Genomic DNA, 113,039 nt, shown 5'->3' with positions numbered 1-113,039 from the left:
GCCTGTGGCAGCGCGGCGCCCATTGGGCGACCATCGCCCTCGCCTTGGCCGCCATCTTCGCCGGGCGCAACAAGCGCTACCGGGCGATTCTGCTGGCCTTGGCCGGCATCGCCGCCCTCATCGGCGCCGGCATCGCCCTGTTCCATGTGGGCGTCGAGCAGCAATGGTGGGAGGGGAGCGGCGCCTGTGTCGGCGGTGGCATCGCCGGCCTGAGCGGGGCCGATCTCGAAGCCGCCATCATGAACGCGCCGGTGACACGCTGCGACGAGGCGGCGTTCGAAATGTTCGGCATCTCGATGGCCGGTTATAATGGCCTCTTCGCGCTGGGCCTCGCTTTGTTCGCTTTCTGGGGCGCCCGCAATTTGTTGAAGGGTGATCGCGCATGACGACGGAAACCACGCGCGCGCCGCGCCTGCCCGGCGATCTCAGCCACGACCAATTGCTGGACCGCGTGATCCGCGTCGATCATGCCGGCGAATACGGCGCCAAGCGAATCTATGAGGGGCAATTGGCGGTGCTGGGCAGCAAGCCCGAAGGCCAGGTCATCCGGCACATGCTGGAACAGGAACTGGTGCATCTCAAAGCCTTCGAGAAGCTGATGGTCGAGCGCCGCGCGCGTCCTTCGGTGCTGTTTCCGATCTGGCATGTGGCGGGCTTTGCCCTGGGTGCCGCCACCGCGCTGATGGGACCCAAGGCCGCCATGGCCTGCACGGTCGCGGTCGAGGAAGTGATCGACGAGCATTACCGCCAGCAGAACGCGGCCCTGGGCGAATCCGAACCCGAGATCACCGAAAAGATCGCCCAATTCCGCGCCGAGGAAGTCGAGCACCGCGATACCGGGCTTGCCCACGGCGCCGAGCAAGCGCCCGCCTACGAACTTCTCTCCGGCGCCATCAAGGCGGGCTCGCGCCTTGCCATCTGGCTGGCAGAGCGGGTTTAGGCCTCTTCCACCGCCGCGCGGACTTTTTCTTCCAGGCGCTGGCCCAGCTTGTTGCCGAGTTCGCCACCATCGCCGCGGATTTCCTTGGTGAGGACCAGGCGCATGGCGTCGAGATGCGCGCCGATGAGGTCGAGATCGCCGTCGTCGAAACCGGGCTTGCGGCGGGTGAGATGGCAGAGCGATTGCCCGAGCCTGGTCATCAGCGGATAGCCGAAGGACGTCCCCTGGCCCTTGATGTTGTGGGCGACCGCATGGATGTCGCGGGCGCAAGCGACCCGTGCCTCGGGAGCGGCAGCGCGGGCGGCCGCCAGGAATTCGGCGCATTTGTCGACATCGGCCGTGGCCCAGCCGGTATAGCTCTTGGCGAGATCGGCCACCGCGGCCTCGGCCCGGGCCAGCATGCGGGCCATCTCGCTTGCCCGGTCGTTACTCTTTTCGTCGCCCATTCAGCCCATGGTTCCTAGCGGGGTTTCCCGGCGGATTTTCCTGGCGGGGTTTCCTGGTGGGCCGCCGGGCCCGATTGCCTGCAATTCCCGTACTGTAACCTCTTCGCAGCAAACGGCATAGTCCGTTGGCATCAAGACCTTAGAGGCGCCGCGGCAGATAGGTGGCAAAGAGACCGACCACCAGCATCAGAAGGCCGTAGGAGACATAGACCGCGCGCTGGTCGAAAAAATGCAGCAAAGCGGTGAAGACCGCGAAGGGCAGCAGACTGCCAAGATCGATATAGGTGCGGAAGACCGAGGTCATCTGCGGCCGTTCGAGCGGCTTGACCGCCCGCAGGAACGGAATATTGCCGAGCGCATCCAGCATGACGACAAAGACCGCCGCCAGCATCAGCATGATTCCGACCATGATCGGGCTGCCGAAGAAAAGCGGCACCGCTATGGTGAGGAGGCCGCCGGCGAAGAACGCCACCATGATCGGCCGCCGGATGCCGTAGCGCCGGCCGAGCCAGCCGACCAGCGGCGAGAAGACCAGCAGCAGATTGGCCCCGCCCGCCAGTGCCCCCGACCAGGTGGGATCGACCCCATGGGCATCGAAATAGAGGGCCGGATAGACGAAGAACAGCGACCACCAGCCGGAACGACCGAAGGCGATGAGCCAGGCGAGGCGCAAACGCGGCTGCGCCACGAAGCGGCCGATACTGGCCAGCGGATTGGGCGGCGGCTTGGTCGCAGCGGCCACGGCCGGATTTTCGGTCAAGCGCAGATATCCGAAGAGGGCGATCGCCGCCAATGCCGCCGCCATGCCCAGCCCCGCCACGGCCCAGGGCCCATAGGCCTCGTAGAGTTCGATGCCGATCCAGGGACCGAGTCCCCAGGGAAGGCAGCCCAGCAACAGCTTCAAGGGTTCGTAACGCACGAGATCGCCGCGGGGGATGAAGTCCAGCACATAGAGGGTGAGGGCGATGATGCAGGCCGTGCCGGACAAGGTCCGCATGATCTGGCCGCTGATCTGGCCGAAGGGATTTTCGAAGGAGAGCGCCACCAGAGCCAGCCCGCCCACGGCCAAGCCCGCGGCATAGACCCAGCGGCGGCGGAAGCGGTGAATCAGCAAAGGGACGCCGAAACCGGCGAGGAGGCCGAAGATGGTGATGCCGAAATAGACCGCCGAGACCTTGGCATCGTCGCCGAAAATCATGCGCGCCTGCAGCGGCATCATGGTCAAAGCCAGCGCCCGCGTGGTCGATTCCAGCATATAGAGAACGGCGAAAACGATCGCACCCGGCTTGCGCCTGGAAACCGGGAGGGGGGGATAATCGACGGCCATGTGGCTCTGATGCGGGAAAAAGGTTGCAGCGGCGGGTAGAGATGCTTAACACACCGCCCGATTGATCGCCCGAGCGGAAGCGGCATGGCATGGACGGGAATTCGGCATGGCTTGGTGGGGGGGCTGGTGGGGTCAAAGCGGCGGTCTTCCGGCGCATCGTGATCCTTGCCTTCCGCGCCCAAAAGCGCGACAAGAAATAAACTTACCGGCAATTCGACGGATAATATGGCGAAACGCAGCCTGGACGATACCGACCGCAAGCTCATCACGCTCTTGCGTGGCAATGCCCGCACCCCCACGGCGGCTTTGGGGCGGCAACTCTCCCTCTCCCGCAGCGCCGTGCAGGAACGGCTGAAGCGGCTGGAGCGCGATGGCGTCATCGCCGGCTATACGCTGGTGGTCGGCAAGGATGGCGAGGCGCCGGGTGTGGGCGCCCATGTGCTGCTCTCGGTCGATCCCAAGGGGCATGACCAGGCGGTGGCCGCGCTCAAAAAACTGCCCGAGGTGCAGAGCGCCTATACCGTTTCGGGTTCCTATGATGCGGTCGCCATCGTCGCGGCCAGCAACGCGGCCCATCTCGACGAGATCCTGACCCGGATCGGCCATCTGCCCGGCGTGCAGCGCACCACGTCCTCGATCCTGCTCTCGACCCTCGTCGAACGGCATTAAGATTCGGGAGCGGATGGGGTGAACTGGTCGGAAGAAATCGAGGCCGCGTCGCGGCGGCTCCAGGACCATGTGCGGCGGACGCCGATCCTGACCCTGGAACCGGGCGCTCTCGGCTGTCATGCCGAGCTGACGCTGAAGCTGGAACTGCTGCAGCATAGCGGCTCGTTCAAGGCACGGGGTGCCTTCAATTCCCTGCTGTCGCTCGACGTGCCCAAAGCGGGCGTCATCGCGGCATCGGGCGGCAATCACGGCGCGGCGGTGGCCTTCGCCGCCCAGGCGCTGGGCCACAAGGCCGAGATCTTCGTACCCGCCCTCGCCAGCCCCGCCAAGATCACGCGCATCGAAAGCTTCGGCGCCAAGGTGCATGTCATCCCAGGCGCCTATGCCGATGCGCTCGTCGCCGCGCAAGCACATGCCGTGGAAACCGGCGCGCTCGCCATTCATGCCTATGACGCGCCGGCAACGGTGGCTGGCCAAGGCACGCTGGCGCGTGAGCTCGACGCGCAGACCAACATGCTCGATACCGTGCTGGTGGCGGTAGGCGGCGGCGGTCTTATCGGTGGTGTCGCCGCCTGGTTCCAGGGCCGCGTGCGCGTGGTGGGCGTCGAGCCCAGCGCCTGCCCTACCTTGCAGCGCGCCTTTGCCGCCAAGCAGCCGGTCGATGTCGACGTGGGCGGTCTGGCCGCGGATTCGCTGGGTGCCAAACGCGTCGGCGAGATCCCCTTCGCCATCGCCAAGGAACATGTCGAGCGCGTGGTGCTGGTCGAGGACGATGCCATCCGCGCCGCGCAACAGGTGCTGTGGCGCGATTTGCGCCTGATGAGCGAACCCGGCGGCGCCACCGCCTTGGCAGCCTTGCTCTCGGGCGCCTACAAGCCGGCTTTTGGTGAAAAGATCGCGGTCATCCTGTGCGGCGGCAATGTGGATCCAGCGAGCCTCGCCGCCTGACCGGTCGCGCCATTGCCCGACTCATTCCATTGCGAGGGCGGCGAGGTATTTTTCCAGCTTGGCACCATCAGCCCTCTGCGGACCCAAACCAGCGCCGAGCTTGCCGATGATCGTGGTCTCACCCGCCGATAGCAGCAGCGCCTTGTCCTGGTCGGCGCTGGGCAGCGAACGGAAGCCCAAGGCGGATTCCTGAACCTCGACCTTGCCCTCGCGTACCATGACCACGGTCTCGGCCTTCTTCGCCTCGACGATCCAGTCGGTGCCGCGAGTCGCCGCCACCGCATTGCCGGTGCGGATCATAAAACTGGAACCGGCGCCGGCCTTGGCCGTGATCGCCTGCAACAGACCCGCCTGCAAATCGAAGGCCGCCTGACGCGACATCGTTTCCTCGGCAAAATCGAATTCGGCAATGGTGAGGCGCGTGAGCTCACCGAGATTGATCTGCGAACCGTCCTTGAGCGAAAGCCGCAAACGGCTCTCGGCGAGCGTCGTCACCACATCGCCCACCATCACGGTGTCACCTTCGTTGAGTGGCAACTGGCCATCCGCACGTTTCACGGAAACGGTGCCGCGGACCCGCGCGACCGCGCCGGCCACGGCGCCGTCGGCGCGCGCAAAGCGCGGCGCCAGCGCGACCGCGCCGCAACCGGCCACCAGGCGCAGGAAAGATTGCCGCGAGATGATCGAACCCAGCATGACCCTGCCTCCACAAACGATACGCCGCAACGCATCCGATGAGTCATCATGATAATGGAGGCCGGGTCGCCGCGCGACCATGACGGCTATCACATCGCAACGCAGGCGCCTGACTGATTCCCACACCCCTGTGCAGGAAAACGCCCGTCAGGCGATGCTTTCGATATCGGCGTCGGAAAGATTGCCCGGCACGATGGTGATCGGGATGCGCAATTTGCCGACCTGCTTGCTGGTAAGGGAGGTGATGAGCGGTCCCGGTCCCTTGGGACCGGTCGCGGCACCCAGGACCAGGATCGAGATCGAGGGTTCCTCGTCGATCAGTTTCAGCACCTCGTCCTGGCGGTCGCCTTCGCGGAAATGCAGGATCGGGAACGAGCCCGCATGCTTCTGCACCTCGCCCGCCATCTTCTGCATGATCGCCTCGGCCTGCTGGCGCGCTTCGTCGCGCATCAGATTGGAGACGCCGACCCATTCCTGGTAATCGGCCGGCTCCATGACATAGAGCATGGCGACCCGGCCGCCGGATTTCGCGACGCGGCGGCAGGCATAGCGCAGCGCCACCTTCATTTCCGGCGATTCGTCGATCACCACCAGGAAGACGCGGCCCATGCTGGGCCGGGCTTCCTCGGTACCGCTCTCGGCGGGCTTGGGTCCGGTTGTCTCGCTCATCCCGTTTATCCTCGTTGCTTCAGGCGCAGCCTTACCTTACCGGCGGCGGAAGGCAAGATGCGCCAGCCAGCCGGCGAACAGCGCCACCAGCACGGCGATGACACCATAAGCGGCGGCATGGCGATGGGCAAAATCGTAAATATCGGCGCCGAAGCCGATCTTGCTGATCACCAGCGGCGTCGTCTGGGCGCCGACGATCTTCTGATCGCGCACCAGATAGACCTCGGCCAGATAGGTGCCGGTGGGCACGCTGGAGGGAACCCGGAGATTGACCCGGAACAGCCGGTCGCCGATGAACAGGATGCGCGCCGGCTGCGCCGAGAAGAGGCCGGTGGTCTGCTTGGTGCGGATGAGGGCGTCGCTGAAGGTGGCGAGATCGGGATCCTCGGGCGCCACGGCCACCAGGCGGATATTCTCGATCCCCATCTGGTAATTGGCGCGGAGCGATTCGGGGAGCAATTCCTCGATCGGCTTCGAGCTTGCCATCATGTAGACGGCCGGCACGTTCTGGAAGCCAAGGCTCTTGCGGTTGATCCAGATGCCGGCAACACGTTCCTTGCGCACGACATCGACCGCGTCGACCGGACCCTTCACCACGACGATGACGTCGCCCGGCCCGTCGGTGGTGCCGAAGAGCAGGACATCGGCACCGGCAAAGCCCGTGGTGATGGCGATGAGGTGATCGTCGAGATCGGCGATGAGCGGCGTCTGCGCCAGGGCCGGCAGGACCGGCGCCAGGAAGCTCACCAGCAGGGCCGCGATGATGTGACGGATTCGCATCAATAGCCGCCGACAATGACGGAGAACAATTCCGCCGGCCGCGCCACCAATTCGTAGAGCATGCCGCCGGCGGTCACCAGAATGACAATCGCCATCAGGAAGCGAAGCTGTTCGCCGGGCAGCTTGGCGCCCAGCCGGCCGCCGATCTGGGCACCCACGACTCCGCCGATGGTGAGGATGAGCGCCAGGAGAATATCGACGGTCTGGTTGTTGTTGGCCTGCCAGAAGGTGACCCAGGCCTGGACGAAGATGATTTGGAAGAGCGAGGTGCCGACCACCGCGCCGGTCGCCATGCCGAGGAGATAGATCATGGCCGGGACCAGCAGGAAGGCGCCGCCGACACCCATGATGGCCGACATGATGCCGACGATGAAGCCGATCCCCGCCGGCAACAGCGCGCTGATATAGAGCCGCGACTTGCGGAAGCGCATCTTGAAGGGCAGGCCCTGCGCCCAATTGTGCTGATGCAGCTTGGTCGGCAGCTTGCCGCGCCGGGTCTTCGCGAGCGCATTGGCGGATTCGATCGCCATCATGATGCCGATCGAAGACAAGGTGATGACGTAGGCGATGGCGATGATGAGGTCAATCTGGCCCAGTTCCTTCAACAGCGTGAAGATAATGACGCCGATGCTGGAGCCACCGATGCCGCCCGCCAGCATGACGGCACCCATCTTGAAATCGACATTGCCGCGCGCCCAATGGGCGAGCACGCCGGAGACCGAGGAAGCCACCACCTGGTTGGATTGCGTCGCCACGGCGACCGCCGGCGGCACGCCGACAAAAATCAGCAAAGGGGTGAGGAGAAAACCGCCACCGACGCCAAACAGGCCGGAAAGCACACCCACCCCGGCACCCAGGCCCAGCAGCAGGAAGACATTGAGCGCAACTTCGGCGATCGGCAGATAGATCTGCAGCCCCAGAAACCAATCGAGGATGGCAGTCGCCCAGGTCACACGCTTCCCCCAGAAGACGGGAGCGCGACCGAACCATGATCTATCTACGCCGCCGTCGCCAATTCGGCCCGAAACGAAAGTCGCGACTCGAAAGCGCGACCACTCCGGAGCACTCTAAATCACAGCGATTCCAAGGGGAAGGCGCGATCCGTCGAATTACCCCGATTTCGCGGAGATTTCGCAAACTGGCTCCATCGAAAAATCACTTCGGCGAAAAATCACTTCTGCAGAATGTCCTGCAACTCGCCGAGCTGAGCGCGGGCACGCAGCAGATAGAAGCCCTGTTCCGCGAGGTGATTGGGCTGGGCAATCGAGCCGGGTTCGCCGTTGATGACGAAGAGCGGCTGCAGTTTGGCGCCTTCCAGCATCGATTCAACCATGCGCTGCCAGACCGTGCCCGCACCTTTTTCGGCGAGAATCGGCTGAAAATCGCGCCCCAGCGCATTGAGCAGCAGGCCATAGGCATAGAGCTGGCCCTTGTTGAAATAGAAGATGTCGTCGGCGCCGGTATCGAACCAGGCAGCGGATTCGGCGTCGATCTCCTGATCGATCTTGTTGGAAGCGGCACCCAGATCCTGCGAAATCCGTTCCAGCGTGGAGAGGAGATTGTCGGCGCGGCGCTCGAACACCGCCTGACCGGAAACCAGGCGCGTGTTGAAATCAATGAGCGACTTCATGGCGTCGCGGTAATAGGTGACCGAGGGCGTCAGCGGCGCCCAGGATTTGTTGAGATCGAAATACCAGATGTCCGGCCGGGTGTTGATGGCGCTGGCCGCGTTCTGCAGCGCCGGATCGGTCGAGGAGGTGCCACGCGAGCGGCCGATCTGGTCGCGAAGTTCCGTCACCACGCGCTGCAGGGCCTGGATTTCGCCGGCCTGGAAGTTCGGCATGTTGTCGAGGATGGCCCCCGGGAAGAACCAGGGATCGTTGCCGGGCCAGGCGGTCGCGTTCACCTCGCGGTCGATGAGCGCCGCGGCGGTTGCCACGGCGGCGCTGGCCTCGGCCGGCACATTCCCGGGATTGAAGGCAACGTCATCATTGATCCGGTGCACGAAGGCAGCACCGACGGGATAATAAAGCAGCATGGTGGCGAGGATGATGCCGCCGCCCCAGCGCAACCCGGTCATCAGCCGGCTGCGCCCGCTTTCACTGCGCGGCAGCGACAATCCGGGCATGGAAAATCGTGGCAGGGAGAGGCGCGGCAGAAAACGGCGCCAGCCGGTGGTGGTCGGTTGGGGATTGGCAAACTCGTCGCTCATGGAGATCGGGCGCTCGCTCTATCTGGGCATTGGGCTGCCGCAATCCGGCAATACCCCTACCAGATAGGGAGGCTTGAGGGCGAAAGCAATGCGCCGTTCTCAGTCGCTCTACTTGGCCGAGAGAAAACCCACCGTATCCTCGATTTCTTTGAGGATCGGTTCCGAGAGGGCGCGGGCACGGGCGGCACCCTTGGCGAGAACCGCATCGATCTCGGCCGGGTGGTCGAGGAGACGTTTCATCTCGGCGCCGATCGGGCCCAGGACGGAAACGGCAAGATCGGTAAGCTCACGCTTGAAGCCGGAGAATTCCTTGCCGGCGAAATCCGAGATCACCGTGGCGATCGGCTGATCGGAGAGTGCCGCGTAGATCGCCAGCAGATTGAAAGCTTCGGGCCGTGCGTCCTCGGCCTCGGCGCTGACCAGGCCCTTCTCGTTGAGCACTTCGGTGCCGGGCAAGGCACCCGGATCGGTCTTGGCCTTGCGGAGTTTCAAGGCGATCGTGTCGGCATCGTCGGTCATGTTGATGCGGGAGTAATCGGAAGGATCCGATTTCGACATCTTCTTGGAGCCGTCCCGCAAGGACATGACTCGGGCCGCCGGACCGCCGATCACCGGTTCCGGCGGCACCAGGCAGTCAACGCCGTAATCATTGTTGAACTTCTGCGCGATGTCGCGGGCAAGCTCCAGGTGCTGTTTCTGGTCCTCGCCCACCGGCACGTGGGTCGCCCGGTAAGCCAGAATGTCGGCCGCCATCAGCACGGGATAGGTATAGAGTCCGACAGAGGCGTTCTCGCGGTCCTTGCCGGCCTTTTCCTTGAACTGGGTCATGCGGTTGAGCCAGCCCACCCGGCCGACGCAATTGAGGATCCAGGCCAATTGGGCGTGAACCCGGTTCTGGCTCTGGGCGAAGATGATGGAATGCGCGACATCGATGCCGGACGCCATAAATGCCGCCGTTACCTCGCGGGTGTTCTGGCGGAGGGCCTGGGGTTCCTGAAACAGCGTGATCGCATGCATGTCGACCACGCAGAAGATGCACTCGAATTCCTTCTGCATCCGCACCCAATTCCGGACGGCGCCCAGGTAATTGCCCAGATGCAGGGTATGGGTCGGCTGCACGCCGGAGAAAATTCGGCCCTTCATGATCCTCGGATCCCCTTGTTGCGGGCCGGTTTATGGCGCCTAACCGCCCGCTCCGCAATCGTTTTTCATCGGCGGAAATCGGCATAACGCGGCCGGCGGGGGATTGATTTTCGCCCCTTTCGCCCTAAATTCCTTTCCAGCCGCGACATGATGCGGCATTGGATAGAACGGGGAGTGAACAAAAATGGTCACCAGACCGAACCATGAATTTGCCAACCGGACCCAGGGCTATGCCCGGGCCCAGACGGCAGCGATCGACGCAGGCCTGCGCACGCATATGCAGAGGGTCTACGCCTATATGGGCGGTGGCCTGGCGCTGACCGGCATCATCTCCTATCTCGTCGGCAATAACGAAGCCATGCTGGCCGCCATCTATGGCACGCCCCTGGCGTGGGTCGTGATGCTGGCGCCGCTGGGTTTCGCCTTCTTCTTCGGCATGCGCATCCATGCGATGCAGTCGAGCACGGCGCAGATCCTGTTCTGGGTCTTCGCGGCGGTGATGGGGCTCAGCCTCTCCTATATCTTCGCGGTCTACACCACGGCCTCGATCGTCAAGACCTTCTTCATCGCGGCGGCCACCTTCCTCAGCATGAGCTTGTGGGGCTATACGACGAAGAAAGACCTCTCCGGGATGGGCACCTTCCTGGTGATGGGTGTCTGGGGCCTGATCATCGCCATGGTGGTGAACCTCTTCATGCAATCGAGCGCCCTCGAATTCGCCATTTCGGCGATCGGTGTGCTGGTGTTTACGGGTCTTGCCGCCTACGACACCCAAAAGGTGAAGGAATTTTATTGGGAAGCCGACGGCCATGAGGTGGCGACCAAGAAGTCGATCCTCGGCGCCTTCGTCCTCTACATGGACTTCATCAACCTGTTCCTCTTCATGCTGCGCTTCCTCGGTAATCGCGAGTAAGCAGCCCGCATAAAAGACCGGAAACGGCGGCGCCAAAAGCGCCGCCGTTTTTCTTTCTCCACCCGCAAAAATGAAAAACATGTAGCCGCTTTTCATTTGGCGGCAAACGCGCTACGACTCGTTTCCGGTGGAACGGGCGCCGCCTGTGAATGAGTGCTCGTCCCCGAAACAGGGAGTGCGGGTTTCGTGGCAGCAGAAGCGGCGGCAGAAAGCGCGTCGGGCGGGAATTATGACGTCGAGTTTCGCTCGGTGGTCAAACATTTCGCCGATGTGAAGGCGGTCGACGATGTGAGTTTCGCGCTGAAGCGCGGCTCGTTCCATTCCTTCCTTGGCCCATCGGGCTGCGGCAAGACCACGACCTTGCGCCTCATCGCCGGATTCGAGCAGCCGAGCGAAGGTGCCATCGAGATCGCCGGCCAATCGGTGGTCGGTGTTCCCGCCTATCGCCGCCCGGTCAATATGGTGTTCCAGCATTACGCCCTGTTCCCGCATATGGATGTCGCGGCCAATGTCGGCTATGGCCTGCGGCAGCGAAAGCCGCGCCTCGACGATGCCGATATCGCGCGGCGCGTGGCGGAAGCGTTGGAACTGGTGCGCCTGCCGCATCTGGGCGCCCGCCGCATCTGGGAGCTTTCCGGCGGCCAGCAGCAGCGCGTGGCCCTGGCCCGGGCGCTCGTCAACCGGCCGACGGTGCTTCTCCTCGACGAGCCGCTGGCAGCACTTGACCGGAAGCTGCGGCGCGAGATGCAGATCGAATTGCAGAACCTGCAGCGCGAGGTCGGCATCACCTTCGTCCTGGTGACCCACGATCAGGAAGAAGCCCTCTCGATGTCCGACACGATCGGCATCATGAAGGACGGCAAGGTGGTGCAATTGGGCAGCCCGGAAGAGCTCTATGACGCGCCGGTCAACCGCTACGTCGCCGATTTCGTGGGCGAATCCAATTTCTTCACCGGCCAGGTCGCGGGCAGCGACGAAAACGGCGCCACGCTGATGACGGCAAGCGGCCTGACCTTGCGCGCCCCCTTCAGCCGTCTCGGCCAGCGTTTGCGCGCGGGCGAACGCGGTGCCATCGCCTTGCGCCCGGAAGCGATCGGGCTGTGGCGGCCGAGCGCCGTCCCGGCGGGGCTCGACATCACGCGCCCGGCCCGCCTCCTCAACCGTATCTATCTCGGCGATCACAGCGAGTTCCAGATCGAGGCTGAAGGCCTCGGGGCGGTGCTCGTGCGCCTCCCCAAATCGGCCGGCCAGGCGCAGGGGTTGGAGCCGGGCGACCAGGTGGTCATGGGCTGGAGCCATGAGCGCGCGCTGATCCTGGCCGAAGAATGACCGTCCTTCCGATGCGCCGATGACGCCGGCGGCCGCACCCGGAGAACCACAAGAACACCGCGTCGTGACGACAGGTTTGGGGCTTTACGACAATCAAGGGAGAAGTTGAGATGACCGATCCACGCAAGGAATTCATCGCCCAATTGCGGCGCTATCAGATGGGCTCGATCTCGCGCCGCCATTTCCTGGGGGTGACGGGTCTCGGCACCGCGATGGCGGTGCTGGCCGGCACCGTGCCCGGCCTGCGCCCGCGCCAGGGTTTTGCCGCCGGCGAAATCGGCGACAAGGTTTCGCTGACCTCCTGGCCGAATTACCACGATCCCGCCAATCTCGAGAAATTCACCGAACTCACCGGTGCCGCGGTGGAACTCACCGTGTTCGGCTCGAATGAAGAGATGTACGCCAAGCTGAAAGCGGGCGGCACCGGCTGGGACGTCTTCGTGCCCACCAATTACACCATCCAGAATTACGTCGATGCCGATCTCATCGATCCACTGGACACGGCGCAGATCCCGAATTTCGATCCCGCCTCCTATTCCGATCCGCGCATGACCGAGCCGGGTACGATCGGCGGCAAGATCTATGCACTCCACAAGGATTGGGGCACCACCGGCTTCGTACAGAACACGAAGGAACTGCCGGGCCAGCTCACATCGTGGAAGGAATTCTGGGACGTCACCAAGGACAAGGCTTCGGGCCGCGTCATGGTGCATGACTACCAGCTCACCACCATCGGCAATGCGCTCAAATATTTCGGCTATTCCTTCAACTCGAATGACGAGAAGGAACTGGCCGATGCCGAGAAGCTGCTCCTCGAAGTGAAGCCGCATCTCTTTGCCATCAGCAGCGATTACCAGCCCGGCATGCGCAATGGCGATGCCTGGATGTCGGTCGCCTGGACCGGCGACGGCAAGCAATTGCACAAGGACATTCCCGAAATCGTCTATGTGCTGGGCAAGGAAGGCGGCGAGATCTGGTCGGATTTCTATGCCGTGCCGAAAGCGGCACCGAACAAGAAGGGTGCCTATGCGCTCATCAACTTCCTGCTCGATCCCACGGTCAACACAGCCGAGCTGATGGTCCATGGCTATCCGGTGGCCGACAAGCGCGTCATCGCCAAGCTGCCGCCGGAGATCGCCAACGATCCGATCATGTATCCGGCGGCGGAATTGCTGAGCCCGCTGGAATTCGGCGCCAGCGACGTGCTGACCAACCCCGCCCGCGCCGAGATCATGGCGCGGTTCAAATCGGCGTAAGAGGCTGCTCCCCATCCAGGCCCCTCGCCCCATGAAATGGGGAGAGGGGTTGGGGTGAGGGGCGCAACGACCAGACCGAAATCATCCACCCCTCACCCTGCCCTCTCCCCGCTCTCGCGGGGCGAGGGTTCAGGAACATTGCCATGACCAATGCCGCCATCAGCCAGGAACGCCATCGCCGCTGCTGGGCCTATGCCCTGCTGGCGCCGAGTGCCTTCTGGTATCTGGCCTTGCTCATTCTGCCGCTCATCGTCGTGCTGGTTTACTCGGTGGGCGAGCGGGCCGAGACCGGCGGCTATCAAGCGGCCTTCACCTTTGACAACTATCTCAATCTCGGCGCGCGCTGGACGGCGTTTCAGAACACGCTGACGCTGGCGCCCGCCGGAACACTCATCTGCCTGCTGGCCGGCTATCCGCTGGCCTATTATCTCGCGGTGAAGGCCAGTCCCCGGGCGCGGCTCTTTCTCCTCATCCTGGTGATCGTGCCGTTCTGGACCAGCTTTCTCATCCGCACCTATGCCTGGATGTTCATCCTGGGCGGGCGTGGTCTGCCGCAGCTCCTCGATTACATCGGCATCGAGGGTGTCCGTTTCATCAACACCCCCTTCGCCGTGCTGGTCGGCATCGTCTATGCCTATCTGCCGCTGATGGTGTTTCCGATCTTCGTCAGCCTGGAGAAACTCGACAAGCGCCTGCTGGAAGCCTCGGAGGATCTGGGTGCCGCCCCTTTCGCGACCTTCCGCCAGGTGACCCTGCCTTTGTCGGCGCCGGGCGTCATCACCGGCTGCATGCTGGTCTTCATCCTCCTCATGGGCGAATACCTCATTCCGCAGATGCTGGGCGGCGGCAAGGTCTTCTTCATCGGCAATGCGCTGGTGGATTTGTTCCTGCAGAGCCTCAACTGGCCTTTCGGCTCGGCCTGCGCCATGGCGTTGGTCGCGATCATGATCGTGACCGTGACCCTCTATCTGAAAGCGACGCGCGCCAAGGGCGGCCGCGACGTCTCGCTGGTCTGAGGGAGCCAAAGACATGCTGCGCGGCTATGCCATCTTCATCTACCTCTTCCTCTACGCGCCGATCGCGCTCATCGTCCTCTTCAGCTTCAACAGCGGCAACAACGCCTCGGATTTCCAGGGCTTCGCCTTCACCTGGTACGCCAAGGCCGCTGGCAACAAGCTGATGCTGGCCTCGCTGAAGAACAGCGTCATCATCGCTGCGAGTTCCGCCGTGCTCGCGACGGTGATGGGAACCATGGCGGCCATCGCCCTGCAGAATGTCCGGGGCCCCTTGCGCGTCCTCTTCGACGGCCTCACCTATGTCGCCATCATGGTGCCCGGCATCGTCATCGGCATCGCGACCCTCATCGCACTCGTCACCACCTTCGATGCCGCCAATGCGGTGATCGCCACGATCTGGCCCGGCGAGGCGCCGCCACAGCTCGGTCTCGGCTACGGCTCGATCATCGCCGCCCATACGCTCTTTGCCATGGCGCTGGTTATCGTCATCGTGCGGGCGCGGATCGCCGGCATGGACCGCGCGCTCATCGAGGCCTCGGCCGATCTCTATGCCGATCCCCTCGCCACCTTCCGCCAGGTCACCCTGCCGCAATTGGCGCCGGGCATCATTGCCGGCTTCCTGCTTTCCTTCACCTTCAGCTTCGACGATTTCGTCATCGCCTTCTTCGTCGCCGGTTCGCAGCAGACCCTGCCGATCTATGTCTTCTCCTCGATCCGCCGCGGGGTGACGCCGGAGATCAATGCCATCGGTACGGCGGTGATGCTGTTCTCGCTGACTGCGCTCATCGCGGCACAAATCCTGCTGCGGCGCGGCAAGAAGGGAGCGGGGTGAATAACGCCCTCGATTGTCATCCCCCGCTTTAGGCGGGGGATCCACGACTTCATCTTCCTACCTTGGCGACAAACTCGTGGATGCCCCGGCCAAGCCGGGGCATGACAAAAAAAGGGAAGCTGGATACAACGATCCACAAGAATCCAAACAGGAAGTCACGGGAAACCCATGTACACGCTCTATTGGTCGCACAATTCCGCTTCGATCGCCGCCCATTACTGCCTGGAGGAATCCGGCGCGCCTTATGAGCTGGTGTTGATCGACATGGAGAAGGGCGCCCACAAGCAGGCGGATTACCTGCGCATCAATCCGGCGGCGAAGCTGCCTGCCATGAAACTGCCCGATGGCAGCATCATCAGCGAATGCGCCGCCATCTCGCTGCTGATCGCCGATAGGTTTCCCAAATCCGGTCTCGCCCCCGCCATCGACGATCCGGAGCGCGGGCCGTTCCTGATGTGGCTCTATCATCTCAACAACACGCTGCAGCCCGCGATGCTGCGCTATTATTATCCCGACCGCATCACCGCGGATCCCAAGGGCGTCGGCGCCATCCAGGAAAAGGCCAAGGAAGAGATCGCCGCACTCTGGGCGCGCGTCGATGCGCATCTCGGGAAGAACGGCCCGTTCCTGCTGGGTGCCAAATTCTCCGCCGCAGATGCGCTCTGCTACATGCTCTCCACCTGGCAGGATTGCTGTCCCGACACCTATCGGCGCTTCCCCAATGTCAGGCGCCTGGCCGAACAGGTGCGCGCCCGCCCGGCCATCGCGCGCGTGGCCGAGATGAACCATGTGGGGCCGGTGGCGGCCTGAGGAGAGCCGCGATGAGCGATCCGCGCGCGGTTCTCGCCTTCTGGTTCTCGCCGCGCGCGCGGACCTTGTGGTTCGAGCGCGACCGGGAATTCGATGCCGAGATCGCGGCGCGCTTTGCCGCGAACGTGCACGCGGCGCAACAGGGCGGCTTCACCGATTGGCGGGAAACACCGGAGGGCGCGCTGGCGCTCCTCATCCTCCTCGATCAGATGGCACGCAATATATATAGGGGCGAGGCCAAGGCCTTCCTGGGCGATGCGCGGGCGCTGGGCGAAGCGGGGGCCGCTCTGGCGCGGGGCCATGACCGGGCGACATCTTTTGACCGGCGTCACTTCTTCTTCCTGCCCTTCGAGCATAGCGAGGCGATGGCGGATCAGGACCGCGCCATAGACCTCTTCACCCGGCATTTCCAGGAGGCGCCGCCGGAGCAGAAGCATTTTGCCGAAATCCAGCTCGATTACGCGCATCGGCATCGCGAGGTGATCCGTCGCTTCGGCCGCTTTCCCGGCCGCAACGCCGCCCTGGGCCGCCCTTCAAGCGAGGATGAGATCGCTTTCCTCGCCGATCCCAAGAGCGTGTTCTGACAACGCTCGATACCCCAAGCTGGTCATCAGCGGCACTTTTGGGTAGATTGCGCCGGATCGTCATCGACCGGGTCATCTTGATGCGCATTTTTCTGCTCGCCACCACCGCTTTGCTTTTGGCGGCACAATTGACCGTCGTCGAGACGGCGCTGGCGGATTACAAGGCGGCGGAAGAGCGGCTGCAGGCAGGCGATGTCCCCGGTGCCATGCCGCTTCTGGCCGAGGAAGCGAAACTCGGCAATCCCGTGGCGGCCTTCAACCTGGCCAAGATCTACGAGGACGGCTCGGGCGGCGCGCCGGATTTCGGCCAGGCCGCCACCTATTACAAGATCGCCGCCGAGATCGACACGGCACCGCGCTATAACGGTGCGGCCCTTGGCCCCCAGGGACCTGAGCTCATCGCCGCCGCGCAGAAATACGGCCAGTTCGCGCTTGGCAGGCTTTATGAAACCGGCAAGGGTGTTCCGCAGGATTCCAAGGAAGCCTTGTTCTGGTACACGCGCGCGGCTGATCTCGGCCTGCAGCAGGCGATGCTGAAGCTGTCGCTGATTTACCGCACCGGCCTGCCCGGCGCGGAAGGCACGGCCGGCATCCCGGCGGATCCCGCGCAAAGTGTCGTCTGGCTGGAAAAGGCGGCGGCGCTCGGCAATGTCGCCGCGATGAACGAATTGGGCCGCGCCTATCTTGCCGGCGAAGGTGTACTGGCCAATGCGCGGGTCGCGGCGGAATGGTTCGAGAAGGCCGCCGCCGCCGGCAGCCTCACTGCGGAATATTCCCTGGGCTCGATCTATCGCGTGGGCTTCGGCGGCCAGCCGGATTTCATCCGTGCCGCGCGGCATTTCGAACGCGGCGCCAACGGCAAGGAATCCGCGTCGATGGTGGCGCTGGGCGATCTCTATGCCAATGGCCAGGGCGTGCCGCAGGACCGCGTGCTGGCATTGACCTGGTACAAACTCGCAGCCCTTTACGGCCAACCGGAAGGCGGCAAGCGGGGCGAGGTCCTGGCCGCCGGCATGAGCCCAGAGGAACAGGCGCAGGCCAAGACCCGCGCCGAGACCTGGGTGCCCGCCGGCGATCAGCCGACAAGCGTCACCGCGGCACCGGCCAGCGTCGAACCGGCCAGCGTTCCGCCGGCCAGCGCACAACCAGCCAGCACCGAGCCGGCAATCGCTGCGCCAGCCGTGGCGGTTCCCGCGGCAGCCGATCCGACGGTGGCACCCGCACCCCTGCCGTCATCGACACCGACGGCGCTGGAATGGGTACCTACGGCACCGGTGCAGCCACCGGCCGCGGCGGCACCTGTCCCGGCACCCGTCTCTGCGCCAGCCCCGGCACCGGTCACCGAGCCACAGGCAGCACCGCCGGCACAACCGGCGAGCACACCCACCGCCACGGACAATCCGATCAACCCGGCGACCAATGAACCTTACGAGCCGCTCGATCCCTTTGCGCCGGATCCGTTTTCGCTGGAATCGCTGACGCCGAGCCTGCCGCCGGGTGCCAAGCCGCTACAGCCATAATATGGCCGCGATTGACGTGTTTTGATGCTGTGCGCGGCGTCACACAAATGACGATGCCCAATATCGGTCGCTGGACCGATCTGATATAGCGCGCCGCGGCAGCCGGATTCGGTCCCCCGAAATCGGTCCCGCGGCCATGTGGATGATTTTTCAAGTCAAGGAGTACGGATGATGGGGCGTTGGTGGAAATCCAGCCAGATGTTGAAGTGCAATCTGGCGGCAAGTGGCGTTGTCGCCCTGTTATTGCTGTCGGCCTGCGGTGACGAAGCGGCCGAGCAGCAGCAGGCCCAAGACAATGCGGCGGAAAGCGCCGTGACGGCGATCGACCCGGCCCAGGCCCCGGTGATCCAGAAAGGGATCGAGGAATACCTTGCCTTGATGGAAGGTCCGGCGGATCAGCGCGTGGTCCATCACAAAGCCGTCAAGGTAACGCCGGGCAGCGATGCCTTCGACGTGGCGATCGAAGGGGTCGAGATCGGCTCCCAGGGCGAGGACCGTCTTGACGTCGGCACCGTGACCTATCGCCTGACCCCGAAAGACGCAGACGGATTTGTGGCGAGCGACCTCAAGCACGCGGCGAAGTTCCCGTTCCTCAAGGCCGACGGCAAGGAAGAGGGCTATGTTTCCCTCACCACCAAATCCTTCACCGGCGATTGGTCGAGCGATCTGCAATCCTTCCTGGCCCTGGATTGGCAAGCCGCCGACATCGTCGTCAAGGACGAGACGGCGGGGGGCGGCGACATGCGCGCCGCCGGCATGAGCGCCAGCCTGACCAGCGCCGACAAGGGCAACGGGATCTTCGACCAGCAGGGCTTGTTCGGCGTCACCGGCTTCAGCGTCAAGGACACCAGCGGCGGCACCATGGAGGTCGCCAAGCTCGCCGGCACCTTCGGCATCAATGCGGTCAAGCTGAAGGAATATGTCGCCAAGGCACGCGAGATGCAGACCCTCACCGCCGAGATCGCCGAAGCGGCCAGCAAAGCCGAGGTGCAATCCTCGACCGAGGGCGAAACCATGGCATCGCCGGCGATTACGCCAGAGCAGGCGCAGAAACTGGGGGGCATCATCAAAAGCATGAGCGGCCTCATCGGTGGCATCACTTATGCATTCGATTTCGAGAATGTGACCTACAAGGAGGCCGATGGCAGCCAGCCCTTCAGCCTGAAGGCGGGCAATTTCGACCTCGGCTTCAGCGGGCTCGACGCCGAAAAGGCCAAGGTCGATTTCGGTATCGGCCATGACGGCCTTGCCATCAACGACCCGGAAGTGACCGCCACGCCGCTCCTGGCCAAGCTGATGCCGGCGCAAGGATCGCTGGCGCTGACGCTAAGCGATGTACCCTCGAAAGAGCTCTGGACCCTCATCGGCGACCAGTTCCCGACCCTCATCGCCGGCGATCAGGGCCAGGCGGAAGCGGCCATGAACGTGATGATCATGTCGCTGGGCGAATTGCTGCAGAAATCGCCGATGAAGCTCGATGTGGGTCCGTCCGGCCTCGCCGCCGAGATCCTGCAGGTGGCGGCACAAGGTGCTTTCGATGTGCGTCCGGAGGCAATGTTCGGCCTGATCGGCGCGCTGGATGTCGACGTGCACGGTCTCGACGAAGCCATGAAAATGGCGACGGAAGCTGCGCAAAACTCGCCGGAAGCAGCACAGGTCGTGGGCAGTCTCGCCATGATCCAATCATTGGCCAAGCGCGAGACCAGCGGCGATGGCAAGCCGGTCGACAAGCTGAAGATCGAAGTCGATGCGACCGGCGACACCAAGGTGAACGGCGTCTCGCTCTCAGGGATGTAATGCCAGCGAGAGTGTAAACAGAGTCTTAATTCGACGACCATCAACCGCGCCGGCGCACATCACGCCGGCGCGGTTTTCGTTTGCGATGACATGCATGAGAGCCGTCGCACCTGTTGCAGCGATGACTCAGTGCGAAGGGAATCTGTGATGGCGAAGCCACGCGCGAATCACTTCGCGGTGGATAAGTGAAAAAAAATGTGTTGTGATATGCGCGATATGCATATTGACCGAGTCGCGCTTTCCTCAACGACAGACATGTTGGCCGCATCCATGATCGATGACGGGCCGCTCCCTGCCTATCGCGCGATGCAACGTGCCGGTCGGCTGCATCACGATGCTGCACAGGAGCTGGCGGCAGAGAAACTGCAATCCCTCTACATCGCCCTCAAAGATTACCGCCCGCAGGCCACCACCGGTTTGCATAGCTGGGTCGAGCGCCTGGGCTTTGCGCGCCGCCAAGATGAAACGGCGCCGCAGGGCCTCTACATCTATGGCGGGGTCGGCCGCGGCAAGTCGATGCTGATGGACCTGTTCTTCGCGCATGCTCCGGTCGAGATGAAGCGGCGGGTGCATTTCCACGCCTTCATGCTGGAAGTGCATGACCAGCTGCATCACTGGCGTCAGGAAAAACCAAAGCAAGTCGACCTCATCCCGGCCCTTGCTGAAAAGCTCAGCAGCGAAGTGACGCTCATCTGCTTTGACGAGTTCCACGTCACCAACATTGCCGATGCGATGATCCTCGGCCGCCTCTTCACCGCCCTGTTCGAGCGCGGCGTGGTGATGGTGGCGACGTCCAATTGGGCGCCGGACGATCTCTACAAAGGCGGGCTGCAGCGGGATCAGTTCCTGCCCTTCATCGCGCTCCTCAAGGAACGCCTGGACGTGCTCGAGCTTGACGGCGCCCGCGATTACCGCCTGGCGCGCCTCAAGGATATGAGCGTCTACCACTATCCGCTGGGCGATCTTTCGGCGCGGCAGATGCGCGAAGCCTTTGCCCGCATGACCGATAACGAGCCGCCGATCGCCAGCCATTTGACCGTGCAGGGCCGCCGCCTGGAGATTCAGCGCCAGGTCGCCAATGCCCATGGCCGCGTCGCCTGGTTCGATTTCGACGAACTCTGCGCGCGCCCGCTGGGTGCGGCCGATTACCTCGCCATCGCCACCCATTACGATGTGGTGCTGCTGGATGGCGTGCCGAACCTGACCGCCGACCGCCGCAACGAAGCGCGGCGTTTCATCAATCTCATCGACGCGCTCTACGAGCACAAGGTCACCACCATCATCGCCGCCGCCGACAAGGCGGAGAGACTCTATCCGGCGGGCGACGGTGCCTTCGAGTTCGAGCGCACGGTCTCGCGTCTCAATGAAATGCAATCGGTCGAGTATCTCGCTCGACCGCATTTGACGTGAGGTGCCGGATAATTTTCGCGAGAAGAGTTAATGCCTCTTGCCCTTGTGGCAGTTTCGGGTTATTAACTCAACATCTAGAGGAGTGCGCTCGGAGCGCAGGGGGCATTGCCTAACCAGAATCGGGCAATGCGTAAGGACACCAGGATTAGCACAGAATGGCGCGTAAGAAGATAGCTCTAATCGGAGCTGGACAGATTGGTGGCACGCTGGCCCTGCTGGCGGGCCTGAAGGAATTGGGCGACATCGTTCTGTTCGACGTGGTCGACGGCGTGCCGCAGGGCAAGGGTCTCGACATCGCCCAGGCCTCGGCGGTCGAAGGCTTCGACGCGAAGCTCCTCGGCGCTTCGGATTACAAGGCGATCAAGGGTGCCGATGTGGTCATCGTGACCGCCGGCATTCCCAGGAAGCCCGGCATGAGCCGCGACGACCTCATCGCCACCAATGCCAAGGTCATGGACACGGTCGGCAAGGCGATCAAGAAATTCGCGCCCAAGGCCTTTGTCATCTGCATCACCAACCCGCTCGACGTCATGGTCTATGTGCTGCAGCAGGCTTCCGGTTTGCCGGAGAGCCATGTGGTCGGCATGGCCGGCGTTCTCGATTCCGCGCGCTTCCGCTATTTCCTGGCCGAGGAATTCAACGTCTCGGTCGAGGATGTGACGGCTTTCGTGCTGGGCGGCCATGGCGACAGCATGGTGCCGATGGTGCGCTATTCGACGGTCGCGGGCATTCCGTTGCCCGACCTCATCAAGATGAAATGGACCACCCAGGACAAGATCAACGCGATCGTGCAGCGCACCCGTGACGGCGGCGCCGAGATCGTCAATCTGCTGAAAACGGGTTCCGCCTTTTACGCGCCGGCAAGCTCCGCGATCGCGATGGCGGAATCTTTTCTCAAGGACAAGAAACGCGTTCTACCCTGCGCCGCCTATCTCAATGGGCAGTACGGGGTGAAGGGGCTCTATGTCGGCGTGCCGGTAGTCATCGGCGCGGGTGGCGTGGAGAGAGTGGTCGAGATCGACCTCAACAAGGCTGAAAAGTCGATGTTTGATAAGTCGGTCGCGGCCGTAAGGGGCCTCATCGATGTGGTGAGGAAGCTTCAAAGAGGAGAGAAGCAATGAAGAAGACCATCGAACTGGCGGCCAAGAAGGTTGCCAAGAAAGCCGCCAAGAAGTCGGCTAAGAAGACCACCAAGAAGGCCGCTGCCAAGAAGCCGGCAGCGAAGAAGACCGCCAAGAAGACCGTGAAGAAGGCTGCGAAGAAGAAGTAACCTTCGGGTTCTCTTTTTCGGGTCTTTCCAAAGACCAAACGGCCTGCGACGGCGACAGTCCTATCACCTTGGCCTCAGACGGTTTCCAGTTCAATTGGCTTGAACCCGTCCGGCATGGTGATAGAGTGCGATCTGCTGCACCACAGCAAATCGTCGGCTGTCGCTGTCGCCCGCTTTTTTCTTAAGGCTTTCATAGCCTTAACTTAGCCAGAAAATCGCGCGGCTCGGTGGCTGGCGTTAGGGTACCGCCGGGGTGCAGTCCCTCGCAACGCAGCAAATCGGTAGCCCCTGGATGAACATCCACGAATATCAGGCCAAAGCCCTGATCCGTAAATTTGGCGTGACCGTTCCCGATGGTCATGTCGCCTATTCCGCCGACGAGGCGGTCCAAGCAGCCCAGAAACTCGGTGGTGGTCTTTGCGTCGTCAAGGCGCAGATCCATGCCGGCGGCCGCGGCAAGGCCGGCGGCGTCAAGGTGGCGAAGTCGCAGGACGAAGTCCGCGATTACGCGTCCAAGATGCTGGGCATGACCCTGGTCACGCACCAGACCGGCCCCGCCGGCAAGGTGGTGAAGCGGATCTATGTCGAGGCCGGCTGCGACATCAAGCGCGAGCTTTATCTCGGCATGCTGGTCGACCGCGCCACATCGCGCGTCACCATCATGGCCTCGACCGAAGGCGGCATGGATATCGAGGAAGTGGCGGCAAGCCACCCCGAGAAGATCCTGAAGATCGCCATCGATCCGGCGACCGGCGTGCAGGCGTTCCACGCGCGCCAGATCGCTTTCGGCCTGGGCCTTACCGGCAAGCAGGTCGGTGCCGCCACCAAATTCATCCTCGCCCTTTACGAAGCCTTCACCGAACTCGATTGCTCGATCGTCGAGATCAATCCGCTGGTGGTGACGGGTGCGGGCGACGTGCTGGCCTTGGATGCCAAGATCAATTTCGACGACAACGCGCTCTTCCGTCATCCCGACGTCGAAGAGCTGCGCGATCCCGATGAAGAAGATCCGGCGGAACTGGAAGCCGCCAAGCACAGCCTCAATTACATCAAGCTCGACGGCTCGATCGGCTGCATGGTGAACGGTGCCGGTCTCGCCATGGCCACCATGGACATCATCAAGCTCTATGGCGGATCGCCGGCGAACTTCCTCGACGTGGGTGGCGGCGCCACCAAGGAACGCGTCACCGCAGCCTTCAAGATCATTCTCTCCGATCCCAATGTCGAAGGCATTCTGGTCAACATCTTCGGCGGCATCATGCGCTGCGACGTGATTGCCGAAGGTGTCGTGGCGGCCGCGCGCGAGGTGAGCCTGCATGTGCCGCTGGTGGTGCGCCTCGAAGGCACCAATGTCGAATTGGGTAAGAAGATCCTGGCGCAATCCGGGCTGCCCATCCTGTCCGCCGATAATCTCGCGGACGCGGCCGAGAAGGTCGTCAAAGCCGTGAAGGAGGCTTGAGGGATCATGTCCGTACTCGTCAACAAGAACACCAAGGTCATCTGTCAGGGCTTCACCGGCGCACAAGGCACGTTCCATTCGGAACAGGCCATCGCCTATGGCACCAAGATGGTGGGCGGCGTCACCCCGGGTAAGGGCGGCACCAAGCATCTCGACCTTCCCGTCTTCGACACGGTCGCCGACGCCGTCGCCAAGACCGGCGCCAATGCCAGCGTCATCTACGTGCCGCCGCCCTTCGCGGCCGATGCAATCCTGGAAGCGATCGATGCCAAGATCCCGCTGGTCGTGTGCATCACCGAAGGCATTCCGGTCCTCGACATGGTGCGCGTGAAGCGTGCCCTGCAGGGTTCCGGCACGCGCCTCATCGGCCCCAATTGCCCGGGCGTGATCACGCCGGAAGAATGCAAGATCGGCATCATGCCGGGCCACATTCACCGCAAGGGCAAGATCGGCATCGTCTCGCGCTCCGGCACCCTCACCTATGAGGCGGTGGCGCAGACCACGGCGGCCGGCCTTGGCCAGACCACCTGCATCGGCATCGGCGGCGATCCCGTCAATGGCACCAATTTCGTCGATTGTCTGGAGTTGTTCCTGGGCGATGACGAAACCCAGGGCATCGTCATGATCGGCGAAATCGGCGGCAATGCCGAGGAAGACGCGGCCGCATTCTACAAGGCCGCCAAGAAGAAGAAGCCGATCATCGGCTTCATCGCCGGCGTCACGGCGCCTCCGGGCCGCCGCATGGGCCATGCCGGTGCCATCATCAGCGGCGGCAAGGGCGGTTCCGGCGACAAGATCGAAGCCATGAAATCCGCCGGCTTCCTGGTGGCCGATTCCCCTGCCAGCCTCGGCTCGTCGATGCTGAAGGCGATGGGCAAGTAGGCCCGGAACGTTGAACCGGCGGGCATTGACCGGCGGGTCCGCAGATACCGGCGGACCCGGCCTGCCCTACCGACCAAAGTCGTATCTGGCCGGGTTCCGGGTTGATATCCCGGAACCCGTGTGCCATTTGACCGATATAATGTTTGAAAATATGGCTTTGGCCGCGCCCGACGCGGGCAGTGGTAACGATTGGGTAACCATCCCATGCGCAAATGGCGCGTGTATCCCGCCCACCGATTTGCCACATAACCCGGCAGCGGCTGGCGGTACTCGACATTCACCGCTTGCGCCGAAACGAATCGCTTTCGTGAAATCGCGCCATCGGCCATACCGGCCGGCGCGAAATCCGGAACCGGTCCGTCCGGCGCGGATTCTATTGGCAGTTTGACCTCATTCGGGCCGATCGGCCCAAACGGGTGGAAGTATGGATCAGAAGCTCACCAATTTCCTGTCCGGCCCAAACGCTCCCTTCATCGAAGAACTCTATGCCAAATACCTCGCCGACCCGCTGTCGGTGGACGGTTCCTGGCAAGGCTTCTTCGAGGATCTGAAGGAAGAAGCGCAGACGGCCTTGAAGGACATCAAGGGTGCCAGCTGGGCGCCGCGCGACCGCTCGATCGAGATCGGCCGCAATGGTGCCGGGAATGGCGCGGCTTATGCCTATGCCGATGGCGAGACCGCGAGCGCCGGCCGGTCGATGGGCACGGTCACCGCCGCCGATCAGCGCCTGGCCGCGCGGGACAGCCTGCGCGCCATCATGCTGGTCCGCGTCTACCGCGTGCGCGGCCATCTCGAGGCCAATCTCGACCCGCTGGAATTGAAGCCGCGGCCCAAACAGCCCGAACTCGATTACCGCACCCATGGTTTCACCGATGCCGATCTCGACCGCGAGATCTTCCTCGACGGCGCCATGGGCTTCGAGACGGCGACCCTGCGCCAGCTCATGCATGCGCTCCGCCAGACCTATTGCGGGTCGATCGGCGTCGAATACATGCATATCCAGGACAACGATCAGCGGAAATGGCTGCAGCAGCGGATGGAAGGCAGCCGCAACCACCGCGATTTCACCGATCGCGGCAAGCGGGCCATTCTCGAGCGCCTCACCGAAGCCGAGATGTTCGAGAAGTTCCTCGACAAGAAATATACCGGCACCAAGCGCTTCGGCCTCGATGGCGGCGAGACCACGATTCCGGCGCTGGAACAGGTCATCAAGCGCGGCAGCCAGCTGGGCCTCAAGGAAGTCGTCATCGGCATGGCGCATCGCGGGCGCCTCTCGATGCTGGCCAATTTCATGAACAAGCCCTATGCCGCGATCTTCAGCGAATTCCAGGGCAATCCCTCCAATCCCGAGGACGTGCAGGGTTCGGCCGACGTCAAATATCATCTCGGCACCTCGTCCGACCGCGAATTCGACGGTCGCGTCGTGCATCTCTCCCTGACCGCCAATCCGTCGCATCTGGAATGCGTCAACACGGTCGTTCTCGGCAAGGTCCGCGCCAAGCAGGACCAGCGCAAGGACAAGAACCGCGAACAGGTGATGGGCCTGCTGCTGCATGGCGACGCCGCCTTCGCCGGCCAGGGCCTGGTGCCGGAGTGCCTCGAGCTCAGCCAGCTCTTCGATTACGAAGTGGGCGGCACGATCCATTTCATCATCAACAACCAGATCGGCTTCACCACCAGCCCGACCGCCTCGCGCTCCGGCCCCTATTGCTCGGATATCGCCAAGGCGATTCAGGCGCCGATCTTCCACGTCAATGCCGACGATCCCGAAGCCGTGCTGCATGTGGCCCGGACCGCGATGGATTTCCGGCACGAATTCAATCACGACGTGATCATCGATCTGTTCTGCTATCGCCGCTTTGGCCACAATGAAAGCGACGAGCCGGCCTTCACCCAGCCGCAAATGTACAAGAAGATCGCGACGCATCCGACCACGCGCCAGATCTATGCCCAGCAATTGGTCGACGAGGGTACGCTCACGCAAGAAGACGTCGACGGCATCATGAATGCCTTCCAGGCACGGCTGGAAACGGAATTCGAAGCCTCGACCTCCTACAAGCCCAACAAGGCGGATTGGCTGGAAGGTGCCTGGGCGGGCCTTGCCATCGCCTCGGGCGACGAGCGCCGCGGCGACACCGCCGTCGCCGAGGACAAGCTGCAACTGGTGGGGCGCGCGCTGACCACCGTCCCGGGCACGTTCAACTTGAACCGCAAGATCGCCCGGCAGCTCACCCAGAAGGAAGAGATGTTCAAGACCGGCGCCGGCATCGATTGGGCGACCGGCGAAGCGCTCGCTTTCGGGACCCTGCTGGATGAGGGCTTCGGCGTCCGCCTCTCGGGTCAGGATTGCAAGCGCGGCACCTTCAGTCAGCGTCACGCGGTCTTCACCGATCAGGAGACGGAAGAGGAATACGTCCCCCTCAACCATATCCGCGAGGGCCAGGCCTTTTTCGAGGTCATCAATTCGCCGCTTTCCGAAGCCGGCGTGCTGGGCTTCGATTACGGCTACAGCCTTGCCGAGCCGAAATCGCTGGTGTTGTGGGAAGCGCAATTCGGCGATTTCGCCAATGGCGCCCAGGTCATCATCGACCAGTTCATCTCGTCGGGCGAATCGAAATGGCTGCGCATGTCGGGCCTGGTCATGCTCCTGCCCCATGGCTATGAGGGCCAGGGGCCAGAGCATTCATCGGCCAGGCTCGAACGTTATCTGCAGCTTTGCGCCGAAGACAACATGCAGGTGGCGAACCTCACCACCCCGGCCAATTATTATCACGCGCTGCGCCGCCAGTTGCACCGCAACTTCCGCAAGCCGCTCATCCTGATGACGCCGAAATCGCTGCTGCGGCACAAGCTCGCGGTCTCGAAGCTCAGCGAATTCGGTCCCGACACGACCTTCCACCGCCTGCTCTGGGACGACAATGCCAAGCTGGTCGACAAGAAGATCAAGCGTGTCGTGCTGTGCTCGGGCAAGGTCTATTTCGACCTCTTCGAAGAGCGCGAGAAGCGCGGCCTCGACGACGTCTACATCATGCGCGTCGAGCAGCTTTATCCCTTCCCGGACAAGGCGCTGGCGAGCGAGTTGCAGCGTTTCCCGGGCGCCGAGGTGATCTGGTGCCAGGAGGAGCCCAAGAACATGGGTTCCTGGTTCTTCGTGGCACCCGAGATCGACAATGTGCTGGAAACGCTGAACGCCAAGCAGCGCCGTGTCCGCTATGTCGGCCGGCCGGGCGCCGCGTCACCGGCCACGGGTCTTTACAAGCGTCACATCAAGGAACAAGCCAAGCTGGTGGACGAGGCGCTCAGCCTCGGCTGAGATCCGTCAACCCGCCTGGCATAACGACAAGGCATCTGGAGGTAGAAGATGACAACCCCGATCACGGTTCCCGCTCTGGGCGAATCGGTCACCGAGGCGACGGTCGCCAAATGGATGAAGAATGTTGGCGACCCCGTGAAGAAGGACGAGGCGCTGGTCGAGCTGGAAACCGACAAGGTGACCCAAGAGGTCTATGCGACCGCCGCCGGCACGCTGGGCGAGATCATCGCCCCCGCCGGCACCACGGTCGCGGTCGGAACCGTCATCGGCAATATCGCGGCAGGTGGTGCCGCGGCAGCGCCGGCTGCGAAACCCGCAGCGGCAGCAGCCGCGCCGGCTCCCGCCGTGCAGCAGGCCGTAGCTGAAAGCGGCAATGGCGAAGACCGCCTCGCCCCGGCCGTGCGCAAGCTCATTGAAGAGAACAACCTTAACGCGGCCAGCATCCCGGCTTCCGGCAAGGATGGGCGCCTCACCAAGGGCGATGTCCTCGATTTCCTGGAAAAGAAGAAATCGGCCCCCGCCGCGACACCTGCCGCCCCGGTATCTGCGCCCCCCGCCGCCCCGGCCGTGCCGCATGTCCCGCGCGCCTTGGGCGAGCGTGAAGAGCGTGTGCCGATGTCGCGCCTTCGTAAGCGCATCGCCGAACGGCTGAAGCAGGCGCAGAACAATGCCGCCATGCTCACCACCTTCAACGAAGTCGACATGACCGCCGTCATGAGCTTGCGCGAGAAGTACAAGGACGGCTTCGAGAAGAAGCACAAAGTGAAGCTGGGCTTCATGTCCTTCTTCGTGAAGGCAGCCTTGCAGGCCCTGAAGGAAATTCCCGCGGTCAATGCCGAGATCGACGGCGGCGACATCATCTACAAGAACCACTACGACATCGGCGTCGCGGTCGGTACCGAGCAGGGCCTGGTCGTGCCCGTGGTGCGCGATGTCGATGCCATGAGCTTTGCCGAGATCGAGGCGAAGATTGCGGAACTCGGCCGCAAGGCGCGCGACGGCAAGCTCGCCATCGAAGAGCTGACCGGCGGCACCTTCACCATCTCGAATGGCGGCACCTACGGATCGCTGATGTCGACGCCGATCATCAACCCGCCGCAATCGGGTATTCTCGGCATGCACAAGATCCAGCAGCGGCCGATGGTGGTCGACGGCAAAATCGAGATCCGGCCAATGATGTATCTGGCCCTTTCCTATGACCACCGCATCATCGACGGCCGCGAGGCGGTCACCTTCCTGGTGCGCCTCAAGGAGAGCCTCGAGGATCCGCAGCGTCTGCTGATCGAGCTCTGAGCTGATGGCCCAAGCTGCGAAGAAGAAGGCCGGCCTGAAAAAAAATGGCCTGAAAAAAACCGGCCTGAAGAAACCTCGGGCGGCGAAAAAGGCGGATGCGGCATCGCGGCGGCCGATGGCGAAGGCCCCTGTGAAAACAGAGGCCAAGCCAAAGCGCCTGCCCTATTACAACCAGAGCACGGGCTTCACCTGCGGGGCCGCCTCGCTGCTGATGGCGATGAAGTCGCTCGACAAGGCCACACCCTTCGACCGGCTCCATGAATTGCAGGTCTGGCGCGAGGCCAATACCGTGTTCATGGGCAAGGGCCATCCCGGCTCCTCGCCCTATGGCATTGCCTTGGCCGCCTGGCGGCGCGGCTTTCACGCCGAGATCTGGCTGTCGCACAAGGGGCCGGTCCTGGCCTATTACCAGAATAATCCCGATTGGCTGAAGGCCGGCAAGCTGGTGCAGGAAGCCGACGAGAAGATGGTGCGCGATCTCGGCATGCCGATGACGCGGCGGAAATGGGATGTGGCCGATCTCGCCGAGGCCCGCCGGCAGGGTGCCGTGCCGATCGTGCTGGTGAATACCCGCGCCTTTCACGGCGACAATACCCCGCATTGGGTGGTCTTCACCGGGAGCGATGCGGAGAACGTCTATATCAACGACCCCTGGATCTCGCGCAACAAGGGGCAGACGGCGAAATCGCAGACCGGCCGTCCGGCGAGCCACAAGGTTTTCATGAACATGGCCAAATGTGGTCCCCGCGAGGAACGCGCCGTGGTGCTGATCCGCGGGCCGCAGGTCTAAATCAGATTTTCTGGATGGAGTGAGAGTGATGGCCGAAGAATCTTTCGACGTCTTGTTCATCGGCGGCGGCCCCGGCGGCTATATCGGCGCCATCAAGGCGGCGCAATTGGGGCTGAAGACTGGCTGCGTCGAGAAGCGCGATGCCCTGGGCGGCGTCTGCCTCAATATCGGCTGCATCCCATCGAAGGCCCTGCTCTCTTCCTCCGAGAAGTTCGAAGAGGCCGCCCATCATCTCGGCGCCCACGGCGTCAAGGTGAGCGGCGTCAGCCTGGATCTGAAAACCATGATGGCTCGCAAGGACAAGGTCGTCACCGACCTCACCAAGGGCATCGAGTTCCTGTTCAAAAAGAACAAGGTCACGCATCTGAAGGGCACCGGCAAATTGCTGGGCGGCGGCAAGGTCGAGATCACCGGCGCCGATGGCGCCAAGCAGGTGGTCGCAGCCAAGAACATCGTCATCGCCACCGGTTCGGATTCGACACCGCTGCCCGGCCTCGCCATCGACGAGAAGAAGATCGTCACCTCGACCGGTGCGCTCGCCCTCGAGAAGGTGCCGGAGCATATGGTCGTCATCGGCGGCGGCGTCATCGGCCTGGAACTGGGCTCGGTCTGGCGGCGCCTCGGCGCCAAGGTGACCGTGATCGAGTTTCTCGACCGCATCGTCCCCGCCATGGACGGCGAATTGGGCGGCATGTTCCAGAAGATCCTCACCAAGCAGGGCATGGAATTCCGCCTCGGCCAGAAAGTGACGGCGGCCAAATCGAAGGGCGCCAAGATCGATCTCACCGTCGAGCCCGCCAAGGGCGGTGCGGCGGAAACCGTCAGCGCCGATGTCGTGCTGGTGTCGATCGGCCGGCGCCCCTATACCGAGGGCCTCGGCCTGGAGAAGGCCGGCGTCGCCCTCGACGAAAAGGGCCGCGTCAAGACCGACGGCCATTTCGCCACCAATGTGCAGGGTATCTATGCGATCGGCGACGTCATCGCCGGCCCGATGCTGGCCCACAAGGCGGAAGAAGAAGGCTTTGCGCTGGCCGAGATACTGGCCGGGCAGAAGGGCCATGTGAATTACGAGACCTGCCCCAGCATCGTCTACACCGCTCCCGAATTCGCCGGGGTCGGCAAGACCGAGGAAGAGCTGAAGGCCGCCGGCGTGCAATACAAAGTCGGCAAGTTCCCCTTCATGGCCAATGGCCGCGCCAAGGCGGCGGGCGAAACCGACGGCACCGTGAAGATCCTGGCCGATGCCAAGAGCGACCGCGTGCTGGGCGCCCATATCCTGGGGCCGGGCGCCGGGACCCTCATTCAGGAAATCGTGACGGCGATGGAATTCCAGGCCTCGGCCGAGGATGTCGCCCGCACTTTCCACGGCCATCCGACGCATAACGAGGCGGTCAAGGAAGCGGCGATCGCCGTCACCGGCAAGACGCTGAGCATGTGAGGGCTGCCGCTCAGTCGAGCGGCAGATACATCCAGTCGAGATCGCCAACGAGCTGGCCGCCGATGCTGCGATAGAAATCGGCGGCGAGTTTGTTCGGCTTGTAGACGGCCCAGAGCAATTGCCGCGCGCCACGCCGGCGTGCCAGTTCCGCAGCCTCGGCCATCAGCGCCTTGCCAACACCGCGCCCGCGCGCCTGCTCATTCACCCAGAGATCGATCACGATTTCGATGCGGATGCCGCGGTCGACATCGTAATTGGGCGACATCAACAGATAACCGAGCGCCGCGCCGTCATCCTCGGCAATGAGGCCGTGAAAGGCGGGGTTGGCGCCGAAACCGTCGACGAGATAGCGCTCGGTGGTGAAGTTATGCGTCCAGGAATCGCCGAGCTCTTGGAGATAAGCGCCGAATTCCAGCACCATCTTCTGGACGGCATCGACATCGGCCGCCGTCAAGACGCGGATCGACGTCATGGGAGGGCGGAGATATGCATGCCCGGCCGCTGCCGGCGGGGCGGCGCCAAAAGTCCGGTTGTATGGCCCTGCCCGCTGAAGATGTCGTGGGAGAGAAGATCGGTTTCCGCCTGCCAGGCAGCGACAATGTTGCAAGGCGGCGTCATGTCATTGCCCTGACAGAGGAAGGGCGCACCCGCTGCTTCATCAATGCCGACGACCTTGCCCGGCAAAGGCCGCAAGGCAAGGCCCGCGGGGGCTTGCGTGAGCGCCATGATATTCATGTCCGGTATTCCCAGGAGCGACATCACCAGAGCCGGGAGACGGTACATCGGCACCTGGCCCAGCGGCAACGGACCGTTGCGCCCGTCGATCACCAGAAGCGGCGTCGCGGTGCCGCGGAGTTGCGCAGCCGGATCGGTCTGATGTTTGAGCCCACCCAAGAATCCCGATTCAGCGTAACCGGCGAAATTCTGGCCCAGGATCGGCAAGTGATCGCCGAAGACGATGATGAGGGAATCCGGATCGTCGCGGCGCCAGGCCTCGATCCGGTCCATCATGTCGCGCGACTTCCAATGCACCACGCTGACATAGCGTGCGAGATCCTCGATCTCGGTCTCGGTCTCGAAGGCCTCTGGACGCTTCTCGTCGAGATCGTAGAGCCAGTGGCCGTAATAGGTGACGGTATAATCGAAGACCGGCCGGGGATCAGTTGAAGCCGCCAGCTTCTCGGCCACCTGGCGGTGGAGCGAGGCATCCGAGAGGAAGATCGAGGTCATGTCGTCGAGGACGAAGTCCTCGATCGACCAGAAGGCCTCGAAGCCGAGCCGATCATAGCTCGCCTGCCGATTCCAGAAACCCGGCGTGTTGGGATGGGAGGCGACACTGCGATAGCCGTATTTTGCCAACAGCCGCGGCAGGCAGGGAAGATCATCGTTGAGCGGCTGCTCGAACCGCACGGCCCCTTGCGCCAGCGGGAAGCCGCACAGGACCTCGAACTCGGCATTGGCGGTCTGGCCGCCGAAGGCCGGCGACAAGGCCGTCGAGCGCCCGGCCTCGCCCCAGAGCGCCAGGAAGCGCGGATCGAGCGGCGATTTTTCCAGGCCGGTCGCGGTAAGCGGCGCAGGATCCCAGAAGCTTTCCTCCAGCACGATATGGACATTGCGCGGCGCTGCCACCGGCCAGCCGCCCGATTGCGCCGTCCCATCGCGGCGGGCGAGCACCGCCGCGATGGCCGCACGATCGGGTGCTGGCCGCGAGATGGCCGCCACGCGCAAGAGCTCCTGCGCCATATGGACCGTGCCGCCGCGCCAGACGTAATTCTCGCGCTGGTCCCAGGGCTTGTCGCCCCAGATCGCGTCCATCCAGTGAACGAGCGGCGAGGACCCGGCACCGGCACTGACCGGCAGGACGATGAAGGCCGACAAGGCAGCCCGGCGCCCGCGCCCAGCAAGGCGCAGATTGCCGATGAAGAGCAGCAGCATGAGCAGCAAGGGAATGCCGGCAACCACCCAGCCCAAGGGTCCCATCAAGCGGATGAAGGCTTCGAGGCTGTAGATGTCCTCGGGCATCAAGGGACGGCCCAGGATCGCGATCTTGGCGGCGCTGCCGAGATAGAGCATCGCCACCAGCAGAACCTGCAGCAGCAGGAAGGGCCAGAGGCGGCGCGCGACGGCGAAGAGCAGGACCGAGAGCGCCGTGAAGAGAGCCAGATCCGCCGGCACACGCGCCGGCACGATCGCCACGTTGAAGAGCACGCTCTGAAGGATATAGGCCAAGCCATAAAGACCGGCACTGGTCAGAACCGGCAGCAGCCAGAGCCAGCCCGCGCGCCGCGCCTTCATTGGATGGCGGCCGTGACCGGATGCCGATAACGCGGCAGCAAGCCGAGAACATGCGCATCGCCATCGAAAAGGTCATGGGCGATCAGCTTCACATCGCTGAGCCAATCGGCAGCGGCGACGCAATTCCCCTGGCGCTCGCCCGGCTTGCACAGGAAAGGGGCGCCGTTTTCGTCGAGGCCGAGCAGAGTGTCCGGCACCGGGCGAAGTGTGAGAGCACCGGGCGGCGGCATCAACGAAGCGATCGCGGGACCGGGAATGCCCAGCCGCGTGCGCACCAATTCGTTGAGGCGGTAGAGCGGCTGGCGGCCCAATTGCAGGGGGCCGTTCTGCCCATCGATGACGATGAGCGGCGTCTCGCGCGACCGGAGATACATGTCGGCCGGGAAATCGCCCCAGCCACCCTTGAAGAAGCCGTTATTCTTGTAGCCGCCCCAATTGTAACCGAGATTGGGCAGGTGATCGCCGAAGGCGACGATGAGCGCATCGGGATCGGCGCGGCGCAGGCGCTCGATCTCGTCCATAAGCTCGATCGATTTGTAATGCATTGCGGTGGCGAATTGGCCGAGTTCGGTCTGCTCAGGATCGATCGGCACCACGGCGGGGCGTTCCGGCACCATCTCATAGGTCCAGTGGCCATAGAGCGTCACGACGAAATTGAGCACCGGCTTGCCGCTGTCATCGGCCGCGATCTTTTCGGCGATCTGGCGATAGAGGGAGCGGTCGGAGAGCATCCAGGCGATCATCTCGTCGGAGGCGAAATCCGGCTTCGACCAGAAATCATCGAAGCCCAGACGCGGATAGGCGCCGGCACGGTTCCAAAAACCGGCATCGTTGGGATGCGAGGCGATAGTGCGGTAGCCGGCATCGCGCAGTTGCGCGGGAAGGCAGGGCGCTTCATTGAAGCCGAGTTCGTATTTCACCGCCCAGCTATCGATCGGGAAGCCGCACAGAACTTCGAACTCGGCATTGGCGGTGCCGCCGCTAAAAGTGGGCGAGAGTGCCGTCGAACGGCCGGTCTCGTCCCACAGTGCATAGAAGCGGGGATCGAGGATCGGCTTTTCGGGATCCAGCAAGGGTGTCGGGTCCCAGAAGCTTTCCAGCAGCAGGACATGGACGTTGCGCGGGCGCGGCGCCGGAAAGGCCACCGGTATTGCCTCGATCGGCGCGGCATCCACCGCGCGGGAGCCGGCGGTGCTTTGCAGCCGGTCGAGAGCCGCGCTTACCTCGTCTTCGCTGGGCGGCGGCTGGATCAGGGCATAGGCGCGCAGCGTTTCACGGAGGATGTGCAAGGTGGGGCCGCGATCGGTGAAATTCACCCGCTGGTCCCAGGCGGCATTGCCGAGAAGGTTGTCGGCGAGACGCACCGCCTGCGGCGCCACCGCACCCGCAGCCAGAGGCGCCAGGCAGAGAATGGCGAGGGCGGCGAGCGCCCGCCGGTCGCGGAAGCGGAGATTGCCGAGCAGCAGAAAAGCGGTGAGGGCCAAGGGCAGCGCCACAATGAGCCAGCCCATCGGCCCCATGATCCGCACCAGGGCGACGACGCTATAGGCGTCTTCCGGCATGATCGGCCGGCCCAGCAAAGCGATCTTGGCAGCAGAACCGACCAGGAACACGCCGATGAGCAAGGCCAGCAGCCCAAAACAGACCCAGGCGCGACGCGCGCAGGCGAAAAGCAGCAAAGCGAGCAAATTGAAGACGGCGAGGTCCAGCGCCACGGCCCAGGGTTTCAGGGCGACGCCGAAGGCCAAGGCGGCCACAAGGACACCCAGGAGATAGACCAGGCTTGCCGCCAGCAAGGGCCACCACCGGCGCCCGCAAGAGCCCATCAACCATGTCAGAAAACGCGCCATCGCCTGCCGATCACCGTTATCCAGATAGGTCCGGTCATTTCCCCCCGGCGCCCGGACGCATTTCTATCCGAACTTAACAAAAGAGTCATGGATTGGTGCCGGCACTTGCAACAAATCGGCGTGATCGCCCCCTCCCCCAGGCGCCCGTGACATCGCCCTTTCGCGGAACTGTCAGGGAACCGTCACCCATCGGATCGTAAGATGCGCCACCCTTGAACCGACCCGCGGGCCGCAGGCCGGTCCCCGCCGCTTTTTTTGAGAAAATCGATGCTTGTTCAGTCCAGACCCGTTGCCGCGATCGCGTCCGGCGCACCGGGCCTCGTGCGCTCCTTCACCTTGTGGCTGCTGCTGGTCCCCTTGGCGCTGGGGGCCTTCGTTCTGGGGGAAGTGATCCACATCGATGTCGTCGATCTGGTCAACGCCGTGGTCTATGCGGCTTCGGCCTGGGTGGCGCTGGCGCTAGCGCGGCTTGCGACACCCGGCTTCCTGGACCGTGCCTTGTGGGCGGCCTGGGCCTTGTTCTGCGCCTTCTTCGTCGCCTCGGAACTGGGCGGCGATCTCATCGAACAGGCGGAACTCGGCTGGTCGCCGATCTGGGCCGGCGATGCGCTGTGCTGGGCGCTCACCGGCGGCTTTATCGGCCTTCTCTTCTGGCGCCGGCCGCAGGCGCATGTGGGGATCGCGCCGGTCATGCTCTTCGCCGTCCTCGGCTTCGGCCTCCACAGCCTGGGCTTGGCCATCGATATCGCAGAGGTGCCGCTGCGCAGCCGGCTGGGCATGGACGCGCCGAGCTTCGATAACATCACAGATCTCGTCGAATTCGCCTGTCTGCAACTTTATCTGCTGGCTTTTATCGTTCTCGCCGCCGAACTGAGCGGCCAGCATGCCCTGCGCCAGCAGATCGAGGCGGCCGAAACCGCGACGGGCCACGCCGCCACCATCCGCGCGGCCCATCTCGCTTTTGCCACGGCGACGCTGATGTCGCGGCGCTTCAGCCCGCGCCGCCGGCAACAGGCGGTACTTGCCCTGGGTGCCAGTTCCGGCATCGGCGGCTGGCTGGGCGCCATCGCCTTCACCCGCCGAATGGGCGGGTTCGTCCGCGCGCAGAGCGGCAAATCCCTGATCCGGCAATTCACCGAGCAACTGACGTTGATGCACCGGCAGCGCCTGGCGCCCAAATATTATTACATGTTCGAATTGTGGCAGCCGGCACAGGCGCGTCTGGCCGCGCATTATCTGCAGCGCGGCGAGACCAAGGGTGCCGCCTACAAGGTGCTGCGCCGCGCCCATACGGCAGGGTCGAAAGAAGAGCAGCGTCTGAGCGACAAACTCGATTTCCACAACCGCTGCCGCGCGCTGGGCCTGCCCGCCGTGCCGATCTATTTCGCCGCGGGCGAGGGCCGGCCGGAATCAGATTTCGCGGCCGAAACCCGTCTCCCCGCAACCGATCTTTTCATCAAACCGCGCAAGGGTTGCGGCGGCAATGGCGCCAGCCGCTGGCGCTTCGAGGTCGCGCCGGTCACGGGTTATCGGGGCAAGGACAATGTGCTGCGCAGCCCCGACGAGATGCGCCGGGAAATCATCGATCGGTCGCGCCGACGCCCGCTCATCGTGCAGCCGGCACTGGTCAATCACCCCAATCTCGCCGATCTCAATTGCGGCGCGCTGGCCACGGTCAGGATCGTCACCTGCCGCAACGAGGCGGGCGGCTTCGAAGTCACCTGCGCCGCATTCCGCATGCCACGTTCGACAAATTCGGTGGTCGACAATTTCCATGCCGGCGGCATCGCCGCCGCGATCGATATCGCCACCGGCCGCTTGGGCGCCGCCACCGATATGGGCCTCAATCCGCGGACCGCCTGGTTCGAGCGGCACCCGGTCACCAATGCCGCGATCCGCGGCCGGATCCTGCCCGATTGGGACAAGGTGATGGCGGTCGCGCAAAGGGCCCATGCCCATTTCGACGATTTCACCATCATCGGCTGGGATATTGCGATCCTGGCGGACGGTCCCTGCATCATCGAAGCCAATGGCGCGCCGGATCTCGATATCATCCAGCGCACGGCCCGGCAGCCGCTCGGTGACGAACGGCTGGGCCAGCTGATGGCCTGGCACCTGAAACGGCGCCTGCGCGCGGAATTGCTGGTCGAGAACGGCTGACGATTCCGGCGCAGGGGCTTATCCGCGGCCGTGTTTCAGGAGACGCAGGCGCAGGGCGTTCAGCTTGATGAAGCCCTGGGCATCGCGCTGGTCATAGGCCCCGGCATCGTCCTCGAAAGTGACGTGCTTCAGGCTGTAGAGCGATTTGGGTGAGCGGCGGCCGGCGACGATGGTGTTGCCCTTGTAGAGCTTCAGCCGCACTTCGCCCTCGACATGCTCCTGGCTCTTGTCGATGAGAGCCTGCAGCATCTCGCGCTCGGGCGCGAACCAGAAGCCGTTATAGATAAGCTCGGCATAACGCGGCATGATCTCGTCCTTGAGATGCGCTGCGCCCCGGTCCAGCGTGATGCTTTCGATGCCGCGATGGGCGGCGTAAAGGATCGTGCCGCCGGGCGTTTCATAAACACCGCGTGACTTCATGCCGACGAAGCGGTTTTCGACCAGATCGAGGCGGCCGATGCCGTTGGCTTTGCCGAGTTCATTCAGCTTGGTGAGCAGGCTGGCCGGCGACATCTTCTGCCCGTCGATCGAGACCGCATCGCCCTTCTCGAATCCAATCGTAATGTAGGTCGCCTTGTCCGGCGCGTCCTCGGGCGAGATGGTGCGCTGATAGACCATCTCCTCCGGCTCAACCCAGGGATCTTCCAGCACTTTTCCTTCGGAGGAGGAATGCAGCAGATTGGCATCGACCGAGAAAGGCGCTTCGCCGCGCTTGTCCTTGGCGACCGGGATCTGGTGCTTCTCGGCATATTCAATCAGCCTGGTGCGCGAGGTGAGGTCCCATTCGCGCCAGGGTGCGATCACCTTGATGTCCGGATTGAGGCCGTAATAGCTGAGCTCGAATCGGACCTGGTCGTTGCCCTTGCCGGTGGCGCCGTGGGCGACTGCATCGGCGCCGGTCTTCCTGGCGATCTCGATCTGGCGCTTGGCGATGAGCGGGCGGGCGATCGAGGTGCCGAGCAGATACTGGCCCTCGTAAAGCGCGTTGGCGCGGAACATCGGAAAGACGAAATCCTTCACGAATTCCTCGCGCAGATCCTCGATGAAGATCTCCTTGATACCGAGCATCTCGGCCTTCTTGCGCGCCGGCTCCAGCTCTTCGCCCTGACCCAGATCGGCGGTGAAGGTGACCACCTCGCATCGATAGGTTTCCTGCAGCCATTTCAGGATGACCGAGGTATCGAGGCCGCCGGAATAGGCGAGCACCACCTTCTTGATATCGCGCGACATGGGAACCCTCTTGGATGGGAAAAGCGGCCGGAACCTAGGGGAAATGGGGATAGGTGGCAAGGGCGCCACATGTCTCAGGCAGTCCCCCCATCAGGGCCGGCCGTTGAGAGCCCGTGTCGCCGCCTGATATTCGAAGACATGGGTGGCTCCCGTCGCCAATGCCGCCCGGAAGCCCGCCAGCGCCGCCGCGGCATCGCCGGCCATATCGGCGGCACGACCGATATGGTAATGCGCGGCACACAGCGCCTCGGCCCGAACCACCGCCGGTTGTGCATTAGCCAGCGCCAGCAGATCCGCAGGCGAGATGTCGTCGAGATAAAGCAGGCCAAGGCCCTTCGGCCAGGGCGGCAAGGTCGCGCCGTCGAGATAGGCGCGCAGCGCTGCCGCATCCGGCATGTCCAATGTGGCCGCGCTCACATGGCGCCAGAGCTGCGCACCGAAATGGCGCGGCTCGCGCGCGGTCACGAGCGTGAAATCCGCCAGCGCCGCCGCGTGATCCCCGTCCAGTTCGGCGCCAAGGCCCCGCATGAACAAGGCCGTGAGGTTTTCCGGCTGCGCCGCCAATACCTCGCTGCACGCCGCGCGCTCGAAAGCCAGGCAAGCCGCAAAGCGCGGATGCTGGGGCGCGGCTTCCTGCGCGGCCAGATTCGGCGCGGCTGGCAGGGTCGCTAGGAACAAAATCAAAGACCGCCGGATGAATTTTAACATGTACGGGATTTCCAACCGCGGCCAAGCGTTTAGGGTTTGGTAACTTTTATTTATCTAAATTCAGGTGATGCTGCGCGTTCCCGGCTCGAATCGGACCGGAAGCGTCGCAGATGATCCGATAAGTGACACCGGGACGTAAAATAGATCGAGGGTCTTTTTCAGGCTTGGCCCAGGATCAGCAACGTCTTCGGGCACTGCCTTGCTTGGGACCCGGCTCGCAGCCCCGGGCCTGGTTCCAAGAGCTCCCGGTAGGTCGCCCTCTTGCACACTCCCCCCATCGTGCAGGCGGCCTGCCGGGCGCCCCTTCCGCCCCAGCGGCGCTGAATATTCATTTATTACAGATAGATAAATAGATCGTGCCGGCGTAAGCGGCGGGTTATTCCGGCTGCTGTTTCAGGCGCCAGCCCGCATCGATCACTTCCGGGATTGTGCGATCGCCCTTGGCGGCAGCCTCGAAATGCGCCTTGGCCGCCTTCATGTCCTTTTTCGCCAAAGCTGCCTCGCCGAGATAAAAATGCGCCTCGGCCGTGAGCCGCTGCGTCACGTTGCGATCGGCGAGATCGGCCGAGGCCAGCAAATCGCTTTCGCGCATGTCGCCCGCGAGGGTGGCCAGGATCGGCAGCGGCCATTGCTCGGGCGGATAGCGGCCGATTGTCTCGCTCAGCAATGTTTCCTCGGCCTTGCCGGATCGCGCCGTCGCCAGATAGCGGCGCAAGGCGGCATAGGGATTGTCGGCGCGGCTTTCCTGCGCCGCCGCGAAATCCTTGGCGGCGGCGGCGAAATCGTTCTGAAGGGCCCTTGCCCGGCCGCGATTGTAGAACGCCGCCGCGGCCTTGGGATCGAGCTTGAGGATCGCGCTGAAATCGCCGATGGCCGCATCAAAATCGCCGAGACGGATGTTGAGGCCGCCGCGATCCATCAGCGCGTCCATGTCATCGCCGGCTTCGCCGATGACCGCGCTGAGATCGGCGATGGCTTCCTTGTCGCGCCCCAGCATGGTGTAGGACCAGGCGCGGCGGTAAAGGGAATCCGCGTCCTTGGGATCGATCTTGAGGATCGCGCTGAAATCACCGATGGCAAGATCGTGGCGCTGGATCGCCGCATGGGCCGAGCCGCGCGCATAGAGCACGTCGGTGGCATCGGGCGTCAGCGTGAGGGCGGCGGTGAAATCATTGATCGCCGCCGGCAATTGTCCGCGTCGGCCCTGGGCCATGCCGCGCGTGAACAAGGCCCCAGCCAGGGCCTCGCCCTGCAATTGACGGCTTTCGATCGCAGTGGTGCAGGCAAGTGCTGCCGTTTCAGGCACCTGCGCAGCGACGCAGGTTTCCAGCAACGGATTGAGCGGCGCCGGCTCTGCCTCGGCGGGTGCCGGATCCGCCGAGGCCGGCGTTTCATCGGCGACGCCCAGGCCGAAGGATGCGGCGAGGAAAATCGCCGCGAGACCCGCCCCGATCTGGAATCGCCTCGGCCGGAAACGCACTAGGCGGCTGCCTCGCGGTCGCGCTCGGAGCGGCGTTGCTTGACGCTGTCGCTCTTCAACTGGCCGCAGGCGGCCATGATGTCCTCGCCGCGCGGCGTGCGCACCGGGCTGGAATAACCGGCATCGAAGACGATGTCCGAGAAATCGCGGATCGCTGCCGGAGTCGAGCGCTCGAAGGGCGCCCCCGGCCAGGGATTGAACGGGATGAGATTGACCTTGGCCGGCACCTTGCTGATGAGCTTCACCAGCGCCCGCGCATCGGCCGGGCTGTCATTGACACCCTTCAGCATAACGTATTCGAAGGTGATGCGGCGCGCATTGGAGAGGCCGGGATAATTTTCCAGCGCCGCCATCAATTCCTTGATCGGATATTTCTTGTTAATGGGCACGATCTGGTCGCGCAGTTCGTCGGTGACGGCGTGGAGCGAAATGGCGAGATTGACGCCGAGTTCGGCACCGCAGCGCTCAATGAGCGGCACCACGCCGGCGGTCGAAAGGGTGATGCGGCGCTTCGAGATGGCAATGCCCTCGCCATCCATGACGATCTTCAAGGCCTTGGCCACCGCGTCGAAATTATAGAGCGGCTCGCCCATCCCCATCATGACGATGTTGGAGAGCATGCGGCCGTCCTTCGGACTTGGCCATTCACCCAGATGATCGCGCGCATGCAGGACCTGGCCCAGGATTTCGTCGGCGGCGAGATTACGCACCAAGCGCTGGGTGCCGGTATGGCAGAACTTGCAAGTGAGCGTGCAGCCGACCTGGGAGGAGACACAGAGCGTGCCGCGGTCTTCCTCGGGAATATGCACGGCCTCGACCTTCTGGCCGTCGCGCATCTCGAGAAGCCATTTATGGGTGCCGTCGATGGAAGCGAGGCTGACCGCGACGCCGGGCCGCCCGACATAGAACTTGTCGGCCAAGCGCACGCGGAATTCCTTCGAGAGATTATGCATCTTCTCGAAATCGCGCTCGCCGCGGTGATAGAGCCAGTGCCAGAGCTGGCGCGCGCGGAATTTGGGTTCGCCCACTTCGGCCATCAGGGCCTCGAGTTCGCCCCGGTCGAGACCGATAAGGTCGCGCTTGCCGCTGGCATCGACAGCGGGTGGGGCGAAAGTGGCGGCGTGTTTTTCCGAGCTCATCTCAACTTGCTTCCGATCGGGCTACGAGCAGGCCTTGCTCATGGCTTGATAAGCCTTGGTGAAACCGGTGAGGTCATAGGTGTCCTCGACCTTGAGGCCTTTGCTGGTCGCGGCGATCACCACCATCTGGTTCGATTTGCGGAGCGCCTGCACCATGGCGCGGTCATTGGCGCGCGACTTGATCCAGGCACGATCGGCTTCGATCTCCTCCAGCGTGAAGGTGAAGCCGCCGATCTTGGCGATGACAGGGCTGTTCTTCGCGGGCTCGAAACCGAGCACGATCGAGACCTGATCGAGCGCGCCGATTTCGGGGAAATGCGTCACCAGCGCCGCCGCTTCGCCGCGGCCCGCAACGTTGTCCTGCTTCGCCACAGGAACGCTCATGGCATAGCACATGCGCTGGCCGTCATTGTTGACCGTCAGCGCGCGCCATTTTTCGAAGGCGCCCAGATTCTTCGGCGCCTCGGCCAGAGCCGGCGCTACGGCGATGCCGGCGCCGATGAGCGCCGCCAAAGAGGCAGCACGGACGACCACGCGACAATGATTGCGGAGCACTTTCAGCATTATTTTCCTGTCCTCGACGCAAGGGTGGGGAAAGGATAACACCTGACCGCCGCCCGCGAGCCCAACCTCTAGCAAGGATTGCCGGTAAAATCCACTGGCACGGCCTGGACCGGCCTGTGGATCAAACAGAATTGTTCTGTTTTTTCAGCTGCTTCTGCTTCCACACCGGCAATCCGCGCTTATGTGCCGCAAGCGGCGCCGTGGGGCCGCCCACCCGCACCGGGCGCTCGGCGAAGCGCCCCAGGCTGATCATGCGGTCATACATGACGATGGCCCCGGCCACCGAGAGGTTCACGCAGAACCGGGTCGGGATCTTGATGATGAAGTCGCAGCGCTCCTGCAATTCGGGCGAGAGCGAGTCCTTTTCCGCGCCCAGCACATAGGCACAGGCCGGGGGATGGGTGAAGCTGGGGAGGTCGATGGCATCATCGGTGATCTCGATCCCCACCAGGCGGCAACCGATCGGCAAAGTGAAGCTGGCGACATCCTGGTAGATGTTGACCGGCATGTTGTCGATCGCCACCGAGGTATCCGAGGCCAGCACCTCGCGCACATTGATATTGGCGCCGATGGTGAAGCAGAAACTCGCGTGAAAAGCATGGGCCGTGCGCAGGACCGCGCCCAGATTCATGGGTTTCGAGATACCCTCGACGCCGATGCCGAAATAGCCGCGATTGACCGGGTTTGTGTTCATGTGCCGCCCTTGCGCTTGAGCGCCGCAAGCTAGCGAAAGAGTGCGCGAATGGCCAGCGGGTATCAGGCTTCGGATGCCGCTGGCTTGGGCGACCTGCCGACCGTGCCAGCCAGCAACAGCCCGGCGATGACGACCGCGCCACCCAGCATCGCCACATGGCTGGGCATTTCGGCCAAGAGGAAATAGGCGATCAAGGTGGCGATCACCGGCTGGGCATAACCGAGGATGGCGGCGATGCTGGCGGCAATGCGCGTGAGGCCGACATTGATGAGGAGATAGCCGCCGAAAGTGACCACGCCGTAGATCGTCATGAAACGCCAATCCTCGGCGCTCCGCGGGATGAAATGATCCTCCCAGGCCCAGGTCGGCAATGAAAACAGCGCGGCGCTCAGCATCTGCCAGAAGGTGATGGCCGGGATCGGATGGCCGCGGCAATAGCGTGCGATGATGAGGAGGGAACCCGCGTAGAAAAAGGCCGCGATGAGGGCAAGCGCATTCCCGTAAAGGCTGGATTGCCCGGCGGTCGGCCCCAGCGTCATGATGGCAGCGCCGGCAAAGGCGATGAGACCGCCCGCTACCAACGGCCAGCCCAGAGGCCGCTTCAGCCAGAAGATTTCGATGGCGGCCACCAGCAGCGGATAGAGCATCACCAGCAAGGTCGCTTCCAGCACCGTGGTGCTGACGATGGCCATGTTCCAGAGCACCAAATCGCCGGCCAGCAGGAAGCCCGCGACACCGACCGCGCCCACCACCCGCAGCGGCAAACGCACGCTGAACCGGGCGAAGCAGAGCATAAGGGCCGCCGCCATCAGGAGGCGCCAGAAGGCCGTGGCACCAGGATCGACCGGGCTCAAGCGCACCAGGATCGGGCTGAGCCCGGAAAGAACGATGCCGCCGAAAAGCGCCAGGAGGGCTGGATGAGGCATTGTAACCATCATTATTAATTTTGATGGTTACAGCATAATCTGATACTGTAACCAGTCAATTGAGTTTTATTGGTGACAGATGTGAGCCGGATCGACGCCGATCCTGACCTGCAGGTCGAAAGGCTGCCGCGCTTTGAATTTTTGGCCGGCAGGCTCAGCCTCGATTTCTGCAACTCGCATTCGCGGGCGACCGGTGGCGACCGCTTGCTGGACGAAGCCGGTCTGGCAAGCTGGGCCGCGCGCTGCGGCCGCCCCTTGGCGGCGATTCCCAGCGCGCAGGAATGGCGATCCTGCCTGCAGTTGCGGGACCGGCTCTGCCGCGTCTTCGACGCGTTGATCAGAGAGGAGGCGCCGGACAGGGGCGATCTCGATGCCCTGGCCGCCGCCGCCTTGCCGTTGGCAGCACCTGCCTTGCGCTGGGACAAGACCGCCCGGCGCGCGATCGCGGTCACCCCGCCGGATTCACTCCAGCAATTGTGCCGCGACATCGCCGCCGATGCGCTGGACCTGCTGACCGGCGATCAGGTTGAGCGGATCAAGCGCTGTCCCAGCGAAACCTGCCACTGGTTCTTTTTCGATTCCAGCCGCAACGGCAAGCGCCGCTGGTGCGCCATGGCCGATTGCGGCACCCGGGCCAAGGTGCGGCAGTATCGGGCGCGGCGCCCGACCATAACGGATGCCGCGTTCTAGGGTGCTGTTGCCAGGAAAGCGGGCTGGGGGCATTGTGCGCGCAGATCACCCGACGGATTCCCATGCCATGAACAGCCCACACCAACACATCCACACCGATCTGCCCAAGGACGACAGCCCGATCCTGGTCGAGGTCTGGCGCGGCAATATGGTCGAGAGCCGCCACCGCGCCATTGCCGCCGTGGTGGATGCCGACGGTCATGTGGTGAAGGCCTGGGGCGACATCGAGAAGCCGATCTATGGCCGCTCGTCGATCAAGCCGCTGCTCGCCATTCCGCTGGTGGAATCGGGTGCGGCCGACAAATACGGTCTTGGCGATCGCGAGATCGCCCTGGCTTGTGCGTCCCATAGCGGGGAGCCGGGCCATGTCGATGCGGTGAAGGCATGGCTTGCGAAAATCGGCCTCGATGCCGGGGCGCTCGAATGCGGTCCGCATTATCCCTATTACGAACCGGCCGCGCACGCGATGCTGCGGGCGGGCGAGACGCCGACACGCGCCCATAACAATTGCTCGGGCAAGCATACCGGGTTCCTCACCACCGCCCTTCATCTTGGCGATCCGATTGCCGGCTATATCCGCTATGAGCACAATGTGCAGCAGCGGCTGCTCGGCATTCTCGAACAGATGTGCGGACAGAATTTAGGCGACGTGCCACGCGGCATCGATGGCTGCGGCATTCCCACCATCGCCATTCCCGTCGGCCATCACGCACTTGCCATGGCGAAGATGGCCGATCCGAAAGACCTTTCGCCCGCGCGCGCCGCCGCCAGCGCACGCATCTTGAAGGCGATGAGCCTCGAACCCTGGTATGTCGCGGGAACCGGGCGCTTCTGCACCGACGTCATGCGCGTGACCGGCACCAAGGCCGCGATCAAGACGGGCGCGGAGGGCGTCTATATGGGAGCGCTCCCGGAGCTCGGCCTCGGCCTCTGCATCAAGATCGAGGACGGCAATGGCCGCGGCGCCGAAATCGTGATGGGCCATCTGCTGCGCCATTTCGGCATCATCGACGCGGCACAAGCCGAACAATTGCAGCAGAGCCTGCAACCCACCCTGCGCAACTGGGCTGGCACCGAAATCGGCAGCATCAAACCCGCCCCTGCCCTCAGCGAAACCGCACCTTTCTGATCCCATCACGCTTTCGTGTGGCCACCGCCTGGTCACAGCGGAATCACAAGGGGCGTCCCTAATATCCTGGTGACGGGCAGACTGATTCTGTGCCGAAAAAGAGGACGGGGACATGAGCGGGAAGCAATCGACTCATCGCGACATCGGGAAAAAAATCGCCGCCGGGATTCTGGTGCTGGCCGGATTGGCGGTCGCCGCAGCATCGCCTGCTTTGGCGCATGATAAGCACAAGCATCATCCCAAGCACGGCCATGGGCATCACGCCAACTATTATTATGGCGGGCCGCAGGTGGTCTATGTGCAGCCGCGCCCGGTCTATGTCGAGCAGCCGGTCTATGTCGCACCGCAGCCGGTTTATTATCAGCCGGCGCCGGTCGTCTACGAGCGCCCGACCATCAGCATCGTCGTCCCGATCTTCGACTGAGCGTTCACATCGCCGTAAAAGGCTTTACCTCCGGTCCGACCTCCATATAGGCATGAAGCCTGGATGTCGGGCTGGAGGATTGCCTTATGCGTGCGTTGATCTGCGAACAGCCGGAAGGTTTTGAGAGCCTGCGCCTGGGCGACATGCCAATACCGGCACCGGGGCCTGGCGAGGTGCTGGTCGAGGTAAAGGCGGCGGGACTGAATTTCGCCGATTCGCTGATGTGCGCGGGGAAGTATCAGGTGAAGCCGCCTGTGCCCTTCGTGCCGGGGCTGGAGCTTGCCGGCATGGTGACGGCCCTCGGCCAAGGCGTCGATACGCTCAAACCCGGCCAGCGCGTGATGGCGGTGGTCGATCACGGCGCCTTCGCAGCATCGGCTCTGTGCAAGGCCGCCGACGTCTTTCCGATTCCAGAGGGCCTCGGTTTTCAACAGGCGGCCGGTTTTCCGATCGCCTATGGCACTTCCTATGGCGCCCTGGTCTGGAAGGCACGCCTGCAACCCGGCGAGACCCTGCTGGTGCATGGGGCCGCCGGTGGCGTCGGCCTGACCGCAGTCGAAATCGGCAAGGCGCTGGGGGCGCGGGTCATCGCCACGGCGGGCGGTCCGGATAAATGCGCCATCGCCCTGGCACACGGCGCCGAGGCGGCGATCGATTACAAGGCTGAAGACATCCGGGAACGGGTGAAGGCCTTGACCGGCGGCAAGGGTGCCGACGTGGTCTATGACCCGGTGGGCGGCGACGTCTTCGACGCAAGCTTGCGTGCGGTCAATTGGAACGCCCGGATCGTCATCATCGGCTTTGCCGGCGGCCGGGTCCCGGCGATTCCCGCCAATATCCTGCTGGTAAAAAATGTGGACGCCCTGGGCTTCTATTGGGGCAGCTACCGCCAGCACCGGCCGGATTTGCTGGCGGCGGGATTTGCCGCCCTTTCCGGTATGGCGGCAGCGGGGCAGTTGCGCCCGCATATCTCGGAAATCCTGCCCTTGGCTGCCTGGCACCAGGGATTCGAGACCCTCCTTTCCCGCCGTGCGACGGGAAAAATTGTGTTTGAGCCCTGATCCGCCCCGTCGCCACGGATTTTAGACAGATGCGACGGGATGGAAGTTGCCGGAATCCTGGCGAAATGACAGATTGAAGTCAGGAACGAAGCCTAATTCTTGTGGTTCCGATTTCCAGGTTTTACGCCCAGATTTTATCCGCTGGCCGCCTTCGCCAGCATTCGACCGGAAAGACATGCTCAAAGATTCCCGCCTGCTGTTCAAATTGTGGCTGAAAAATCCGCGCTCCATCGGTGCCGTCGCGGTTTCGAGTCCGGAACTGGCAGCGGCGATGGCGCGGCAGGTCCCCAAGAAGCTCGATGGTTATGTGGTGGAACTGGGCGGCGGCACCGGATCCGTGACGCGTGCCTTGCTGGCCGCCGGCGTGCCGGCCGATAAGCTGGTGGTGATCGAGCGCGATCCCACCTTGCACCGCTATCTCAGCGATCATTTCCCGGGCGTGCATGTGCTGCTGGGCGATGCGGTGCACCTTCCCAATCTGCTGCGGCGCCACGAGATCGCGCCGGTGGCGGCGATCGTTTCCAGCCTGCCGCTCCTCAGCCTCAAACGCTCGATCCAGCTGCGGATCGGCGCGCAGGCTTTTGCCGTGCTGGAGCCGGGTGCCCCGCTGATCCAGTTCACCTATGGCCTGTTCTCGCCGCTGCCGCGCGAGCGCCTCGGCATTCTGGGCGAGGTCGAGGAACGGGTGCTGCAGAACCTGCCGCCGGCCAGCGTCTGGCGCTTTACCAAACCCAGCGGCGCACGCGCAATCCTGCGCAAACCGGCGCGCCATCGCTTCAGCCTGCGTGGCCGCTCGAAGCTGGATTACGCGGCTTAAGCGACCGCCTCTGCCTAAAGCTGTTGGCGCTCTTCGCGCACGAACGCGATCATGTCGAGCGAGGGCGGCGGCACATCCGTGCCGGACAACATGCCATGGGCCTGGCCGCGATGATGGGTCTGGTGATTGAACATATGGCCCAGCACCAGCGGGATCGGCGTTTCATGCTCGACACCCGCCGTGGTCTTGTAATGGAGAATCTCTTCCAACCGTGACGGCGAGAGCGCCAGCACAAAAAGCAGGATGCGCTCGTCGAGCGCTTCGCGCTGGGCGCGGAGGTCGACAAAATCCGGATGCAGGATCTGATCCAGCGCCGTGAGGCCCGTTTCCGGCTGCGCGGTCAGGCGCCCGAGCCAGATACGGTCAGCCACGACCAGATGATTGAGAGTTTTGAGAAGCGAGGGGAAGAAGCCGATGCGGGGGGCGGCGATGGCGGCGGCGTCGAGCGCCCCCACGGCGGCGTAAAGCCGGCGGTTGGCCCAATTGTTGTAGCGCGCGAGGGTCGCGAAATAATCCAGCATGAGGCGAGCTTAGCTTTGTCTGTTGCGAGGGGCCAAAAAAACCGCCACCGATCTCGTAGCGGGAGACCGGTGGCCAAGTTATCCAGGTCGGGCCGAATGGGGGTTCAAGCCCGGGAGATACCACCCGGAAAGACCTGTGACGGGTTTCCGGGTGGGGGCGCGGCGACTGGGAATCGCCGCGAAAAGGGCATCAGGGCTGCCAGAAGGGCTTCTGCCATTCCGTCTCGGCATCGAGGCGGGACAGGCCGATATCCTGGAGCTGATGTTCGCTGAGGCGCATCAGGTCGCGGCGCGAGCGCGAACGTTCCCGCCAGGCCTGAAAGCCTGTAACCAACAGGGCCAAAGTTCCGGCCGAACTCGTGATCTGGGCTCGCTGTGCCGTCAGCGCGCTGGGAAAAATGCTGCTCTGGCTCATTGTATCCTCACAAATTTCTAACCGGCACCATTGCCGTTGGGAGGAACTTATGCTTGCATTAAGTGACAAACAAACGATCGTTTCTAACTTGTTCTGTGAATCTTTCTGACAGGAGAAGCGGCCTTGCGCCTGCCCCCGCTGAAAGCCGTCCGGTACTTCGAATGTGCCGCCCGCCACCTCTCCTTCACCAAGGCAGCGGATGAATTGTCGGTCACCCACAGTGCCATCAGCCACCAGATCAAGGCCCTGGAGGAATGGCTGGGGATCCTGCTGTTCGAGCGCGGGGCGCGGTCGCTGACGCTGACCGAAGCCGGGCGGCGCTATCTGCCCCCGGTCCGCGCTTCGTTCCAGCAATTGGCCGAGGCTTCGGCCGAGATGCGGCTCTTTCCCGGCGGCGGGCCGCTCACTGTGAGCGCCCTACCCTCCCTTACCTCGAAATGGCTGGTGCCGCGGCTCCACGATTTCCAGAGCCGGCATCCCGAGATCGAGGTGCGGATCTCGGCCACCGACCGGCTCGATCCCGTGGGCGAAGGCGATGTCGATATCGGCATCCGCTATGGCCGCGGCCAATGGCCGGGGGTGGATGCCGAATTGCTGCTGCAGGACGAGGTGTTTCCGGTCTGCTCGCCCAAATTGCTCACCGGTGAGATGCCGCTGAAGACCCCGCAGGACCTGGTCCATTTCAAGCTGATCTCGGATCTCGACTGGCGCCGGGCGCAATTCGATTTCTGGCCGCGCTGGCTGAGTGCCGCCGGCACGCCGACGCTGGAACTCAAGACCAACCTCACCTTCAATTACTCGAACCTGATGATCCAGGCGGCGATCGACGGGCTGGGCGTCGCGCTGGGCAATTTCATGCTGGCCGGCGACGACCTCAAGAAAGGCCATCTGGTGCGGCCCTTCCGCGAGAGCGTCAAGCTAGATACCGGCTATTACCTGATCTATGGCAAAGGCGGGCTGAAACAGGCCAAGGTGAAGGCCTTCCGCGACTGGGTGTTCGCCCAGATGGCGGCATTCCAGAGCGACGACAATGGGAGTGCCGTCCGCGCGCCCTAACCGGCTGCGAGATACCGGCCATCTTCTGCGACAATGCGGCCCTGCGCAATCACCAGGCGATCCTGCGGGCGCCGGGCGATGGCATCGCCGATATTTTCCGCCGGCAGCAGGATGAGATTGGCCGGCGCGCCAACCTCGATGCCATAACTGGCGAGGCCCAGCACCCGCGCACCGCCCGTTGTCACGCAATCGAAAGCCATGGCAAGCTCCTCGTCCTTGGCCCAGTCGAAACGCAGGCACAGGAACAAGGCGCGTTCCAGCATGTCGCCGGTGCCGAAAGGCGACCAGGCATCGCGGATACCGTCCGATCCCATGCAGATATTGACACCCGCAGCCCTGAGATCGGCCACCGGCGGGGCCGGGCCATCGGCCGGGGCCGTGGTCATGATGCTGATTCCCGTTTCGGCCAGCCGCGCCGCGATTCGCGCCAGTCGCTCCGGCCCGGCCTGGCCCAGGCAATAGGCATGGCTGATGACGACCTTGCCCTGGTATCGGCGCTCCTCCGTGAAATCGGCGATGCGCGCGATCTGCCACAGGCCGAGCTCGCTTTTGTCATGAAGATGGATGTCGATGCCGCGCCCGTATCTGCCGGCAAGATCGAAGATCGCCTCGAGATGGCGGATGGGATCGTTGTCAATGCCGGCGGGATCGAGCCCGCCCACATGTTCGACACCCAGTTTCAGCGCCGCTTCCATCACGCCAAGCGTGCCCGGCCGGATCAGCAGGCCGGTCTGCGGGAAGGCCACGAATTCCATGGTGATGACGTCGCGATAGGTCTCGCGCAAGGCCAGCATCGCCTCGACATGCGACACCCCGAATTCCGGATCGACGTCGACATGGCAGCGGAAGTGAAGCGAACCCTTGGCAATGCAATGCTCGATCAGCCGCCCGGCCCGCGCCGCGATCGGCACGTCGAGCCCACGCAGGATGCGCCGCTCGTTATCGATGTAATCACGCAAGGTTAGGCCGGCGGAATTCGCACGCCAGGGCTGGCCCCAGAGCGTCTTGTCGAAATGGCAATGCGCCTCGACCAATGCCGGGAGCAGCAAACGACCTTTGCCGGCCAGGCCCGGCATATCGGATGAGGTGCTGCCGGCAGGCGTCACCGCGGCGATTCTGCCGCCCGCGATCAGCAGATCGATGGCGGCGCCCCGTGCATCCCGCAGGTCGCTGATGAAGAGCGTGTCCCGCATGCGTTCCATCCCCAGATTTGTTATCGAGATTGGTTCTAATCGATCGAAAGACATCTCGCCATAGCCGCCGGGTATGCTGGCATAAGCCGCCGACGCTTGTTAGAGTGCACTCGCACACACTTTGCACACACCTTCGAGGCAGAGATCAGCGGGGAACGGCGCAACATGGCGGTGGCGTCCACATCGATCTTTCTGGCGGAGCGGCGCGTGCGCCTGTTCAAGCGGCGCGACCGGCCCTCGCGCTACTGGCAGGCGGCTTTTCATGTTCCAGGCCGCGCGCGCCCGCTGGTCAAGAGCACGGGGCAGATCGAACTCGCCACCGCGAAGCGCTGGGCCCTGGATTTCCTGACACAACACAGCGAGCAGGGCACGATGCCCGCGCCATTGCCGCGCGAGGATCTGCTCGCTCCCTATCCCTTTCCCCATATCCGCCAGAAGAAGCGGCATGTGGAGCGTGAAATCGCGCTGCGGACCTTGAGCGCTTATCGCCACAATCCGATCCTCGCCCAGCGCGAGCTTGCCCGGGCGCTCAACGTCTCGCTGGCCATCGTCAATGCCTATATCGCACGCTGTGTTCGCGCCGGCTGGCTGTTGAAGCTGGAGCGGCCGGAGGGGCGCGGGCGGGGCTATCGCTATGCCCTGACTGAATCCGGCGAACGACAATTGCACGATTTGCTGGCAGCCTATGTGAGCGAGGAGCTGAGCCTGTTCCGCACTTTGCGTGCCGATTTCGCCGCTTTGCTCGGCGAGGCCGGCGACCGGCCGGTCATCCTCAGAGGCGAAAGCGAACTTGCCGCGATCGCGCGGCTGGTGCTGGCTGAATCCGGCCGCACGCCCCTGCCCGACCGCACAGCGCAGGCGATCCCGGCGCGGCAGCGGCGACAATATGAAAGGGCTGTCATCTGGCAGACCGATCTCGGCGCACCGGCGACGGGCACGACACGCAATGCGGCGATTCCCGCACTGCTGCGCCATCTCGGTTTCGGCGGCCGCATCCGTGTCAGATCGAAGACCAATGTTTGAATTAAAAACATTGCCAAGCGCGCGGACACGCCTAGGCTGTCACAAAACGCGACGAACGCATAACGGTGGAGGCTGAGTGATGGGTATGACTCTCGATCAAATGCAGAAGCTGGCGCAGAAGGGCCGCATGGGCCGGCGCGATTTTATTCAGCTGGCCATTGCGGCCGGCGTGAGTGCGGGTGCCGCGCAGACCCTGTTCACCAAGGCCGTGCGCGCGGAACCCAAGAAGGGCGGCAAGTTCATCGCCGGGATCGGCCACGGCCAATCCTCGGACAGCCTCGATCCCGCCACCTGGGCCAATGCCTTTTCCGCCGATGTCGGCTTCGTGACCGGGAATTGCCTGACCTCGATCGATTCCAAGAACAACGCGGTGCCGGATATCGCCGAGAGCATCGAGCCCTCGCCCGATGCCAAGACCTGGGTGTTCAAGCTCAGGAAGGGTGTCGAATTCCATAACGGCAAGACGCTCACCGCCGCCGACGTGGTCGCGACCTATGACTATCATCGCGGCGAGAATTCGAAATCGGCCGCGAAATCCGTGCTTACCGACATCGCCGAGGTGAAGGCCGATGGCGACGGGACGGTGATCTTCACGCTCAATTCCGGCAGCGCCGATTTTCCCTACATCACCTCGGATTACCATCTGCCGATCTATCAGGCCAAGGATGGCGGCGGCATCGCCTGGGAAGAAGGTATCGGCACGGGCCCCTTCATCCAGACCAGCTATGAGCCGGGCGTGCGCTTCAATGCCAAAAGGAATCCGAACTACCACAAGGAAGGCCCCAATTTCGACGAGATCGAGATGCTCTCGATTGTCGACGTGGCGGCGCGGCAGAATGCGCTCATCACCGGCGACATCCATTATATGGACCGGTGCGATCTGAAGACCTTGAGTCTGCTGAAGCGCAACGAGGACCTCGAAGTCACCGACATCACCGGCTTCTCGCATTACGTGGCGCCGATGGATGTGCGCGTGGCGCCCTTCGATAGTGTCGATGTGCGGCTCGCTTTGAAATGGGCGATCAACCGGCAGGAAATCGTCGAGAAGGTGCTGCTGGGTCACGGCATCGCCGGCAACGACAACCCGCTCGCCCCCTCGATCAAGTTCGCGACCAATCCCGAACCGGTCTATGCCTACGACCCGGACAAGGCGAAGTTCCATTTGAAGAAAGCGGGCTTGACCGAGCTCACGGTGGATCTCTCGGCCGCCGATGCCGCTTTCGCGGGCGCCGTCGATGCCGCCGTGCTGATGAAGGAATCGGCCGCGGCCTGCGGCATCAACATCAACGTCATCAAGGAAGCCAATGACGGCTATTGGGACACGGTTTGGATGAAGAAGCCCTGGTGCTTCTCCTATTGGAGCGGCCGCCCCACCGCCGATTGGATGTTCACCACCGCCTATGCCGCCGAGGCGGAATGGAACGACACCTTCTGGAAGCATCCCAAGTTCAACGACCTGCTGGTCCAGGCCCGCGCCGAGACCAATGACGAGGTGCGTGCCGCCCTCTATGCCGAAATGCAGCAGATCCTGCATGACGATGGCGGCATCATGGTGCTGATGTTCAACAACTTCACCTCCGCCAACAGCAAGAAGGTCGCCCATGGCGATCTCAACAGCAATTACGACCATGACGGCGGCTATATCTTCGAACGCTGGTGGTTTGTCTAAGACAGCCTAGCGCTTAGACCGATCCAACCAGGCAGACGGGGCGGCGGGGGCGGCCGCCCCGTTTCTGTTTCCAAAAGCCGCCGAAACCATCATCATGCGCCTCGTCAGCTACAACATCCAATACGGCAAGGGAAAAGACGGGCGGATGGACCTTGCCCGCATCACGTCCGACCTCGCCGGTTACCACGCCGATGTGATCGCGCTGCAGGAAGTCGAGGCCGGCTGGCAGCGGAGCCATGACACCCACCAACCCCGGGCGATCGCGGCCGCCTTGCCGGGATACCACTGGGCCTATCTACCCGGCTTCGATCTCCATGGCGCGAAGATGCGCCGGCAATTCGGCAACATGCTGCTGGCCCGCCAGCCCATCTGGCAAACGCGGCTGGTGCCGCTCCCGAAAATTCCGGTGGCGAATGAGTTCAACATGGATCTCGCCGCGGTCGAGGGATTGCTCAACACGGATGCGGGACCGATCCGGCTCGTCAATCTGCAGCTTTCCTCGGTGAGCGCCGAAGAGCGCCTCCTGCAGATCGAGGCACTTCTGTCGCCGGTGCAAAGCGGGCCGGCCTGGAGCGGCCCGGCGCAGGTGCGCGGGCTGGTCGATTGGAGCAATGGCGAGACGCCACCGCCGGCAAGCGACTCGGCGATTCTGCTGGGCGATTTTAATGCCGAGCCGAACGATGCCGAGTATCGGCGAGTCACGGCGGCGGGTTATGTCGATGCGTGGCGACATCTCGGCCACGCCGAAGCGGCGGGCATCACCTATCCGGCGCATGAAAACTGGCCGCGCGCCTTGCGCATCGATTACGCTTTCATCACCGCAAATCTCGCGCGAAAACTCATGGGTGCCGGCGTCGATCAAGCCGCTTCAGGTTCCGATCACGACCCACTCATCATCGATTTCGACATGAGCTTGCTACCGCCCGCTGCGTGATCCCGCGCCACCCCACTTGCCAAAATGTCGCAGCTCGGATAAGGTGCTCGCCATCGCCGACGCTCGTGTCGGTAAGCTCAGCCGGGAGATCAGCATGACTTACATGCTCGCATTCATTACCCCCGGCCTGACCGCCTCCTTCGCCCACTCTTAGGTCGAAGCGACGCCGGACAGGCCCAAGCGGGGCCTCGTCCATTTTACTTTTCTTACTCACGCCATAGCCGGGTCGACCTGTGACCGGGAGACATCATCGGGATCGCCGCCCATTCGCGCCGGTCCTGATTCCGCCACTCCCGCGCGCCGTTTTTCCCGGAAAAAGCCAGAAGGCGGCCTTCCCTCGCGCATCCCGCAGGCGGCCGAAGCAAAGATGACCGATACTTCGTCGACCCATCTCCCCGTCACCCAGCCGCAGGCGGCAGGCACCGTCCATCACCAGCCGACGGCACCGCATCGCGACGAGAATGCGCAAAAAAAAGCAAAGCGGCGCAATGCCTTTGCCGCCGTGTTCGGTTATTCCGCGCGCTATTGGGCGCGGCACAAGGCGCTTTTCGGCGTGGTGCTGGTGCTGGCCACCTGCGGCACGATGATGGATGTGATGATCCCGCTCTTCTCCGGCCGCCTCATCGATGCGGTCACGGGAACACGCAACGACGCCACCTTCGACGCGGCGGTGATGGCGCTCATGAGCATGATCGCCTTGGGCGTCTCGGCCGTCACGCTGCGGCATCTCGCCTATCTCGGCGTGGTCAGGATGACTCTCCTCATCATGTCGCAGATGGCGCTCGATTCATTCTGGCGCGTGCAGCGATTCGCGACCGATTGGCATGCCAATACCTTTGCCGGCTCGACCGTGCGCAAGGTGACGCGCGGCATGTGGGCGATCGATACCTTGAACGACAATCTGCTCCTGGCCTTGTGGCCGGCCTGTGTCGTGCTGCTGGGATCGACCGTTCTCCTGGGCTGGCACTGGCCGATGATGGGCCTCGCCGTCTTCGCGGGCGCCGTCATCTATATCGGCATGACGCTGTTTCTGACCGTGGGCTATGTGGGGCCGGCGGCGAGCCTTTCCAACCAATGGGATACGCGGACGGGCGGTGCCTTGGCCGATGCGATCAGCTGCAACGCGGTGGTGAAAAGCTTCGGCAACGAGGCGCGCGAGGACCAGATCCTCGGCCGGGTGATCGCCAAATGGCGCCGCCGCACCACGCGCACCTGGAAGCGCGCGACGGTGAATGGATCAAGCCAGGCGGTGATGCTGCTCTCGCTCAGGGCGCTCATCATCGGCATGGCGATCTGGCTGTGGTGGGAGGGCCGCGCCACCACCGGCGAGGTCGCCTATGTGCTCACCACCTATCTGGTGATCCAGGGCTATCTCTATGACATCGGCGCCTATATCCGCGACGTGCAGCGGGCGGTCAATGACATGGAGGAATTGGTGGCGATCCACGACACGCCCTTCGGCGTCGAGGACGGCCATTGGGCGAAACCGATCGAGATCACGAAAGGCGAGATCGTGTTCGACCGCGTCACCTTCCATTACGGCGGCCATGTGAACCCGCTTTATCAGGATTTCTCGGTCACGATCCGGCCGGGGGAAAAGGTGGGGCTGGTCGGGCTCTCGGGCTCGGGCAAGACCACCTTCGTGAAGCTCATCCAGCGGCTCTACGACATCCAGTCGGGCGAGATCCGCATCGATGGGCAGAACGTCGCCAAGGTGCAGCAGGCGAGCCTGCGCGCGCAGATCGCCTTGGTGCAGCAGGAGCCGATCCTGTTTCACCGGTCGCTGGCCGAGAACATCGCCTATGCGAAACCGGGGGCCAGCCTGGAGGAGATCGAGGCGGCGGCGAAGCTTGCCAATGCCCATGATTTCATCGCCAAGCTGCCCAAGGGCTATCAGACCCTGGTGGGCGAGCGTGGGGTGAAGCTTTCGGGCGGCGAGCGACAGCGCGTGGCTTTGGCACGGGCGTTCCTGGCGGATGCGCCGATCCTCATTCTGGACGAGGCGACCTCGAGCCTCGATTCGGAATCGGAGCACCTCATCCAGGAGGCGACGGCGCGGCTCATCGAAGGGCGGACCGCGATCGTGATCGCGCACCGGCTCTCGACCGTGCGCGCCCTCGAACGCATCCTGATCTTCGATCAAGGCCGCATCGTCGAGGAAGGCGATCACGAGACCCTGATCGGAAAGCAAGACGGCCTCTACCGCCGCCTCTTCGACCGCCAGGTCCTCGGCCTGGTGGACAGCGAGGCGGCTTAGAACAAGAAAGAACCCCTCACCCCCGCCCTCTCCCCGCTTTTTGCGGGGCGAGGGAGCGACCGAGCCCGCTTCAAGCCCCTCGCCCCATGAAATGGGGAGAGGGGTGGGGGTGAGGGGTTCTTTAGTCCAACTAGAGACTCTCCCCATGCTCAGCTTCCTGCTGGCCGCCGGTGCCGCTAAGATGGCGCAACCTCAAGCGGAGCCAGCCAATATGAATCAGCCGAAACGCCCCCGCGGCCTCAAGCCGACCGAGCCTTTGCTCTCCCGCAAGGATTGGCCCGTCCTCTATCGCGAGGGCATCGTCTGGGACGCCCATGCCTGCCTGCCGCTCATTCCCAATGCCGACATGTCGCCCTTGCAGCGCCACCGCGAGGCGGGCGTCACCTATGTCTCGGTCAATGTGGGGATGGATTTCAATCCATTGGCCGATTGCATCCGCGTTATCGCCGGTTTCCGCGACTGGCTCGCGAAACATGACGATCACTATTGCCTCGCCGGCAGTATCGCCGATGTCGCGCGCGCGAAGGAGACGGGCAAGCTTGCGGTGAGCTTCGATCTCGAAGGCTCGATGATGCTGAATGACGATCTGGCCATGATCGGCCTCTTCCGCGATCTCGGCGTGCGGCAGATGCATCTGGCTTACAACCGCGACAACCAGATCGCCGGCGGCTGCCACGGCGAGGATCAGGGCCTCACGGATCTGGGGCGCGCGGTGGTGAAGGAGATCAACCGGGTCGGCATGATCATGGATTGCTCGCATTCCTCCCGCGCCACCAGCCTGGAGATCATGCAGCTCTCATCGAAGCCGGTGGTCTTCTCGCATTCCAATCCCAGCGCCGTGCGCGCACATCCGCGGAATGTCGACGACATCCAGATCAAGGCCTGCGCCGAAACCGGCGGCATAATCGCCATCAACGGCATCGGCCCGTTCCTCGGCGACGACAGGACCGAGACCATTCTCGCCCATATCGATTACGTGGTGAAGAAGGTGGGCGCCAAGCATGTCGGCATCGGCATCGATTATTCCTTCGACCAGGTGCACACCGACCTCCCGCCCGGCGAAGACGCCGCCTATTGGTGGCCCAAAACCTCCGGCGTCGATTTCGGCAAAATGGCCTTCGTACCCCCGGAACGCTGGCCCGCAATCGCGGTGGCGTTGCTCAAAAACGGCTATAGCGAAGCGGATGCGACCGCGATCCTCGGCGGGAATTTCATGCGCGTGGCGGGGGAGAGTTGGACGTGAGTGGCGAGGTCATCCGCATCCTCTCCGAAGAGATTCTCTCCGACGATCACTACCTTCTCAAGAAGACCCGGTTCGAGCTGATGCGGCGGGATGGGTCGGCGCAGGTGCAGACGCGGGAGACTTATGATCGGGGGAATGGGGCCTGCATCCTGCTCCATGACCCCACGCGCAAGACCGTGCTGCTGACGCGGCAGTTCCGCTATCCGGCTTACGTGAACGGGCACGCGGCGCCGTTGATCGAGGTCTGCGCGGGGTTGCTGGATGAACATGATCCGGAGACCGCGATCGTCAAGGAAGCGGCGGAGGAATGCGGGGTGGAGATCGCGAAGCCCCAACGCCTCTTTGAGCTGTTCATGAGTCCGGGATCGGTCACCGAGAAGCTGACCTTCTTCGCCGCCGAATATTCGCCGGCGGCGCGCGTGGGTGCCGGCGGCGGTCTTGCCGATGAGGGCGAGGATATCGAGGTGCTGGAAATTCCCCTGCGCGAGGCCATCGCCATGGCCGGGGACGGGCGCATCGTCGATGCGAAGACAGTCCTGTTATTGCATTGGGCGGCGCTCAACGGCCTTGCCGGTTAACCACCCGAATTTTCGCGCCGCTTTCGGATTGCTTTCGTCCTCACGCATCAAACTTCGCTGCGTAAGGGGCGATGCTGGGTCGGGTTGTCGGAATTGTTACCCAGGCGATTGCCGGGCCCAGCGCCAAGATGCCGTCGCAAAAGCTTTTTTTCGGCACAATGCATTTCCGCACTGCACCCTTCCCCCGTTAACGATCACGGTTTGGAATACCGGTAAAATGCCCGCTAACGCATTAAAATAGTTCCGCTACGATCCATCTTCGCCAATATTCATCGGGGGCGCTGTGTTAGGATAAGAAGATGATACGCACATCATCAGATGGCTGCAGGAGCCGGCGGGCATGACGGGCTTACCGCACATGACACGATCGGCGCCTGATTGGCTGGATGCCATGCCGGCCGATATCCAGGCGCTCTACCACTATTGGGACCGGCAACGGGGCGAGCGGCTGATGCCGGCGCGGGGCGATCTCGATCCGCTCGACATGAAACCCTTCCTGCCCGGTTTGCTGCTGGTCGATGTGGTGGCGGATGACCGGCTTTACGTCTATCGCCTGGTGGGAACGCGCGAGGTGGAATTGCGCGGCAAGGACCCCACCGGACTTGCCGTGGTCGACAATGCCTTCTGCGCCGATCCCAGCCACGCCCTCAGAAATTACGACCAGGTGGTGCTGTCGCGGGCACCCTGGATCGATACCACGCCGCATCTCTCGGCCGACCGGCACAAGCTCAGCCTCGAATCCATTTTCCTGCCGCTGTCCAGCAACGGCACCGAGGTCGACAAGATCCTGGTTTATGCCGCCCACAAATCGGTCGATCTGCCGCTGGTCTGAGCGGCGGCGTCAGCCGGCCCGTTCCATTGCAGCACCACCACCCGCGCGCGCGATGAAGGCGGCGAGCGCCTGCTGCTCGGCATCGCCGAGCGAGAACTGGCCGCGCAGCATGGCGCCGCGCTGTTCCTTCACAGCAAGGCGCAAGGCCGGCATGCCGGTGCCGAGCTTGAGAGCGATCGCGGGCGGCGCCTTGCGCTCGGCCGGCCAAACGAGGCGCGCACCACCTTCGGAAATATCAATGAGCTGTGTTTCGAAACGGGTATCGCCGAGATCCACCTCGATCCGGGTGGAAAGGCTGAGGCGCGGGTTCTTGCGGCGGTTGACCGCCGCGTCCACCTGGCGCACGACCCTGACCACGGTGGCGCGGAGATCGTGGATGCTGCTATCGACGTCGCTGGCCAACGCATGCACGGTTTCGGCCTGGGTGCCGGTGAGCTCGGCCTGCTCGGCCACGAGATTGATGCGTTCGGCCACTTCCTTGGCGGCATCGCCGGCCTGGCCGACACTGCGCGCGATTTCGCTGGTGGCGGCGGATTGCTCTTCGACCGCGGTCGCAATGCTGCTGGCATAGGAATCGACCTCGCCGATCCGGGCGACGATGGCGTTGACGGAGGTTACCGAGACGGCGGTGGCGGCGCGGATCTCCTCGACGGTCTTCTCGATCTCGGCCGTGCTGTTGGCGGTCTGGGCAGCGAGATTCTTGACCTCGCCCGCCACCACCGCGAAGCCCTTGCCGGCATCGCCGGCGCGCGCCGCCTCGATGGTGGCATTTAGGGCCAGAAGATTGGTCTGGGCCGCCACGTCGCGGATGACGCCGGTGATCACGGAAATACGGTCGACCACCTCGGAGAGCTTCCGGATGTCGTCCATGGTCGCCTCGGAGGAGGCCATGGTGGCGCGGCTGACGCCCACGGTCTGGTCGAGCTGGGCGGCGATTTCCTTGATCGAGGCCGCGAGCTGTTCGGTGGCCGAACCGACGGTCTGGGTGTTGACCAGCATCTCGGCGGCGGCGGCCGAGACGGCCTGCGAATTCTCGCTGACCTTGCGCGCCGCCCCGGCCATGTGCCGCGCACTTTCCGACATGTTCTGGGTATAGCCGGCGACCGTGCCCACGGCACTTTCGGTCTGGGTCTCGACCGCATCGGCCATTTCGCGCAAGGCTTTCTCGCGCCGCGCCACGGCATCGAGATCGAGCTTGATCTTCTCCTCGACGGCGAAGCTGAGCTGGGCCTTCATCGCCCGCACCACATTGCTGATGCCCTGATATTCGAGGATGGGATCGTCCGGCACGGGCCGGCCGAATTCGCCGCGCGCGATCGCGGTCAATTGCCGCTCGAGCCGCGCCACCGGCGCCTTCAGCGTGCGGTGGATGAGGAGGCACATGAGGAAGGCAGCAATGAAGCCGGTGGCGGCGGCGATCCACATCATGCGCAGCGCTGCCGCGGGATCTTTGCCGGAAAAACCGATCCAGCCGACGGCGACGAAACCGAGCACGAGGATGCCGAGTGTGAGCGCGATGCGGGCGGCGATGCTTTGCCTGATCGCGGCCAGCCGCGCGGCGAAGCCGGTGCGCTTGATGCGGCCACCTTCGACGGTGAGGCCGTCGGCACGGCCGGCGCGGATGGCGTCATAGACCTTGCCCGCCGCCGCCACTTCCTCGCGGTCGGGCTTGCTGCGCACCGAGATATAGCCGGTGACGGCGCCGTTCTCGATCACCGGGGTCACATTGGCGCGCACCCAATAATAATCGCCGGCCTTGGTGCGGTTCTTGACCGGCGCCTCCCAGGCATGGCCCGCCTTGATCGTGGCCCAGAGATCGCCGAAGGCTTCCTTGGGCATCTGCGGATGGCGGACGATGTTGTGCGGCTGGCCGATCAATTCGTCTTCGCTGAAGCCGCTGATCCGCAGGAAGGCCTGATTGACGAAGGTGATGCGCCCCTGGGCATCGGTTCTGGTAACCAGAACCTCGCCATCCAGCATGTGAACTTCGCGGTTGGTGACGGGCTCGTTGAGGCGCACGGCTTATATCCCTTCGAGATGTGACGACATTCTCTAAGCCGCCGCGATAGCGCCTGTATCGCGGCAATCTGTCGCCATTTCACGATCGCTGTCGCAAAAAGAAAACGCGCTATCGCCGGAGCGGCGATAGCGCGTGTATTTGTCTTAAATACGGGCTGGAAACGCGCGTGCTTACTTGAGTTCGCGCACGTCGGTCAGATGCCCGGTGATCGCCGCCGCCGCCGCCATGGCGGGGCTGACCAGATGGGTGCGGCCGCCGCGGCCCTGACGGCCTTCGAAATTGCGGTTCGAGGTCGAGGCGCAACGCTCGCCCGGAGAAAGCTTGTCCGGGTTCATGGCAAGGCACATCGAGCAGCCCGGCTCGCGCCAGTCGAAACCGGCAGCGATGAAAATCTTGTCGAGGCCTTCTTCCTCGGCCTGGGCCTTCACCAGACCCGAGCCCGGCACCACCATCGCATTGACATGAGCGGCGACCTTGCGACCTTCCGCGAGCTTCGCCACTTCCCGGAGATCCTCGATGCGGCCATTGGTGCAGGAACCGATGAAGACGCGGTCGACCTTCACCTCTTTCAACGGCGTTCCCGGGGTGAGGCCCATGTAATCGAGGGCCCGTTCCATGGCGCGGCGCTTGTTCTCGTCCGTGACATCGGCGGGGTTCGGCACCTTGGCCGTGATGGGGAGGACGTCCTCGGGGCTGGTGCCCCAGGTGACCTGCGGCACGATATCCTCGGCCTTCAATTCGATCTCGACGTCGTATTTTGCGTCCGGGTCCGACGGCAACGTCTTCCAGAAGGAGACCGCCTGTTCGAAGGCCGCCGCCTTGGGCGCCATCGGGCGGCCCTTCAGATATTCGAAGGTGGTTTCATCGGGGGCGATCAGACCGGCGCGGGCACCCGCCTCGATCGTCATGTTGCAGACCGTCATGCGGCCTTCCATCGAGAGGCCGCGGATGACCGAGCCCGCGAATTCGATGACATAGCCGGTGCCGCCGGCCGTGCCGATCTTGCCGATGATGGCAAGGACCACGTCCTTCGCCGTCACACCGGCGCCGAGCTTGCCATCCACCGTGATGCGCATGTTCTTGGCCGGCTTCTGGATGAGCGTCTGGGTGGCCAGCACATGCTCGACCTCGGAGGTACCGATGCCGAAGGCCAAGGCGCCAAAGGCACCGTGCGTCGAGGTGTGGGAATCGCCGCAGACGATGGTCATGCCCGGCTGGGTCATACCCTGTTCCGGGCCGATGATGTGGACGATGCCCTGGCGGATATCGTCCATCGAGAAATAGGGCACGCCGAAATCGCGGCAATTCTTTTCCAGCGTCTCGACCTGGATGCGGCTTTCTTCCTCGGTGATGCCCTTGGAGCGGTCGCTGGTCGGCACGTTGTGATCGGCCACGGCCTGCGTCGCCTGCGGCCGGTGCACCTTGCGGCCGCTATTGCGGAGGCCTTCGAAAGCCTGCGGGGAGGTCACTTCGTGGACGAGATGGCGGTCGATATAGATGAGGCAGGTACCGTCATCCTGCTGATGTACCAGGTGGTTTTCCCAGATCTTGTCGAACAGCGTCTTCGCCATTTTCATTCCCGAGGTTGATAACCCTGGGTCCCGCCGAAAGCCCGAAATCGGGAGCCCGTGTTGCCGCCGTCCCCGTCCCTGCCGCGCCCACCTGAAGGCGGCGCGGCAGAAACGATCGGACGAGGTAATGACATAAGCTCAGTGGTCTTATGCTTCCAGGGCGGCCCTGTCACCGGGCCGGCCGGAAACAATATTACCGATCGCTTATTCGCCGGCGGTGTCGGCCGGGTTGTAGGCGCGCTCGGTGATGCGCGCCGCCTTGCCACGGAGGCCGCGGAGATAATAGAGCTTGGCGCGGCGGACATCGCCGTGGCGCACCACTTCGATCTTGACGAGGCGCGGCGAGAACAGCGGGAAGACGCGTTCCACACCTTCGCCATAGGAGATCTTGCGGAGGGTGAACGAGGAGTTCACGCCGGCATTCTTGCGGGCGATGCAGACGCCTTCGAACGCCTGGACGCGCTCGCGGTCGCCTTCCACCACCTTCACCGAGACCTTCACCGAATCGCCCGGGCGGAAATCCGGCACGCTGGTGGCGCCCTGCAGCTTCGCGAGCTGGGCGGCTTCGAATTCGTGCAACATGGTCATTGTCGTCGTCCTTTCTTCTTTCAACTTCTGCGGCGCGCTCAGGCGCCACGTTTCCGATAGGCGTCCCAAAGATCGGGACGCCGCAATCTTGTCGTCTCTTCGGCCTGTTCCTGGCGCCAGCGTCGGATCTTCTCGTGATGACCCGACATCAGCACCTCCGGGACAGACCGCCCGTTCCATTCCGCCGGCCGCGTGTAATGCGGATATTCCAGCAGACCGGTATTGAAACTCTCCTCCGCCAGCGTCTCCTCGGCGCCCATGACGCCGGGAAGCAACCGCACGCAGGCATCGATCAAAGCCAGGGCGGCCGGTTCGCCGCCCGAGAGCACGAAATCGCCGAGGCTCACCTCCAGCAATCCGCGCGCTTCGATCACCCGTTCGTCCAGACCCTCGTAGCGGCCACACAGAACCACCACGCCCGGCCCCGCCGCCAGATCCCGCACCAGATCCTGCTTGAGCAGGCGCCCGCGCGGGGTGAGGTAGATCGCGGGTCCGGCATGATCCTGCATCGCCGCAGCGAGCGCCGCATCGATCACGTCGGGCCGCATCACCATGCCGGCGCCACCGCCGAAGGGGGTATCGTCGACTGTGCGATGCCTGTCCGTGGCAAAACCCCGGATATCCATCGTCTCACAGCGCCAGATGCCCTTCTCCAAAGCCTTGCCCGCGAGGCTCTGACCCAGCGGCCCCGGAAACATATCCGGGAACAGGGTCAGAATGCGGGCTGTCCAGCTTTTGGTGGCTATGGCGTCTTCCGTCACCTCCCTGATCCGTCAGTTCAGCGTCGCGCCGGCTTCTTCCGGCTCGCCTTCCGGCTTGTCGAAGAAACCATCGGGCAGATCGAGTTCAAGCCTGCCGCCCGCGACATCGACCACGGGCACCAGCGCGCGGGTGAAGGCGACATCGAAGGCGCCCGGACTACCACCCTCGATCGAGAGCACATCGCCGGCCCCGTAGTTCTCGACCGCCACGACCTTGCCCATAGCATTGCCGTGCTGGTCGAAAGCGGTAAGACCGATCAGGTCCGCGAGGTAGAATTCCTCCGCGCCGGCAATCTGCGGCAGGCGATCGCGCGCCACGTAAAGCTCGACGCCCTTGAGCGCCTCGGCTGCGTTGCGATCGCCGACACCTTTGATGCGGGCGATGAGGACATCCTTGCCACCAGGACCCTTCCCAGGACTGGCTTGCCCCACCAAGGTGAGGTCGAAGGACCGGCCCTTGGCATCCTCGAGCGCGCCATAGGTCGCGATGGCCGCGGGCGTGCCGGCGAAGGATTTCACCTTCACCTCGCCCTTGATGCCATGCGCACCGATGATCGCACCCATCAGAACCATTGCCGGTTTCCCACTCACGAAAGGTCTACCGATCAGGCCTCGGCGGCCGGTGCTGCGGCAGCAGCGGCGGCGGCTTCAGCAACGGCCTTGGCGCGTTCCTGGGCCTTCGCCTTCGGCTTGTCCTTGGTGGTCTGCTCGTGGCGCTTGGGCGCTTCCATCAGACCGGCGACGGCCAGGAAATGCTGCACGCGCTCGGTCGGCAGGGCACCCTGCGAGAGCCAATGCTTGGCGCGATCGAGATCGAGCACGATGCGCTTCTCGTCATCCTTGGCGAGCATCGGGTTGTAGGAACCGATGCGCTCGACGAAACGGCCGTCGCGGGCGAAGCGGCTCTCGGCCACCACGATGCGATAGAACGGACGCTTCTTGGCGCCGCCACGGGCGAGGCGAATTTTCAACGACATGAGGGTAGTTCTCCTTTCAGATACGAACTTCGATAATCGGGTTGTTATTCGGGATGGTGCGAACAGGCTTCGATCTTGTTGCCGTCTAGATCGAAGGCGAAGGCACCGTAGTAAGTGGCGTGATATTCCGGCCTGAGGCCGGGCTGACCGTTATCCTTGCCGCCCGCTTTGAGCGCGGCGGCGTGGAAGGCATCGATGTCCTTGCGCGCCTTGGCGACGAAAGAGATATGCGCGCCGCCCTTGGCATTGGCGTCGCTATCGATGCGCGCGGGCACGCCGATCCAGAATTCCGGCTTTTCCTTGGTGGCGCCGTAACCATGGGCGACCAGGCCCTGGCCCGGAATGTCGACATCGAAGACACGGGCATAGCCCAGCGTTGCCAGCACGGCGTCGTAGAAGGCGCGCGCTTTTCCAAGATCGGCGACACCGATGGAAACGTGATCGAGCATCATCGCATGCCCCCGAATCCACCACCGCCCATACCACCCATGGGTCCGCCCTTCATGAGCGCCGAGAGGCCGTGGCGCATCAGGCCCTTCTGGCCCAGCTTCGAGACCTGCTTCATCATGCGCGCCATTTCCTGGTGCTGCTTGAGAAGCTTGTTCACTTCCTGGACCTGGACGCCAGCGCCCTTGGCGATGCGGTTCTTGCGCGAGGCCTTGATGAGATCGGGGACGCGGCGTTCCTTGGGTGTCATCGAGGAGATGATGGCGAGCGAACGCTTGATCACCTTCTCGTCGATCTTGCCTTCCAATTGCTTCTGCATCTTGCCGATGCCGGGCAGCATGCTCATGACACCGCCGAGGCCGCCCATCTTCTGCAGCTGCTTCATCTGCTGGGCGAGATCGTTGAGGTCGAACTGGCCCTTCTGCATCTTGAGGGCGAGCTTCTCGGCCTCTTGCTGTTCGGTGGCCTCCATCGCCTTCTCGACGAGGGAGACGATGTCGCCCATGCCGAGGATGCGGCCAGCGACACGGTCGGCGTGGAAGTCTTCGAGCTGGTCGAGCTTTTCGCCCGTACCCAGCAGCTTGATCGGCTTGCCGGTAACAGCACGCATCGAGAGGGCCGCGCCACCGCGCGCATCGCCGTCGATACGCGTCAGCATGATGCCAGTGATGCCGACCTTGTCCTGGAACGCCTTCGCGGTATTGACCGCGTCCTGGCCGGTCATCGCATCGGCGACCAGCAAGCTCTCATGGGGCTTCACCGCATCGCGCACTGCGGCCACTTCGGCCATCAGCTCGTCATCGATGGCAAGGCGGCCGGCGGTATCCAGCATGACCACGTCATAGCCTTCGAGGCGGCCGGTATTCATGGCGCGCTTGGCGATGGCGACCGGCGGCTCGCCGGGAACGATGGGAAGGGTCTTGATGCCGGTCTGTTCGCCGAGAATGGCGAGCTGCTGCTGTGCCGCCGGACGGCGCACGTCCAGCGAGGCCATCAGCACCTTCTTGCCCTGCTTCTCGGCAAGGCGCCGCGCGATCTTGGCGGTCGAGGTGGTCTTGCCCGAGCCTTGGAGGCCCAGCATCAGGATCGGAACCGGGGCCGGATGGTTGAAATCGAGCGCAGCCCCCCCAACACCATCGTCATCATTGGCGGGCTTCAGCACCTTTACCAGCTCGTCATGGACGATCTTGATGACCATCTGGCCGGGGGTGACCGATTTCACCACCTTTTCGCCCACGGCCTCGGCCCGGACAGCGGTGATGAAATCCTTGACGACCGGCAAAGCGACATCCGCCTCGAGCAAAGCGATCCGGACCTCGCGCAAGGCCTCGTCGACATCGGCTTCGGCCAGCTGACCGCGCTTGGTCAGCTTGTCGAGTACCCCACCCAGTCGTTCGCTCAGCTTTTCGAACATCGAAAATCCGTCAGTTTTCACAATGGCTTACCGGGCGGCTTAGCGGCAAAACGAAAACGCGCCCGTGAGCGAAACTCGCCAACGGACGGGGCCCCTCGGGGCCAAAAGCTCTGCCAAAAGCCGGTAAAGCGCGCGGAAACTAGGCGTTTCGGGCGGGAGAGTCAATGTTTGGGAGGAGCCTGCGGCAAGTGTTGAGCGGCTGATGATTAACGAGAGTTAACCTTGCGTTGGCAGGCCCTCAGCCGCGGGTCGCACGGCCAGGTCCAAATCCTCACCCGGCCCGATCTTCTCATAACTGAACCCGAAGATGCGGTTCGGGTTAGCCAAGCACCAGTCACGCTCTTCTCGGCTGTACCAGACCTCGCCCTGCCGAACAACGGCGCGCGTCTTCACGTCGATAAAATCCACCAGTGTGCCAACGCGAGACCGGATCGCTTCCACCACTTCTTCGGCTGCCTTCCTTTGCGGGCCAGGCGCTGTCGGGCATTCAAGAGAAAGATGAATTTTTCGCGCCTCCGACATTTGAAAGCCGTAGTCGCGCCCCATCCACTTGCTCCCGAAGTAGAACAAGTCGACGCGAAGTAAGGCGGAAAACAATTCCTGTCGGCGCTCGGGATCAAACCCTCTATTCATTTCATCAATGGCGCTCGGTACGGGATCGAACCCAATATGAGCCTGCCGACCAAACGCATCAGTTAAGGAGTCAACCGGCTGATACTTATTATCGGGTCGATTACGCTCAATAATCACATAAGGCCGGCCAAGTGAAGGCAGGCCAGCGAAAATATCCGGTATGCCTGTCATGGTCGTATAGATGCTGCGATCCCAGAAGGTCGTGTCCCCGGAAAGATCGCGGATGGGATAGAATTGGCGTCCCTCCATCAGCACGTCGTGCGAGACCGGGCGCATCCCAGGCACATGAAGTCCGAGTATTTCACAGGCCTGCTCGACCACCATGGAGCCATCTAGATAGGGGCCGATTTCTGCAGCGAATACTTTCTGCATCGGGTCGTCCTGCGAAGCACCGATGTCGCCCTGATGCAATTGAATCCACCCACCGCGATATCGGACATAAACTGGGCGACCATCCTCGGTCTCGCCGTAGAACTGAGCGGGCGATTGACCACCGCCCTCAAGGGACTTCAGCTTGAGGCCAAGGGGCGAAAGTTTCGGCGGCGTGAACCACATGGTATTCGGGCGTACTGGTGAAAAACGCAACCAGCCTGACGAAGTTCGGCGAGCCTGTCCAGCTAAGCCGCTGCGGCGCCGGGCTGCTTCCCCAGAATGATCATGCCCAGCACGTCGTCCTTGGTGACGTCTTGCGTGCGCACGGTGCCGACGAGTTTGCCGTTCTTCATCACCGACAGACGATCGGAGAGATCGAAGACGTCGTGGAGGTCGTGGCTGATGAGGAAGATGCCGATGCCTTCGCGCTTCAATTGCTGGATGAGCTCGGCCACCATCTTGGTTTCCTGGACACCCAAGGCCGCCGTTGGTTCGTCCATGATGAGGATGCGGGCGTTGAAATGGACCGCGCGGGCGATCGCCACCGATTGGCGCTGGCCGCCGGAGAGGGCGGCGACCGGGGCGTGGTATTTCTTGAAATTGGGATTGAGGCGCCCGATCACTTTTCTGGCCGCCGCTTCCATCGCCGGTTCGTCGAGGAGGCCGGCCGCGGTCACGATCTCACGCCCCAGGAACAGGTTGGCGCAGGCGTCGAGATTGTCGGCCAGGGCGAGGTTCTGATAGATCGTCTCGATCCGGTAATCGCGGGCATCGCGGGAATTGTTGATCTCGGCCTTCTGCCCGTCGATATGGATCTCGCCGCTATCGGCCTGATAGGCGCCGGAGAGAATCTTGATGAGGGTCGATTTGCCGGCGCCGTTATGGCCGAGGAGGCCAACGACTTCGCCGGGATAGAGATCGACCGAGACATCGTCGACGGCGCGAACGCCGCCGAAGCTGATCGAGATGTTGCGCATGTCAACAAGCGGGGTCCCGTTGGGGGATGTCATCGCAGCATGCTCCTCAAGACGGCCGGCGCTGCTGGTAGAGGCGGTCGACATAGACCGCCAGAACCAGGACCAGGCCGGTGACGATGTTCTGCAGGCTGGCGTCATAGCCCAGCAACGACATGCCGCTCTGCAAGGATTGAATGACCACCGCGCCGAGGATTGCTCCGGCAATGGTGCCGGCACCGCCGGCGAGCGAACAGCCGCCGATCACGGCCGCGGCGATCACGCGGAGCTCGTCGAGCGAGCCGATGGAATTGCCGGCCGATTGCAGGCGCGCTGAGGCGACGATGGCCGAGATTCCGACCAATGCTCCCATCAGGGTGAAGACCAGCACAGTCATGCGCTTGGTATTGATGCCGGCGCGTTCCGCCGCTTCCGGATTGCCGCCCATCGCGAAGACATAGCGGCCGAAACGCGTCCGGTTGAGGAGGACCGAGACAGCCAGCGCCAGCACGATGAGGATGATCACCGGAATGGGAATGCCCATGAAGATGTGAAGGCCACCTTCCGGCACGTCCCAACCCTTCATTTCGGCGAGGCGCTCGGCGGCCACGGCCGGCATTTCATAGGCGTTGAGCACGGCGACGAAGCCCAGTGCCAGCGCACATTGGGCGCCGGCGGTGACGATTTCAGCCCAAAGCGGGCGCACGGGAAAGCCATAGGCGATATGGCGCCGGCGGCGGCGATGGGCGGCAAAGGCGATGGCGATCGCGGCGACGATGCCGACGGCCCAGCTCGCATTTTCGCCGATCGTGCCGTAGACGCCGCCGCCCAGCAGCGTAAAGGTCTCGTCGAGCGGCGCCACGGTCTGGCCCTGGGTCACCCACCAGGCGCAGCCGCGCCAGATGAGGAGGCCGCCCAAGGTGACGACGAAAGAGGGAACGCCGAGATAGCCGATCATCAAGCCGTTGAGGCCGCCCAGTGCCGCCCCCATGACGATGCCGCAAACGACGGCGATGACCACGATCATCGGATGCCCGCCGCCCAGGATCCCCGGCAGCCAGAAGGATTGCACGACGCCCACCACCATGGCGGTGACGCCCAGCATCGAGCCCACCGAGAGATCGATGTTGCGGATGATGATCACCAGCACCATGCCGATCGCCATGATTGCGACAGAGGTGGTCTGGAGCGAAAGGTTGTAGAGATTGCGCGGCGTGATGAAGCGGCCGTCCGAAAAAAGGTCGAAGCCGATCCAGATGGCGGCGAGACAGAAGATCATGCCGAGCAGTCGCTCGTCGATCTCGAGCCGCGCGAAGAGATTGCGCAAATCGCTCATGACGGAAGGATCATGCGGGCAATATCCCCGGAATGCAAAGGATGGAAAGAAAAGGGCCGTGACCGGAAGGCGAAACGGTCACGGCCCAGAAAGAAGAGCTTAGTTGCAGGCCGCGACCTTGCCGGCCGACACACCCTGGCAAACCTCGTCCTTGGAAATCCAGCCGGCGCTGATCACGGTATCGAGATTGTCCTTGGTGACCGGCACGGGCTTCAGGAAAGTGGCGTTCATGTCGACGCCCTTGGGGCTTTTCCACTGCACGGTGCCCGGCACGTCGGAAAGCTTCGCCCCCTTGGCAAGATCGAGGGCGATGGTCGCCGCCGCCTTGCCGAGCTCGCGCGCATCCTTCCAGACGGACACCGTCTGCGTGCCCAGGGCCACGCGATTGAGCGCCGCCTTGTCGCCATCCTGGCCGGAGACCGGGATGCCGGCGAGACCCTGCGCCGTCAGCGCGGCGATGACGCCGCCCGCGGTGCCGTCATTGGAAGCCACCACCGCATCGACCTTGTTGTCGTTGGCGGTGAGGATCTGTTCCATGTTGCGCTGGGCGACAGCGGGTTCCCAATTTTCGGTGTATTGCTCGCCCACCACCTTGATGTCGCCGGCATCGATCGCGGCTTTCAGGACCTCAAGCTGGCCTTCATGCAGGAAATCCGCGTTGGGATCGGCCTGGTTGCCCTTGATGAAGACGTAATTGCCCTTGGGCTGCGCCGCGAAGACCGCGGCGGCTTGCAGGCGGCCAACTTCCTTGTTGTCGAAGGTGAGGTAATAGGCGCTGGGATCCTCGATCAGACGGTCATAGCCCACCACCGGAATGCCAGCATTGGCGGCCGCGGTGATGGCCGGGCCGATCGAAGCCGAATCCTGCGCGAGAACGATGAGCGCATTGGCGCCGCCCGCGATCAGGCTTTCGATATCGGCCAATTGCTTCGACGGATTGCTCTGCGCATCGGCCGAGATGTATTTGGCACCGGCCGCGTCGAGCACGGCCTTGATGGCGGCTTCGTCGGTCTTCCAGCGTTCTTCCTGGAAATTGGACCAGGAAACGCCGATGACGACGTCCTGCGCCGAGGCCTGCGGCAGATGGAGACCGGCGGTGAAAGCCGCACCGGCGATCAAGCCGGTGATCAGGTTCAGTGCAACGCGCCGCGCCACGGGGCGGCTCGTGAAATTCTTCATTGGATGTCTCCTCCCAGGTCGATCGTTTTTGCTCGCGATCGGTTCAGTACCGGTGACGCGTTGTCGGGTTGAACCGATCTATTATCTTCACTAAACGAATTTAATATCGCCCTGTTGTTGCGATGCCGTCAAGCCGATTGTTGTTTTCGCAAGTGCAGCATAAGAATTCGGGTCGATTTCTTTCATTTCATGAAATAAAAAGAGTTACAAATGACATGGGCGCCGCGATGGACAAGTTCGAAAGCGAGCATAGTCAGCCGATAAGCTGGCACCGCGTTCTGCAGGCGGTGCGGCGATACGGCCCCCTGGCCCGCGTCGATCTCGGCAGCATTCTGGAATTGAGCCCGGCCACCATTTCCAGCATCACCGGCGATCTGCTGCGCGAAGGCTATATCCGCGAAGTCGCGGACAGCGATCTGCATGGCGTCGAATCAGGCCGCGGGCGGGGTCGGCCCAAGGTGCTGATCGAGCTGGCGCCAGATGCCGCCTGCATGATCGCGGTGAAGCTTTCCATCAACCGGATCGAAGTGGCGCGTGGTGATTTCGCAGGCGGGGTCGGACCGGTGACCAGCCGATCCTTGAACACGCTGGAGCTTTCCGGCGCAGCCCTGATTGCGGCCCTGGGTGATCTCATCGCCGCCGAGATCGCCGCCATTCCAGCCAGTGTCGGCCGCATCATCGGCATCGGCATCGCCGTGCAGGGCCTCATCCACAAGACCGAAACCCTGGTCTGGTCGCCGGCTCTGTCGCTGCGGAATTTCAATATCGCCGCTCCTTTGGCAGCACGTTTCGGCCGGCCGGTGATCGCGATGAACGACGCCGATTGCATCGCCCTGGCCATCCAGCAGCGCGGCGATCTGCAGCCAGTCGAGAATCTCGCCGTCGTCATGCTGGGGACCGGTGTCGGCATGGGCCTCATTCTGGGCGGCAAGCTGCATGCCGCGAGTTCCGGGGCCGGGGCCGAATTCGGCCATACCAAATACCAGATCGACGGGCCGCTCTGTCATTGCGGGCGTCGCGGCTGCATCGAGAGTTTTGTCGGCGATTACGCGCTCTATCGCGATGCGCGTTCGATGCTGGATCTCCCGAATACCGACGCGCTGCACCCCTCGGAGGAGCAGATGCAGGCCCTGGTCGACCTCGCCGAGAGCGGTCACAATGTGGCCGTCAGCCTGTTCAAGCAGGCCGGCCGCGCCTTGGGCTACGGTCTTTCCAATCTCATCGCGCTCATCAGCCCCGATCTCATCCTCATCACCGGGAGCGGTGTCCGCGGCTATCGGCAGATGGAGCCCGAGATGCGCCGCGCCCTCGATGAGGCGCTGGTCGACACCCTCCTGGCCCAAACCGAAATCCGCCCCTATCCCTGGGACGAAGACCTCACCCTGCGCGGGATCGTGCTGCAGGTTTTGGAAGTCGGCACCTAGCTGCTTTTGATCCAAACGCGCGATAAATGCCGGGCCTTGAACCGCCATCCAATATGAGCGATCCTTTTCCGTACAATATCAGCAGGGTCAGCGTCTCGTGCCGGATACCAAACCTACCCTTTCGGTCGTCGCCCCTTGCTTCAACGAAGATGCGGGACTGGGCGAGTTTTTGCGCCGCGTGACCGCCGCCTGCGAGGCGACCGGTCTGGCTTTTGAAATCGTGCTGGTGGATGACGGCTCGCGCGACCGGACATGGCCCGCCATTCGTGCCGCCGCGGAGAGGGATTCGCGCATCCGGGGGATTCGTCTTGCCCGCAATTTCGGTCATCAGATGGCGCTGAGCGCCGGTTTGCGCGCGGCGCGCGGCGCACGCATTCTCGCGATCGATTCCGATCTCCAGGATCCGCCGGAATTGCTGGGCCCGATGCTGGCCCTGATGGAATCGGAAGAAGCCGATGTGGTCTACGGCCAACGCAAGAAGCGCGCGGGCGAGTCCACTTTCAAACGCTGGTCGGCCTTTCTATTCTATCGCCTGATCCGCAGTCTGTCGGATGTGGACATTCCGGTCGATTCCGGCGATTTCCGGCTGATGCGGCGGCATGTCGTCGACGTGCTCAATCAGATGCCGGAACGACATCGATTCATCCGCGGCATGGTTGCCTGGATCGGTGGGCGGCAAGTGCCGCTGCTCTATGACCGGGACGCGCGCTATGCCGGCGACAGCAAATATCCCCTGGGCAAGATGATCGTCTTCGCCCTGGATGCGGTGATCGGCTTCTCCCGCCGGCCGCTGGCCGTCGCCACCTATGCCGGTTTGGTGGTCGGGGCGGCGAGCCTGGGCCTCGGTGTGTGGTCGATCGTCGGCTGGAGCCTCGGCCTCACCCTGCCCGGCTGGACCAGCCTGGTCGCCGCCATCGGCCTGCTCTTTGCTTTCCAGCTGATGTTCCTGGGATTGCTCGGTGAATACATCGGTCGCTTGGCGGAAGCTGGCAAGGGCCGGCCACTTTATGTCGTCACTGACCATTCCGGCGGCGGATTGACGGAGAAATCGCCCGGCAGCATCGAACCAGCGAGTGACGCCTCATGACGTCCGAGGATTCGGAGCAGCGTAATCGGCCGCAGCCCGGCGCCGAGTTCGATGCGTTCGCATCGGACTATTCCGGCGGTATGGATAATTCGGTCAAGGCGCTGCTGGGTGAATCCGGCGATGACTTCCTGACGGTCAAGCTGAACTGGCTGACCCGTCGGTTCTGGCGCGGCGACGATAAGGTGGGGCCTGCCACCATTCTCGATTACGGCTGCGGGCGCGGCGATCTGATCCGCGTCATGGGGCAAAGCGGCATCAAGGCAAGATTTGTCGGCAGCGACGTTTCCGGCGGCATGATGCAGCAGGGACTGAAGAACTGGCCGCGGGATTTGCCGCGCCCAACCTTCCTGCAGCAAACCGGTGCCGCCGTCCCGCATGATTCCGCCAGCTTCGATCTGGTCGTTATCAGCTCGGTCCTGCACCACGTGCCCGTGGCGGAGCGCCCTGACGTCTATGCCGAGATCCAGCGATTGCTGAAGCCCGGCGGCCAGGTCGTCGTGTTCGAACACAACCCGCTCAATCCGGTCACTCGTTACGTGGTGTCACACACCCCGATCGACGAACATGCGATCCTGCTCAATGCGAGAGAGGTGAAGCGTGGCCTAGCTGCCGCCGGCTTCAATCTGGTGGATGCGGGCTATCTGATGTTCGCACCACCGCGCCTGCGCCGGATCGGCGCGTGGTTCGATGTCCTGCTGGGTTGGTTGCCCTTGGGCGCGCAATATGCAGTCCGCGCCGTCAAAAGCTGAATGGCGACCGGTATCCTCGCCGTGCCGCCGCCTACCTTTCTGTTGCGTCGTAACAGGACCTGTTGATGAATCAAACTCGTGACGGCGGCCTGCCTTTCTCCCGCGGCATATTTCTGCGCGTCGGCCCCATACTCGCGCTGCTGTTCCTGGCGATCGACAATTATCACTTCCTAACCGAGACATTGTCGCGGGGGCAGATCATCGGGCGCGATTTCACGGTCTTCTGGACGAGTTCGGTCCTGCTGTGGCGCGGCGAGATCGCGGCCATTTTCGATCCAGTGCTCAATCAGATGTGGATGGAGCGGATTATCGGTCTGGATCTCGCGGCCATACCCTTCCCCTATCCGCCGCATAGCCTGTATTTCGTCGCCCCCTGGGGGTTCATGCCCTATTTTGTGGCATTGCCGCTCTGGCTTCTGACAACACTCCTCGGGCTGCTCGCGGTCTTGCGCCTCAATCTGGATGACTTTGCCACCCGCTTCTCCCTCCCGCGCTGGACCATTATCGCCGCTTTCGTGCTATCCCCCGCCTGTCTCGTCAACGTCGCGATGGGACAGAACGGCTTTCTCTCAAGCGCGTTGTTATGCGGCGGATTGCTATTGCTGGAGCGGAAGCCGCTGCTGGCGGGCGTGTTGATCGGCCTGCTCAGCTACAAGCCGCAACTGGGATTACTGCTGCCGTTCCTTTTGATCGCCGGCGGATATTGGCGACCGTTCTGGGTCGCGACGGCGACGGTCATCGCGCTGCTGACGGCCAGCGTGATATTTCTCGGCATCGATGCCTGGAAGCTTTACCTCGCCGAGGCGGCACCACAGCAGATGGCTTTCGCGCAGTTCGGCCACGGCGTCTTTCAGCAGATGACGCCGAGCTATTTCATGGCCGGCCGTTTGCTCGGAATTGATCTCGCCCTTGCCTGGGGCGTGCAGATATGCGTTTCGATCGCAGTGCTGTGCGCGACGATCTGGGCATTCCGGCAGAACGTGACCTTCAAGCTGAAATGCGCGCTGGCCATGGTCGCGGCCTTTATCGTTTCGCCCTACGTTCTCATTTACGATATGCCCATCATAGCCATTGCGATTCTGATCGCAGGCAGCTGCTTCAAAGCGAGCCAGATCGAACGAACGATCTTTGCGCTCGCCTGGCTGTTCCCCGCTTATGCGATTTTTATTCCGCTGCCGATCGGCCCCGTGGTTCTCACGGGTACACTGCTGGTATTGCTGCGGAGAATCTGGATTGAATCACGGCTTCCACAAGCATCACTGAGCTAGGTGCGGCAGCCTTGCCGGCGCACATGATGGCACCGCTTGATGTCGACCTGCTCAGGCCGCCGGCGGAAGAGCTGTGGGCGGAGTGGCATTGTTGGGCCTGGCCGAGACCCCCTGCTGGCGCTTCACGGCCACCAGCTCGTCCTGCGCATGGGCGAGGTCGCGTTGGGCGGCGCGGAGTTTCTGGCGGGTCGTTCCGCCGGAGATCCAGGTGACCGCGGCGCCGAACAGGAAGCCGAAGACGATCGTCCCCAGGGTGAAGAGGAAGAGCGGGGCCTCGATGTCCCAGGGCAGCGGCCAGAGGCTGAGCGCCACCGGATTGCGGTTCACCACGGCGAACAGCACCACGGCGATGGCGATGGGGATGGTGACGATCCAGACGAGGCGGTTCATGTCAGTCGCTTGCTCTTTCCACCCCGTCCGGCCAGCGCCCGCGCGAGCTCGGGCTTAGCTTACTGACTGGAACCGGGTTCTTTGCCCGGGAACGAGGCCGGGCTGGCGGGTTCGGCCGGCTTGGGTGCTGCCGGCGCCGGTTCGGCGCGGCTGTTGAGGCGGTCGCGCAATTCCTTGCCGGTCTTGAAGAAGGGCACCACCTTTTCATCGACGGCGACGGTTTCGCCGGTCCGGGGGTTGCGGCCCTTGCGGGCGTCGCGCTGTTTCACCGAAAAGGCGCCAAAGCCGCGCAATTCCACCCGGTCCTGGCGTGCGAGGGCATTGGTGATTTCCTCGAAGATGGCGGTGACGATCCGCTCCACATCCCGATGATAGAGATGCGGATTGAGCTCACCAATGCGCAGAATCAATTCCGATTTAGTCATGTTTCGGTCCCCATCCGCCCGTTCGTCCCCCGCTTGCCCTTGGCGCATTTCCCTTGCCCGACAAGACGATGGGCGCATCCCCAGCCCATTTGCGCGCAAGCGTGCCGGGAAAAATCCCCCTCGTCAAGGATAAGCCGCTCATTTGACTATGTTTTTTGACCAAAGTCGGTATCAGAAACGAGAATGGGCCGGAAAGGTTGCCCTTCCCGGCCCATCTTGACCCGATTCAACACCCTTGGGGCGTCGAATTTGCAATAATATTACCCGATCAACGACTTACTCGTCGTCGCCCTTCTTGCCCTTCTTGGCCTTCGAGAGCGCGGCACCGAGGATGTCGCCCAAGCTGGCGCCCGAATCGGACGAACCGAATTCAGCCATCGCCTGCTTGTCTTCCTCGACCTCGCGCGCCTTGATCGACAAGGTGAGCTTGCGGGTCTTCCCGTCGACCTGGGTGATCTTGGCATCGACCTTTTCGCCGACGGCGAAACGATCCGGGCGCTGTTCGGCCCGTTCACGCGACAGATCCGCCTTCTTGATGAAGCCGGCGACACCGTCGCTGACCGAGACTTCGAGACCACCATCGGTGATCGCGGTCACGGTGCAGGTGACGACCTCGCCCTTCTTCAAGGCGCTGGCCTGTTCGGCGAAGTTGTCCTTGGTGAGCTGCTTGATGCCGAGGCTGATGCGTTCCTTCTCGACGTCGACGTCGAGCAGTTTCACCTTCACCATCTGGCCCTTCTTGTAATCCTGCACGGCTTCTTCGCCGGCACGATCCCAATCGAGGTCCGAAAGATGGACCATGCCGTCGATCTCGCCGGGGAGACCCACGAACAGACCGAATTCGGTGATGTTCTTGATCTCGCCTTCAAGCTCGGAGCCGACCGGATGCTTGTCGATGAAGGACGACCACGGATTGTCCATGCACTGCTTCAGACCGAGGCTGATGCGGCGCTTGGTCGGATCGACGTCCAGCACCATGACTTCGACTTCCTGGCTGGTCGAAACGATCTTGCCGGGATGCACGTTCTTCTTGGTCCAGCTCATTTCGGAAACGTGGACCAGGCCTTCGATGCCCGGCTCGAGTTCCACGAAGGCGCCGTAATCGGTGATGTTGGTGACGCGGCCCTTGAGCTTGGCGCCGACCGGATACTTGGCGGCAACGCCTTCCCACGGATCCGATTCCAGCTGCTTCATGCCGAGGCTGATGCGCTGGGTCTCGGAATTGAAGCGCACAACCTGTACATTGACGGTCTGGACGATATGCAGAGCTTCCGAAGGATGGTTGATGCGGCGCCACGCGATGTCGGTGACGTGCAGCAGACCGTCGACACCGCCGAGATCCACGAACGCACCGTAATCGGTGATGTTCTTCACGACACCCTGCAGAACCTGGCCTTCCTTGAGGTTGGCGACGAGTTCGCTGCGGGCTTCGGCGCGGCTTTCTTCAAGCACGGCACGACGCGAGACGACGATGTTGCCGCGCGCGCGGTCCATCTTCAGGATCTGGAAAGGCTGCGGGGTGCCCATGAGCGGGCCCACATCGCGCACGGGGCGGATGTCGACCTGGGAGCCGGGCAGGAAGGCGACGGCGCCGTTGAGATCGACGGTGAAGCCGCCCTTGACGCGGCCGAAGATCACGCCGGTGACGCGCTGATTGTCCTTGAACTGCTTCTCGAGCGCGGTCCAGGCTTCTTCGCGCTTGGCCTTCTCGCGCGAGAGAACGGCTTCGCCGTTCTTGTCTTCCATGCGCTCGAGATAGACTTCGACCACATCGCCGACTTTCAATTCGGCCTTGCCGGCCGGGCCGCCGAACTCACGAAGCGCCACGCGGCCTTCGGATTTCAGGCCGACATCGACCAGCGCAAACTCGCCTTCCAGCGAGACGACAGTGCCGCTCAACACCGAGCCTTCGAGACCCTGGGCGGAACCCAGCGATTCTTCGAGAAGGGCGGCGAAGCTTTCCTTCGCGGCGGGAATTTCATGTGTGGCGACGCGCGCCGCAGCAGATTTAGCCATAATAGAGGTAGTCCTTTCTTACGCTCATTTTTCCGGCCAGCCGGTTGTCTCCGGCGGTCTCTTGGTACGCAGTTGAAAACGACAGACTAGATAGAGCCAGATCAGGCGCCGCGCTGGGCGGCGAGGGCCCGGTCGACCAGCAAACGGGCGCGGTCGAATACCTGATCGATATCGAGGTCCGAGGTATCGAGGTGCACGGCGTCATCGGCCGGCTTCATCGGGGCATCGGCCCGCGCGGCATCGCGCGCGTCCCGGGCCCTGATATCCTCTAAAACCCGCGCGTATATAGCCTTCTCGCCGCGGGCTTGCAACTCCTTGAGCCGGCGACCGGCGCGGGCTTCGGCGCTGGCGGTCACGAAGATCTTCACCGGGGCGTCCGGGCAGATCACCGTGCCGATATCCCGGCCATCCAGAACGGATCCGGAACACGAGCGGCCATCCGGTCCCGGCGGCGAGGCCGCGAAGCGGCGCTGGAAGTCGAAAAGGGCCGCCCGGACCCCGGGAATGGCGGCAACCTTGGAGGAAGCATCACCGGCGGCGGCGGAGCGGAGCTCCGGGTCCTGCAAGGTGGCCGGATCCAGCGCCTGGGCGGCGGCGGCGGCGGCATTGGGGTCGCTGGGGTCCTGGCCCGCTTTGAGGACGGCGAGGCCCACGGCACGGTAGAGTGCCCCGGTATCGAGATGGGCGAAGCCATAATGAGTGGCGAGGCGCTTGGCCAATGTCCCCTTGCCGGCCGCGGCCGGGCCGTCGAGGGCGATGACGAAGGGCTTCATCGGTTCTTTACCGAGATGCTGCCGCCCATGCCGTTCATGAGGTCGGCAAAGCCGGGGAAGGAGGTATCGATCGGGCTGCCGTCGTCGATGCTGACCGGCTTCTCGGCCGCGAGGCCCAGAACCAGGAACGACATCGCCGGGCGATGGTCGAGATTGACCGCGATATGCGCGCCACCCTTTGGCTTTTTGCCATTGCCGGTGACGGCCAGCCAATCCTCGCCCTCCGCGACCGAGACACCGCAGGCCGCGAGGCCGCGCGCCATGGCGCCCAGACGGTCGCTCTCCTTCACGCGCAACTCGGCAAGTCCCAGCATCCGCGTCTCGCCTTCGGCGAAGGCGGCAGCGACCGAGAGGATCGGGTATTCGTCGATCATCGATGGCGCGCGTGACGCCGGAACGGTGACGCCTTTCAAATGCGAGTGCTTCACCTTGAGATCGCCGACCTTCTCGCCGGCTTCGATGCGCGCATTTTGAATCTCGATCGAGCCGCCCATCTCGATGAGCGTATCGATGAGTCCGATGCGGTGCGGATTGAGACCGACATTCTCGATGACGATCTCGGAGCCGGGCAGGATAAGCGCGGCCACGATCGGGAACGCGGCCGAGCTCGGATCGCCCGGCACGATGATCTTGCGGCCCTTGAGTTCCGGCTGGCCGACGATCGAAGAAGCCCGTCCCTCGGGCGTTTCTTCGATGCGGATGTCGACGCCGAAACCTTTCAGCATCAATTCGGTATGATCGCGCGTATGTTCGGGTTCGATCACCGTGGTGATGCCGGGCGTGTTGAGGCCGGCCAGCAGAATCGCCGATTTCACCTGGGCGCTCGCCACCGGCAGCTTATAGGTGATGGGCAGCGGATTGGCCGTGCCGATGACGGCCAAAGGCGGGCGGCCCTTGCTGCGCGTCACGAAATCGGCACCCATCAATCGCAAAGGATCGGAGACACGCGCCATCGGCCGCGAGCGCAGACTCGCATCGCCGGTGAAGAAAGTCGTCATCGGATAGGGCGCCACCAGGCCCATCAGCAAGCGCGTGCCGGTGCCGGCATTGCCGAGATCGAGTACATCGGCCGCTTCCGCCAGACCACCGTTCCCGCGGCCTTGCGCGCGCCAGATACCATCCTCGCCGCGCTTGGCTTCGCCGCCCAGGAGCCGCATGGCCGCGGCCGTGCGCAACACATCCTCGCCTTCCAGCAAGCCGTGAATCTCGGTTTCGCCCAAAGCCAGCGCGCCCAGCATCAGGGAACGGTGCGAGACCGACTTGTCGCCCGGCACCCGGATGCGGCCCTTGAGGCCGGTGCCGGTGCCGGAAGTGAGCGGCCGCGCCGCGCTGCTGTGCATATTCATGCGATTCTGTCCAAAAGACCCGATGTCGTGACCCAAAATCCGTGCCTGCCGGGCGGCGGAAACGGCCCCTCCCCGGCTGCGGCGCTTCTAGCACGAGGGGGGCCTTGCACGGAAACCCCGATTTTCCGCCAGTTCCGGCCCCGCGGCGGCGACAACGCGAAATCCGATTTGTCCACAATTCCGGGGCGTTGACAGGGCAAGGGCGCTATGGCAATTGGCACCTCGCATCGGAGTTTGATCGGAGAGACCACGTGACCAAACCGGAATGGGGCACCAAGCGCGTTTGCGGCAGCTGTGGCGCGCATTTCTATGATATGCGCAAGGCCACCATCGTGTGCCCGAAATGCAAGACCGTCTATGACCCCGATGCGGTCATGAAAAGCCGCCGCCGTGTGGCCGAGAAAATGACGCCGGTGAAGCCCGCCCCCGAAGAAGATCCCGTGCTGCCCGATGTCGAGGCCGATGAAGAGGCCTTGGGCGACGAGGAGGATGATTCGGTCCTTGAGGACGCCTCGGAGCTCGGTGAGGATGACGAGGATATCGAGATCGTCGAGACCGGAGACGAGGAAGAGCGCTAAGCCGATCGACTTGGCCAAACGCTGCATGGGCATTGATTCCACTGTCTTTTTTTATGCTTGAATTCCGGGCGGCAGCCACTTAGGTTCCAGCCCGTTCGACCGCCTCCCAGAATGCCGTCAAGCACGGCATGCGGCGGTCACCCCGAGTTTCGGGCCCATAGCTCAGCTGGGAGAGCGCCACAATGGCATTGTGGAGGTCAGCGGTTCGATCCCGCTTGGGTCCACCAAACAGAAACCCCCGCCACGAGCGATCGTGCGGGGGTTTTGTTTTTGGGCGTCGTCCCTGTCAGGCGGCACGGATGTGATCGAGGAAGCGGCTGATTTCGCCGCGCATGACATCGGCCTGGCGCGAGAGATCGGAAGCGGCGCCGAGCAGACCTTCGGCGAGACGCCCTGATTCGCCCAAGGCATCGGAGACGCCGGCGATGTTCTGACTGACATCGCGTGTGCCGTCGGCGGCCTGTTGGACGCTTCTGGAAATCTCGCGCGTCGCAGCGCCCTGCTCTTCGACCGCCGCCGCGATGGCGCTGGCGATCTGGTCGATCTCGGTGATCGTGTTGGTGATGATCCGGATCGCCTGCACGGCTTCCGCCGTCGCACCCTGGATGCCGGCGATCTGGCCGGTGATCTCCTCGGTCGCCTGGGCGGTCTGGTTGGCGAGGTTCTTCACCTCGGATGCCACCACAGCAAAGCCCTTGCCGGCATCGCCGGCGCGCGCGGCTTCGATGGTGGCGTTCAAGGCCAGCAGATTGGTCTGATTGGCGATATCACGAATGAGATTGGCGACATCGCCGATCCGCTGGCTGGCCTCGGCAAGGCCGTTGATGGTCTTGTCGGTCTGGCGCGCTTCCTGCACCGCCTTCGACGCAATGTTGGTGGATTGCGTGACCTGCTGGCTGATCTCGGAAATCGAGGCCGACAATTCCTCGGTCGCCGCCGCCACCGATTGCACATTGCTGAAGGCCTGTTCCGAGGCGGAAGCAACGAGCCCCGCCTGACCGGTGGTCTGTTCGGTATTGCCAGCCATGGATTCCGCCGAGGATTGCAATTCGACCGAGGCGGAGGAAACCTGGCTCACCACCTGACTCACCGTGCTTTCAAAGGTCGAGGCGAGATTGAGCATGGCCTGGCGCTTTTCTTCCGCCGCGCGTTCTTCCTGCACAGTGCGCTCAGCGGCGAGACGATCCATTTCCAGGGCATTGTCCTTGAACACCGAAAGCGCGCGGGCAAGAGCACCCACTTCCGATTTGTTATCGGCGTTCTCGACGGTGATGGATTTGTCGCCATCGGCTAGGCGCATCATGTTGGCGGTGAGTCCCGCGATGGGCCGCGAGATGCTGCGGGCGATCACGAAGCTGATGGCGATCGTCAGAAGCATGATGACGCCGATCACCAATCCCTGCGTCAGCATCAAATCCCAGAAAATTGCATTGACGTCGTCGATATAGATGCCGGAGCCGACGATCCAACCCCAGGGTTCATAGAGCTGGACATAGGAAATCTTCGGTACCGGCTGGTCGGCGCCCGGCTGCGGCCACATGTAATCGGTGAAGCCGGCGCCCTTCTCCTTTGCGATCTGCAGCATCTCGGCAAAGATCTTCTTGCCGTTGGGATCAGCAAGATCGGCGAGGGTCGGCTGCTCAAGCAATTTCTTGGCGAAGGGATGCATCAGCATCCGCGGCGTTAGATCGTTGATCCAGAAATATTCCTTTTCGTCGTATCGCATGCCTTCCAGCATGGTCATTGCCGTTGCCTTGGCCACTTCCTCGGTGATCGCGCCGGCCTTTGCCTGCTCGCCGTAATAGGCCAGCACGCCATAGGCGGTTTCGACCACGTGCTTGGTCTTGATCTGACGGTCGCGCAGCAGGGTCTCGCGCGTTTCATAGGCGGAAATGCCGCCAATGGTGAGCATGCCGATCATCGCCACCAGCACGACCAATGCGAGGCGCGTCGCAATCCGAAAATCCCGATACCGCATGGGTGTCTCATCCCTATCAAGTTTGTTGGCGGTGCACCGACATGTCGGCCGCCGCTTGCCGCTTATGCGACAATAGGGTCAGAAAACTAATGCCTGATTAATAAGCTAGGTTATACGTTTAGGAGATTTTTCTTATGAGAATGCGCGCCTAAGTTCCGCCTAACTTGACGCGCGAGGCCACCATAACCGGCCAGCGCCCCAATCACGGCCGGGCGGATTTCTACCAATATGAGCCGATTTTTCCGCGTTATTTCATGAAGCGGAGGGTTTGATTCATGACATTTTTTCGTCGCCCAATTTATTAAGACATTGTTCACGGAGGCACCCCTAGAACGGCTTCATCACGGGGACCGAGGCATAAAAGCCTTGGCACGCCCGCCGGCATCCGCCGCGTTCACGCCGTTCTTTTTCGTTAGGGAAATCAACCATGGTCAAAACATCGACGCCCCGCCAGGCTCCGATCACAGCGCAGGCGGGCAATGCGGCCCGGCGCGCGGGGCTGTTCTCGCGCATGCCGCTCTCGCTCAAGATTCTGCTGCCGATCATCCTGGCCGTGGCCGTGGGCTATGCCGCCTCGACCTGGATCTCCTCGCAGCGCAGCGGTGAGATCGTACATCGCCTGGCGATGGCGCAGGGCGAAGAGATGGCCCAGGCGCGATCGGCCGAAATGCAGGCGATGTTCGATGCCAAGTTCCAAATCGCCTACACCCTGCGCGACGTCTATCTCGGCATGCGCGGCGAGAATGCCCTCAACCGCGGTGCCTTTACCGCCGCCATCCGCGCCGCCCTCAAGGCCAATCCGGATCTGGTCGGTATCTGGGCCGGTTTCGAACCGGATACCTTCGACGGCCAGGACCAGGCGGCGATCGGCACGGAAGGTGCCAATCCAACCGGCCGCTACGTGCCCTATGCCTATCCCGATCAGGGCGAGATCAAGCTCGACCCGATGGCGTCGCTGGACAATCAGGACCCCACCGGCGATTTCTACCAGATCCCGCTCAAGACCGCGCAGGACACGGTATTGGAGCCCTATATCTACGCGCTGGCCGGCAAGGACACGCTGCTGGTCAGCCTGGCGACGCCGGTCATCGTCGAGGGCAAGGTGATCGGCGTCATCGGCGTCGACATGTCGCTCGAACAGATGAACCAGGAATTGCTGAAGGTGCGCCCCTATGGCACCGGATCGATCGCGGTCATCTCGAGCGGCGGCCTGATGGCGGCTTCGGTCGAGCCGAAAAATCTCGGCAAGCCTTTCGTCGGATTGAGCCCAGCCTTCAAGGACGCCCTGCCGCGCGCACAGGCCGGCGAGCGGTTCTCGCTCACCGATTGGTCAAATGCGCTGCAGACCAACGTCACCCGCGTCTTCGTGCCATTGACGATCGGCAAGGCGGAAAAGCCCTGGGCGGTGATGCTGAACCTGCCCGAAGACAAGATCATGGCGCCGGTCCAGGAGGTCATCTGGGTGAACTCGGTCATCGCCGTCGTGGTCGTGGCGCTCCTCGCCATCGTCATCATGGTGCTGGTGCGGTTTGTGGCGGCGCGGCCGGTGCGTTCCCTGACCGCGGCCGTCGAGGCGCTGGCCGGCGGCGATACCCAGGTTGCCGTGCCGATGACGGCACGCGGCGATGAAATGGGCGTCATGGCCAAGGCGGTCGAGTTCTTCCGCCAGAAGCTGATCGAGGTCGAAGAGTTGCGCCAGCGCCAGGCGGAGGTCGAGGCAAAGGCCGCCGAAGAACGCCGCCGTGCCATGCTGCAACTGGCCGACGGATTCGAGGCCAGCGTGAAGGGCATCGTGCAATCGGTATCGAGTGCGGCGACGCAGCTTGAATCGAACGCGCAATCGATGTCGGCGGTGGCCGAGGAAAGCGCCCGGCAGGCGACGGCCGTGGCACAGGCCGCGACCGAAGCCTCGACCAATGTCACCACCGTGGCCGCTGCCTCGGAAGAGCTCTCGAGCTCGATCAGCGAGATCAGCCGCCAGGTGGCCGAGAGCAGCACCATCACCCGCACCGCGGTCGAGGAAGTCGCCAAGACCGGCGCCACGGTGGAAAGCCTTGCGGTCGCCGCCGAGAAGATCGGCGGTATCGTGCAGCTCATCAACGACATCGCCTCGCAGACCAATCTGCTGGCCTTGAACGCCACGATCGAAGCGGCCCGTGCTGGCGATGCCGGCAAGGGCTTCGCCGTGGTGGCTTCGGAGGTGAAGAACCTGGCGACGCAGACCTCGAAAGCGACCGAGGAAATCTCCGGCCAGATTTCCGGCATGCAGAACGTGACGAAGGCCGCGGTCGATGCCATGTCGGAAATCCGCAGCACGATCGGCCGCATCAACGAAATCTCGTCGGGGATCGCCGCCGCGGTCGAGGAGCAATCGGCAGCAACGCGGGAGATTTCCAGCAACGCCCAGCAGGCTGCCAACGGCACGGATGAGGTGAACCGCAATATCAGCGGTGTGAGCCGCGCCTCGGAAGATGCCGGCTCCGCTTCGTCCCAGGTGCTGGGTGCGGCGGGGGATCTCTCGCGTCAATCCCAGGCGCTGGCCAATGAGGTCGATGGCTTCATTGCCAAGGTCCGCGCTGGCTAAGCCGGCAAATCCATCCACCCGCGCCGATCAACCGAATCGGCGCGGGTGAATGCGATCAGAGATTCCGGACCGTGTGGAGGAAGGTCTCCACCTCGCCCCGCAGGCGCTCGCCGCTGCGCGACAATTCTCCCGCCGCCGCCAGAACCTGACCCGCTGCCGAGCTGGTCATCTGCGAAGCCTGAGTCACCTGGACGATGTTCGTCGTGACCTCCGTGGTACCCTGTGCCGCCTGCTGGACGTTGCGCGAGATTTCCTGCGTGGCGGCACCCTGTTCCTCGACCGCCGAGGCGATGGTGGTCGAAATCTCGTTGACGCGGCCGATGGTCTGCGTGATGCCGGCAATGGCTTCCGCCGAGGAACCCGTCGCTTCCTGAATGGCGCGAATCTGAGTGCCGATCTCGTCGGTCGCCCGCGCCGTCTGGGTGGCCAGCGTCTTCACCTCCGACGCCACCACCGCGAAGCCCTTGCCCGCTTCACCGGCACGCGCCGCCTCGATGGTGGCATTGAGGGCGAGAAGGTTGGTCTGGCCCGCGATATTGTTGATGAGATCGACCACGTCGCCGATCCTCTGTGCCGCTTCCGCCAGGCTCTTCACCTTGGCATTGGTATCCTGCGCCTGACCGACCGCCTCGCCGACGATGCGGGTCGATTCGGTGACCTGGCCCGAGATTTCATGAATCGAAGCGGAAAGCTCTTCCGTCGCCGAAGCAACCGTCTGCACGTTCTGGGTCATCTGCTCGGCCGCGGCGGCCACGGTCGATGATTGCTGCGAGGTCTGTTCCGCGGTCTGCTGCATCGAGCGCGCGGTACCTTCCAGCTCCGTGGCGGCGGAACCGACCGCATTCACCACCTCGCCGATCGCCTGGTCGAAACTGGTGACAGCTTCGTTCATGCGCTTGGCACGGTCGAGCTGGCGCTGTTGTTCGGCCTCCTGGGCAGCGCGCAGACGATCCGCCTCGATCATGTTGTCCTTGAAGGTCTGCACGGCCTTGGCCATGCCGCCCAATTCGTCACCCCGATTGGTACCGGGAATCTCCACCGTTTTGTCGCCGCCCGCGAGATGCAGCATCGTCGCGGAAAGCGCTTTCACCGGACCGGCGATGCCGCGGGTCAGGGCAATGGCAATGACGACGGAAAAGATCGCCGCGGCGACCATCGCGCCGATCACCAGCATACGCGACTGCTGGAATGTATCGCTCGCTTCCTGGCTGGCCGTGTCGCCTCCCACATGATTGAGCTCAACCAGCTTGCCCAGCGGTTCGTCCATGGCGAAGAATTGCTGGCGCGACGCTGTCGAATATATCGCGGCAGCTTCTTCGTTCTTGTTGACCCGCGAGAGCGCCAGCATTTCCTCGCTTAATGAGAGATATTTTTCGCGTTGCGCGAGATATGCTTGATAAAGCGCCCGTTCCTCGTCGGACGAGATCATCTTTTCGTATTCCTGCTGACTTGCGGTCACACGCTCCAAGGCATCGGTGATCAGCTTCTCGTATTCCGCGATCGCTTCCGGCGTGGTCGAGAGGATATGCCCGGCCTCCCGTGTGCGATGGCGCATGGCCTCGGTGCGCATCGCGCCCACGGCTGCTACGCTGGGCAGCCAGTTTTCAGCTATCTCTGTCGATCTATCGTTGACGTCGCCGAGCCGGGTCGTGCTGAAGACACCCAGACCGATGATGATCATCAGCAACACACCCATCGCGGCCATGATCTTGCCGCCGATTTTGACATTTGCCATGAGAAGCACCTTTCGCGTGGAAACACGTTTCCTGCGCACGCTGCATCTTCCCCATTACTGAAGCGTTAATGCTAAATGCGCGGTTTTCTGACCCTCAGAGTGGCCGAGACCGTTTGACGAAGACTTCTGTCCTTGAACTGAGATGGGAATCCGATGCGAGCGTCCTTGATCGCGATTCAAACACGTATGACTGGGGGAGAAGTCCTAACCTCCTGCCCCTGCGCAAATGAACTTGCGCTGGCTCCATCGCGTTATAAATATGGTGTCAGCACGGCAAGGACGACCTTGCCGGTATCTCTTCTTTCCGGGGACGACCCCAAGTCATCACGCTTGGGAGTTGCCTATGTCCTGGATCCTTCTCGCCATCGCCGGCCTCTTTGAAATCGGCTGGGCCGTCGGCCTTAAATACACCGATGGCTTCACGCGGCTTTGGCCATCCGCCCTCACGCTCGCGGCGATGGCATTCAGCCTGGCATTGCTGGGCCTGGCCCTGCGGCAATTGCCCCTGGGCACGGCCTATGCGGTGTGGACCGGGATCGGCACAATCGGCACGGCGGTCTTCGGCATTCTGGTGCTGAAGGAATCCGCCGATCCGATGCGTCTTTTCTCGATCGCGCTGATCGTCGCCGGCATTGCCGGGCTGAAGCTCACCCTGAAGAATTAGGGAACCAGCAACAGCGCCGCTTCGCGATGGCCCTTGAATTCGGCGATCTGCTGCGGGATGCCACCGCGATACATCTTCGCCTTCTTGTTGGCGCCGTGCTTCAGCAGGGTCTGGATCGCATCGATCGATCCCGCCTCGGCGGCGTGATGGAGCGGGGTGAAGCGGGTGCGGTTCTGCGATTCGATATTGGCGCCGGCGGCAAGCAGGGCTTCGATCGCCGCCGGGTGATTGTTGAGAGCGGCGTAATTGAGGGCGCGGCGGCCGTTGCGGTTCTCACTGAAATCGATGCCCTCGATATCGGCGCCGGCGGCAAGAGCCGCCTTGATGCCGTCGACGTCGCCGCTTTGCGCCGCCGCCCAGAGATCCTGGGTCGCCTGGCTGGCCGGCGTTTCGGGGATGTCCAGGCGGCCGAGCCCGCTATTGGCCTCGGTGGCGGCGGAACCGCCGGGCCCGGCGCAGGCGGTCAGCGTCAGGCCGGCAGCGGCCAGCACCGCCGGGACAGCCATAAAGGTCGCAAAGCGGCGCCGGTTGCAGATCGTCTTCATCGAGACCCCCGATATTGGAATTGTTTTGTCCCCCGAACAGTTTAGCCGACGCATTGGTTCCTGCAAGACCGCCTGTGGCGACACCGCTTGATTTCTTAACGTAGGTTACTATCTCTCTAGGGAAGCCGCTTATCGGGCTGGGTGGGCATGGGCCGTTATCGGGCATGCCGGCCAAATAGGAACGATCGCTCGCTCGGAAGGAGGAGCCATGTCACGCCTGTCGCTATTCAATAGCCCGCTATTGCTGGGCTTCGACCAATTCGAGCGTACCCTGGACCGCGTCGCCAAGGCCGGCGCTGAGGGGTATCCGCCCTATAATATCGAACAATTGAGCGACACCCGCCTGCGGATCACGTTGGCCGTCGCCGGTTTCGGTCTTAACGATCTCGACATACAAGTCGAAGACAATCAGCTCTCCGTCCGCGGGAAGCAAAGTGACGACCCCAATCGCGTCTATCTCTATCGCGGCATCGCCGCGCGGCAATTCCAGCGCAGCTTCGTGCTGGCCGAGGGGATCGAAGTGGCGGGCGCGACGCTCGACAACGGTTTGCTCGCGATCGATCTCGAGCGCCCGAAGATGGAGCCGAAAGTGCGCAAGGTGCCGATCGCCAGAAACGAACAGGATGCCGCCGGCAGCCAGGCCCGCGTCACCATCGACAACAAGGCGTCGAGCTGAGTTCAATGGAAAGGCAGATAGATCATGGCCAAGATTGAAACCAAGACCGAGACCGACAGCGTGCGCGCGATTTCGCGCCAGCAATTGGCAGCACTCGGCCTCAACAATCTCGCTTACGTGAAGGATGTCGAGGTCGATGGTGGAACCGCGTTTGCGATCTTCGCCGCCAATGGCCAGCAGCTGGCGATCATGCCGGACCGCGAGGCGGCGGTTGCCGCCGCCTGGGAAAATGGCCTGGCGCCCGTGACGGTGCACTAAGCGCGACGGTGCACTAAGCCGCCTTTCACGCGAGAAATTCAGAAAACAAAAAAGGCGCAGGAGAAATTCCCGCGCCTTTTCTCTTTGCGACGATACGATCAGGCGGCGTGCGAATGCGCCCCGTCAGTGAGGAGCGCGTAGATGGCGTCCGCCTGGTCCGTCCCGCGCAGCTTTTCGCAGATGGCCCGATCGCGCAGCAGACGCGACACACGCGCCAGCGCCTTCAGGTGATCGGCGCCAGCCCCTTCCGGCGCCAGCAGCAGGAACACCAGGTCGACCGGCTGTTCGTCGATGGCATCAAAATCGATGGCACCATCGAGCCGTGCGAACAGGCCGAACATGCCCTTCGCCTCGGGCAGCTTGCCATGCGGAATGGCGATGCCGTTGCCGACACCGGTGGTGCCCAATCGCTCGCGCTCCAGCAGCACATCGAAGATGGCCCGCTCATGCAGGCCCGAGAGTTCTGCCGCGCGGCGCGCCATTTCCTGCAGGGCCTGCTTCTTGTTGCCGGCTTTCAGCCGCGCCATGACGTGAGCGGGAGAGCTGAGCAAATCTTCAATTTCCATCGTTTCGCCTCGTGCGCGCCGCCGCCAGCGTGATTGTGCCGGGAGCGGCGCGGATGATCGTAGCCCTGTATATCCGGTGCCTGATCAGGCACCGGCTGCGAGTCGTGGATCGACCCAGCCGATATGACCGTCGGTACGGCGATAAATCATGTTGAGCCCGCCATGCGCCCGATTAAGGAACATCATGGCCTGGCTGTTGGCGAGATCGAGACGCATCACCGCCTCGCCCACCGTCAAAGTCGGAATGTCGGTCTGCATTTCGGCGACCACGACCGGTTGTACCTCGCCATTGGCATGGATGGCCTCGGGCTCGTCAGCCTCTTCGGGTTCCTGCGCCAGAATGTATTGCTGGGCACGCATGGTTTCAGTGGCCGCGCGGTGATGGTCGCGCAGGCGGCGCTTGTAGCGGCGCAGCCGCTTCGCCAGGGTTTCGGCAGCCAGATCGTAGGCGGCATTGGCATTGTCGCCCTGGCCCTCGGCCTGCAGCATGATGCCGCGACCGACATGCACCGAAATCTGCGCCGTGAAGAAATAGGCTTCCTTCGACATGGTCACGGTAGCTTCGATCGGATTCGAGAAATACTTCCCGAAGATATGGTCGAGGCTTTCCTGGGCGCGCGTTTTCAGTGCATCGCCGATTTCGATGTTCTTACCCTTGACGGTCAGATTCATGGACTTGGTCCTAAAATGTCGGTGCGGTCGCCCAAGGCGATGCCGAACCAGATCGATACTTCTTGGGACGGTGAGGCGCCTGCTTTGAAAGCCGGCGCGGCCGTGCCCAGCGGGATTTACCTGATCCCCGGAAGCACCACGCCGCCGGGCTAGGTCAAGGCCGGCGGCGCGGCCGGGACCATAGCGAGGTTCGCGGGGAAGTCAACGCCCGCACCCGCCCACTGACACGCAACGGGAGAATGGCAGGCAACCGGGGTGGAGGATGTGTGATGAAGGTCCTGTCGGCAGGGATCCTTTCGGAAGGGAATGGCAATTCTGGGCCTAGAAACGCGGCAACCGGGTGGATTGCTCATCGGTTCTCTCCTCTTCTTTTTCAATCACTTAGGGCTGGCCGACCCGATCCACCGGGATTCCTTGCGAATCCGGCGGGAGCCCCTCATCGCTTGCCCGCAACCATGATGTGGCTCCTCTCAGGCCGAACGCAAGGCCTTCTCGCGCCGACGCTGGACCGATGAAGATATTCTGAGCGATTCCCGATACTTAGCGACCGTGCGCCGCGCGATGTCGACACCCTGGCCCTGGAGAATCGCCACCAGCCGGTCATCCGAGAGCACATCTTCCGCGGTTTCCGCCTCGATCAATTCCTTGATCTTTTGCCGCACCGCCTCGGCGGAATGGCTGGCCTGCCCATCGGCGCCCTGGATCGCGGCGGTGAAGAAATAGCGCAATTCGAAAATGCCGCGCTGGGTCGCCATGAATTTGTTGGTGGTGACGCGGCTCACCGTACTTTCGTGCATGCCGATGGCATCGGCGATGTCGCGGCGGATGAGCGGCTTCAGATGCTGCACGCCGTGGAGAAAGAAGGCTTCCTGCTGGCGCACGATTTCGGTGGCTACCTTGAGGATGGTGGTGGCGCGTTGATGCAGGGTCTTTACCAGCCAATTGGCTGTGGCGAGACGCTCGTTGATGTAATCGCGCTCGGCCTTGTTGTGGGTCTTGGGCAGGATGCGTGCGTGATATTGCTGATTGACCAGCAGACGCGGCAATTGCTCGTTGTTGAGTTCGATCGACCACGAGCCGTCCTGACGGCGCCAGACCATGATGTCGGGCACCACCGCCTGCACTTCGAGCGGCTCGAAATTCGCGCCCGGCTTCGGGTTGAGCGCGCGGATTTCGGACACCATGTCGGCGAGATCCTCGGCATCGACACCGCAGAGCTTCATCAATTGATGGCGGTCATGGCGTGCCAGGAGATCGAGATTCTGCAGCAGGGTCGCCATCGCCGGGTCGCAGCGATTACGCTCCTTCAATTGCAGCATCAGGCATTCGGCAAGATTGCGGGCGAAGACGCCGCAGGGATCGAATTGCTGCAGTTTCGCAAGCACCGTTTCGGTGGCGGCGAGCGAACAGCCGAGCCGCTCGGCGAGCGAGGCGAGATCGCCGGTGAGATAGCCGGAATCGTCCAGGAGATCGATCAGCTGCAGACCGATCATGCGCTCGGTCGGGTCATGGATGTCGAGATAGAGCTGGCGCTCAAGATGCTCGCGCAGGGTCTCCGGGCGCGCCAGCGTCTGCTCCAGGCCGAACTCGCCCTCGGTGAAATCGCTGCGGCCGCCACTCCCTGTGGCAGGCGCCGTCCAGTTTTCGGTGAAGCCCGCTTCCGGCTGTGCCGCCGCGGTCTCGCCACTGCCGCCTTCAGCGGTGTTGTAGAGATTGTCATAATCGGTATCGAGCGGCGATTGCCGATCATCGACCACGCCGTCACGGCCGAATTCGGTGGTATCGAGAACGCGGTCCGGACTGGGCGCCGCCATGGGTTCGGTGGTCAGGGCTTCGAGGCTGGAAATGCGGTCGGTCTCACCGGCTTCCGTCCCGGTATCGGCTTCGGCGCCGCGCGCGTTTTCGTCCCGCTCCAGAAGCGGGTTCTGCTCTAGTTCCTGCTCGACATAAGCTGCCAGTTCCTGGTTCGAAAGTTCAAGCAGCTTAATCGCCTGCTGGAGTTGCGGCGTCATCACCAGGCTTTGTGCCTGGCGCAAATCCATGCGTTGCGTAATCGCCATGGATCAAGCGTACTACAGCGAGAACCTTTCTCCAAGGTAAACGCGGCGGACATCCTCGTCGGCAACGATGTCCGCGGGGCTGCCCTCGCGCAGGACCTCGCCCTCATGCAGGATATAGGCCCGGTCGACGATCTCCAGGGTGTCGCGCACGTTATGATCGGTGATCAACACGCCGATGCCGCGATCCTTGAGATGCGAAATGATGTCGCGAATGTCGTTGACGGCAATGGGGTCGATGCCCGCCAGCGGCTCGTCCAGCAGGATGTAGCTGGGTCGCGTCGCCAGAGCGCGGGCGATCTCGCAGCGTCGCCGCTCGCCGCCCGAAAGGGCCAGAGCCGGTACCTTGCGGAGATGGGCGATGGAGAAATCCGCCAGCAGGCTGTTGAGGCGTGCCTCGCGCGATTTCGCATCGTTGTCGACGATTTCGAGGACCGCCATGATATTGTCCTCGACCGACATGCCGCGGAAGATCGAGGCCTCCTGCGGCAGGTAGCCGATACCCCCACGGGCGCGCTCGAACATGGGGAGGTCGGTGACCTCGCCGCCATCGAGATAGATGGCCCCGGCATCGGCCTTGATGAGGCCGGTGATGATGTAGAAGCAGGTGGTCTTGCCGGCGCCGTTAGGCCCCAGAAGACCCACGGCCTCGCCCCGCTGGACGCCGATGGAAACATCGCGCAGCACCGGCTTCTTCTTGTAGCGCTTACCCAGGTGATAGGCGCAAAGCCCCGTCATCTCGGTGGGATCGACCGAGATCCCGTTGACGGTGAAGATCGGATGACCGTTCACCGGCGCAGCTACAGGGGCTTCGTCGGCGCCGGGATCGTCGGGCCGCATCACCGTCTGCGACACGTTGTGCCGCGCTGCCCCGTTGTCACGCGTTACACTCATTGCGTGGCACCGCTGGAAGCGGCCGGCTTCGGCTTGATGAAGGTATGGACGCGCTTGCCTTCGCCGGCCAGCAGGCGGCTGATCTTGTTCTTCTTGTCGATTTCGGCGCGGGCGCCGCGATATTCGTTCTCGCCATCGACGATCACGACGTCACCGGTCACGATCGCGATATCGGTTTCGGGGTTGTAGGCGAGCTTGTTGCCGAAGATGGTCTGGCTGCCGTCAACCACCTTGACCTTGCCCGAAGCTTCGACCTGGCTCAGCTCCTGATCGCCCGCGGCATTGTCGGCGAAATAGAGCGTTGCCTGGTCACCGCTGATCCGCGTGCCGTCCCGCACCAGCACGGCGTCACCATAAGCGACGATGGCACTGTCACCGCTCCAATATTCGATGCGGTCGCGGGCGGTCAGCACGTCGCCTTCGCTGTCCATCCTGAGATCGCCGCCGGTCAGCACCAGCAGCTTCTGCGCGGCGTCGTAATCACCATGATCGCCATAACCGGTCGAGGAGCTTGAGGTCACCTTGACATGGCCGGTAGCGACGATGCGGTCGAAACTGGAATCATCGGCACCGGTATAGAAAACCAGCGTGTCGCCGGCGATCGAAGACTTGCCTTGGGTCGCCACGGCATTGCCACGCGCCGTATAGGTCTTGTCATTGCTGCGGAACTCGATGCCCTGATCGGCGCTGAGTTCGAACGGCGTCGAATCGTCACCGAATCCCAGACCGCCGCCGCTTGTGGTGCCGGTGTCGACAATCGGGGTTGCTGCCGCGGTCTCCTGGGCCAGCGCGCGCTCCGCCGACAGGCAAGCGCCGGAGAGGCCGAGCACGGCGGCGATCAACAGCGGGCGCCATGCGGAAGCGGCGCCGGATTTTTGCTGTGCCGTCGGTCGAATCATCCGTCGTTTCCCTCTTGCTTGGGCAGTATCCTGAGATGCGAGCGTCCCTTGAAGAAGACGACATCGCCATTCTCGCGCAGCTCGAAACCTTCGGCGGTCAGTTCCCGCCGTTCATCCGTTCCGGTAACCGGCAGGGATGAGCTGGCGTCGTTGTTGCTGAGGTCGATTTCGGCCTGATCGGTCACGAAGGTCATGCCGTTTTCGTAATAGAGCGTCACGGCGCCCTTGAGATCGACGAAATCGCGCTGCCGGTCGAAAACGCCTTTCTCGGCGGTCACGGCGATCCAGGATGTTTCCGACAATTCGATCTGGGCCTGTGGCTCTTCCAGATTGACGATGTCCTTGTTGCCCGTGGTTTCAGTGGCGCTCAGCGCCGTCACGGAGAAGGCCCGGTCCTTGTCGTTGCGCCCCTCGAAGGCGATGCCGCTCACCTTCATGCCGGCATCGAGCAGCGGCACTTTCTCCACCGCCTCCACCGTGATGCGGGTATCGGAGAGGTTCCGGTAGGACCAGATCGAGAGATAGCCGATCGTGCCGATGGCGATGATCGGCAGCAGGACTTTCAGCCAGAGCAGGCGCGAGCGGCGGCGGTTGTTGAAGAGCGCACGCGGCGGTGCGACCACCGGTCCACGACTGGTGCCGCGCAATCTCTCGATGCCGGGCTTGTCGATAGCCGGCTTTTCGGCGCCAGTCTTTTCGGCACCGGTCTTTTCGCCACTGGGTTTTTCCGGGCCTGGTTTATCGGGACCTGTGCTGAGTGCCATGCCCTGCCTCACGCCACCCCGGCCCGCAAGCAATCGTGCAAGCGGATGATGCCGATCGGTTGTGTCGCATCGACCACGAAAAGCGAGGTGATGGAACGTTCGTTCATGATGCGCAGGGCTTCCGCCGCCAATGCCTGACCGGACGTGGTGAGCGGGCCCTTGGTCATCACCTCGGCAACGGATTGCCGCAGCAGATCGGTCCCCATATGGCGCCTGAGATCGCCATCCGTGACGATGCCGATAAGATCGCCTGCGCCATTGACGACGCCGACACAGCCAAAGGTCTTGGCGCTCATCTCAATGAGGGCCTGGGACATCGGCATGCCTGCATCGACCAGCGGCAACTCGCTGCCGACATGCATGAGATCCGCGACCCGCAGCAATTGCTGCCCCAGCTTGCCGCCGGGATGAAACCGCTGGAAGTCCTCGGCCGAGAATCCCTTGCGCTCGAGCAACGCCAAGGCCAGCGCATCACCCACCGCCAGCATCATCGTGGTCGAGGTGGTGGGTGCCAGGCCCAGGGCGCCGGCCTCGCCCGCGGGCGGCAAGGCCAGCGTCACATCGGCCGCCTGGCCGAGCGTGCTGTCGCCCCGGCTGGTGATGCTGATGAGCGGGATCTGCCAGCGGCGGGAATAGGTGATGAGATCGGCCAGTTCCGCCGTCTCGCCGGAATTGGAAAGGGCGATCACGGCATCCGCCGCGGTGATCATGCCCATATCGCCATGGCTGGCCTCGCCCGGATGGACGAATTGCGCGGGAGTTCCGGTGGAGGCCATGGTCGCCGCGATCTTGCGCGCGATGTGGCCGGACTTTCCCATGCCGGAAACGATGACCCGGCCGCTGACCGCGACCAGGAGATCGAGGGCCTGAGCCAGGGCGCTCCGTCCCGGTTCGGCCGTAAAGGTTTCCAGGAGCTGACGAAGCGCCGCGGCCTCGTGATCGATCACATGGAGGGCGGCCTTGAGGGCATTTTCGGCGGTACCGGGCGCAGCCCCCCCTTTGGGAGGCGCTCCAACCATGGTGGCGCGCGCTTGGTTCATCATGAGCACCGGCGAAAACGTCAAAAAATGCAGGCTGATAGACCTACAAACTAGCGCCAATCCGGGGGCGAATCCACTAACGGCGCAAGGCCATCCCTAACTAGGTCCGCCCCACCACCCTGTCAAGGGAAAGGCCCTTGGTTCGACAATGGGTTAGCCGCTTAAACGCCCCCGGCGAGGACTCGATTCCGCTCAATGTGCGAAAATATCCGGGTCGGCATAGCCAAGGAGGTCGAGCCGGGCACGGGCGGGCAGGAAATCAAAACAGGCGCGGGCCAGGTCGGAGCGGCCTTCGCGGGCCAGCAATTCGTCGAATTTTTCCTTCAGCCGATGGAGATGCAGCACGTCGGAAGCGGCATATTTCAGCTGTTCGTCGTTGAGCTGCGGCGCACCCCAATCCGAGCTCTGCTGCTGCTTCGAGATTTCGACGCCCAGCAATTCCTTGCACAGATCCTTGAGGCCGTGGCGGTCGGTGAAAGTGCGGGTCATCTTGGCCGCGATCTTGGTGCAGAAGACCGGGCGGCAATCGATCCCCAGATAATGCCAGAGCACACCGAGGTCGAAACGGGCGAAATGAAAGATCTTGAGCACCGCCGGGTCTTCCAGAAGCGCCTGCAGGCGCGGCGCCCGGTGCGGCGCGTGCGGCCGGCAGATGGGGATTTGCACCATGTGGCAAATGCCGTTGCCGGCAGAGAGCTGGACCAGACAGAGCCGGTCGCGCGCCGGATCGAGCCCCATGGTTTCCGTGTCGATGGCGACGGAGCCCCCGAAATCGAGGCCTTCGGGCAGATCGCCCTGATGCAGATGAATGGTCATGTCGACACCCCACGAACGTGATTCGGCACGTCGGAACGACGGTTCCTTGCCATCGGCGCGGCATCTTGGGGTCGAAAACCCGTCACGGGTCGGCGGCCCCAACATAAAGCCGGAGGATGGTGCCCAGGAGAAGACTCGAACTTCCACGGGTTGCCCCACAGGTACCTGAAACCTGCGCGTCTACCAATTTCGCCACCTGGGCAGGGGGCCGAAAGCCCGCGCATTCTGTTCAGGAGCGCCGGAAAGTCAACCCCGATCTGGGGTTAGGCGCGGGAATTCTGCGATCCCCGATTTCATTGCCATTTCAACCGGAATATCCCTATTTTACCCGCTGATTCCCGAACTGCTGCTGCATGGCCGCTGGCCGGACGGGAGCTTGGCAAGAATGAGGATCGCAAGATGGCACGCGGTTTGGTGACCGTGTTTGGCGGGTCGGGCTTTATCGGCCGCTATGTGGTGCGCAATTTGGCCCGGGCGGGCTGGCAGGTGCGTGTGGCGGTGCGCCGCCCGGACGAGGCTTTGTTCCTGAAGACCGCGGGCGATGTCGGCCAGGTGACTCCGGTCGCCGCCAATATCCGTGACGAAAAATCCGTGGCGGCGGCGGTTTCCGGCGCCGATGCCGTGATCAATCTGGTCGGCATTCTCTATCAGGGCGGCAAGCAGAAATTCGATACCGTTCAAGGGACAGGGGCCAAGCGCCTCGCCATGGCGGCGCGGGCGGCGGGTGCCAAACGGTTCATCCAGATCTCCGCCATCGGTGCCGATTCCGACAGCGATTCCAATTATGCCCGCAGCAAGGCCGCCGGCGAGCAGGGCGTGTCGAGCTCCTTTCCGGGCGCCACCATCCTGCGTCCCTCCATCGTGTTCGGACCGGAGGACGATTTCTTCAACCGCTTTGCCAAAATGGCGATGATCTCGCCGGCCCTGCCGCTGATCGGCGGCGGGCATACGAAGTTCCAGCCGGTCTATGTCGGCGATGTCGCGGCGGCAATCGCCAAGGCGCTCGAAGACCCGGCGACGATGGGCAAGACCTATGAACTGGGTGGGCCGCGCATCTATACCTTCCGCGAATTGTTGCGCCTGATGCTGCGCGAGATCGGCCGCTGCCGCGCGCTCATCCCGCTGCCCTTTGCGCTGGCGAGCCTGAAGGCCAGCGTTCTTCAATTGCTGCCGGTACCGCCCCTGACCGTCGATCAGGTGCGATTGCTGAAGCGCGACAATGTGGTGTCGGCGCAGGCGCTGACGCTCAAGGATCTCGGCCTCGACGCCACGGCGGTCGAAGCTGTGCTGCCGACCTATCTCGACCGCTATCGCCCGCGCGGCCATTACAGCCGGGTGGGCTGACCAAGATCCGCCAGGAGGAGGGAAGTTCGCATGCGTATTCTGGTGTTTCAGCATATCGCCTGCGAGCATCCCGGCATCTTCCGCGATTTCCTCGCCGCCGACGGCATCGCCTATGACGCCGTCGAACTGGATGCGGGCGAGACGATTCCGCCGCTGGATCGCTATGACGCGCTCTGGGTGATGGGCGGACCGATGGATGTGTGGGAAGAAGATCTGCATCCCTGGCTCGTCACCGAGAAGGCCGCGATTCGCGACGCCATCGTCGAGCATAATCTCCCCTATTTCGGCCTCTGCCTCGGCCATCAATTGCTGGCGGCCTCCTTGGGCGGCGCTGTCGGCAAAATGAAGACGCCAGAGGTCGGCATTATGGATGTCGATCTCACGGCAGCAGGTCTTGGCGATCCGCTGCTGGCTGGCCTTGCGCCACGCCAGCAGGCCTTGCAATGGCACGGCGCCGAAGTGACACGCTTGCCGGAAGGTGCAATCGTGTTGGCTGCGTCACCGCTCTGCCCGGTGCAGGCGATGCGCGTGGGCCAGCGCGCTTACGGTCTCCAATATCATGTGGAACTCACCGATCGCACCGTGCCGGAATGGGGTGCGGTGCCGGCCTATGCGCAATCCCTCGACGCGGCCCTGGGCGCCGGCGCCTTGCCGCGTTTGGAAAAGCAGGCAGCGGCCCTGATGCCGCAATTCAACAAGACCGCCAGACGGCTTTACGACAATTTCATGCAGAGCATCGGCTACGCCGAGCGCGCGGCGCAGTAAGGGATCGGGCGCCGCCGTCCTTCCCTGGGGACAGGACGACAACGCCCGATGGCAATCGCCGCGGCGCGGGGGACGGCCGGCCGAAGCGGTTACCGGCGATAAGTCGCGGCGTCAGCGCAGATGGTTCACGCTTGATATGTGATGGCCGTCACCTGGCGCGTTTTCAGCCGCAACCGACCGACCAGCCGCCATAGAGACCGACATAGATCAGAATGCCGAGGCCGATGCGATAAACCACGAAGGGCGCGAAGCTGGCGCGGCGCAGCCAATACATCATGAAGACGATGGCGAGGAAACCGGCGATGGCGGAGAAACCGGTCATCATCAGCGCGCGCTCGATTTCGGCGGCATTGCCGTCGCGCACCAATTGGAAACCCTTGTAGAGGCCGGCGGCCGAGATGGTCGGGATCGAAAGCAGGAAGGAGAAACGCGCCGCCTCCTGCCGCTCATAGCCCATGAAGCGCGCCATGGTCATGGTGATGCCGGAGCGGCTGGTGCCGGGAATGAAGGCCAGGCACTGAAAGATGCCGATGGCGAGCGCGGAACGCGCCGTCATGTGTTCCATCCGGCGTACCGTGAGGCCGAAGCGGTCGGCGATGTAGAGCAGAATGCCGAAGCCGATCAGCGTGCCGGCGATGATGCGATAATCGCGCAAGGCATCGCCCACCCAGGTATCGAGGACGAAGCCGATGCCGAGCGCCGGAACCGAGGCCACCAGCAGCAGCCAGACCAGACGCGCGCGCGGATCCCGCTTGCCCTGCGCCAGCTTCAGGAGGCCGCCTGCCATGCTGCCGACATCGCGCCAAAAATAGATCACCACGGCCAGCAGCGTGCCGACATGGGCGGCGACGTCCAGCGTCAGGCCCTGATCCGGCCAGCAGAAGAATTGCGGCACCAGAATGAGATGGCCGGAAGACGAGATCGGCAGGAATTCCGTAATGCCCTGGACGATGGCCAGGACCAGGATGTCGATGTTCGGCAAGTGGCACCAATCTCCAGCGGAGATCCCCAATAGACGCCTGCGCGCTTGTCGCCATTCCTAGGGAATGACTCAAGGGAATCAGTGAGTTGGCTTATAGCATGAGCGGCCTGCACTGCCGACCTGATATTTAGTACCATATCGGAACTAAATATCAGGTCGGCAGTGGTTGAGAATCCCCAACCTCGACCGAAGGTGGCTTCTTTCTCTTAATTAAGACAACAAATATGACCTAATATCCAGTTATTCGTTGCAGCCTGGAATTTCCTTGCTATTGTTTCCGCCCGCGCGGCCTTCCCGGCCGGGGAATTACGACATCAAGCAAGGCCAAAGCGAGGTTGCCATGGCGGAGAAGCTGCTGAAATTCGTGTCGCTGGGGCGCGCCATGCCCGACAAGCGCGCGGCTTCCGACCGCAAACAGGATTTCGGCGAGATCTATGCCGATTTCGCCGCCCGGGCCGCGCAATCCCAGGCCAGCCGCTGTTCGCAATGCGGCGTGCCCTTCTGCCAGGTCCATTGCCCGCTCAACAACAATATTCCGGACTGGTTGAAGCTCACCGCCGAAGGCCGTCTGGAAGAGGCCTATGAGGTCTCGGCCGCCACCAACACCTTCCCGGAAATCTGCGGTCGCATCTGCCCGCAGGACCGCCTGTGCGAAGGCAATTGCGTGATCGAGCAATCCGGCCACGGCACGGTCACGATCGGTGCCATCGAGCGGCATGTAACCGACACCGCCTTCGAGATGGGGTGGGTGAAGCCGGTGAAGCCCAAGCGCGAGCTTGCACAATCGATCGGCATCATCGGCGCCGGTCCGGCGGGGCTTGCGGCGGGCGAAGCACTGCGGCGCCAAGGCTATCAGGTCACCATTTACGACCGCTATGACCGCGTCGGTGGCCTGATGATCTATGGCATCCCCAATTTCAAGCTGGAGAAGCAGATCGTGGCGCGGCGCGAAAAGCTGTTGCGCGATGGCGGCATCAAATTCGAACTCAATTTCGAAGTTGGCCGCGATGCCAGCCTCGACGATCTCCGGCAGCGCCATGACGCGATCCTGATCGCGACCGGGGTCTACAAGGCGCGCGATCTCGGCGGGCCGGGAAGCGGCGCCAAGGGCATTGTGCCGGCGCTTCAATATCTCGTCGCCGCCAACCGCCATGGCCTCGGTGATCAGGTCGAGGAATTCACCAGCGGCGCGCTCAATGCCAAGGGCAAGAACGTGGTCGTGATCGGCGGCGGCGATACGGCGATGGATTGCGTGCGCACCGCGATCCGCCAGGGGGCGAAATCGGTGAAATGCCTCTATCGCCGCGACCGCACCAACATGCCGGGTTCGCAGCGCGAGACCTTGAACGCCGAGGAAGAAGGCGTCGAGTTCATCTGGCAATCGGCGCCGGCCGCCTTCCTCGATGACGACAATGGCCACGTGCGTGCGGTGCGTGCCGAGCGCATCCATCTCGGCATGCCGGACGCGACCGGCCGCCAAAGCCCACGTGTGATCGAGGGTTCGGCCTTCGACCTCGACGCGGAATTGGTGGTAAAGGCCCTGGGCTTCGAGCCCGAGGATCTGCCGCAGCGTCTGAAGGCGCCGGCGCTCTCGATCACCAAGGCGAATACGGTCCGCGTCAACTGGCGCAATCTCTCGACCACCATCCCCGGCGTGTTTGCCGCGGGCGACATCGTGCGCGGTGCCTCGCTGGTCGTCTGGGCGATCCGCGACGGCCGCGACGCGGCGGCGACCATCGACACCTATTTGCAGGAAAACGCGCGCAAGGCCGCGGCGGAATAAGGGACCCATAGCCATGAGCCAGGAAATCGAGCTTTTCCGCAAGAACGCCGCCCATCTGCATGCGACCGGCATGTACGACCCCGCCGATGAAGGCGATGCCTGCGGCGTCGGTCTCATCGCCGCCATCGACGGCAAGCCCCGGCGCGAGATCGTGCTCATGGGTGTCGAGGCGCTGAAATCCGTCTGGCACCGGGGTGCGGTCGATGCCGACGGCAAGACCGGCGACGGCGCCGGCATCCATGTGCAGATTCCGCACGCCTTCTTCGAGGATTTCATCCGCCGCGCCGGCCAGACCCTGCAGCCCGGCAAGTTCGCGGTCGGGCAGATGTTCCTGCCCAGAACGGATCTCGGCAAGCAGGAGAGCTGCCGCGTCATCGTCGAGCAGGAAATACTGAATGCCGGCTATACCATCTATGGCTGGCGTCAGGTGCCGATCGATATCAGCATCATCGGCGAGAAGGCCAATGCGACCCGGCCCGAGATCGAGCAGATCATGATCGCCAACGCGAAGGGTGTCTCGGAAGAGGAATTCGAGACCGATCTCTATATCATCCGCCGCCGCATCGAGCGCGCGGCCATCGCAGCACAGGTGCCGGAGCTTTACATCTGCTCGCTCTCCTGCCGCTCGGTGATCTACAAGGGCATGTTCCTGGCCGAACAGCTTACCTCCTTCTATCCGGATCTCCTCGACGAGCGCTTCGTCTCGAATTTCGCGATCTATCACCAGCGTTATTCCACCAACACCTTCCCGACCTGGAATCTGGCGCAGCCCTTCCGCGTCATCGCCCATAACGGCGAGATCAATACGCTCAAAGGCAACGTCAACTGGATGAACGCCCATGAGACGCGGCTTTATTCCAGCGTCTATGGCGACCGCATGGCGGATCTGAAACCCGTCATCCAGGCGGGCGGCTCGGATTCGGCGCAGCTCGACAATGTGTTCGAGGTACTGACCACCCATGAGCGGCCCTTGCCCATGGTGAAATGCATGCTGATCCCCGATGTCTGGGACGGCCGAGTCACCATGCCCCAGAACATCAAGGACATGTTCTCCTATTGCAATTCGGTGATGGAGCCCTGGGACGGGCCTGCGGCGATCTGCGGTTTTGCCGGGCATTGGGTGGTGGCGGGCCTTGATCGGAACGGCCTCCGGCCGCTGCGTTACGCGGTAACCGAGGATGGCATCCTGGTCGCTGGATCAGAGACCGGCATGGTGCGTCTCGACGAGACGCGGCTCAAGACCAAGGGCCGCCTGGGGCCGGGGCAGATGCTGGCAGTGGACCTCGCGGAAGGCCGCCTCTACGACAACAGCACGATGCTCGACCAATTGGCGGCGACCGCCGATTTCTCGGCCTGGGTGAAGAACATCACGGTCATCGACGATCTCATCAAACAAAATCGCGGCGAGCCGGCGATCTTCGAGAAGGATTACCTGCGTAGGCGTCAGGTAGCGGCCGGCCTCACCATGGAAGACATGGAAGTCGTCCTCCAGCCGATGGTCGAGGAAGCCAAGGAAGCCGTCGTCTCGATGGGCGACGACACGCCCCTGGCCGTGCTTTCCGAGCATTACCGCGGCCTGCATCAATTCTTTCGCCAGAATTTCAGCCAGGTGACCAACCCGCCAATCGATTCACTCCGCGAGAAGCGGGTGATGAGCCTCAAAACCCGGCTCGGCAATCTCGGCAACGTCATGGACCAGGATGAGAGCCAGTGCCGGTTGCTGCAACTGGACAGCCCGGTTCTGACCACCGCCGAGTTCCAGGCCATGCGCGCCTATATGGGGACAAGTGTCGCCGAGATCGATTGCACCTTCGAAGTCGAAGGCGGCGACAATGCGCTGCGCGACGCGATTCAGGCGGTGCGGCGCCAGGCCGAGGATGCCGTGCGCGGTGGTGCCACCCATCTCATTCTCTCCGACGAGCGGGTGAGTGCGGCACGCGCCGCCATCCCGATGATCCTCGCCACGGGCGCCGTGCATGTGCATCTCCTGCGGCAGCAGCTCCGCACCTTCACCAGCCTCAATGTGCGCTCGGGCGAATGCCTGGACGTGCATCATTTCGCGGTGCTGATCGGCGTCGGCGCCACCACGGTCAATGCCTATGTCGCGGAAGCCGCGATCGAGGATCGCCGCCGGCGCGGCCTCTTCGCGGATCTCCCCCTGGAGGATTGCCTCGACAATTTCCGTTCGGCGGTCGATCAGGGCCTCTTGAAGGTCATGTCCAAGATGGGCATCTCGGTGATCTCGTCCTATCGCGGCGGCGCCAATTTTGAAGCGCTCGGCCTCTCGCGCACCTTGGTCGCGGAATATTTCCCCTCGATGCCGAGCCGCATTTCAGGTATCGGCATGACCGGCATCCAGCACCGCGTGCTGGAGCTTCATGCCCGCGCCTGGGACCAGGATGTGGTGACGTTGCCGGTGGGCGGCTTCTACAAGTTCCGGAAATCGGGTGAGACCCATGCCTGGGCACCCGACCTCATCCACACCCTGCAGAACGCGGTGGCCTCGGAATCCTATCAGGCCTTCAAACGCTATTCGGAGGCAGTCGCCAAGCTGCCGCCCGTCGCCATCCGCGATCTCCTCGATTTCGTGCCGGGCACCAATCCCATCTCGACCGACGAGGTCGAGAGCATCACGGAACTCAGGAAGCGCTTCGTGACACCAGGCATGAGCCTGGGGGCGCTGGGGCCCGAAGCCCATGGCACGCTCAACATCGCCATGAACCGGATCGGCGCCAAATCGGATTCCGGCGAGGGCGGCGAGGATCCCAGCCGCTTCCGCCCGCAGCCCAATGGCGACAACGCCAATTCGGCGATCAAGCAGATCGCGAGCGGCCGTTTCGGCGTCACGGCGGAATACCTCACCAATTGCCGCGAGATCGAGATCAAGGTGGCGCAGGGTGCCAAGCCCGGCGAGGGCGGCCAGTTGCCGGCCTTCAAGGTGACGCTGGAAATCGCCAAGCTCAGGCATGCGACACCGGGCGTCTCGCTCATCTCGCCGCCGCCGCATCACGACATCTATTCGATCGAGGATCTGGCGCAGCTCATCTATGATTTGAAGCAGATCAACCCCATCGCCAAGGTCTGCGTGAAGCTGGTCTCGCGTTCCGGCATCGGCACGATCGCGGCCGGTGTCGCAAAAGCAAAAGCAGACGTGATCCTGGTTTCGGGCCATGTCGGCGGCACCGGCGCCTCGCCCCATACCAGCATCAAATATGCCGGCATCCCCTGGGAGATGGGTCTTGCCGAAGTGCATCAGGTGCTGACCTTGAACCGTCTGCGCCACCGCGTGAAGCTCAGAACCGATGGCGGCATCAAGACCGGCCGCGACGTGGTCATCGCCGCCATTCTCGGCGCCGAGGAATTCGGCATCGGCACCGCCTCGCTCGTTGCCATGGGTTGCATCATGGTGCGGCAATGCCATTCCAACACCTGCCCGGTCGGGGTCTGCACCCAGGATCACAAGCTGCGGCAGAAATTCACCGGGACGCCGGAGAAGGTCGTCAATTTGTTCAGCTTCATCGCCGAGGAAGTGCGCGAAATCCTGGCGCAATTGGGCGTGAAGACGCTCAACGAAGTGATTGGCCGCACCGAGCTCATTGAGCAAGTGAGCCGGGGTGCCGCCGATCTCGATGATCTCGACTTGAACCCGATCCTGGCGCAGGCCGATCCCGGTGACGAAGCACGCTATTGTACGCTGGTCGGTCGCAACGAAGTGCCGGACACGCTGGACGCGCGCATGGTCGAGGATGCCGCCGCCTTGTTCCAGGCCGGCGAGAAGATGCAGTTGCAATACAACATCCGTAATACGTTCCGGGCGATCGGCACGCGGCTTTCCTCGCATATCACCAAGCGCTTCGGCATGATGGGGCTGAAGCCCGATCATCTCACCGTGCGTTTGCGCGGCTCGGCCGGCCAATCCCTGGGCGCCTTCGCGGTGCAGGGCTTGAAGCTCGAAGTCTTCGGCGATGCCAATGACTATGTCGGCAAGGGCCTGTCAGGCGGTACCATCGTGGTGCGGCCATTGCCCTCCTCGCCCCTGGAGAGCAACCGCAACACCATCATCGGCAACACGGTGCTCTATGGTGCGACCGCCGGCAAATTGTTCGCGGCAGGCCAGGCCGGCGAACGCTTCGCGGTCAGGAATTCCGGTGCCGACGTGGTGATCGAAGGCTGCGGTTCCAATGGCTGCGAATACATGACCGGCGGTACGGCCGTGATCCTGGGCGCGGTCGGCGACAATTTCGGCGCCGGCATGTCGGGCGGCATGGCCTTCGTCTATGATGCCGATGGCCGCTTCCCGTTGCGCGTCAATCCGGAAAGCATTGTCTGGCAGCGCCTGGAGAGTGCCCATTGGGAAGGTCGCTTGAAGACGCTCATCGAAGAGCATGTCAAGGAGACCCAATCGAAATGGGCCGGCCGCCTGCTCAACGATTGGGCCGAAGAACGTGGCCATTTCTGGCAAGTTGCGCCGAAGGAAATGCTCGACAAGCTCGACCAGCCGCTCTCGGACAGGCCGGCATCTGCCGGCACCCGTAAAGCGAAATGAGACGGAACGCAAAATGAGCGCGCGTTTCGGCGAGGTGCCCGTGCGGTGCTGCGCCGTGGCGGCGGCGATCATCGCCGCGCGCGAAACCGATCCCCAGGTCCTGCTGCTGCGCCGGGCGGGGCCGATCGCCGCGGGCGCCTGGGGCCTGGTGACCGGCAGCATCGAGCCCGGCGAGACTGCGCCGCGGGCAGCGAGGCGCGAGATCTTCGAGGAGACCGGGCTCGCCGTCGCCCGGCTCTTCACGACGGGCCTGACCGAGACTTTCTATCTGGCGCATGACAACACGATCAATCTGATGCCGATCTTTGTCGCTTTCGTCCCCACGCCGGCCGCCGTGACGCTCGATCACGGCAGCGATGCCTATCGCTGGTGCGGATTGGAAGATGCCATCGACCTGATGCATTTTGCCGGACAGCGTCGCGCCATCACCGATATCTGGCGCGATTTCGTGATCTGCGTGCCGGAAGCCTTTCGCGAGGTACCCTGACCCATGTGCGTTGCCTCCGATATACCGCCCGTTGTGATCATACCCGGCCTCGGCAATTCAGGGCCGCAGCATTGGCAGCGTTTGTGGCAGGCACGCCTTGGCCCTGCCGCGCGGGCGGCCGAGCAAAAGGATTGGGACCGGCCCGATTACGCGGCCTGGATCAACTGCCTTGATGACATCGTCCGCGCCCAGGCGAGCGCGCCGGTCCTGGTGGCGCACAGCCTGTCCTGCGCGTTGGTGGCGCATTGGGCGGCCCGAAATCAACATCAACACGAGATCGCCGGCGCCCTGCTGGTTGCCCCCGCCGATACGGATTCGGATGCGCATACACCGCCCGAGGCTCATGCCTTCCGACCGATGCCGATGCGCCCGCTGTTCTTCCCCAGCATCGTGGTCGCCAGCCGCGACGATCCCTATGTCGCCATCACCCGTGCCCAGGCGTTTGCCGCGGCCTGGGGCAGCGAGTTCGTCGATATCGGTGTCGCCGGACATATCAACCCGGCAAGCGGTTTCGGGCCCTGGCCTTTGGGCGAGGTCCTGCTGGAACGGCTGCGGCGCAATGCGGTGACTCCCGCTCAGAATTCGCTCTGACCGTTCAGGCGCCGGCCAAACGCAGCAAGTGACGCCCGTTCGTTGCGATACGCGCGGCGGGATCGGCGAGGTTCACCACATGGGCGACGCGCCAGGGACGGCCGGGCGCGGCATCGGACCGGCGCAGGGTATAGCGCCGGGGCACGCTGACCACGTCATTGCCGCGCCGGTCGGACAAAGTCCAGACCACGCGCGCTGTGGCAAAATCGGGCGCCACGGATTCGAGATCGAGTGCGGTGATGCTGGCGCAGACGATGCCCTGCTGGCGATAGGCGCCGAAGCGCTGCGCCAAAGCCTGGCGCAACTCGCCGCGCGCATTGAAGGCGGTGTTGCCGGCAGAAGTCGAGATCAGGCAAGGGAGATCGTAGATGGCCGATGCAGCATCCGCATCGAGATCGAAACAGGCGGCATCATAGGCCTTGAACAAACGTTGCAATTCAGCCCGCGCATCGGCGGGCATCTGTCGTTCACGCTGATGGGAAAAGCCCGCTCTGGGGGCGGTTTCAGTGGCAAACATGATTTTATCCTTGGCTCGGGCGCCAGCCCATCTTCGGGGCGAAGCGCGGCAATCTGGCGATGGGCGCCGGACCGTCACTCACGGAGAATTCCCGTTCAGGGAAATCGAGGAACCGAGGATAGCGGTGGGCGCGCGGCTACTAGCCCGGCCTGAACGGATCAGGCCGGGTTGCTAATTCGCGTGAAGAATACGCGCGCCGTGACGGCGGTATGCTGTTGCCGAGACATATCGTTACTGTAACGCAGGCAGCGAAACGGTCAAGCCTGCGCTGTTGGCGGGCTGGGTTGCGGCTGACGCGGATGTCGGCCTATCTTCGCCGCCACCAGCCACCCGCGGAGCCGCCCGGCCAGATGCTGCCCCACCGATCCTTCCACTTTGTCCGCCATGGCGAAACCGACTGGAACCGGCTCGGCCGTTTTCAGGGGCGTACCGACATTCCGCTCAACGCCCGAGGCGAGGCACAGGCGATGGCCCTGCGGCCGCATCTCGCCACTTTCGGCTTCCGCAGCATCGCCGCCTCGCCCCTTGCCCGGGCCAAGCGGACGGCGGAAATTCTGAATGCCGGCCTCGATCTGCCGATCCATCTCATCGACGAATTGATGGAGTTCGATGTCGGCCCCTTCGCCGGCGCGGCCGATGGCGGGGATTGGCTCGCCGATTGGCGCCTGGGCGGTATTTTCCCCGGTGTCGAAAGCCTCGGCGCCTTTGCCACTCGCGTCCAAGCCGGCATCACCAAGGCTCTTTCCCTGGAAGCGCCGGTCCTGGTGGTGGCGCATGGCGGCCTTATTTGGGCGCTGGAGCATCTCCTCGGATTGCCGGCGGCGCTCGACATCCGCAACACCACCCTCGCGCGCTTCGAACCGCCGGCGGATGCTACCCGATCCTGGCGGATCGACATCCTGGTGGAACCCGCGTGATCGATTCCCGCCTGCTGTCCCGCTTCCCGCAGCTCGGCCAGTTGGAGCCGGAGATCCAGCAGCGTATTGCCGCGAACGCGCATCCGGTCGCGCTCCCCGCCGGCACGGTGGTGGCGCGGCCGGGCGAGAGATTGCCGCATTTCGTGCTGCTCACGGACGGCACGATCAAGGTGAGCGGTATCAGCGAAAACGGCCGCGAGATCGTGCTCTACCGGGTCGCGGCCGGCGAGACCTGCGTTCTTTCCAGCGCCTGCCTCCTGGGCCAGACGGCACTTTCGGCCGAACTGGTCGCCGAAAGCGATGTCGCCGGCTTTGCCTTGCCGGAACCCATCTTCCAGGAATTGATGGCCGCCGGCCCGGCCTTCCGCCGCTTGATCTTTGCCAATTTCGGCGAAAGGCTGCAGGAGATCGTAACGCTACTGGAAGACATCGCCTTCCGGCGCATCGATGCGCGGCTGGCAGCCTTCCTCCTGGCACGAGATGCGGAACAGCCGATCGCGCTCACCCACCAGGACCTCGCCACGGAACTAGGGACCGCGCGCGAAGTGGTGAGCCGGCAACTCAAGGATTTCGAGCGCCGCCAGTGGCTGCGCCTCACCCGCGGCCGGATCGATCTCCTCGATCGAGACGCTTTGTCTCACTGCGCGACGGGAGCTTAGAACCGCCCCCCTGAGAGCCCCGCCCTGTGAGCAAGTCACAGACCGGGTGCGATGGTAGCCCTATCGTGATGGCAGTTGAATGTCATGCAACGGGAGAACCAGATGGGAAAGAATATCGGTACGCTTGACCGCGTGCTTCGTGTCATTGTCGGCTTGGTCTTGATTTCCTTGGTCTTTATCGGACCGCAGACCCCTTGGGGTTGGATCGGCCTCGTGCCGCTCGCTACCGCGCTCATCGGCTTCTGCCCAGCCTATCGCTTGATCGGGCTCAATACCTGCGGTCTGCGGAAGTAGTTCCTGGGCGCAAAACAGCACCGGCTTGCCTCGGGAGGGTGAGCCGGGGGCTTGTGGGCCAGCGGGCGGAACGTCACCATAGGCGATCCCCGAGTCGCTCCTGGTATCGCCCGCCGATGGAATCCACCGCCCCGAAGGTTTTGAAGAGGCTGACGCTCAATGCCGGGGCGTTGAAGCGGCTCTCTGAGTTGCATCGCAATTGGCGCCTGGGGCGGGCGCAGGGCCAGCGCCTGATGCTCTCGGAATGCAATCTGGCCAAGCTCGATCTCAGCCTGATGGATTTCACGGATGCCTATCTGGTGCGGTGCAATCTGGAGCGCGCCAATCTGCGCGGCACCAATTTCCGCGGCGCCATTCTCACGGGTTCGGTCTTCGACGAAGCCGACATGACCGGCGCCAATTTCGAACGCGCCGATATGCGCGGCGCCGTCTTCCACGGCACCGACCTCACGCGCAGCACCTTGTCGGCGGCGGATCTCCGGCAGAATCCGGAAAAAGAATCGGAATGGGACGAGGCGCCGGCCTGCCGCTTCCGCGGCGCCAAGCTCGCCCAGACCGTGTTCAAGGATGCCAAACTGGTGAGCGTCGATTTTTCCGGCGCCTATCTGCTGGAGACCGATTTTTCCGGCGCCGATCTCAGGAAGAGCAATTTCGCCGCCGCGGATCTGCAGGCGATTCGCCTCAACAACAGCGAGCTGGAAGGCGCCGATTTTGCCTTCGCCACGGTCGATCAGGCGACCCGCGATCAGGTGCGCGCGGCAAAATTGCCCGTGGGCTCGGCACCGCGCCTGACGGAGAAAGAAGTGAGCGAGCGCCTCAGCCGCCATGCGCGCTGGGTCGATTCCTTGGGCCGCGCCGGCGAGCGGCTGGAACTCGAAGGCTTCGATCTTTCCGGCCTCGATTTGAGCCGCACCAATCTCGCGGCGGCGCGCCTGGTCGGCTGCCGCCTTGCGCGCACCAATCTCAAGCGCGCCTGGCTGCTCGCCACCGATCTGCAGGGCGCCAATCTCACCGAAGCGAATGTCTCGGAAGCCGATCTCCGCGGCGCCAATCTCTCCGACGCCCATCA

105 protein-coding genes, 2 tRNA genes and 1 pseudogene (2 of these 108 only partly in view) are annotated in these 113,039 nt (G+C 63.2%); 56 read left to right on the top strand and 52 right to left on the bottom strand.

The window, feature by feature from the left end; all coding sequences use genetic code 11:
- Both ACE3PR_RS08080 and ACE3PR_RS08075 read left to right on the top strand, forming a co-directional pair.
- Nucleotides 1-386 carry the 3' portion of a disulfide bond formation protein B gene (locus tag ACE3PR_RS08080; protein ID WP_374370285.1) on the top strand. It extends 133 nt beyond the left edge of the window, so the window shows 386 of its 519 coding nt (coding positions 134-519); the start codon falls outside the window, past its left edge; the stop codon is at nt 384-386.
- Complete coding sequence (locus tag ACE3PR_RS08075) at nt 383-940, top strand: demethoxyubiquinone hydroxylase family protein (protein ID WP_374370283.1); 558 nt, start codon at nt 383-385, stop codon at nt 938-940. The genes ACE3PR_RS08080 and ACE3PR_RS08075 overlap by 4 nt, the downstream gene beginning before the upstream one ends.
- On the opposite strand, the gene ACE3PR_RS08070 is transcribed toward ACE3PR_RS08075, so the two are convergent.
- Entirely contained in the window at nt 937-1,386 is a 450-nt protein-coding gene (locus ACE3PR_RS08070; protein WP_374370280.1) for a phosphorelay protein, read from the bottom strand. The two genes, ACE3PR_RS08075 and ACE3PR_RS08070, sit on opposite strands and share 4 nt — an antisense overlap.
- 139 nt (nt 1,387-1,525) lie before the next feature.
- Nucleotides 1,526-2,713, bottom strand: coding sequence for an MFS transporter (locus tag ACE3PR_RS08065; protein ID WP_374370277.1), 1,188 nt, complete (start codon nt 2,711-2,713; stop codon nt 1,526-1,528).
- Between the two features lie 225 nt (nt 2,714-2,938).
- On the opposite strand from ACE3PR_RS08065, the gene ACE3PR_RS08060 reads away from it, so the two are divergent.
- Both ACE3PR_RS08060 and ACE3PR_RS08055 read left to right on the top strand, forming a co-directional pair.
- Complete coding sequence (locus ACE3PR_RS08060) at nt 2,939-3,382, top strand: Lrp/AsnC family transcriptional regulator (RefSeq protein WP_374370275.1); 444 nt, start codon at nt 2,939-2,941, stop codon at nt 3,380-3,382.
- A gap of 18 nt (nt 3,383-3,400) precedes the next feature.
- Nucleotides 3,401-4,330 carry a threonine/serine dehydratase gene (locus ACE3PR_RS08055; protein ID WP_374370272.1) on the top strand — a complete coding sequence of 310 codons (930 nt, stop codon included), beginning with the start codon at nt 3,401-3,403 and terminating at the stop codon, nt 4,328-4,330.
- A gap of 21 nt (nt 4,331-4,351) precedes the next feature.
- Here the strand turns inward: ACE3PR_RS08055 and ACE3PR_RS08050 are convergent, their stop codons facing one another.
- The 6 genes from ACE3PR_RS08050 to trpS all read right to left on the bottom strand — a co-directional run bounded on the left by ACE3PR_RS08050 (nt 4,352) and on the right by trpS (nt 9,830).
- On the bottom strand, nt 4,352-4,840 hold the full coding sequence (locus ACE3PR_RS08050; RefSeq protein WP_374370773.1) for a FecR domain-containing protein: 489 nt from the start codon (nt 4,838-4,840) through the stop codon (nt 4,352-4,354).
- A gap of 333 nt (nt 4,841-5,173) precedes the next feature.
- Complete coding sequence (locus tag ACE3PR_RS08045) at nt 5,174-5,695, bottom strand: universal stress protein (RefSeq protein WP_374370269.1); 522 nt, start codon at nt 5,693-5,695, stop codon at nt 5,174-5,176.
- A gap of 36 nt (nt 5,696-5,731) precedes the next feature.
- Entirely contained in the window at nt 5,732-6,475 is a 744-nt protein-coding gene (locus ACE3PR_RS08040; protein ID WP_374370266.1) for a TIGR02186 family protein, read from the bottom strand.
- Nucleotides 6,475-7,389, bottom strand: coding sequence for a sulfite exporter TauE/SafE family protein (locus tag ACE3PR_RS08035; RefSeq protein ID WP_374370771.1), 915 nt, complete (start codon nt 7,387-7,389; stop codon nt 6,475-6,477). Before ACE3PR_RS08035 ends, ACE3PR_RS08040 begins: the two co-directional genes overlap by 1 nt.
- A 257-nt stretch (nt 7,390-7,646) precedes the next feature.
- Nucleotides 7,647-8,687, bottom strand: a complete 1,041-nt coding sequence (locus tag ACE3PR_RS08030) for a DUF2333 family protein (RefSeq protein ID WP_374370263.1) — start codon at nt 8,685-8,687, stop codon at nt 7,647-7,649.
- Nucleotides 8,688-8,795: 108 nt separating this feature from the next.
- Entirely contained in the window at nt 8,796-9,830 is a 1,035-nt protein-coding gene (trpS, locus tag ACE3PR_RS08025; protein ID WP_374370260.1) for a tryptophan--tRNA ligase, read from the bottom strand.
- A gap of 184 nt (nt 9,831-10,014) precedes the next feature.
- On the opposite strand from trpS, the gene ACE3PR_RS08020 reads away from it, so the two are divergent.
- The 18 genes from ACE3PR_RS08020 (at nt 10,015) to lpdA (ending at nt 31,742) form a co-directional block, all read left to right on the top strand.
- A complete protein-coding gene (locus tag ACE3PR_RS08020; RefSeq protein WP_374370257.1) occupies nt 10,015-10,743 on the top strand; it encodes a Bax inhibitor-1 family protein in 729 nt (242 codons plus the stop codon).
- Between the two features lie 186 nt (nt 10,744-10,929).
- Entirely contained in the window at nt 10,930-12,072 is a 1,143-nt protein-coding gene (locus tag ACE3PR_RS08015) for an ABC transporter ATP-binding protein (protein ID WP_374370254.1), read from the top strand.
- Nucleotides 12,073-12,182: 110 nt separating this feature from the next.
- Nucleotides 12,183-13,328 carry a PotD/PotF family extracellular solute-binding protein gene (locus ACE3PR_RS08010; protein WP_374370251.1) on the top strand — a complete coding sequence of 382 codons (1,146 nt, stop codon included), beginning with the start codon at nt 12,183-12,185 and terminating at the stop codon, nt 13,326-13,328.
- 143 nt (nt 13,329-13,471) lie between these two features.
- Nucleotides 13,472-14,344: an ABC transporter permease gene (locus ACE3PR_RS08005; protein ID WP_374370248.1), complete on the top strand. Its 873-nt coding sequence runs from the start codon at nt 13,472-13,474 to the stop codon at nt 14,342-14,344.
- Between the two features lie 13 nt (nt 14,345-14,357).
- A complete protein-coding gene (locus tag ACE3PR_RS08000) occupies nt 14,358-15,176 on the top strand; it encodes an ABC transporter permease (RefSeq protein WP_374370245.1) in 819 nt (272 codons plus the stop codon).
- 168 nt (nt 15,177-15,344) lie between these two features.
- The gene (locus ACE3PR_RS07995; protein WP_374370242.1) at nt 15,345-15,986 is read left to right on the top strand and encodes a glutathione S-transferase family protein; all 642 of its coding nucleotides are present in this window, start codon (nt 15,345-15,347) and stop codon (nt 15,984-15,986) included.
- An 11-nt stretch (nt 15,987-15,997) separates the two neighbouring features.
- Nucleotides 15,998-16,570, top strand: a complete 573-nt coding sequence (locus ACE3PR_RS07990; protein WP_374370239.1) for a DUF924 family protein — start codon at nt 15,998-16,000, stop codon at nt 16,568-16,570.
- 80 nt (nt 16,571-16,650) lie between these two features.
- Entirely contained in the window at nt 16,651-18,090 is a 1,440-nt protein-coding gene (locus ACE3PR_RS07985) for a tetratricopeptide repeat protein (RefSeq protein WP_374370237.1), read from the top strand.
- Nucleotides 18,091-18,288: 198 nt separating this feature from the next.
- A complete protein-coding gene (locus tag ACE3PR_RS07980) occupies nt 18,289-19,887 on the top strand; it encodes a hypothetical protein (RefSeq protein WP_374370234.1) in 1,599 nt (532 codons plus the stop codon).
- 255 nt (nt 19,888-20,142) lie between these two features.
- Entirely contained in the window at nt 20,143-21,297 is a 1,155-nt protein-coding gene (gene zapE, locus ACE3PR_RS07975; RefSeq protein WP_374370231.1) for a cell division protein ZapE, read from the top strand.
- Between the two features lie 155 nt (nt 21,298-21,452).
- Nucleotides 21,453-22,418, top strand: a complete 966-nt coding sequence (gene mdh, locus ACE3PR_RS07970) for a malate dehydrogenase (protein WP_374370228.1) — start codon at nt 21,453-21,455, stop codon at nt 22,416-22,418.
- Nucleotides 22,415-22,567 (top strand): hypothetical protein, encoded by a 153-nt coding sequence (locus ACE3PR_RS07965; RefSeq protein WP_374370225.1) that lies wholly within the window; start codon nt 22,415-22,417, stop codon nt 22,565-22,567. Before mdh ends, ACE3PR_RS07965 begins: the two co-directional genes overlap by 4 nt.
- A 292-nt stretch (nt 22,568-22,859) precedes the next feature.
- Nucleotides 22,860-24,026 (top strand): ADP-forming succinate--CoA ligase subunit beta, encoded by a 1,167-nt coding sequence (sucC, locus tag ACE3PR_RS07960; RefSeq protein ID WP_374370222.1) that lies wholly within the window; start codon nt 22,860-22,862, stop codon nt 24,024-24,026.
- A 6-nt stretch (nt 24,027-24,032) separates the two neighbouring features.
- Complete coding sequence (sucD, locus tag ACE3PR_RS07955; protein WP_374370219.1) at nt 24,033-24,908, top strand: succinate--CoA ligase subunit alpha; 876 nt, start codon at nt 24,033-24,035, stop codon at nt 24,906-24,908.
- A 424-nt stretch (nt 24,909-25,332) separates the two neighbouring features.
- The gene (locus tag ACE3PR_RS07950; protein ID WP_374370216.1) at nt 25,333-28,221 is read left to right on the top strand and encodes a 2-oxoglutarate dehydrogenase E1 component; all 2,889 of its coding nucleotides are present in this window, start codon (nt 25,333-25,335) and stop codon (nt 28,219-28,221) included.
- A gap of 48 nt (nt 28,222-28,269) precedes the next feature.
- On the top strand, nt 28,270-29,514 hold the full coding sequence (gene odhB / locus ACE3PR_RS07945; RefSeq protein ID WP_374370213.1) for a 2-oxoglutarate dehydrogenase complex dihydrolipoyllysine-residue succinyltransferase: 1,245 nt from the start codon (nt 28,270-28,272) through the stop codon (nt 29,512-29,514).
- Nucleotides 29,515-29,518: 4 nt separating this feature from the next.
- A complete protein-coding gene (locus ACE3PR_RS07940) occupies nt 29,519-30,304 on the top strand; it encodes a peptidase C39 family protein (RefSeq protein WP_374370210.1) in 786 nt (261 codons plus the stop codon).
- A 28-nt stretch (nt 30,305-30,332) separates the two neighbouring features.
- A complete protein-coding gene (gene lpdA / locus ACE3PR_RS07935) occupies nt 30,333-31,742 on the top strand; it encodes a dihydrolipoyl dehydrogenase (protein WP_374370207.1) in 1,410 nt (469 codons plus the stop codon).
- Between the two features lie 10 nt (nt 31,743-31,752).
- Here the strand turns inward: lpdA and ACE3PR_RS07930 are convergent, their stop codons facing one another.
- The 3 genes from ACE3PR_RS07930 to ACE3PR_RS07920 are packed head-to-tail and all read right to left on the bottom strand — an operon-like array spanning nt 31,753 to nt 35,833.
- Nucleotides 31,753-32,214: an N-acetyltransferase family protein gene (locus tag ACE3PR_RS07930; RefSeq protein WP_374370204.1), complete on the bottom strand. Its 462-nt coding sequence runs from the start codon at nt 32,212-32,214 to the stop codon at nt 31,753-31,755.
- Nucleotides 32,211-34,037, bottom strand: a complete 1,827-nt coding sequence (locus ACE3PR_RS07925; protein WP_374370201.1) for an LTA synthase family protein — start codon at nt 34,035-34,037, stop codon at nt 32,211-32,213. The genes ACE3PR_RS07930 and ACE3PR_RS07925 overlap by 4 nt, the downstream gene beginning before the upstream one ends.
- On the bottom strand, nt 34,034-35,833 hold the full coding sequence (locus ACE3PR_RS07920) for an LTA synthase family protein (RefSeq protein WP_374370198.1): 1,800 nt from the start codon (nt 35,831-35,833) through the stop codon (nt 34,034-34,036). The genes ACE3PR_RS07925 and ACE3PR_RS07920 overlap by 4 nt, the downstream gene beginning before the upstream one ends.
- 321 nt (nt 35,834-36,154) lie before the next feature.
- Here ACE3PR_RS07920 and ACE3PR_RS07915 point away from each other — a divergent pair, with 321 nt between their 5' ends.
- Nucleotides 36,155-38,047: a sugar-transfer associated ATP-grasp domain-containing protein gene (locus ACE3PR_RS07915; protein WP_374370195.1), complete on the top strand. Its 1,893-nt coding sequence runs from the start codon at nt 36,155-36,157 to the stop codon at nt 38,045-38,047.
- A gap of 18 nt (nt 38,048-38,065) precedes the next feature.
- Here ACE3PR_RS07915 and ACE3PR_RS07910 read toward each other — a convergent pair whose 3' ends face one another.
- From ACE3PR_RS07910 to ACE3PR_RS07880, 7 genes are all read right to left on the bottom strand, one after another.
- The gene (locus ACE3PR_RS07910; RefSeq protein ID WP_374370192.1) at nt 38,066-39,277 is read right to left on the bottom strand and encodes an argininosuccinate synthase; all 1,212 of its coding nucleotides are present in this window, start codon (nt 39,275-39,277) and stop codon (nt 38,066-38,068) included.
- A gap of 90 nt (nt 39,278-39,367) precedes the next feature.
- Nucleotides 39,368-39,985 carry a hypothetical protein gene (locus ACE3PR_RS07905; RefSeq protein WP_374370189.1) on the bottom strand — a complete coding sequence of 206 codons (618 nt, stop codon included), beginning with the start codon at nt 39,983-39,985 and terminating at the stop codon, nt 39,368-39,370.
- A gap of 376 nt (nt 39,986-40,361) precedes the next feature.
- Nucleotides 40,362-41,465 carry a tetratricopeptide repeat protein gene (locus tag ACE3PR_RS07900; RefSeq protein ID WP_374370186.1) on the bottom strand — a complete coding sequence of 368 codons (1,104 nt, stop codon included), beginning with the start codon at nt 41,463-41,465 and terminating at the stop codon, nt 40,362-40,364.
- Nucleotides 41,465-42,604, bottom strand: a complete 1,140-nt coding sequence (gene rlmN / locus ACE3PR_RS07895) for a 23S rRNA (adenine(2503)-C(2))-methyltransferase RlmN (RefSeq protein WP_374370183.1) — start codon at nt 42,602-42,604, stop codon at nt 41,465-41,467. The genes ACE3PR_RS07900 and rlmN overlap by 1 nt, the downstream gene beginning before the upstream one ends.
- A gap of 21 nt (nt 42,605-42,625) precedes the next feature.
- Nucleotides 42,626-43,168, bottom strand: coding sequence for an invasion associated locus B family protein (locus ACE3PR_RS07890; protein WP_374370180.1), 543 nt, complete (start codon nt 43,166-43,168; stop codon nt 42,626-42,628).
- A gap of 121 nt (nt 43,169-43,289) precedes the next feature.
- Nucleotides 43,290-43,862, bottom strand: coding sequence for an RNA methyltransferase (locus tag ACE3PR_RS07885; RefSeq protein WP_374370177.1), 573 nt, complete (start codon nt 43,860-43,862; stop codon nt 43,290-43,292).
- Between the two features lie 62 nt (nt 43,863-43,924).
- Entirely contained in the window at nt 43,925-44,788 is an 864-nt protein-coding gene (locus tag ACE3PR_RS07880; RefSeq protein ID WP_374370174.1) for a DMT family transporter, read from the bottom strand.
- An 81-nt stretch (nt 44,789-44,869) separates the two neighbouring features.
- Between ACE3PR_RS07880 and ACE3PR_RS07875 the strand changes: the two genes are divergently transcribed.
- The 5 genes from ACE3PR_RS07875 (at nt 44,870) to ACE3PR_RS07855 (ending at nt 48,909) form a co-directional block, all read left to right on the top strand.
- Nucleotides 44,870-45,478, top strand: a complete 609-nt coding sequence (locus ACE3PR_RS07875; RefSeq protein WP_374370171.1) for a CGNR zinc finger domain-containing protein — start codon at nt 44,870-44,872, stop codon at nt 45,476-45,478.
- Nucleotides 45,479-45,545: 67 nt separating this feature from the next.
- Entirely contained in the window at nt 45,546-46,607 is a 1,062-nt protein-coding gene (locus ACE3PR_RS07870) for an asparaginase (protein ID WP_374370169.1), read from the top strand.
- 112 nt (nt 46,608-46,719) lie between these two features.
- On the top strand, nt 46,720-47,031 hold the full coding sequence (locus ACE3PR_RS07865; RefSeq protein ID WP_374370166.1) for a hypothetical protein: 312 nt from the start codon (nt 46,720-46,722) through the stop codon (nt 47,029-47,031).
- An 86-nt stretch (nt 47,032-47,117) separates the two neighbouring features.
- Complete coding sequence (locus ACE3PR_RS07860; RefSeq protein ID WP_374370163.1) at nt 47,118-48,092, top strand: NADPH:quinone oxidoreductase family protein; 975 nt, start codon at nt 47,118-47,120, stop codon at nt 48,090-48,092.
- 175 nt (nt 48,093-48,267) lie between these two features.
- Nucleotides 48,268-48,909: a class I SAM-dependent methyltransferase gene (locus ACE3PR_RS07855; RefSeq protein WP_374370161.1), complete on the top strand. Its 642-nt coding sequence runs from the start codon at nt 48,268-48,270 to the stop codon at nt 48,907-48,909.
- Between the two features lie 14 nt (nt 48,910-48,923).
- Here ACE3PR_RS07855 and ACE3PR_RS07850 read toward each other — a convergent pair whose 3' ends face one another.
- Both ACE3PR_RS07850 and ACE3PR_RS07845 read right to left on the bottom strand, forming a co-directional pair.
- Complete coding sequence (locus tag ACE3PR_RS07850) at nt 48,924-49,430, bottom strand: DinB family protein (RefSeq protein WP_374370158.1); 507 nt, start codon at nt 49,428-49,430, stop codon at nt 48,924-48,926.
- A 190-nt stretch (nt 49,431-49,620) separates the two neighbouring features.
- Nucleotides 49,621-49,845 carry a DUF1127 domain-containing protein gene (locus tag ACE3PR_RS07845; protein WP_374370155.1) on the bottom strand — a complete coding sequence of 75 codons (225 nt, stop codon included), beginning with the start codon at nt 49,843-49,845 and terminating at the stop codon, nt 49,621-49,623.
- Nucleotides 49,846-49,968: 123 nt separating this feature from the next.
- On the opposite strand from ACE3PR_RS07845, the gene ACE3PR_RS07840 reads away from it, so the two are divergent.
- Complete coding sequence (locus ACE3PR_RS07840; RefSeq protein ID WP_374370152.1) at nt 49,969-50,901, top strand: transcriptional regulator GcvA; 933 nt, start codon at nt 49,969-49,971, stop codon at nt 50,899-50,901.
- Here ACE3PR_RS07840 and ACE3PR_RS07835 read toward each other — a convergent pair.
- Nucleotides 50,898-52,094 carry an amidohydrolase family protein gene (locus ACE3PR_RS07835; protein ID WP_374370149.1) on the bottom strand — a complete coding sequence of 399 codons (1,197 nt, stop codon included), beginning with the start codon at nt 52,092-52,094 and terminating at the stop codon, nt 50,898-50,900. The genes ACE3PR_RS07840 and ACE3PR_RS07835 overlap by 4 nt on opposite strands.
- 165 nt (nt 52,095-52,259) lie before the next feature.
- On the opposite strand from ACE3PR_RS07835, the gene ACE3PR_RS07830 reads away from it, so the two are divergent.
- The 7 genes from ACE3PR_RS07830 to ACE3PR_RS07800 all read left to right on the top strand — a co-directional run bounded on the left by ACE3PR_RS07830 (nt 52,260) and on the right by ACE3PR_RS07800 (nt 60,630).
- Nucleotides 52,260-53,117: a winged helix-turn-helix transcriptional regulator gene (locus tag ACE3PR_RS07830; RefSeq protein ID WP_374370146.1), complete on the top strand. Its 858-nt coding sequence runs from the start codon at nt 52,260-52,262 to the stop codon at nt 53,115-53,117.
- Nucleotides 53,118-53,202: 85 nt separating this feature from the next.
- The gene (locus ACE3PR_RS07825; RefSeq protein WP_374370143.1) at nt 53,203-54,786 is read left to right on the top strand and encodes an ABC transporter substrate-binding protein; all 1,584 of its coding nucleotides are present in this window, start codon (nt 53,203-53,205) and stop codon (nt 54,784-54,786) included.
- 94 nt (nt 54,787-54,880) lie between these two features.
- Entirely contained in the window at nt 54,881-55,720 is an 840-nt protein-coding gene (locus ACE3PR_RS07820; protein WP_374370140.1) for an endonuclease/exonuclease/phosphatase family protein, read from the top strand.
- Between the two features lie 367 nt (nt 55,721-56,087).
- On the top strand, nt 56,088-57,977 hold the full coding sequence (locus ACE3PR_RS07815) for an ABC transporter ATP-binding protein (protein ID WP_374370137.1): 1,890 nt from the start codon (nt 56,088-56,090) through the stop codon (nt 57,975-57,977).
- Between the two features lie 145 nt (nt 57,978-58,122).
- The gene (locus ACE3PR_RS07810) at nt 58,123-59,220 is read left to right on the top strand and encodes a dipeptidase (RefSeq protein WP_374370134.1); all 1,098 of its coding nucleotides are present in this window, start codon (nt 58,123-58,125) and stop codon (nt 59,218-59,220) included.
- Nucleotides 59,217-59,798, top strand: a complete 582-nt coding sequence (locus ACE3PR_RS07805) for an NUDIX domain-containing protein (RefSeq protein WP_374370131.1) — start codon at nt 59,217-59,219, stop codon at nt 59,796-59,798. Before ACE3PR_RS07810 ends, ACE3PR_RS07805 begins: the two co-directional genes overlap by 4 nt.
- A gap of 340 nt (nt 59,799-60,138) precedes the next feature.
- Entirely contained in the window at nt 60,139-60,630 is a 492-nt protein-coding gene (locus ACE3PR_RS07800) for a PAS domain-containing protein (protein WP_374370128.1), read from the top strand.
- A gap of 9 nt (nt 60,631-60,639) precedes the next feature.
- Here the strand turns inward: ACE3PR_RS07800 and ACE3PR_RS07795 are convergent, their stop codons facing one another.
- From ACE3PR_RS07795 to xylF, 12 genes are all read right to left on the bottom strand, one after another.
- Entirely contained in the window at nt 60,640-62,649 is a 2,010-nt protein-coding gene (locus tag ACE3PR_RS07795; RefSeq protein ID WP_374370125.1) for a methyl-accepting chemotaxis protein, read from the bottom strand.
- A gap of 171 nt (nt 62,650-62,820) precedes the next feature.
- Nucleotides 62,821-64,227: a 3-isopropylmalate dehydratase large subunit gene (leuC, locus tag ACE3PR_RS07790; RefSeq protein WP_374370122.1), complete on the bottom strand. Its 1,407-nt coding sequence runs from the start codon at nt 64,225-64,227 to the stop codon at nt 62,821-62,823.
- Nucleotides 64,228-64,425: 198 nt separating this feature from the next.
- Nucleotides 64,426-64,809 carry a 50S ribosomal protein L19 gene (gene rplS, locus ACE3PR_RS07785; protein ID WP_374370119.1) on the bottom strand — a complete coding sequence of 128 codons (384 nt, stop codon included), beginning with the start codon at nt 64,807-64,809 and terminating at the stop codon, nt 64,426-64,428.
- A gap of 38 nt (nt 64,810-64,847) precedes the next feature.
- Nucleotides 64,848-65,570: a tRNA (guanosine(37)-N1)-methyltransferase TrmD gene (gene trmD / locus ACE3PR_RS07780; RefSeq protein WP_374370116.1), complete on the bottom strand. Its 723-nt coding sequence runs from the start codon at nt 65,568-65,570 to the stop codon at nt 64,848-64,850.
- Between the two features lie 12 nt (nt 65,571-65,582).
- On the bottom strand, nt 65,583-66,143 hold the full coding sequence (gene rimM, locus ACE3PR_RS07775) for a ribosome maturation factor RimM (protein ID WP_374370113.1): 561 nt from the start codon (nt 66,141-66,143) through the stop codon (nt 65,583-65,585).
- A 32-nt stretch (nt 66,144-66,175) separates the two neighbouring features.
- Nucleotides 66,176-66,547, bottom strand: coding sequence for a 30S ribosomal protein S16 (gene rpsP, locus ACE3PR_RS07770; protein ID WP_374370110.1), 372 nt, complete (start codon nt 66,545-66,547; stop codon nt 66,176-66,178).
- A 44-nt stretch (nt 66,548-66,591) separates the two neighbouring features.
- Nucleotides 66,592-66,999, bottom strand: a complete 408-nt coding sequence (locus tag ACE3PR_RS07765) for a VOC family protein (RefSeq protein WP_374370107.1) — start codon at nt 66,997-66,999, stop codon at nt 66,592-66,594.
- Nucleotides 66,996-68,408 carry a signal recognition particle protein gene (gene ffh, locus ACE3PR_RS07760; RefSeq protein WP_374370104.1) on the bottom strand — a complete coding sequence of 471 codons (1,413 nt, stop codon included), beginning with the start codon at nt 68,406-68,408 and terminating at the stop codon, nt 66,996-66,998. The genes ACE3PR_RS07765 and ffh overlap by 4 nt, the downstream gene beginning before the upstream one ends.
- 216 nt (nt 68,409-68,624) lie before the next feature.
- Nucleotides 68,625-69,596, bottom strand: coding sequence for a hypothetical protein (locus ACE3PR_RS07755; protein WP_374370101.1), 972 nt, complete (start codon nt 69,594-69,596; stop codon nt 68,625-68,627).
- A gap of 62 nt (nt 69,597-69,658) precedes the next feature.
- Nucleotides 69,659-70,423 carry an ATP-binding cassette domain-containing protein gene (locus ACE3PR_RS07750; protein ID WP_374370099.1) on the bottom strand — a complete coding sequence of 255 codons (765 nt, stop codon included), beginning with the start codon at nt 70,421-70,423 and terminating at the stop codon, nt 69,659-69,661.
- A 13-nt stretch (nt 70,424-70,436) separates the two neighbouring features.
- Nucleotides 70,437-71,702, bottom strand: a complete 1,266-nt coding sequence (locus tag ACE3PR_RS07745) for a sugar ABC transporter permease (RefSeq protein WP_374370096.1) — start codon at nt 71,700-71,702, stop codon at nt 70,437-70,439.
- A gap of 99 nt (nt 71,703-71,801) precedes the next feature.
- Nucleotides 71,802-72,881, bottom strand: a complete 1,080-nt coding sequence (gene xylF / locus ACE3PR_RS07740; RefSeq protein ID WP_374370093.1) for a D-xylose ABC transporter substrate-binding protein — start codon at nt 72,879-72,881, stop codon at nt 71,802-71,804.
- Between the two features lie 215 nt (nt 72,882-73,096).
- Here xylF and ACE3PR_RS07735 point away from each other — a divergent pair, with 215 nt between their 5' ends.
- The 4 genes from ACE3PR_RS07735 to ACE3PR_RS07720 all read left to right on the top strand — a co-directional run bounded on the left by ACE3PR_RS07735 (nt 73,097) and on the right by ACE3PR_RS07720 (nt 77,409).
- Nucleotides 73,097-74,305, top strand: a complete 1,209-nt coding sequence (locus ACE3PR_RS07735) for an ROK family protein (protein ID WP_374370090.1) — start codon at nt 73,097-73,099, stop codon at nt 74,303-74,305.
- Between the two features lie 97 nt (nt 74,306-74,402).
- Nucleotides 74,403-75,392 (top strand): glycosyltransferase family 2 protein, encoded by a 990-nt coding sequence (locus tag ACE3PR_RS07730; RefSeq protein WP_374370087.1) that lies wholly within the window; start codon nt 74,403-74,405, stop codon nt 75,390-75,392.
- The gene (locus tag ACE3PR_RS07725; RefSeq protein WP_374370086.1) at nt 75,389-76,141 is read left to right on the top strand and encodes a class I SAM-dependent methyltransferase; all 753 of its coding nucleotides are present in this window, start codon (nt 75,389-75,391) and stop codon (nt 76,139-76,141) included. The genes ACE3PR_RS07730 and ACE3PR_RS07725 overlap by 4 nt, the downstream gene beginning before the upstream one ends.
- A 65-nt stretch (nt 76,142-76,206) precedes the next feature.
- Nucleotides 76,207-77,409: a glycosyltransferase family 87 protein gene (locus ACE3PR_RS07720; protein WP_374370083.1), complete on the top strand. Its 1,203-nt coding sequence runs from the start codon at nt 76,207-76,209 to the stop codon at nt 77,407-77,409.
- 51 nt (nt 77,410-77,460) lie between these two features.
- Here ACE3PR_RS07720 and ACE3PR_RS07715 read toward each other — a convergent pair whose 3' ends face one another.
- From ACE3PR_RS07715 to aroA, 5 genes and pseudogenes are all read right to left on the bottom strand, one after another.
- The gene (locus tag ACE3PR_RS07715) at nt 77,461-77,799 is read right to left on the bottom strand and encodes a lipopolysaccharide assembly protein LapA domain-containing protein (protein WP_374370081.1); all 339 of its coding nucleotides are present in this window, start codon (nt 77,797-77,799) and stop codon (nt 77,461-77,463) included.
- Nucleotides 77,800-77,951: 152 nt separating this feature from the next.
- Nucleotides 77,952-78,224, bottom strand: a pseudogene (gene ihfB / locus ACE3PR_RS07710) (integration host factor subunit beta); the annotation flags it as partial.
- A gap of 276 nt (nt 78,225-78,500) precedes the next feature.
- Nucleotides 78,501-80,240, bottom strand: coding sequence for a 30S ribosomal protein S1 (gene rpsA / locus ACE3PR_RS07705; protein ID WP_374370078.1), 1,740 nt, complete (start codon nt 80,238-80,240; stop codon nt 78,501-78,503).
- Between the two features lie 101 nt (nt 80,241-80,341).
- The gene (cmk, locus tag ACE3PR_RS07700; protein ID WP_374370076.1) at nt 80,342-81,013 is read right to left on the bottom strand and encodes a (d)CMP kinase; all 672 of its coding nucleotides are present in this window, start codon (nt 81,011-81,013) and stop codon (nt 80,342-80,344) included.
- Nucleotides 81,010-82,353 (bottom strand): 3-phosphoshikimate 1-carboxyvinyltransferase, encoded by a 1,344-nt coding sequence (gene aroA / locus ACE3PR_RS07695; RefSeq protein WP_374370769.1) that lies wholly within the window; start codon nt 82,351-82,353, stop codon nt 81,010-81,012. Before aroA ends, cmk begins: the two co-directional genes overlap by 4 nt.
- Before the next feature lie 257 nt (nt 82,354-82,610).
- On the opposite strand from aroA, the gene ACE3PR_RS07690 reads away from it, so the two are divergent.
- Nucleotides 82,611-82,937: a TIGR02300 family protein gene (locus ACE3PR_RS07690; RefSeq protein WP_374370073.1), complete on the top strand. Its 327-nt coding sequence runs from the start codon at nt 82,611-82,613 to the stop codon at nt 82,935-82,937.
- Nucleotides 82,938-83,088: 151 nt separating this feature from the next.
- Nucleotides 83,089-83,164 (top strand) — tRNA-Ala (locus ACE3PR_RS07685).
- A gap of 59 nt (nt 83,165-83,223) precedes the next feature.
- Here ACE3PR_RS07685 and ACE3PR_RS07680 read toward each other — a convergent pair.
- Nucleotides 83,224-84,915 carry a methyl-accepting chemotaxis protein gene (locus tag ACE3PR_RS07680; RefSeq protein WP_374370070.1) on the bottom strand — a complete coding sequence of 564 codons (1,692 nt, stop codon included), beginning with the start codon at nt 84,913-84,915 and terminating at the stop codon, nt 83,224-83,226.
- Nucleotides 84,916-85,342: 427 nt separating this feature from the next.
- Between ACE3PR_RS07680 and ACE3PR_RS07675 the strand changes: the two genes are divergently transcribed.
- Complete coding sequence (locus ACE3PR_RS07675) at nt 85,343-87,499, top strand: methyl-accepting chemotaxis protein (protein ID WP_374370067.1); 2,157 nt, start codon at nt 85,343-85,345, stop codon at nt 87,497-87,499.
- Nucleotides 87,500-87,554: 55 nt separating this feature from the next.
- Here ACE3PR_RS07675 and ACE3PR_RS07670 read toward each other — a convergent pair whose 3' ends face one another.
- On the bottom strand, nt 87,555-89,234 hold the full coding sequence (locus ACE3PR_RS07670; protein WP_374370064.1) for a methyl-accepting chemotaxis protein: 1,680 nt from the start codon (nt 89,232-89,234) through the stop codon (nt 87,555-87,557).
- Between the two features lie 343 nt (nt 89,235-89,577).
- Between ACE3PR_RS07670 and sugE the strand changes: the two genes are divergently transcribed.
- Nucleotides 89,578-89,898, top strand: coding sequence for a quaternary ammonium compound efflux SMR transporter SugE (sugE, locus tag ACE3PR_RS07665; protein WP_374370061.1), 321 nt, complete (start codon nt 89,578-89,580; stop codon nt 89,896-89,898).
- Here the strand turns inward: sugE and ACE3PR_RS07660 are convergent.
- Complete coding sequence (locus ACE3PR_RS07660; protein ID WP_374370059.1) at nt 89,895-90,443, bottom strand: ankyrin repeat domain-containing protein; 549 nt, start codon at nt 90,441-90,443, stop codon at nt 89,895-89,897. The genes sugE and ACE3PR_RS07660 overlap by 4 nt on opposite strands.
- Nucleotides 90,444-90,651: 208 nt before the next feature.
- Here ACE3PR_RS07660 and ACE3PR_RS07655 point away from each other — a divergent pair, with 208 nt between their 5' ends.
- Nucleotides 90,652-91,119 (top strand): Hsp20 family protein, encoded by a 468-nt coding sequence (locus ACE3PR_RS07655; RefSeq protein WP_374370057.1) that lies wholly within the window; start codon nt 90,652-90,654, stop codon nt 91,117-91,119.
- Nucleotides 91,120-91,143: 24 nt separating this feature from the next.
- Nucleotides 91,144-91,377 carry a DUF1150 family protein gene (locus tag ACE3PR_RS07650; protein WP_374370055.1) on the top strand — a complete coding sequence of 78 codons (234 nt, stop codon included), beginning with the start codon at nt 91,144-91,146 and terminating at the stop codon, nt 91,375-91,377.
- A gap of 98 nt (nt 91,378-91,475) precedes the next feature.
- Here the strand turns inward: ACE3PR_RS07650 and ptsN are convergent, their stop codons facing one another.
- From ptsN to ACE3PR_RS07605, 9 genes are all read right to left on the bottom strand, one after another.
- Nucleotides 91,476-91,943, bottom strand: coding sequence for a PTS IIA-like nitrogen regulatory protein PtsN (gene ptsN, locus ACE3PR_RS07645; RefSeq protein ID WP_374370052.1), 468 nt, complete (start codon nt 91,941-91,943; stop codon nt 91,476-91,478).
- Between the two features lie 84 nt (nt 91,944-92,027).
- On the bottom strand, nt 92,028-92,615 hold the full coding sequence (gene hpf / locus ACE3PR_RS07640; protein ID WP_374370049.1) for a ribosome hibernation-promoting factor, HPF/YfiA family: 588 nt from the start codon (nt 92,613-92,615) through the stop codon (nt 92,028-92,030).
- Nucleotides 92,616-93,085: 470 nt separating this feature from the next.
- Nucleotides 93,086-94,675 carry an RNA polymerase factor sigma-54 gene (gene rpoN / locus ACE3PR_RS07635; RefSeq protein WP_374370046.1) on the bottom strand — a complete coding sequence of 530 codons (1,590 nt, stop codon included), beginning with the start codon at nt 94,673-94,675 and terminating at the stop codon, nt 93,086-93,088.
- Between the two features lie 12 nt (nt 94,676-94,687).
- Nucleotides 94,688-95,410: an LPS export ABC transporter ATP-binding protein gene (gene lptB / locus ACE3PR_RS07630; RefSeq protein ID WP_374370767.1), complete on the bottom strand. Its 723-nt coding sequence runs from the start codon at nt 95,408-95,410 to the stop codon at nt 94,688-94,690.
- Between the two features lie 152 nt (nt 95,411-95,562).
- A complete protein-coding gene (locus ACE3PR_RS07625) occupies nt 95,563-96,465 on the bottom strand; it encodes an LptA/OstA family protein (protein WP_374370043.1) in 903 nt (300 codons plus the stop codon).
- Nucleotides 96,462-97,229 (bottom strand): LPS export ABC transporter periplasmic protein LptC, encoded by a 768-nt coding sequence (gene lptC, locus ACE3PR_RS07620; protein ID WP_374370040.1) that lies wholly within the window; start codon nt 97,227-97,229, stop codon nt 96,462-96,464. The genes ACE3PR_RS07625 and lptC overlap by 4 nt, the downstream gene beginning before the upstream one ends.
- 8 nt (nt 97,230-97,237) lie before the next feature.
- A complete protein-coding gene (locus ACE3PR_RS07615; RefSeq protein ID WP_374370037.1) occupies nt 97,238-98,272 on the bottom strand; it encodes an SIS domain-containing protein in 1,035 nt (344 codons plus the stop codon).
- Between the two features lie 189 nt (nt 98,273-98,461).
- Nucleotides 98,462-99,085 (bottom strand): ribonuclease D, encoded by a 624-nt coding sequence (locus ACE3PR_RS07610; RefSeq protein ID WP_374370034.1) that lies wholly within the window; start codon nt 99,083-99,085, stop codon nt 98,462-98,464.
- A 117-nt stretch (nt 99,086-99,202) separates the two neighbouring features.
- Nucleotides 99,203-99,287: transfer RNA gene (locus tag ACE3PR_RS07605), tRNA-Leu, on the bottom strand.
- 197 nt (nt 99,288-99,484) lie between these two features.
- Between ACE3PR_RS07605 and ACE3PR_RS07600 the strand changes: the two genes are divergently transcribed.
- Both ACE3PR_RS07600 and ACE3PR_RS07595 read left to right on the top strand, forming a co-directional pair.
- Nucleotides 99,485-100,429 (top strand): complex I NDUFA9 subunit family protein, encoded by a 945-nt coding sequence (locus ACE3PR_RS07600; RefSeq protein ID WP_374370031.1) that lies wholly within the window; start codon nt 99,485-99,487, stop codon nt 100,427-100,429.
- A 30-nt stretch (nt 100,430-100,459) separates the two neighbouring features.
- Complete coding sequence (locus tag ACE3PR_RS07595; protein WP_374370028.1) at nt 100,460-101,194, top strand: type 1 glutamine amidotransferase; 735 nt, start codon at nt 100,460-100,462, stop codon at nt 101,192-101,194.
- 163 nt (nt 101,195-101,357) lie between these two features.
- Here the strand turns inward: ACE3PR_RS07595 and ACE3PR_RS07590 are convergent, their stop codons facing one another.
- On the bottom strand, nt 101,358-102,176 hold the full coding sequence (locus tag ACE3PR_RS07590; protein WP_374370025.1) for an undecaprenyl-diphosphate phosphatase: 819 nt from the start codon (nt 102,174-102,176) through the stop codon (nt 101,358-101,360).
- A gap of 340 nt (nt 102,177-102,516) precedes the next feature.
- Here ACE3PR_RS07590 and ACE3PR_RS07585 point away from each other — a divergent pair, with 340 nt between their 5' ends.
- The 4 genes from ACE3PR_RS07585 to ACE3PR_RS07570 are packed head-to-tail and all read left to right on the top strand — an operon-like array spanning nt 102,517 to nt 109,583.
- Nucleotides 102,517-103,959 (top strand): NAD(P)-dependent oxidoreductase, encoded by a 1,443-nt coding sequence (locus ACE3PR_RS07585; RefSeq protein WP_374370022.1) that lies wholly within the window; start codon nt 102,517-102,519, stop codon nt 103,957-103,959.
- A gap of 13 nt (nt 103,960-103,972) precedes the next feature.
- Entirely contained in the window at nt 103,973-108,505 is a 4,533-nt protein-coding gene (gene gltB, locus ACE3PR_RS07580) for a glutamate synthase large subunit (protein ID WP_374370019.1), read from the top strand.
- Between the two features lie 13 nt (nt 108,506-108,518).
- Nucleotides 108,519-108,992, top strand: a complete 474-nt coding sequence (locus ACE3PR_RS07575) for an NUDIX pyrophosphatase (RefSeq protein WP_374370016.1) — start codon at nt 108,519-108,521, stop codon at nt 108,990-108,992.
- A gap of 33 nt (nt 108,993-109,025) precedes the next feature.
- Nucleotides 109,026-109,583 carry an RBBP9/YdeN family alpha/beta hydrolase gene (locus ACE3PR_RS07570; RefSeq protein WP_374370013.1) on the top strand — a complete coding sequence of 186 codons (558 nt, stop codon included), beginning with the start codon at nt 109,026-109,028 and terminating at the stop codon, nt 109,581-109,583.
- Nucleotides 109,584-109,587: 4 nt separating this feature from the next.
- On the opposite strand, the gene ACE3PR_RS07565 is transcribed toward ACE3PR_RS07570, so the two are convergent.
- Nucleotides 109,588-110,100: a hypothetical protein gene (locus tag ACE3PR_RS07565; RefSeq protein WP_374370010.1), complete on the bottom strand. Its 513-nt coding sequence runs from the start codon at nt 110,098-110,100 to the stop codon at nt 109,588-109,590.
- Nucleotides 110,101-110,399: 299 nt separating this feature from the next.
- Between ACE3PR_RS07565 and ACE3PR_RS07560 the strand changes: the two genes are divergently transcribed.
- The 4 genes from ACE3PR_RS07560 to ACE3PR_RS07545 all read left to right on the top strand — a co-directional run.
- Nucleotides 110,400-111,017, top strand: a complete 618-nt coding sequence (locus ACE3PR_RS07560; protein WP_374370007.1) for a histidine phosphatase family protein — start codon at nt 110,400-110,402, stop codon at nt 111,015-111,017.
- The gene (locus tag ACE3PR_RS07555; protein ID WP_374370004.1) at nt 111,014-111,676 is read left to right on the top strand and encodes a Crp/Fnr family transcriptional regulator; all 663 of its coding nucleotides are present in this window, start codon (nt 111,014-111,016) and stop codon (nt 111,674-111,676) included. The genes ACE3PR_RS07560 and ACE3PR_RS07555 overlap by 4 nt, the downstream gene beginning before the upstream one ends.
- A gap of 102 nt (nt 111,677-111,778) precedes the next feature.
- The gene (locus tag ACE3PR_RS07550; RefSeq protein ID WP_374370001.1) at nt 111,779-111,970 is read left to right on the top strand and encodes a DUF2892 domain-containing protein; all 192 of its coding nucleotides are present in this window, start codon (nt 111,779-111,781) and stop codon (nt 111,968-111,970) included.
- Nucleotides 111,971-112,086: 116 nt separating this feature from the next.
- A protein-coding gene (locus ACE3PR_RS07545) for a pentapeptide repeat-containing protein (RefSeq protein WP_374369998.1) crosses the window boundary here: on the top strand, nt 112,087-113,039 show its 5' portion. 79 nt of this gene lie beyond the right edge of the window; only the first 953 of its 1,032 coding nucleotides appear in the window; the start codon lies at nt 112,087-112,089; its stop codon lies beyond the right edge, outside the window.

Source organism: Dongia sp., assembly GCF_041909655.1.
In the GTDB taxonomy this organism is placed as follows: Bacteria; Pseudomonadota; Alphaproteobacteria; order Dongiales; family Dongiaceae; genus Dongia.
The sequence above is the reverse complement of the archived record's forward strand: the minus strand, read 5'-3'. Positions and strand labels throughout refer to the sequence as shown.

What these genes read in the sequence shown, in the direction of transcription:
- ACE3PR_RS07750 (WP_374370099.1), bottom strand. Translation starts at nt 70,423, where the DNA reads ATGACATCCCCCAACGGGACCCCGCTTGTTGACATGCGCAACATCTCG.
- ACE3PR_RS07720 (WP_374370083.1), top strand. Translation starts at nt 76,207, where the DNA reads ATGAATCAAACTCGTGACGGCGGCCTGCCTTTCTCCCGCGGCATATTT.
- ACE3PR_RS07755 (WP_374370101.1), bottom strand. Translation starts at nt 69,596, where the DNA reads ATGTGGTTCACGCCGCCGAAACTTTCGCCCCTTGGCCTCAAGCTGAAG.
- ACE3PR_RS07725 (WP_374370086.1), top strand. Translation starts at nt 75,389, where the DNA reads ATGACGTCCGAGGATTCGGAGCAGCGTAATCGGCCGCAGCCCGGCGCC.
- ACE3PR_RS07660 (WP_374370059.1), bottom strand. Translation starts at nt 90,443, where the DNA reads ATGAAGACGATCTGCAACCGGCGCCGCTTTGCGACCTTTATGGCTGTC.
- trpS (WP_374370260.1), bottom strand. Translation starts at nt 9,830, where the DNA reads ATGAAGGGCCGAATTTTCTCCGGCGTGCAGCCGACCCATACCCTGCAT.
- ACE3PR_RS07885 (WP_374370177.1), bottom strand. Translation starts at nt 43,862, where the DNA reads ATGAACACAAACCCGGTCAATCGCGGCTATTTCGGCATCGGCGTCGAG.
- ACE3PR_RS08075 (WP_374370283.1), top strand. Translation starts at nt 383, where the DNA reads ATGACGACGGAAACCACGCGCGCGCCGCGCCTGCCCGGCGATCTCAGC.
- xylF (WP_374370093.1), bottom strand. Translation starts at nt 72,881, where the DNA reads ATGAAGAATTTCACGAGCCGCCCCGTGGCGCGGCGCGTTGCACTGAAC.
- rplS (WP_374370119.1), bottom strand. Translation starts at nt 64,809, where the DNA reads ATGACCATGTTGCACGAATTCGAAGCCGCCCAGCTCGCGAAGCTGCAG.
- ACE3PR_RS07815 (WP_374370137.1), top strand. Translation starts at nt 56,088, where the DNA reads ATGACCGATACTTCGTCGACCCATCTCCCCGTCACCCAGCCGCAGGCG.
- ACE3PR_RS08005 (WP_374370248.1), top strand. Translation starts at nt 13,472, where the DNA reads ATGACCAATGCCGCCATCAGCCAGGAACGCCATCGCCGCTGCTGGGCC.
- ACE3PR_RS07615 (WP_374370037.1), bottom strand. Translation starts at nt 98,272, where the DNA reads ATGATGAACCAAGCGCGCGCCACCATGGTTGGAGCGCCTCCCAAAGGG.
- odhB (WP_374370213.1), top strand. Translation starts at nt 28,270, where the DNA reads ATGACAACCCCGATCACGGTTCCCGCTCTGGGCGAATCGGTCACCGAG.
- mdh (WP_374370228.1), top strand. Translation starts at nt 21,453, where the DNA reads ATGGCGCGTAAGAAGATAGCTCTAATCGGAGCTGGACAGATTGGTGGC.
- ACE3PR_RS07810 (WP_374370134.1), top strand. Translation starts at nt 58,123, where the DNA reads ATGCTCAGCTTCCTGCTGGCCGCCGGTGCCGCTAAGATGGCGCAACCT.
- ACE3PR_RS07550 (WP_374370001.1), top strand. Translation starts at nt 111,779, where the DNA reads ATGGGAAAGAATATCGGTACGCTTGACCGCGTGCTTCGTGTCATTGTC.
- ACE3PR_RS07800 (WP_374370128.1), top strand. Translation starts at nt 60,139, where the DNA reads ATGACGGGCTTACCGCACATGACACGATCGGCGCCTGATTGGCTGGAT.
- ACE3PR_RS07735 (WP_374370090.1), top strand. Translation starts at nt 73,097, where the DNA reads ATGGGCGCCGCGATGGACAAGTTCGAAAGCGAGCATAGTCAGCCGATA.
- ffh (WP_374370104.1), bottom strand. Translation starts at nt 68,408, where the DNA reads ATGTTCGAAAAGCTGAGCGAACGACTGGGTGGGGTACTCGACAAGCTG.
- ACE3PR_RS07675 (WP_374370067.1), top strand. Translation starts at nt 85,343, where the DNA reads ATGGTCAAAACATCGACGCCCCGCCAGGCTCCGATCACAGCGCAGGCG.
- ACE3PR_RS07600 (WP_374370031.1), top strand. Translation starts at nt 99,485, where the DNA reads ATGGCACGCGGTTTGGTGACCGTGTTTGGCGGGTCGGGCTTTATCGGC.
- ACE3PR_RS08060 (WP_374370275.1), top strand. Translation starts at nt 2,939, where the DNA reads ATGGCGAAACGCAGCCTGGACGATACCGACCGCAAGCTCATCACGCTC.
- sucD (WP_374370219.1), top strand. Translation starts at nt 24,033, where the DNA reads ATGTCCGTACTCGTCAACAAGAACACCAAGGTCATCTGTCAGGGCTTC.
- ACE3PR_RS07825 (WP_374370143.1), top strand. Translation starts at nt 53,203, where the DNA reads ATGACTCTCGATCAAATGCAGAAGCTGGCGCAGAAGGGCCGCATGGGC.
- ACE3PR_RS08065 (WP_374370277.1), bottom strand. Translation starts at nt 2,713, where the DNA reads ATGGCCGTCGATTATCCCCCCCTCCCGGTTTCCAGGCGCAAGCCGGGT.
- ACE3PR_RS07830 (WP_374370146.1), top strand. Translation starts at nt 52,260, where the DNA reads ATGGCGGTGGCGTCCACATCGATCTTTCTGGCGGAGCGGCGCGTGCGC.
- ACE3PR_RS07950 (WP_374370216.1), top strand. Translation starts at nt 25,333, where the DNA reads ATGGATCAGAAGCTCACCAATTTCCTGTCCGGCCCAAACGCTCCCTTC.
- ACE3PR_RS07925 (WP_374370201.1), bottom strand. Translation starts at nt 34,037, where the DNA reads ATGAAGGCGCGGCGCGCGGGCTGGCTCTGGCTGCTGCCGGTTCTGACC.
- rpoN (WP_374370046.1), bottom strand. Translation starts at nt 94,675, where the DNA reads ATGGCGATTACGCAACGCATGGATTTGCGCCAGGCACAAAGCCTGGTG.
- ACE3PR_RS07990 (WP_374370239.1), top strand. Translation starts at nt 15,998, where the DNA reads ATGAGCGATCCGCGCGCGGTTCTCGCCTTCTGGTTCTCGCCGCGCGCG.
- ACE3PR_RS07980 (WP_374370234.1), top strand. Translation starts at nt 18,289, where the DNA reads ATGTTGAAGTGCAATCTGGCGGCAAGTGGCGTTGTCGCCCTGTTATTG.
- gltB (WP_374370019.1), top strand. Translation starts at nt 103,973, where the DNA reads ATGAGCCAGGAAATCGAGCTTTTCCGCAAGAACGCCGCCCATCTGCAT.
- ACE3PR_RS08045 (WP_374370269.1), bottom strand. Translation starts at nt 5,695, where the DNA reads ATGAGCGAGACAACCGGACCCAAGCCCGCCGAGAGCGGTACCGAGGAA.
- ACE3PR_RS08010 (WP_374370251.1), top strand. Translation starts at nt 12,183, where the DNA reads ATGACCGATCCACGCAAGGAATTCATCGCCCAATTGCGGCGCTATCAG.
- rlmN (WP_374370183.1), bottom strand. Translation starts at nt 42,604, where the DNA reads ATGAGCTCGGAAAAACACGCCGCCACTTTCGCCCCACCCGCTGTCGAT.
- rpsP (WP_374370110.1), bottom strand. Translation starts at nt 66,547, where the DNA reads ATGTCGTTGAAAATTCGCCTCGCCCGTGGCGGCGCCAAGAAGCGTCCG.
- ACE3PR_RS07680 (WP_374370070.1), bottom strand. Translation starts at nt 84,915, where the DNA reads ATGCGGTATCGGGATTTTCGGATTGCGACGCGCCTCGCATTGGTCGTG.
- ACE3PR_RS07965 (WP_374370225.1), top strand. Translation starts at nt 22,415, where the DNA reads ATGAAGAAGACCATCGAACTGGCGGCCAAGAAGGTTGCCAAGAAAGCC.
- ACE3PR_RS07670 (WP_374370064.1), bottom strand. Translation starts at nt 89,234, where the DNA reads ATGGCAAATGTCAAAATCGGCGGCAAGATCATGGCCGCGATGGGTGTG.
- ACE3PR_RS07985 (WP_374370237.1), top strand. Translation starts at nt 16,651, where the DNA reads ATGCGCATTTTTCTGCTCGCCACCACCGCTTTGCTTTTGGCGGCACAA.
- ACE3PR_RS08020 (WP_374370257.1), top strand. Translation starts at nt 10,015, where the DNA reads ATGGTCACCAGACCGAACCATGAATTTGCCAACCGGACCCAGGGCTAT.
- ACE3PR_RS07655 (WP_374370057.1), top strand. Translation starts at nt 90,652, where the DNA reads ATGTCACGCCTGTCGCTATTCAATAGCCCGCTATTGCTGGGCTTCGAC.
- ACE3PR_RS07715 (WP_374370081.1), bottom strand. Translation starts at nt 77,799, where the DNA reads ATGAACCGCCTCGTCTGGATCGTCACCATCCCCATCGCCATCGCCGTG.
- ACE3PR_RS07910 (WP_374370192.1), bottom strand. Translation starts at nt 39,277, where the DNA reads ATGTCGCGCGATATCAAGAAGGTGGTGCTCGCCTATTCCGGCGGCCTC.
- ACE3PR_RS07850 (WP_374370158.1), bottom strand. Translation starts at nt 49,430, where the DNA reads ATGCTGGATTATTTCGCGACCCTCGCGCGCTACAACAATTGGGCCAAC.
- ACE3PR_RS07940 (WP_374370210.1), top strand. Translation starts at nt 29,519, where the DNA reads ATGGCCCAAGCTGCGAAGAAGAAGGCCGGCCTGAAAAAAAATGGCCTG.
- cmk (WP_374370076.1), bottom strand. Translation starts at nt 81,013, where the DNA reads ATGAAGCCCTTCGTCATCGCCCTCGACGGCCCGGCCGCGGCCGGCAAG.
- sucC (WP_374370222.1), top strand. Translation starts at nt 22,860, where the DNA reads ATGAACATCCACGAATATCAGGCCAAAGCCCTGATCCGTAAATTTGGC.
- ACE3PR_RS07995 (WP_374370242.1), top strand. Translation starts at nt 15,345, where the DNA reads ATGTACACGCTCTATTGGTCGCACAATTCCGCTTCGATCGCCGCCCAT.
- ACE3PR_RS08000 (WP_374370245.1), top strand. Translation starts at nt 14,358, where the DNA reads ATGCTGCGCGGCTATGCCATCTTCATCTACCTCTTCCTCTACGCGCCG.
- ACE3PR_RS07845 (WP_374370155.1), bottom strand. Translation starts at nt 49,845, where the DNA reads ATGAGCCAGAGCAGCATTTTTCCCAGCGCGCTGACGGCACAGCGAGCC.
- ACE3PR_RS07650 (WP_374370055.1), top strand. Translation starts at nt 91,144, where the DNA reads ATGGCCAAGATTGAAACCAAGACCGAGACCGACAGCGTGCGCGCGATT.
- ACE3PR_RS07890 (WP_374370180.1), bottom strand. Translation starts at nt 43,168, where the DNA reads ATGCTGAAAGTGCTCCGCAATCATTGTCGCGTGGTCGTCCGTGCTGCC.
- ACE3PR_RS07595 (WP_374370028.1), top strand. Translation starts at nt 100,460, where the DNA reads ATGCGTATTCTGGTGTTTCAGCATATCGCCTGCGAGCATCCCGGCATC.
- ACE3PR_RS07745 (WP_374370096.1), bottom strand. Translation starts at nt 71,702, where the DNA reads ATGAGCGATTTGCGCAATCTCTTCGCGCGGCTCGAGATCGACGAGCGA.
- ACE3PR_RS07610 (WP_374370034.1), bottom strand. Translation starts at nt 99,085, where the DNA reads ATGACCATTCATCTGCATCAGGGCGATCTGCCCGAAGGCCTCGATTTC.
- ACE3PR_RS07765 (WP_374370107.1), bottom strand. Translation starts at nt 66,999, where the DNA reads ATGATGCTCGATCACGTTTCCATCGGTGTCGCCGATCTTGGAAAAGCG.
- ACE3PR_RS08030 (WP_374370263.1), bottom strand. Translation starts at nt 8,687, where the DNA reads ATGAGCGACGAGTTTGCCAATCCCCAACCGACCACCACCGGCTGGCGC.
- ACE3PR_RS08050 (WP_374370773.1), bottom strand. Translation starts at nt 4,840, where the DNA reads ATGGTGGGCGATGTGGTGACGACGCTCGCCGAGAGCCGTTTGCGGCTT.
- ACE3PR_RS07625 (WP_374370043.1), bottom strand. Translation starts at nt 96,465, where the DNA reads ATGATTCGACCGACGGCACAGCAAAAATCCGGCGCCGCTTCCGCATGG.
- aroA (WP_374370769.1), bottom strand. Translation starts at nt 82,353, where the DNA reads ATGCACAGCAGCGCGGCGCGGCCGCTCACTTCCGGCACCGGCACCGGC.
- lptB (WP_374370767.1), bottom strand. Translation starts at nt 95,410, where the DNA reads ATGACGGGGCTTTGCGCCTATCACCTGGGTAAGCGCTACAAGAAGAAG.
- ACE3PR_RS07865 (WP_374370166.1), top strand. Translation starts at nt 46,720, where the DNA reads ATGAGCGGGAAGCAATCGACTCATCGCGACATCGGGAAAAAAATCGCC.
- rimM (WP_374370113.1), bottom strand. Translation starts at nt 66,143, where the DNA reads ATGGTTCTGATGGGTGCGATCATCGGTGCGCATGGCATCAAGGGCGAG.
- ACE3PR_RS07585 (WP_374370022.1), top strand. Translation starts at nt 102,517, where the DNA reads ATGGCGGAGAAGCTGCTGAAATTCGTGTCGCTGGGGCGCGCCATGCCC.
- ptsN (WP_374370052.1), bottom strand. Translation starts at nt 91,943, where the DNA reads ATGGAAATTGAAGATTTGCTCAGCTCTCCCGCTCACGTCATGGCGCGG.
- ACE3PR_RS07860 (WP_374370163.1), top strand. Translation starts at nt 47,118, where the DNA reads ATGCGTGCGTTGATCTGCGAACAGCCGGAAGGTTTTGAGAGCCTGCGC.
- ACE3PR_RS07560 (WP_374370007.1), top strand. Translation starts at nt 110,400, where the DNA reads ATGTCGGCCTATCTTCGCCGCCACCAGCCACCCGCGGAGCCGCCCGGC.
- leuC (WP_374370122.1), bottom strand. Translation starts at nt 64,227, where the DNA reads ATGAAAATGGCGAAGACGCTGTTCGACAAGATCTGGGAAAACCACCTG.
- lpdA (WP_374370207.1), top strand. Translation starts at nt 30,333, where the DNA reads ATGGCCGAAGAATCTTTCGACGTCTTGTTCATCGGCGGCGGCCCCGGC.
- rpsA (WP_374370078.1), bottom strand. Translation starts at nt 80,240, where the DNA reads ATGGCTAAATCTGCTGCGGCGCGCGTCGCCACACATGAAATTCCCGCC.
- ACE3PR_RS08040 (WP_374370266.1), bottom strand. Translation starts at nt 6,475, where the DNA reads ATGCGAATCCGTCACATCATCGCGGCCCTGCTGGTGAGCTTCCTGGCG.
- ACE3PR_RS07835 (WP_374370149.1), bottom strand. Translation starts at nt 52,094, where the DNA reads ATGCGGGACACGCTCTTCATCAGCGACCTGCGGGATGCACGGGGCGCC.
- ACE3PR_RS07880 (WP_374370174.1), bottom strand. Translation starts at nt 44,788, where the DNA reads ATGCCTCATCCAGCCCTCCTGGCGCTTTTCGGCGGCATCGTTCTTTCC.
- ACE3PR_RS07915 (WP_374370195.1), top strand. Translation starts at nt 36,155, where the DNA reads ATGCTTGTTCAGTCCAGACCCGTTGCCGCGATCGCGTCCGGCGCACCG.
- ACE3PR_RS07820 (WP_374370140.1), top strand. Translation starts at nt 54,881, where the DNA reads ATGCGCCTCGTCAGCTACAACATCCAATACGGCAAGGGAAAAGACGGG.
- ACE3PR_RS08070 (WP_374370280.1), bottom strand. Translation starts at nt 1,386, where the DNA reads ATGGGCGACGAAAAGAGTAACGACCGGGCAAGCGAGATGGCCCGCATG.
- hpf (WP_374370049.1), bottom strand. Translation starts at nt 92,615, where the DNA reads ATGAATCTGACCGTCAAGGGTAAGAACATCGAAATCGGCGATGCACTG.
- sugE (WP_374370061.1), top strand. Translation starts at nt 89,578, where the DNA reads ATGTCCTGGATCCTTCTCGCCATCGCCGGCCTCTTTGAAATCGGCTGG.
- ACE3PR_RS07930 (WP_374370204.1), bottom strand. Translation starts at nt 32,214, where the DNA reads ATGACGTCGATCCGCGTCTTGACGGCGGCCGATGTCGATGCCGTCCAG.
- ACE3PR_RS07565 (WP_374370010.1), bottom strand. Translation starts at nt 110,100, where the DNA reads ATGTTTGCCACTGAAACCGCCCCCAGAGCGGGCTTTTCCCATCAGCGT.
- ACE3PR_RS07905 (WP_374370189.1), bottom strand. Translation starts at nt 39,985, where the DNA reads ATGTTAAAATTCATCCGGCGGTCTTTGATTTTGTTCCTAGCGACCCTG.
- lptC (WP_374370040.1), bottom strand. Translation starts at nt 97,229, where the DNA reads ATGGCACTCAGCACAGGTCCCGATAAACCAGGCCCGGAAAAACCCAGT.
- ACE3PR_RS07870 (WP_374370169.1), top strand. Translation starts at nt 45,546, where the DNA reads ATGAACAGCCCACACCAACACATCCACACCGATCTGCCCAAGGACGAC.
- zapE (WP_374370231.1), top strand. Translation starts at nt 20,143, where the DNA reads ATGTTGGCCGCATCCATGATCGATGACGGGCCGCTCCCTGCCTATCGC.
- ACE3PR_RS07855 (WP_374370161.1), top strand. Translation starts at nt 48,268, where the DNA reads ATGCTCAAAGATTCCCGCCTGCTGTTCAAATTGTGGCTGAAAAATCCG.
- ACE3PR_RS07575 (WP_374370016.1), top strand. Translation starts at nt 108,519, where the DNA reads ATGAGCGCGCGTTTCGGCGAGGTGCCCGTGCGGTGCTGCGCCGTGGCG.